General features: G+C 65.7%; 104 protein-coding genes, 1 tRNA gene and 2 pseudogenes (2 of these 107 only partly in view). 65 read left to right on the top strand and 42 right to left on the bottom strand.

Translation table 11 applies throughout. The features are described from left to right. Together AC6IY7_RS03280 and AC6IY7_RS03275 are read left to right on the top strand one after the other, a co-directional pair. On the top strand, positions 1–743 hold the 3' portion of the coding sequence (locus AC6IY7_RS03280) for a histidine phosphatase family protein (RefSeq protein ID WP_497781593.1). Its footprint begins 352 nt before the window's first position; only the last 743 of its 1,095 coding nucleotides appear in the window; its start codon lies beyond the left edge, outside the window; its stop codon occupies positions 741–743. 55 nt (positions 744–798) lie between these two features. Next, on the top strand, positions 799–1,338 hold the full coding sequence (locus AC6IY7_RS03275; protein WP_497781591.1) for a DUF6886 family protein: 540 nt from the start codon (positions 799–801) through the stop codon (positions 1,336–1,338). Positions 1,339–1,369: 31 nt separating this feature from the next. Here AC6IY7_RS03275 and AC6IY7_RS03270 read toward each other — a convergent pair whose 3' ends face one another. The 5 genes from AC6IY7_RS03270 to AC6IY7_RS03250 form a co-directional block, all read right to left on the bottom strand. Further along, entirely contained in the window at positions 1,370–1,984 is a 615-nt protein-coding gene (locus tag AC6IY7_RS03270) for a glutathione S-transferase family protein (RefSeq protein ID WP_497781590.1), read from the bottom strand. Between the two features lie 137 nt (positions 1,985–2,121). After that, positions 2,122–2,571: a hypothetical protein gene (locus tag AC6IY7_RS03265; protein WP_497781589.1), complete on the bottom strand. Its 450-nt coding sequence runs from the start codon at positions 2,569–2,571 to the stop codon at positions 2,122–2,124. A gap of 116 nt (positions 2,572–2,687) precedes the next feature. Beyond that, entirely contained in the window at positions 2,688–3,155 is a 468-nt protein-coding gene (locus AC6IY7_RS03260) for a GNAT family N-acetyltransferase (protein WP_497781588.1), read from the bottom strand. A gap of 21 nt (positions 3,156–3,176) precedes the next feature. Then, positions 3,177–4,226: an NADP(H)-dependent aldo-keto reductase gene (locus AC6IY7_RS03255; RefSeq protein ID WP_497781587.1), complete on the bottom strand. Its 1,050-nt coding sequence runs from the start codon at positions 4,224–4,226 to the stop codon at positions 3,177–3,179. Between the two features lie 19 nt (positions 4,227–4,245). Next, entirely contained in the window at positions 4,246–7,710 is a 3,465-nt protein-coding gene (locus tag AC6IY7_RS03250; RefSeq protein ID WP_497781586.1) for an acyl-[ACP]--phospholipid O-acyltransferase, read from the bottom strand. Positions 7,711–7,937: 227 nt separating this feature from the next. Here AC6IY7_RS03250 and AC6IY7_RS03245 point away from each other — a divergent pair, with 227 nt between their 5' ends. The 10 genes from AC6IY7_RS03245 (at position 7,938) to AC6IY7_RS03200 (ending at position 16,202) form a co-directional block, all read left to right on the top strand. Next, entirely contained in the window at positions 7,938–8,591 is a 654-nt protein-coding gene (locus AC6IY7_RS03245; protein WP_497781585.1) for a TetR/AcrR family transcriptional regulator, read from the top strand. 162 nt (positions 8,592–8,753) lie between these two features. Continuing rightward, on the top strand, positions 8,754–9,494 hold the full coding sequence (locus tag AC6IY7_RS03240) for a sulfite exporter TauE/SafE family protein (protein WP_497781584.1): 741 nt from the start codon (positions 8,754–8,756) through the stop codon (positions 9,492–9,494). 100 nt (positions 9,495–9,594) lie between these two features. After that, on the top strand, positions 9,595–10,266 hold the full coding sequence (locus AC6IY7_RS03235) for a hypothetical protein (protein ID WP_497781583.1): 672 nt from the start codon (positions 9,595–9,597) through the stop codon (positions 10,264–10,266). Between the two features lie 76 nt (positions 10,267–10,342). Then, entirely contained in the window at positions 10,343–10,717 is a 375-nt protein-coding gene (locus AC6IY7_RS03230) for a hypothetical protein (RefSeq protein ID WP_497781582.1), read from the top strand. Positions 10,718–10,830: 113 nt separating this feature from the next. Continuing rightward, positions 10,831–12,528: an OmpA family protein gene (locus AC6IY7_RS03225; protein WP_497781581.1), complete on the top strand. Its 1,698-nt coding sequence runs from the start codon at positions 10,831–10,833 to the stop codon at positions 12,526–12,528. Between the two features lie 25 nt (positions 12,529–12,553). Further along, the gene (locus tag AC6IY7_RS03220; protein WP_497781580.1) at positions 12,554–13,366 is read left to right on the top strand and encodes a helix-hairpin-helix domain-containing protein; all 813 of its coding nucleotides are present in this window, start codon (positions 12,554–12,556) and stop codon (positions 13,364–13,366) included. Next, positions 13,363–14,145, top strand: coding sequence for a pentapeptide repeat-containing protein (locus AC6IY7_RS03215; protein WP_497781579.1), 783 nt, complete (start codon positions 13,363–13,365; stop codon positions 14,143–14,145). Before AC6IY7_RS03220 ends, AC6IY7_RS03215 begins: the two co-directional genes overlap by 4 nt. Positions 14,146–14,257: 112 nt before the next feature. Further along, positions 14,258–15,184 carry an ROK family protein gene (locus AC6IY7_RS03210; protein WP_497781578.1) on the top strand — a complete coding sequence of 309 codons (927 nt, stop codon included), beginning with the start codon at positions 14,258–14,260 and terminating at the stop codon, positions 15,182–15,184. A gap of 50 nt (positions 15,185–15,234) precedes the next feature. Then, positions 15,235–15,624 carry a VOC family protein gene (locus tag AC6IY7_RS03205; protein WP_497781577.1) on the top strand — a complete coding sequence of 130 codons (390 nt, stop codon included), beginning with the start codon at positions 15,235–15,237 and terminating at the stop codon, positions 15,622–15,624. A gap of 2 nt (positions 15,625–15,626) precedes the next feature. After that, the gene (locus AC6IY7_RS03200) at positions 15,627–16,202 is read left to right on the top strand and encodes a hypothetical protein (protein WP_497781576.1); all 576 of its coding nucleotides are present in this window, start codon (positions 15,627–15,629) and stop codon (positions 16,200–16,202) included. Positions 16,203–16,327: 125 nt separating this feature from the next. Here the strand turns inward: AC6IY7_RS03200 and AC6IY7_RS03195 are convergent, their stop codons facing one another. Further along, positions 16,328–18,181: a M3 family oligoendopeptidase gene (locus tag AC6IY7_RS03195; RefSeq protein ID WP_497781575.1), complete on the bottom strand. Its 1,854-nt coding sequence runs from the start codon at positions 18,179–18,181 to the stop codon at positions 16,328–16,330. A 288-nt stretch (positions 18,182–18,469) separates the two neighbouring features. Here AC6IY7_RS03195 and AC6IY7_RS03190 point away from each other — a divergent pair, with 288 nt between their 5' ends. The 6 genes from AC6IY7_RS03190 (at position 18,470) to AC6IY7_RS03165 (ending at position 24,820) form a co-directional block, all read left to right on the top strand. Next, the gene (locus tag AC6IY7_RS03190; RefSeq protein ID WP_497781573.1) at positions 18,470–19,954 is read left to right on the top strand and encodes a sigma-54-dependent transcriptional regulator; all 1,485 of its coding nucleotides are present in this window, start codon (positions 18,470–18,472) and stop codon (positions 19,952–19,954) included. 127 nt (positions 19,955–20,081) lie between these two features. After that, positions 20,082–20,564 carry a glutathione peroxidase gene (locus tag AC6IY7_RS03185; protein ID WP_497781572.1) on the top strand — a complete coding sequence of 161 codons (483 nt, stop codon included), beginning with the start codon at positions 20,082–20,084 and terminating at the stop codon, positions 20,562–20,564. A 211-nt stretch (positions 20,565–20,775) separates the two neighbouring features. Further along, entirely contained in the window at positions 20,776–21,267 is a 492-nt protein-coding gene (locus AC6IY7_RS03180; protein ID WP_497781571.1) for a glutathione peroxidase, read from the top strand. Then, positions 21,264–21,557 carry a hypothetical protein gene (locus tag AC6IY7_RS03175; protein WP_497781570.1) on the top strand — a complete coding sequence of 98 codons (294 nt, stop codon included), beginning with the start codon at positions 21,264–21,266 and terminating at the stop codon, positions 21,555–21,557. Before AC6IY7_RS03180 ends, AC6IY7_RS03175 begins: the two co-directional genes overlap by 4 nt. A gap of 235 nt (positions 21,558–21,792) precedes the next feature. Then, positions 21,793–23,721 carry an ATP-dependent zinc metalloprotease FtsH gene (gene ftsH / locus AC6IY7_RS03170; RefSeq protein WP_497781569.1) on the top strand — a complete coding sequence of 643 codons (1,929 nt, stop codon included), beginning with the start codon at positions 21,793–21,795 and terminating at the stop codon, positions 23,719–23,721. Between the two features lie 316 nt (positions 23,722–24,037). Continuing rightward, complete coding sequence (locus AC6IY7_RS03165; protein WP_497781568.1) at positions 24,038–24,820, top strand: L,D-transpeptidase; 783 nt, start codon at positions 24,038–24,040, stop codon at positions 24,818–24,820. Positions 24,821–24,839: 19 nt separating this feature from the next. Here the strand turns inward: AC6IY7_RS03165 and AC6IY7_RS03160 are convergent, their stop codons facing one another. Continuing rightward, positions 24,840–25,100 carry an acyl carrier protein gene (locus AC6IY7_RS03160; protein ID WP_497781567.1) on the bottom strand — a complete coding sequence of 87 codons (261 nt, stop codon included), beginning with the start codon at positions 25,098–25,100 and terminating at the stop codon, positions 24,840–24,842. A gap of 234 nt (positions 25,101–25,334) precedes the next feature. On the opposite strand from AC6IY7_RS03160, the gene egtB reads away from it, so the two are divergent. Both egtB and egtD read left to right on the top strand, forming a co-directional pair. Continuing rightward, the gene (egtB, locus tag AC6IY7_RS03155; RefSeq protein ID WP_497781566.1) at positions 25,335–26,651 is read left to right on the top strand and encodes an ergothioneine biosynthesis protein EgtB; all 1,317 of its coding nucleotides are present in this window, start codon (positions 25,335–25,337) and stop codon (positions 26,649–26,651) included. Further along, positions 26,648–27,610, top strand: a complete 963-nt coding sequence (gene egtD / locus AC6IY7_RS03150) for an L-histidine N(alpha)-methyltransferase (RefSeq protein WP_497781565.1) — start codon at positions 26,648–26,650, stop codon at positions 27,608–27,610. The genes egtB and egtD overlap by 4 nt, the downstream gene beginning before the upstream one ends. A 22-nt stretch (positions 27,611–27,632) precedes the next feature. On the opposite strand, the gene AC6IY7_RS03145 is transcribed toward egtD, so the two are convergent. Next, positions 27,633–28,145, bottom strand: coding sequence for a DUF4142 domain-containing protein (locus tag AC6IY7_RS03145; protein ID WP_497781564.1), 513 nt, complete (start codon positions 28,143–28,145; stop codon positions 27,633–27,635). Between the two features lie 27 nt (positions 28,146–28,172). On the opposite strand from AC6IY7_RS03145, the gene AC6IY7_RS03140 reads away from it, so the two are divergent. The 7 genes from AC6IY7_RS03140 (at position 28,173) to AC6IY7_RS03110 (ending at position 36,632) form a co-directional block, all read left to right on the top strand. Then, positions 28,173–29,969 (top strand): PHA/PHB synthase family protein, encoded by a 1,797-nt coding sequence (locus AC6IY7_RS03140; protein ID WP_497781563.1) that lies wholly within the window; start codon positions 28,173–28,175, stop codon positions 29,967–29,969. 69 nt (positions 29,970–30,038) lie between these two features. Further along, entirely contained in the window at positions 30,039–30,731 is a 693-nt protein-coding gene (locus tag AC6IY7_RS03135) for a Crp/Fnr family transcriptional regulator (protein ID WP_497781562.1), read from the top strand. Positions 30,732–30,847: 116 nt separating this feature from the next. Beyond that, a complete protein-coding gene (locus tag AC6IY7_RS03130) occupies positions 30,848–31,339 on the top strand; it encodes a hypothetical protein (protein WP_497781561.1) in 492 nt (163 codons plus the stop codon). A gap of 84 nt (positions 31,340–31,423) precedes the next feature. Next, the gene (locus AC6IY7_RS03125; protein ID WP_497782767.1) at positions 31,424–32,752 is read left to right on the top strand and encodes a tetratricopeptide repeat protein; all 1,329 of its coding nucleotides are present in this window, start codon (positions 31,424–31,426) and stop codon (positions 32,750–32,752) included. Between the two features lie 13 nt (positions 32,753–32,765). Further along, positions 32,766–33,641: a FecR family protein gene (locus tag AC6IY7_RS03120; protein ID WP_497781560.1), complete on the top strand. Its 876-nt coding sequence runs from the start codon at positions 32,766–32,768 to the stop codon at positions 33,639–33,641. A 70-nt stretch (positions 33,642–33,711) separates the two neighbouring features. Continuing rightward, positions 33,712–35,943 (top strand): CHASE2 domain-containing protein, encoded by a 2,232-nt coding sequence (locus AC6IY7_RS03115; RefSeq protein ID WP_497781559.1) that lies wholly within the window; start codon positions 33,712–33,714, stop codon positions 35,941–35,943. Next, positions 35,940–36,632, top strand: coding sequence for an HD domain-containing protein (locus AC6IY7_RS03110; protein ID WP_497781558.1), 693 nt, complete (start codon positions 35,940–35,942; stop codon positions 36,630–36,632). The genes AC6IY7_RS03115 and AC6IY7_RS03110 overlap by 4 nt, the downstream gene beginning before the upstream one ends. 84 nt (positions 36,633–36,716) lie before the next feature. Here the strand turns inward: AC6IY7_RS03110 and AC6IY7_RS03105 are convergent, their stop codons facing one another. Together AC6IY7_RS03105 and maiA are read right to left on the bottom strand one after the other, a co-directional pair. Beyond that, positions 36,717–37,376: a peroxiredoxin gene (locus AC6IY7_RS03105; protein WP_497781557.1), complete on the bottom strand. Its 660-nt coding sequence runs from the start codon at positions 37,374–37,376 to the stop codon at positions 36,717–36,719. Positions 37,377–37,690: 314 nt separating this feature from the next. After that, positions 37,691–38,323: a maleylacetoacetate isomerase gene (gene maiA / locus AC6IY7_RS03100; protein WP_497781556.1), complete on the bottom strand. Its 633-nt coding sequence runs from the start codon at positions 38,321–38,323 to the stop codon at positions 37,691–37,693. 90 nt (positions 38,324–38,413) lie between these two features. On the opposite strand from maiA, the gene hppD reads away from it, so the two are divergent. The 3 genes from hppD (at position 38,414) to AC6IY7_RS03085 (ending at position 42,239) form a co-directional block, all read left to right on the top strand. After that, complete coding sequence (gene hppD, locus AC6IY7_RS03095) at positions 38,414–39,523, top strand: 4-hydroxyphenylpyruvate dioxygenase (protein WP_497781555.1); 1,110 nt, start codon at positions 38,414–38,416, stop codon at positions 39,521–39,523. 399 nt (positions 39,524–39,922) lie between these two features. Next, a complete protein-coding gene (gene hmgA / locus AC6IY7_RS03090) occupies positions 39,923–41,221 on the top strand; it encodes a homogentisate 1,2-dioxygenase (protein ID WP_497781553.1) in 1,299 nt (432 codons plus the stop codon). A gap of 10 nt (positions 41,222–41,231) precedes the next feature. Beyond that, on the top strand, positions 41,232–42,239 hold the full coding sequence (locus AC6IY7_RS03085; protein WP_497781552.1) for a fumarylacetoacetate hydrolase family protein: 1,008 nt from the start codon (positions 41,232–41,234) through the stop codon (positions 42,237–42,239). 526 nt (positions 42,240–42,765) lie between these two features. Here AC6IY7_RS03085 and AC6IY7_RS03080 read toward each other — a convergent pair. Beyond that, positions 42,766–43,152 carry a hypothetical protein gene (locus AC6IY7_RS03080; RefSeq protein WP_497781551.1) on the bottom strand — a complete coding sequence of 129 codons (387 nt, stop codon included), beginning with the start codon at positions 43,150–43,152 and terminating at the stop codon, positions 42,766–42,768. A 49-nt stretch (positions 43,153–43,201) separates the two neighbouring features. After that, complete coding sequence (locus tag AC6IY7_RS03075; RefSeq protein WP_497781550.1) at positions 43,202–44,095, bottom strand: MipA/OmpV family protein; 894 nt, start codon at positions 44,093–44,095, stop codon at positions 43,202–43,204. A gap of 153 nt (positions 44,096–44,248) precedes the next feature. On the opposite strand from AC6IY7_RS03075, the gene AC6IY7_RS03070 reads away from it, so the two are divergent. Continuing rightward, positions 44,249–44,842, top strand: coding sequence for a TMEM175 family protein (locus AC6IY7_RS03070; protein WP_497781549.1), 594 nt, complete (start codon positions 44,249–44,251; stop codon positions 44,840–44,842). Here the strand turns inward: AC6IY7_RS03070 and AC6IY7_RS03065 are convergent. From AC6IY7_RS03065 to AC6IY7_RS03045, 5 genes and pseudogenes are all read right to left on the bottom strand, one after another. Further along, positions 44,833–45,996, bottom strand: a complete 1,164-nt coding sequence (locus AC6IY7_RS03065) for an FAD-dependent monooxygenase (protein WP_497781548.1) — start codon at positions 45,994–45,996, stop codon at positions 44,833–44,835. The genes AC6IY7_RS03070 and AC6IY7_RS03065 overlap by 10 nt on opposite strands. 10 nt (positions 45,997–46,006) lie before the next feature. Continuing rightward, positions 46,007–46,267: a zinc-finger domain-containing protein gene (locus tag AC6IY7_RS03060; protein WP_497781547.1), complete on the bottom strand. Its 261-nt coding sequence runs from the start codon at positions 46,265–46,267 to the stop codon at positions 46,007–46,009. 385 nt (positions 46,268–46,652) lie between these two features. After that, a pseudogene (locus AC6IY7_RS03055) lies at positions 46,653–47,831 on the bottom strand (IS3 family transposase). Positions 47,832–47,881: 50 nt separating this feature from the next. Further along, positions 47,882–48,760, bottom strand: a complete 879-nt coding sequence (locus AC6IY7_RS03050; RefSeq protein ID WP_497781546.1) for a hypothetical protein — start codon at positions 48,758–48,760, stop codon at positions 47,882–47,884. A 478-nt stretch (positions 48,761–49,238) separates the two neighbouring features. Continuing rightward, positions 49,239–51,482: a PHA/PHB synthase family protein gene (locus tag AC6IY7_RS03045; RefSeq protein WP_497781545.1), complete on the bottom strand. Its 2,244-nt coding sequence runs from the start codon at positions 51,480–51,482 to the stop codon at positions 49,239–49,241. Between the two features lie 240 nt (positions 51,483–51,722). Between AC6IY7_RS03045 and AC6IY7_RS03040 the strand changes: the two genes are divergently transcribed. The 3 genes from AC6IY7_RS03040 (at position 51,723) to AC6IY7_RS03030 (ending at position 53,753) form a co-directional block, all read left to right on the top strand. Further along, on the top strand, positions 51,723–52,097 hold the full coding sequence (locus tag AC6IY7_RS03040; RefSeq protein ID WP_497781544.1) for a hypothetical protein: 375 nt from the start codon (positions 51,723–51,725) through the stop codon (positions 52,095–52,097). Positions 52,098–52,178: 81 nt separating this feature from the next. Next, positions 52,179–53,396, top strand: a complete 1,218-nt coding sequence (locus tag AC6IY7_RS03035; RefSeq protein WP_497781543.1) for an LL-diaminopimelate aminotransferase — start codon at positions 52,179–52,181, stop codon at positions 53,394–53,396. Positions 53,397–53,429: 33 nt separating this feature from the next. Then, on the top strand, positions 53,430–53,753 hold the full coding sequence (locus AC6IY7_RS03030; protein WP_497781542.1) for a c-type cytochrome: 324 nt from the start codon (positions 53,430–53,432) through the stop codon (positions 53,751–53,753). A gap of 138 nt (positions 53,754–53,891) precedes the next feature. Here AC6IY7_RS03030 and AC6IY7_RS03025 read toward each other — a convergent pair whose 3' ends face one another. Further along, positions 53,892–54,296, bottom strand: coding sequence for a VOC family protein (locus AC6IY7_RS03025; protein WP_497781541.1), 405 nt, complete (start codon positions 54,294–54,296; stop codon positions 53,892–53,894). 290 nt (positions 54,297–54,586) lie between these two features. On the opposite strand from AC6IY7_RS03025, the gene AC6IY7_RS03020 reads away from it, so the two are divergent. After that, entirely contained in the window at positions 54,587–56,488 is a 1,902-nt protein-coding gene (locus tag AC6IY7_RS03020; protein ID WP_497781539.1) for a methyl-accepting chemotaxis protein, read from the top strand. Between the two features lie 80 nt (positions 56,489–56,568). Here AC6IY7_RS03020 and AC6IY7_RS03015 read toward each other — a convergent pair whose 3' ends face one another. Further along, positions 56,569–57,144 carry an EF-hand domain-containing protein gene (locus AC6IY7_RS03015; RefSeq protein WP_497781538.1) on the bottom strand — a complete coding sequence of 192 codons (576 nt, stop codon included), beginning with the start codon at positions 57,142–57,144 and terminating at the stop codon, positions 56,569–56,571. 169 nt (positions 57,145–57,313) lie between these two features. On the opposite strand from AC6IY7_RS03015, the gene AC6IY7_RS03010 reads away from it, so the two are divergent. Both AC6IY7_RS03010 and scpA read left to right on the top strand, forming a co-directional pair. After that, positions 57,314–58,249 carry a retroviral-like aspartic protease family protein gene (locus AC6IY7_RS03010; protein ID WP_497781537.1) on the top strand — a complete coding sequence of 312 codons (936 nt, stop codon included), beginning with the start codon at positions 57,314–57,316 and terminating at the stop codon, positions 58,247–58,249. Between the two features lie 62 nt (positions 58,250–58,311). Next, on the top strand, positions 58,312–60,477 hold the full coding sequence (scpA, locus tag AC6IY7_RS03005; protein ID WP_497781535.1) for a methylmalonyl-CoA mutase: 2,166 nt from the start codon (positions 58,312–58,314) through the stop codon (positions 60,475–60,477). Between the two features lie 341 nt (positions 60,478–60,818). Here the strand turns inward: scpA and AC6IY7_RS03000 are convergent, their stop codons facing one another. Beyond that, the gene (locus AC6IY7_RS03000) at positions 60,819–62,324 is read right to left on the bottom strand and encodes an ATP-binding protein (RefSeq protein WP_497781534.1); all 1,506 of its coding nucleotides are present in this window, start codon (positions 62,322–62,324) and stop codon (positions 60,819–60,821) included. A gap of 192 nt (positions 62,325–62,516) precedes the next feature. On the opposite strand from AC6IY7_RS03000, the gene AC6IY7_RS02995 reads away from it, so the two are divergent. The 9 genes from AC6IY7_RS02995 to AC6IY7_RS02955 all read left to right on the top strand — a co-directional run bounded on the left by AC6IY7_RS02995 (position 62,517) and on the right by AC6IY7_RS02955 (position 69,641). Continuing rightward, positions 62,517–62,966, top strand: a complete 450-nt coding sequence (locus AC6IY7_RS02995; RefSeq protein ID WP_497781533.1) for a hypothetical protein — start codon at positions 62,517–62,519, stop codon at positions 62,964–62,966. Between the two features lie 330 nt (positions 62,967–63,296). Beyond that, complete coding sequence (locus tag AC6IY7_RS02990; RefSeq protein WP_497781532.1) at positions 63,297–63,500, top strand: hypothetical protein; 204 nt, start codon at positions 63,297–63,299, stop codon at positions 63,498–63,500. After that, positions 63,476–64,246 carry a sensor histidine kinase gene (locus tag AC6IY7_RS02985; protein WP_497781530.1) on the top strand — a complete coding sequence of 257 codons (771 nt, stop codon included), beginning with the start codon at positions 63,476–63,478 and terminating at the stop codon, positions 64,244–64,246. Before AC6IY7_RS02990 ends, AC6IY7_RS02985 begins: the two co-directional genes overlap by 25 nt. Before the next feature lie 255 nt (positions 64,247–64,501). Next, complete coding sequence (locus AC6IY7_RS02980; protein WP_497781529.1) at positions 64,502–65,683, top strand: PA0069 family radical SAM protein; 1,182 nt, start codon at positions 64,502–64,504, stop codon at positions 65,681–65,683. A gap of 78 nt (positions 65,684–65,761) precedes the next feature. Continuing rightward, positions 65,762–66,370, top strand: a complete 609-nt coding sequence (gene rnhB / locus AC6IY7_RS02975) for a ribonuclease HII (RefSeq protein ID WP_497781527.1) — start codon at positions 65,762–65,764, stop codon at positions 66,368–66,370. 160 nt (positions 66,371–66,530) lie between these two features. After that, positions 66,531–67,715, top strand: coding sequence for a site-specific DNA-methyltransferase (locus AC6IY7_RS02970; RefSeq protein WP_497781526.1), 1,185 nt, complete (start codon positions 66,531–66,533; stop codon positions 67,713–67,715). A 46-nt stretch (positions 67,716–67,761) separates the two neighbouring features. After that, on the top strand, positions 67,762–68,097 hold the full coding sequence (locus AC6IY7_RS02965; protein ID WP_497781525.1) for a cupin domain-containing protein: 336 nt from the start codon (positions 67,762–67,764) through the stop codon (positions 68,095–68,097). Positions 68,098–68,323: 226 nt separating this feature from the next. Continuing rightward, on the top strand, positions 68,324–69,136 hold the full coding sequence (locus tag AC6IY7_RS02960; RefSeq protein ID WP_497781524.1) for a xanthine dehydrogenase: 813 nt from the start codon (positions 68,324–68,326) through the stop codon (positions 69,134–69,136). Positions 69,137–69,224: 88 nt separating this feature from the next. Then, entirely contained in the window at positions 69,225–69,641 is a 417-nt protein-coding gene (locus AC6IY7_RS02955; RefSeq protein WP_497781523.1) for a winged helix-turn-helix domain-containing protein, read from the top strand. On the opposite strand, the gene AC6IY7_RS02950 is transcribed toward AC6IY7_RS02955, so the two are convergent. Together AC6IY7_RS02950 and AC6IY7_RS02945 are read right to left on the bottom strand one after the other, a co-directional pair. After that, positions 69,556–70,044 (bottom strand): TOBE domain-containing protein, encoded by a 489-nt coding sequence (locus AC6IY7_RS02950; RefSeq protein ID WP_497781522.1) that lies wholly within the window; start codon positions 70,042–70,044, stop codon positions 69,556–69,558. The genes AC6IY7_RS02955 and AC6IY7_RS02950 overlap by 86 nt on opposite strands. Before the next feature lie 162 nt (positions 70,045–70,206). Beyond that, on the bottom strand, positions 70,207–70,548 hold the full coding sequence (locus AC6IY7_RS02945; RefSeq protein WP_497781521.1) for a hypothetical protein: 342 nt from the start codon (positions 70,546–70,548) through the stop codon (positions 70,207–70,209). 265 nt (positions 70,549–70,813) lie between these two features. On the opposite strand from AC6IY7_RS02945, the gene AC6IY7_RS02940 reads away from it, so the two are divergent. Further along, positions 70,814–71,656: a hypothetical protein gene (locus AC6IY7_RS02940; RefSeq protein WP_497781520.1), complete on the top strand. Its 843-nt coding sequence runs from the start codon at positions 70,814–70,816 to the stop codon at positions 71,654–71,656. Positions 71,657–71,793: 137 nt separating this feature from the next. Here the strand turns inward: AC6IY7_RS02940 and AC6IY7_RS02935 are convergent, their stop codons facing one another. From AC6IY7_RS02935 to AC6IY7_RS02920, 4 genes are all read right to left on the bottom strand, one after another. Beyond that, entirely contained in the window at positions 71,794–72,198 is a 405-nt protein-coding gene (locus AC6IY7_RS02935) for a type II toxin-antitoxin system death-on-curing family toxin (protein WP_497781519.1), read from the bottom strand. Then, on the bottom strand, positions 72,195–72,422 hold the full coding sequence (locus AC6IY7_RS02930; RefSeq protein ID WP_497781518.1) for an AbrB/MazE/SpoVT family DNA-binding domain-containing protein: 228 nt from the start codon (positions 72,420–72,422) through the stop codon (positions 72,195–72,197). The genes AC6IY7_RS02935 and AC6IY7_RS02930 overlap by 4 nt, the downstream gene beginning before the upstream one ends. Before the next feature lie 190 nt (positions 72,423–72,612). Further along, positions 72,613–73,071: a group III truncated hemoglobin gene (locus AC6IY7_RS02925; protein WP_497781517.1), complete on the bottom strand. Its 459-nt coding sequence runs from the start codon at positions 73,069–73,071 to the stop codon at positions 72,613–72,615. An 81-nt stretch (positions 73,072–73,152) separates the two neighbouring features. Then, on the bottom strand, positions 73,153–74,031 hold the full coding sequence (locus AC6IY7_RS02920; protein ID WP_497781516.1) for a substrate-binding domain-containing protein: 879 nt from the start codon (positions 74,029–74,031) through the stop codon (positions 73,153–73,155). A gap of 238 nt (positions 74,032–74,269) precedes the next feature. On the opposite strand from AC6IY7_RS02920, the gene modA reads away from it, so the two are divergent. Then, positions 74,270–75,076, top strand: coding sequence for a molybdate ABC transporter substrate-binding protein (gene modA / locus AC6IY7_RS02915; protein ID WP_497781515.1), 807 nt, complete (start codon positions 74,270–74,272; stop codon positions 75,074–75,076). 80 nt (positions 75,077–75,156) lie between these two features. Continuing rightward, entirely contained in the window at positions 75,157–76,680 is a 1,524-nt protein-coding gene (locus AC6IY7_RS02910; protein ID WP_497781514.1) for a TldD/PmbA family protein, read from the top strand. Positions 76,681–76,910: 230 nt separating this feature from the next. On the opposite strand, the gene AC6IY7_RS02905 is transcribed toward AC6IY7_RS02910, so the two are convergent. The 4 genes from AC6IY7_RS02905 to AC6IY7_RS02890 all read right to left on the bottom strand — a co-directional run bounded on the left by AC6IY7_RS02905 (position 76,911) and on the right by AC6IY7_RS02890 (position 81,779). Beyond that, positions 76,911–79,619, bottom strand: a complete 2,709-nt coding sequence (locus AC6IY7_RS02905; protein ID WP_497781513.1) for a TonB-dependent receptor domain-containing protein — start codon at positions 79,617–79,619, stop codon at positions 76,911–76,913. Between the two features lie 127 nt (positions 79,620–79,746). Beyond that, positions 79,747–80,691 carry a FecR family protein gene (locus tag AC6IY7_RS02900; protein ID WP_497781512.1) on the bottom strand — a complete coding sequence of 315 codons (945 nt, stop codon included), beginning with the start codon at positions 80,689–80,691 and terminating at the stop codon, positions 79,747–79,749. Positions 80,692–80,776: 85 nt separating this feature from the next. Next, positions 80,777–81,322: an RNA polymerase sigma factor gene (locus AC6IY7_RS02895; RefSeq protein ID WP_497781511.1), complete on the bottom strand. Its 546-nt coding sequence runs from the start codon at positions 81,320–81,322 to the stop codon at positions 80,777–80,779. Between the two features lie 88 nt (positions 81,323–81,410). Then, positions 81,411–81,779: a DUF2946 family protein gene (locus tag AC6IY7_RS02890; protein ID WP_497781510.1), complete on the bottom strand. Its 369-nt coding sequence runs from the start codon at positions 81,777–81,779 to the stop codon at positions 81,411–81,413. A 208-nt stretch (positions 81,780–81,987) separates the two neighbouring features. Between AC6IY7_RS02890 and AC6IY7_RS02885 the strand changes: the two genes are divergently transcribed. After that, entirely contained in the window at positions 81,988–83,319 is a 1,332-nt protein-coding gene (locus tag AC6IY7_RS02885; RefSeq protein ID WP_497781509.1) for a TldD/PmbA family protein, read from the top strand. A gap of 45 nt (positions 83,320–83,364) precedes the next feature. Here AC6IY7_RS02885 and AC6IY7_RS02880 read toward each other — a convergent pair whose 3' ends face one another. Beyond that, positions 83,365–85,989, bottom strand: a complete 2,625-nt coding sequence (locus AC6IY7_RS02880; protein ID WP_497781508.1) for a DUF6165 family protein — start codon at positions 85,987–85,989, stop codon at positions 83,365–83,367. Between the two features lie 156 nt (positions 85,990–86,145). On the opposite strand from AC6IY7_RS02880, the gene AC6IY7_RS02875 reads away from it, so the two are divergent. The 5 genes from AC6IY7_RS02875 (at position 86,146) to AC6IY7_RS02855 (ending at position 93,016) form a co-directional block, all read left to right on the top strand. Continuing rightward, positions 86,146–87,753 (top strand): methyl-accepting chemotaxis protein, encoded by a 1,608-nt coding sequence (locus AC6IY7_RS02875; RefSeq protein WP_497781507.1) that lies wholly within the window; start codon positions 86,146–86,148, stop codon positions 87,751–87,753. Between the two features lie 333 nt (positions 87,754–88,086). Beyond that, the gene (locus AC6IY7_RS02870; RefSeq protein ID WP_497781506.1) at positions 88,087–90,870 is read left to right on the top strand and encodes a PAS domain S-box protein; all 2,784 of its coding nucleotides are present in this window, start codon (positions 88,087–88,089) and stop codon (positions 90,868–90,870) included. Then, entirely contained in the window at positions 90,867–91,565 is a 699-nt protein-coding gene (gene fixJ / locus AC6IY7_RS02865) for a response regulator FixJ (protein WP_497781505.1), read from the top strand. Before AC6IY7_RS02870 ends, fixJ begins: the two co-directional genes overlap by 4 nt. A 126-nt stretch (positions 91,566–91,691) precedes the next feature. Beyond that, entirely contained in the window at positions 91,692–92,288 is a 597-nt protein-coding gene (locus tag AC6IY7_RS02860; protein WP_497781504.1) for a hypothetical protein, read from the top strand. A 128-nt stretch (positions 92,289–92,416) separates the two neighbouring features. After that, the gene (locus AC6IY7_RS02855; protein ID WP_497781503.1) at positions 92,417–93,016 is read left to right on the top strand and encodes a Yip1 family protein; all 600 of its coding nucleotides are present in this window, start codon (positions 92,417–92,419) and stop codon (positions 93,014–93,016) included. A 199-nt stretch (positions 93,017–93,215) separates the two neighbouring features. Here the strand turns inward: AC6IY7_RS02855 and AC6IY7_RS02850 are convergent, their stop codons facing one another. Then, on the bottom strand, positions 93,216–93,911 hold the full coding sequence (locus tag AC6IY7_RS02850; RefSeq protein ID WP_497781502.1) for a hypothetical protein: 696 nt from the start codon (positions 93,909–93,911) through the stop codon (positions 93,216–93,218). Between the two features lie 569 nt (positions 93,912–94,480). Continuing rightward, positions 94,481–95,218 carry a hypothetical protein gene (locus AC6IY7_RS02845; RefSeq protein WP_497781501.1) on the bottom strand — a complete coding sequence of 246 codons (738 nt, stop codon included), beginning with the start codon at positions 95,216–95,218 and terminating at the stop codon, positions 94,481–94,483. Positions 95,219–95,482: 264 nt separating this feature from the next. On the opposite strand from AC6IY7_RS02845, the gene mutL reads away from it, so the two are divergent. Both mutL and AC6IY7_RS02835 read left to right on the top strand, forming a co-directional pair. Then, the gene (gene mutL, locus AC6IY7_RS02840) at positions 95,483–97,312 is read left to right on the top strand and encodes a DNA mismatch repair endonuclease MutL (protein ID WP_497781500.1); all 1,830 of its coding nucleotides are present in this window, start codon (positions 95,483–95,485) and stop codon (positions 97,310–97,312) included. Positions 97,313–97,468: 156 nt separating this feature from the next. Continuing rightward, a complete protein-coding gene (locus AC6IY7_RS02835; protein ID WP_497781499.1) occupies positions 97,469–98,542 on the top strand; it encodes a hypothetical protein in 1,074 nt (357 codons plus the stop codon). Positions 98,543–98,589: 47 nt separating this feature from the next. Here the strand turns inward: AC6IY7_RS02835 and AC6IY7_RS02830 are convergent, their stop codons facing one another. Next, complete coding sequence (locus AC6IY7_RS02830) at positions 98,590–98,931, bottom strand: YidB family protein (protein WP_497781498.1); 342 nt, start codon at positions 98,929–98,931, stop codon at positions 98,590–98,592. Positions 98,932–99,180: 249 nt separating this feature from the next. Here AC6IY7_RS02830 and AC6IY7_RS02825 point away from each other — a divergent pair, with 249 nt between their 5' ends. Together AC6IY7_RS02825 and AC6IY7_RS02820 are read left to right on the top strand one after the other, a co-directional pair. After that, positions 99,181–99,675: a DUF4265 domain-containing protein gene (locus AC6IY7_RS02825; protein ID WP_497781497.1), complete on the top strand. Its 495-nt coding sequence runs from the start codon at positions 99,181–99,183 to the stop codon at positions 99,673–99,675. Positions 99,676–99,927: 252 nt separating this feature from the next. Next, positions 99,928–100,674 (top strand): YebC/PmpR family DNA-binding transcriptional regulator, encoded by a 747-nt coding sequence (locus AC6IY7_RS02820; RefSeq protein ID WP_497781496.1) that lies wholly within the window; start codon positions 99,928–99,930, stop codon positions 100,672–100,674. 46 nt (positions 100,675–100,720) lie between these two features. Here the strand turns inward: AC6IY7_RS02820 and AC6IY7_RS02815 are convergent, their stop codons facing one another. After that, a complete protein-coding gene (locus AC6IY7_RS02815; protein WP_497781495.1) occupies positions 100,721–101,059 on the bottom strand; it encodes an integration host factor subunit alpha in 339 nt (112 codons plus the stop codon). A 230-nt stretch (positions 101,060–101,289) separates the two neighbouring features. Beyond that, positions 101,290–102,114 (bottom strand): carbon-nitrogen hydrolase family protein, encoded by an 825-nt coding sequence (locus AC6IY7_RS02810; protein ID WP_497781494.1) that lies wholly within the window; start codon positions 102,112–102,114, stop codon positions 101,290–101,292. Positions 102,115–102,314: 200 nt separating this feature from the next. Here AC6IY7_RS02810 and AC6IY7_RS02805 point away from each other — a divergent pair. Together AC6IY7_RS02805 and AC6IY7_RS02800 are read left to right on the top strand one after the other, a co-directional pair. After that, positions 102,315–102,391: transfer RNA gene (locus AC6IY7_RS02805), tRNA-His, on the top strand. Positions 102,392–102,702: 311 nt separating this feature from the next. Then, a complete protein-coding gene (locus AC6IY7_RS02800; RefSeq protein ID WP_497782766.1) occupies positions 102,703–102,816 on the top strand; it encodes a hypothetical protein in 114 nt (37 codons plus the stop codon). A gap of 39 nt (positions 102,817–102,855) precedes the next feature. On the opposite strand, the gene AC6IY7_RS02795 is transcribed toward AC6IY7_RS02800, so the two are convergent. After that, positions 102,856–104,031 carry a DUF5666 domain-containing protein gene (locus tag AC6IY7_RS02795; RefSeq protein ID WP_497781493.1) on the bottom strand — a complete coding sequence of 392 codons (1,176 nt, stop codon included), beginning with the start codon at positions 104,029–104,031 and terminating at the stop codon, positions 102,856–102,858. Further along, the gene (locus AC6IY7_RS02790; protein ID WP_497781492.1) at positions 104,028–104,891 is read right to left on the bottom strand and encodes a DUF6502 family protein; all 864 of its coding nucleotides are present in this window, start codon (positions 104,889–104,891) and stop codon (positions 104,028–104,030) included. The genes AC6IY7_RS02795 and AC6IY7_RS02790 overlap by 4 nt, the downstream gene beginning before the upstream one ends. Before the next feature lie 226 nt (positions 104,892–105,117). Here AC6IY7_RS02790 and AC6IY7_RS02785 point away from each other — a divergent pair, with 226 nt between their 5' ends. From AC6IY7_RS02785 to AC6IY7_RS02775, 3 genes are all read left to right on the top strand, one after another. Continuing rightward, complete coding sequence (locus AC6IY7_RS02785) at positions 105,118–106,596, top strand: glycosyltransferase family 4 protein (protein ID WP_497781491.1); 1,479 nt, start codon at positions 105,118–105,120, stop codon at positions 106,594–106,596. Positions 106,597–106,635: 39 nt separating this feature from the next. Beyond that, positions 106,636–106,779: a hypothetical protein gene (locus AC6IY7_RS02780; protein WP_497781490.1), complete on the top strand. Its 144-nt coding sequence runs from the start codon at positions 106,636–106,638 to the stop codon at positions 106,777–106,779. A 123-nt stretch (positions 106,780–106,902) separates the two neighbouring features. Next, positions 106,903–107,391 carry a LabA-like NYN domain-containing protein gene (locus AC6IY7_RS02775; protein ID WP_497781489.1) on the top strand — a complete coding sequence of 163 codons (489 nt, stop codon included), beginning with the start codon at positions 106,903–106,905 and terminating at the stop codon, positions 107,389–107,391. A gap of 61 nt (positions 107,392–107,452) precedes the next feature. On the opposite strand, the pseudogene AC6IY7_RS02770 reads toward AC6IY7_RS02775, so the two are convergent. Then, a pseudogene (locus AC6IY7_RS02770) lies at positions 107,453–108,655 on the bottom strand (MFS transporter). 484 nt (positions 108,656–109,139) lie between these two features. Here AC6IY7_RS02770 and AC6IY7_RS02765 point away from each other — a divergent pair. Further along, complete coding sequence (locus tag AC6IY7_RS02765) at positions 109,140–110,147, top strand: LLM class flavin-dependent oxidoreductase (RefSeq protein ID WP_497781488.1); 1,008 nt, start codon at positions 109,140–109,142, stop codon at positions 110,145–110,147. Here AC6IY7_RS02765 and AC6IY7_RS02760 read toward each other — a convergent pair. The 3 genes in view from AC6IY7_RS02760 to AC6IY7_RS02750 are tightly spaced (each overlapping or abutting the next) and all read right to left on the bottom strand, a layout consistent with a single transcriptional unit that may run on beyond the window. Continuing rightward, a complete protein-coding gene (locus tag AC6IY7_RS02760; RefSeq protein WP_497781487.1) occupies positions 110,072–110,860 on the bottom strand; it encodes an ABC transporter ATP-binding protein in 789 nt (262 codons plus the stop codon). The two genes, AC6IY7_RS02765 and AC6IY7_RS02760, sit on opposite strands and share 76 nt — an antisense overlap. Further along, entirely contained in the window at positions 110,857–111,891 is a 1,035-nt protein-coding gene (locus AC6IY7_RS02755; RefSeq protein WP_497781486.1) for a FecCD family ABC transporter permease, read from the bottom strand. The genes AC6IY7_RS02760 and AC6IY7_RS02755 overlap by 4 nt, the downstream gene beginning before the upstream one ends. Next, a protein-coding gene (locus tag AC6IY7_RS02750) for an ABC transporter substrate-binding protein (protein WP_497781485.1) crosses the window boundary here: on the bottom strand, positions 111,860–112,590 show its 3' portion. The gene runs 280 nt beyond the window's last position; the window shows 731 of its 1,011 coding nt (coding positions 281–1,011); its start codon lies off the right edge, out of view; the stop codon is at positions 111,860–111,862. Before AC6IY7_RS02750 ends, AC6IY7_RS02755 begins: the two co-directional genes overlap by 32 nt.

Here is a 112,590-nt window from a genome sequence, read left to right as displayed (position 1 = left end):
TTCCCGGCGGCGAGACGCTGGCGGCCTTCGCCGATCGCGTCGGCGCGGAGCTGACCGCCATAGCCGAGCGGCATGCGGGCGAGACGGTTCTCGTCGTCGCTCATGCGGGCGTGCTCGACATAGGCTATCGGCTCGCGACCGGCCTCGGCCTCTCCGAGAAGCGCGACCCGCCGGTGCTGCACGCCGCGCCCAATTGGTTCTTCTATGAGGACGGGCGCTGGACGCTCGAACGCTGGGCGGAGGAGGGCGCGCGCGAGAGCGTCGTGATGCCCTATGACGGGCGCCCGCTCCTGCGCCGTCCGGCGGCGCGCCTGTTGCCGCTCGACGCGGAGCATCGCGTTCTGCTGTTCCGCTATTCGACGCGTCTGTCGCCGATTTTCGAAGCGCAGGGACATTCCTATTTCTGGGGCTCGATCGGCGGCGCCGTCGAGCCCGGCGAGACCTTCGACGCGGCCGCGCGTCGCGAGCTCGCCGAGGAGACGGGGCTCACCGGCGTCGATCTCGGCGAGATCGTCTTTTCCCGCGAATTTCCGATGCAGCTCGGCGCGGACTGGTTTCAGGCCGACGAGCGCTTCTACGCCATTCGTGTCGACGAATTCACGCCGGACACGCGCGGCTTCACCGATGTCGAGCGCAGCGACGTGCTCGGCTGGAAATGGTGGAGCGCCGCGGAGATCGCCGCGACGCAGGAGCTGCTCTTTCCCGAGGCGCTCGACTGGCTGCTCGACAGGCTTCGCGGCTGATTTTTGCTTTCAGGCGACCAGAATTCTCTCAATACCTTTTTCTTGGTGGTTTCGGATGAGATTGTTCCATTTCAGCGACGATCCGAAGATCCTCCGTTTCGAGCCGCGCCAGGTCCGCACGCCGGCGCAGCGGCCGCCCGGCCGCGAATGGCTGAACGGCCCGCTCGTCTGGGCGATCGATGAGGCGCATAGCGCCCTCTATCTCTTCCCGCGCGACTGTCCGCGCATTCTCATCTGGCCGACCGCGACGACGACGCGAGAGGATCGCGAATTCTGGTTCGTCGGTAGCGCCGCGCGCATGATCGCTTTTCTGGAGCGATCGCGGTTCGATGAATGGATTGAAGCGTCGATCTTTCGCTACGAGCTTCCTCGCGCCGGTTTCGTCGATCTCGAGGACGCCGGCATGTGGGTCTCGCGAGAAGGCGTCACGCCGCTGCGCGTCGACGCGGTGATCGATCTGCCCGGTGAGCTTCGCGCCGCCGATGTGGAGTTGCGCCTCGTCGATTCTTTCGCGGATATGGGCTGTGTTCTCGACTCCTCCCTCCACGCGAGTGGAATCAGGCTGCGCAATGCGCGCGCGGCGGAGCGATTCTGAGCCGTCCGCGCTCGCTGTGCGAGGGGAGGCGTCAATCGAAATCCGCCGCCGCGAACTCCGGCAGGCGCTCCGCCCGCGCCGAAAATTCCGCGAGCGCGGGAAAGTCGGCCGCGTCGAGCCGATCCGGCGCGACGCTGCGCGTGAAGCGCCAGGCGACGGCGGCGGTGATGTCCGCCTGCAGCGGGCGGGCGCCGAACAGGAAGCCGTCTCCGGCCGCAGCGATTTCCGCCTCGAGCAGGCGATAGGCGGCGACGAGCTGGCTGCTCACGCGCTCGACCCAGGGCTCGTATCGTCGCTCGTCGGGCCGCTTCGATTCGTAGACGAGCTGGACGGATTTTTCATTCGCCGCCAGCGCCAGCCCGATGATTCGCTGCGACCGCGCGAAATCGGCGAGCCCTTGCGGAGCCAGCCGGCGCTCGGCCGGGGCGAGGCGCTCCAGATAATCGAGGATCAGGGCCGAATCGAGCAGCGTCATCCCCTCGTCGGTGACGAGCGTCGGCGCTTTCACCACCGGGTTGATCGCGGAGAAAGCCGTAAAGTCGCGAAAGACAGAAAGAGGCTCGTGGACAAAGGGCAGGCCCATCGCGTTGAGGGACACTGCGACGCGTCGCACATAGGGGGAATCCAGCATTCCGATGAGACGCATTGTCAAAATCCTTCTCGCTCGCCCCGGCCCACGCATGGATCATTGCGATAAATGCGATAATTCGACGACCGTTGCGGCTTTCGCGCATAGGTCGAAAATGCGCGTTTGCTGCAATGCGCGACGTGTTGCGCGCAGCCCTATGGAGCTTTGCGCGCGTTGTCGCGCCGCCGCGGATCGGGCGTCGCCGAGATCCATCGATCGGCGAGAAGCCAGCAGATCGTGGCCGCCGCCAGCGAGGGGATCGCGAAGCCGACGGCCATTTCCGCCGCCCCCACGACGCTCATCCGCCCAGCGCCCAGGGTCGCGCAACAGATCGCTACGAGGCCGAGGTCCGCGACCAATGTGCTGAGCCAAGCGTCGGCCAAGTCGCGGTAGCCGTGAGAAAGCGCAAGGACGGCGAAGATCACTCCGGTGAGAAGCGCGAAGGGGAAGCCGAAGGCGAACCCGAAGACGAGGAAGAACAGGGGAGCCCGGCGCGTGATCTCGTTGTTCGTCAGGAAGAAAAGCAGCCAGAACGGCGCCGTTCCGGCGAGCGGGCCGACCAGCGCGAAAGTGGCGACGATCTTCGAAAAATTCTTCCAATACATGGCGCTAAATCGATGGCTTCGACTAAGCGCGCAGCATCGCAAATCGCGCTCCCGAAAGCTAGTCGACTGCGTCACCCGAACCGAAAGGGCGTTGTCGCTCCCGCTCGGAAGTCGTTCTAACGCGACATGCGAAAACGCAATATGCGGCTCTCGCCTATATCGAAGAACTGAATGCGCTTGCCGCCGGCGCGCTCGGCGGTCGCCGGCCAGAAGGCGCGCGCCGCGGCATTGTCGCGATGGAAGGAGAGCTCCCACCAGCCGACCCGCGTATGAAAGGCCCGGCTCGCCGCCTCGCTCCCGCAGCCGGCGCGGCGCAGCTCGGGCAGCACGTAGAATTCCGCGATGGAGGCGTCGACCGGATAGCCGGAGATGGAGATCGCATTGACGAGGGTGAAGCCTGCGCGGCGGCCGTCCGCTTCGATCAGATAGGGCGAGCGACGCGGCTCGCGCCAATAGGAATCGAGAAACGGATAATTGTCGGGCTCGTCATAGCCCCATGGGCCGAGCTCGATGAGATAGCGCCGCAGCAGAGCGGCGATGTCTCGCTTTTCCTCGAGCGGCGCGAGCCGCAGTCGCACGTCCATGACGAGCTTTCCTCTTGCGCCTCACGGCGCAGGATTGCTGTGCAGCTGGTGAATCTCGTCGATGCGCGCTTCGATCTCCGGCGTGATGGTCACATCGAGCGAATCCAGATCCTCCTGCAATTGCGCCATCGTCGTCGCGCCGATGATGTTGGACGTCACGAAAGGCCGCGAGGTCACGAAGGCCAGGGCGAGCTTCGCCGGCGAGACGCCGACGTCTCTTGCCAGCGCGAGATAGGCGTCGATCGCCTGCGCCACGCCGGGCTTCTCATAGCGCTGGCCGCGCTCGAACAGCGTGGTGCGCGCGCCGGCGGGACGCGCGCCATTTCGATATTTGCCGGTGAGATAGCCCTGCGCCAGCGGCGAATAGGCGAGCAGCCCGACATCTTCGCGCATCGCGGTCTCGGCGAGGCCGATCTCGAATGTGCGATTGATGAGATTATAAGCGTTCTGGATCGAGACGACGCGCGGCCCATGTCCCTTCTCCGCAGCGCTCAGAAAGCGCGCGACGCCCCAGTTCGTCTCATTGGAGAGCGCGACGTGGCGCACCTTGCCGGCCCTCACCAGATCGGCGAGCGCTTCCAGCGTCTCCTCGACGGGGATTTCATCGACCTTCGGCGGCGCGCGAAAGATCGTGCCGCCGGCGCCGAACAGCGGCAGCGGCCGATCCGGCCAATGCAGCTGATAGAGATCGACGTAATCCGTCTGCAGGCGCTTCAGGGATTGGTCGATCGCATATTCGATATTCTTGCGGTCGAGTCGCGTTCCCTTGCCGTCGGGGCGCAGATAGGGGCTCTCGCTGCGGCCCGAGACTTTCGTCGCCAATATCACTTTGTCGCGATTTTTGCGCGCCGCGAGCCAGGAGCCGATGATGCGCTCGGTCGAGCCCTGCGTCTCGGCGCGCGGCGGGATCGAATACATCTCCGCCGTGTCGATGAAATCGACGCCGCGATCGAGCGCGCAGTCGAGCTGCGCGTGCCCTTCCGCCTCGGTGTTCTGCTGGCCCCAGGTCATGGTGCCGAGCATGATCGCCGACACGCGAAGATCTGTGCGTCCCAGTCTGCGGTAGTCCATTGTCTTACGACCTTTCGTCTCAGGCGGGCTGCGTCGCCGCGTCGCCGTCGATGCGGCCGAGGCCGTTCGGAACGCGCGGGGTCGGCAGGATGAAGCGGCCGCGGTCGCGCACCATTGCGGCGACGCCGGCGAAGTCGAGCTTGCCGGAGCCGAGCAGCGGCAGTCTGTCGACGATCATGAATTCGGCCGGAACCATCAGCTCCGACGCGCCCCTCGCCTTGGCGAAGGCGAGGAATTCGGCGCGCGTGGCCTCCTTGTTCTGCGTCACCAGCACGATGCGCTCGCCCTTGCGCGGATCGAGCTCGCGCGCCGCCGCCGACAGCACATGCGGCCATAATTCCGCGGCGAGAGTCTCCACCGCGGCGAGCGAGATCATCTCGCCGCCGATCTTGGCGAAACGCTTGGCGCGGCCCTGGATCTTGATGAAGCCCTGCGCGTCGACGGTCACTATGTCGCCGGTGTCGTGCCAGCCCTCGGCCGGCGGCTGCAGCACGCCGGGCGCGTCCGCCATCAGATAGCCGAGCATCACATTGGGCCCGCGCACATGGAGACGTCCGCCCTCGGCGACGCCGGCGACGGTCTCGAGGCGCAGCTCCATGCCGGGCAGCAGCCGGCCCACCGTGCCGAAGCGGTTGAACATGGGCGTGTTGAGCGCCAGCGCCGGCGCCGTCTCGGTGACGCCATAGCCCTCGAGAATGCGAATGCCGAATTTCTCGAGATAGACGTCGCGCGTTCCCTGCTTCACCGGCTCGGCGCCGGCGATGACATAGCGCAGCGAGCGGAAGTCGTAGGAATGCGCGACGCGCGCATAGCCGTTGAGGAAGGTGTCGGTGCCGAGCAGCACTGTGGCGTTGGCGTTGTAGACCAGCTCCGGCACGATTTTATAGTGCAGCGGCGAAGGGTAGAAATAGATCGGCACGCCGGAGACGAGCGGCAGGATGAAGCCGACATTGAGCCCGAAGCAATGGAACACCGGCAGCACGCTGAATATTTTGTCGGTGCGGCCGAAGTCGATGCGCGCCGCCGCCTGGGCCGCATTGGCGAGGAGGTTTTTGTGCGACAGCACGACGCCCTTGGGCGCGCCTTCCGAGCCGGAGGTGAAGAGAATGGCCGCCGGATCGTCGGGGCTCCGCTTCTCCAGCGGGCGCTTGTGGCGCAGCAGGGCGGAGAGCTTGTCGGCGCGCGTGATCTCGCCGCGCACATCCTCGAGATAGACGATGCGGAACTCCTTCTCGAGCGAAGCGATCAGCGCGTCGAGCTTGCCCTTCTCGACGAAGGCGCGCGAGGTGAGCAGCGTCGTCGCCTGCGCGGATTTGAGGCCTAACGCGATATTGGCGGCGCCGGCGGTGAAATTCACCATGGCGGCGACGCGTCCCGCGCCGACGACGGCGAAGATCGTCACGGCGGCGCCGTTGGAATTGGGCAGCATCACGCCGAGCGCCTCGCCCGTCTCCGAAATGCGTCGCAGCTTGCGGCCGAGCGCATGGGCGCCGATCATGATGCGCTTATAGGTGAGCGCGCCGGTGATCGGGTCCTGGATCGCCACGCGGCCGGCGCCATGTTCGCGCGCGGCGTCGACGAGCGCCTGATGCAGCGTGCGATCGATGGGGCTCGTGCGGAAGACGAGATCGGACATGATCTCATAGAGCGCCGCGCCGGAGGCGATGCGACGCGCCTTGCCGCGCAGCGCGGAATCGACCACGAGACGCGTCGGCTCCAGCACGGTCAGCGTGAATTTGGGGAAGAAGCGACGCCGCGCTTGCGCGGGCGTCAGCCGCGAGAACATCGTCGCCTCCGGCCCTTCGATGCGCACCGGCACCACCCAGGCGCCGGATTTCTCGGCGATGAGTCCGGCGCCGTCATAGACCTTCATCAAGCTGCCGGTGACGGTGAGGCGTCCCTCGGGGAAGATGATCAGCGGATCGCCGTTCTTCACCGCATTGACCAGCGTGCGCGTGCCGAGCGGGCGCGTCGGATCGAGCGGAATGGCGCGCACATAGCGCAGGAAGGGCCGCACCCACCATTTTGTCGCGATCGTCGAATCGATGGCGAAGACCGGATCGACCGGCAGCACGCAGAGGATCGCCGCCGCGTCGAGGAAGCTCACATGATTGAGCGCGACGATGGGATTCTTGCCGGCCCTGTCGAAATTGCCGAAGCCTTTCACTTCGAGTCGATAGAAGGCGCGGAAGATGATCGACAGGGCGTCACGAAAAGGGGAGACGACAACGGCTTTGTAGATCCATATGGCGGCGAGCGCCATCAGCACGCCCATGCCGAGGAAGAGATCCGGCACGGAGACGCCCTTGCTCTGCAGCAGCGCGACGGCGAAGGCGCCGCCCGCCATGAAAGCGGCGTTGAGCACATTCACCGCGGCGATGATGCGTGAGCGCTCATGAGGCGGCGCATAGGCCTGCAGCGCGGCGAAGGAGGGCACGATCATCAGCCCGCCGGCGATGGCGAGCAGAGCGAGATCGATGGTCACGCGCCAGGCGACGGCGAACTCGAAGAATTCGGCGATCCCGAGCGGTGTCGTCGTCTCCTGCGGCGCCAGCGTGGCGAGCGTCCAGCCGAGGTCGAGCGAGGCGCCGGCGATGATCGCCGCGCCGATCGCCGCCGGCAGCAGCACGATGCGTCCCGCGAGCAGGAAGGAGGCGAGGCCGGAGCCCACCGCGATGGCGATAGCGAAGACGGCGAGGAACAGAGTGACGACCAGCTCCGAGCCATGCATCACATGCGTCACCAGCGGCGCCAGCAGCGACATTGCGATGACGCCGACGAGCCAGAACAGGCTCGTCACCGCGCCGACGCGCCACAGCCGCCGCTCCTTCCACAATTCGCGCAGCAGCGCGGCGGTGGAGCGCAGCACATTGGGGTCGATGCGAATCTCTGGCGCGGCGCGCGCGGTGGAGGGGATGAGGCGCGCCGCGCCCCAGGCCGCGATCGCCGCCGCGGTGACGCCGATGGTGGTGACGAGCGGCTGGCCGCCGCCATGCATGGCGAGGCCGCCGGCGATGGTGCCGGCGAGAATGGCGAGAAAGGTCGCGCCTTCGACCAGCGCATTGCCGGCCGGCAATTCCTTCTGGCGCAGATGATCGGGCAAAATGCCGTATTTCACCGGGCCGAACAGCGCGCCGAGCACGCCGAAGGAAAACAGCGCGGCGAACAGCACGGGCACGGAGGCGAGCGCGAAGCCCGCGACGGCGATCATCGCCGCGCCCATCTCCACGAATTTGAGACGCCGCGCGACGAGCGCCTTGTCATATTTGTCGGCGATCTGCCCGCCGAGCGCGGAGAGCACGAAATAGGGCGCGATGAAAACCGCGCCGGCGAGGGTGACGAGGGATTCGCCCTCGTGTCCGCCGATCTTGAACAAAATGAGCAGGACCAGCGCATTCTTGAGGAAATTATCGTTGAAGGCGGCGAAGAACTGGCACCAGAACAAAGGCGCGAAACGTTTGGTGAGAAGCAGATGTTCGGACATGATCGAAATTCCGTCAGCGCGCGGCGAGAAGGCGTGGTTTCGCCGATTCTGTTTAAGGATGGGTTGGTCCGCAGGCGTTGCGCGCCCGCACATACTAAGCCGTTCGTCGCTCCGGCGGCGACGAAATTCTCGAGCGGCGCAAAGGCGACTTGATCATTTCCAGACTCCTGTTATGAACGCTGTTCATGAGCGACCATAGCACGATCTGAACTGTGTTCAAGACAAAAATGAACGACGTTCACAAAATCGAGGGCGATCCCGCCGAACGACCTGCCGGCAAAACCTCCGCGCGCCGCGCCGATCTGCGCGAGCGGCTCGTGGCCGCCGGCCGCGCGGCGATCGCCGAGGGCGGGCTGCAGAATTTGAAGGCGCGCGATCTCGCCGCCGCGGCGGGCTGCGCCGTCGGGGCGATCTACAATGTATTCGACGATCTCGACGGGCTGATTCTCAGCATCGGCGCGGACACTCTGGCGCGGCTGGAGCGGGAGCTCGCCGCGCCGCCGGGGCCCGTCCCCGAGCCTGCGGAGGAGCTTTTGCGCCTCTCGCTGGGCTATCTCTCCTTCGCCCGCGCCAATAAGGCGCTGTGGCGGGCGCTGTTCGAGCACAGGCTCGCCGGCGGCCGCGCCGCGCCGGCCTGGTATCTCGACGATCAGAGCCGCCTCTTCGCTCTCGTCGAGGCGCCGCTCGCCCGTCTCTTGCCGGATGAGCCCGCGCCCTCCCGCGCCTTGCTCGCGCGCACTTTGTTTTCCGCGGTGCATGGCGTCGTCTCGCTCGGCCTCGAGGAAAAGCTCGCGCCAATGCCGGAGCCGGTGCTCGACGCCGAGCTCGAGCGGCTGGTGCGCGCTTTTGCTGGCGGATTGACCCAGCGCTCGCTCGGGTGAAGCTTGCCTCCTCCTCGAGGAGCGGCCGCTTCGCCGCCTCATCGGGAAGGGCGAGGGTTGCCGACTTCGCCCGGACGCCTTTTTGAATTCGAGCTATGGCTTGCCTTCCAGAGCCCGACCTGAAATATCGGGTTTAGGAAGTTCCAGAGGCGCCGCCGCCCCATGCTGCTGATTCTGCTCTTTTTCGTCGCAATGTGGGCGGGCGCGCAAAATGCGCTGGCCGGCGGCGGCTCTTTTCTCACCCTGCCGACGCTCATGCTCACCGGCATGGACGCCCGCGCCGCCAATGTCACCTCCTGCGTCGCGTTGTTTCCCGCCCAGGTCGCCACCGGCTGGACGGGGCGCGATCTCTCGCGCGGCGCCGCGGGGCTCGGCCTGCGAGCCTTGTTCATCATCAGCATCGTCGGCGGGGCGGTGGGGGCGGTCATATTGCTGCTGACGCCGCCGGCTTTCTTCGCGCAGTTGGTGCCCTGGCTGGTGCTGTTCGCCACAGTCGTGTTCGCCTATGGCAGCTTTCTGCGCAAGCCGGGCGAGGCGAATGCGCATCTCTCGGCGCGAGGGGCCGGTGTCGCGCAATTTTTCATTTCCGTCTATGGCGGCTATTTCGGCGGCGGAATCGGCTTTCTGATGGTCGCGGCGCTGACCATGGCGGGGCAGAATGTCCGCATCGCCGCCGCGACGAAAAACGTGCTCGCCGCCGTGATGAACGCCTCGGCCGTGGCGATCTTCCTGTTCTCGCCGGATCTGCATCTCGAGCAGGCGCTGGTCACCTCGCTCGGCGCGACGATCGGCGGCGTCGCCGGCGCGCGCATGCTGCATCATATTCCCGACAAATGGCTGCGCATCGTCGTCGTGGTCATCGGCGCGCTCTTGACCTTCGGCCTGTTCCAGCGCGCGCCCTGAGGCTTTTGGCCGCCGCGCTTTCGCGCTGGACGGCGGGCGCGTCCTCCTTATGTAACCGCATCGGCGTGCGCCGGCTCGAGAGCCGCGGCGCGAAAAGTCGATGGAGGCCGAACTGTCCGACAATCGCATCCGCAACGTGGCCACGGCGGCGCCCAAGCCCACCGCCAGCGACGAATATGAGAAGCTCGGTCGCGACGCGCTCGTCTCGCTCCTGCGCAGCGTCATCGAGCAGCGCGACGACGTTCTCTCCAAATATGAGGCGATGGCGCTTCAGGTCGATGAATCGACGCGGGAGATCGACGACGCCCAGCTCGAAGCGCGGCGCAACGCCCAGAAGGCCGAAGGCGGCGTGCGTCACGCTCAGGAGGAGGAGGCGCATGTGGCCGAGCTGCGGCGCCGGCTCGACGAGGAGAGCCGCGCAAAGGCGGCGCTCGCCCAGGAATTCGCGCGCTATCGTGACAAGGTGGCCAGCATAAGGGTGGACGATCCCTGGGACCAGCTGTGGCGCGCCGTCTCGCAGATCGCCAGCGACGCTGTCGCCTGGCTGCGGGCGAAGATTCCGCCGGACAGCCAATTCCTGCCCTGGTTCGACAAGGCGGTGGATTTCGCCAAGGCGACGGGCCGTCTCGCCCGCGAATGGAGCCTCGCATTCTACGATTGGGCGCGGCCGCATGCGATCGGCTTCTACGAATGGGGGAAGCCGCGCGCGATAGAGCTGTGGAAAAAGGCGAAAAACGAGATCGAGCGGCGAATGGGCCCGGCCAAGCCGTAGGATTCGACGAAAATCGCCCTTTCTCCGAGCGCGAACACGGCTGGAAATGTCCGCGCCAATGCGTTAGATTCGCGACATGTACGCCCGCTGCGCCATTGTCGCGATCACCCTTTTCGCCGCGCTCGGCCTCGCTCGCGAGGCGAAGGCGGCGGCCGCGCGCGGCGCCGTCCTCGCCTGCCGCGACCAGGCAGACATCAAACGCGCTTTTCGCCCGGTCTCGGACAAGGCGGCCAAGGACGACCCTGCCTATTTCCGCGGCAAGCTCTCGGCGGGCCAATGCGTGCAGCTCATGCGCGATCAAAAGGTTGACGTCGATCAGCGGGACGGGTCCTTGTGGTGCGTGCGTCCCGCGGGCGCGCTGGATTGCTTCTGGACGCACGAAAAAGCCATCGATCTCTACCCCGCGCCGCCGCCCCAGCCGGGCGAGCAGCCGTCCAAGAAAAAGGGCTGAATCGGCCTCCTGCGATGCGGCAGCGCGCTTCCCTCGAGTTGGTCTGTGGCCGCTCGACTGGTAGAACTGTGCCCGTTACGTAATGATTCTCGCCCCAGGGAGCGACGGAAGCCATGATCCAGCCGACGAAATGGTGGATCGGCCTGCCCGTGCTGGCCGTCTTGTTCACGATCGTCGCGACGACGAATGTCGAGAAGATCGAAAAGGATTTGAGTGATCGCGCCCGCGCGGCGCTCGACCGATCGCCCGGCGCGATCGAAGGAGCGAGCGTCGCCGTGGACGGGCGCGACGTCCGGCTGTCCGGCGTCGCCCTCTCGCATGAGGCGGCCGCTTCTGTGGTCAAAGGGGTCGAGGAGCTCGAGGGCGTGCGCGCCGTGAGCGACGCCACGACGCCGCCGCCCTTGGCCGCGCCTTTCGTCTTCTCGCTCGAGCGCAAGGGCAAGTCGCTCGCTCTCTCCGGCAATGCGCCGATCCCCGGCGAACGTGAGCCGATCCGCGCCGCGGCCGTCGGCAAGGGCCTCGAGCTTTCCGATGCTTCGGTCTCGGCGCTGGGCGCGCCGAAGAATTTCGCCGCGCTCGCCGCCTATGGCGTCACGCTGCTCGATGCGCTCGGCGAGGGCAAAGTGTCGGTCTCCGACGCCGCGCTCTCGGTCACCGGCGGCGCCGCCACTTTCGACGGTTACGACCGCGCCGAAGCGGCGTTGAAAACGCCGCCGGCCGGCGTTTCGGTGACGGCGGCCGAGATCGCGCCGCCGCGCGTGTCTCCTTTCGTCTGGAGCGCGGCCAAGGCCGGCGGGGTCGTGTCGCTGTTCGGCTATGCGCCGAGCGAGACGACGCGCGAGACGCTGGTCGCCGAGGCCGCCAGTCTCGGCAAGGCGAGCGATCAGACCCGCGTCGCCGGCGGCGCGCCGGGCGATTTCGCCGCGGCGGCGACGGCGGCTTTGCGCGAGCTCTCCAAGCTCTCGAGCGGCAAAGCCTCGATTGCGGATGGCGTCGTCTCGATCGAAGGCTCCGGCAAGACCAATGTCGGCGCCTCGGCCGTCGAGGCGAGCCTGCGCGTCGCTCTGCCCAAGAGCTTCCGGCTCGATCGCGTGGCGGTGGCGGCGGGCGCGGTCTCGCCTTTCGTCTTTACCGCGCGCAAGCAGGATGGCGTGCTCTCGCTCGCCGGCTTCGCGCCCGACGCCGCCGCCCGCGCGCGCATCGTCGAGCAGGCGAGGCGCGATTTCGGCGACGGCGTGGAAGTCGAGATTTCCGTCGCCGACGGCGCGCCCAAGGGCTTCGCCGAGGCGGCGAGCGCCGCTCTGCGGGCGCTGGCGCGGCTCGACGCCGGCGTCGCGGCGCTGTCGGACCGCAAGCTCGCGCTCGAAGGCGCGGCCTATAACGCCAAGGCGCAATATGACGTCCGCGCGCGGCTCTTCCGCGATCTGCCGGAAGGCTATGAGAACGCCGCTCGGCTCGGCCTCGCGACGACGAAAGACGAGATTCCGCCGACGCGGCTCTATGCCGCGCTGACGGAGACCGCGTCCAAGGGGCTCTCCTTCGGCGCGGATAATATGATCGTGGAAACGTCCTTGCCGGTCGTCGATTCTCTCGCCTTCGTGCTGCTGCGCAGCCCGGGCGTGGCGGTCGACATCGTCGGGCGTTTCGCGGGCGCGGGCTCGGATGCGGAGAACGAGGCCATCGGCCTGCGTCGCGCCGAGGCCGTGCGCAACTATCTTGTCGAGGCGGGCGTCGAAGCGGCGCGACTCTCCGCCTCGGGCGCCGCTGCGGCCGACAAGAGCGGCCGTCGCATCGAATTCTCGATCCGGTGATCCGGGGCTTTCGAGGGAGTACGCCATGCTCTATCTGCTCGCCGCCTCCGCCGAGTGGCTCGCCGCCGCGCTCGCTCTGGGGCTCGTCGTCGGTTTCTGGACCACGACAAAGACGTCAGGCGCGAAATTCGACGGCCTTGGCGTCATCGTGGCGTCGGCCTTCGCGCTGGCCGGCGGCTTTCTCGTCGCCAATCTGCAGACCATTCCGGGCCGCAATGGGCTTTTCCTCGAATTGGGGCTGCTCTTTGCCACGGCCTATCTGATCGGCCTGCCCTTCGGCGGCGGCGTGCGGCTGCTGTTCGGGACCGCGGCTCCCGCCGCGCCGGCCAAGAAGAAGCCGCCCCATGTGGTGCTTCGCGGCGCGGCCGCGCTCACCGAGGACCCGCCGGCGGCCGCTCCCATCGCTTCTGTTCCGGCCCCCGTCGCCGAGGCGCCCATCGTCCTCGCCAGCGAGGCCGGGCCGGCCGCCGCTCCCAGAGCCGCGGCTCCCGCCGCCGAGCCGCGCCGTCGCGCCGCCGCCTCGGGGGCGCCGCGTCCGGCCGAGAGCGAGAAGAAAACGCCCGGCCAGCGGCCCGAAGGACTCGATGCGCCACGCGGCGGCCACGCCGACGATCTGACCAAGATCAAGGGCCTCGGACCCAAGAGCGTCGAGAAGCTGCATGGGCTCGGCGTCTATCATTTCGACCAGATCGCCGGCTGGTCCTCCGAGAATGTCGCCTGGATCGGCGCGACGCTGGCGGTTCCGGGCCGTCCGGAGCGCGGCCGCTGGGTGGCGCAGGCCAGGGAGCTCGCCGGCGCGAAGAGCGAGGCCGCCGCCGAGCGGGCGCAGGCGGAATGAGGGGCGCATATTTTCTCGCGGCGTCGCTCCTTCTCTTCGCGGTCTCCGCGGCGCCGGCGCAGGACATGCTGCGCAATGTCGATCTCGCCCAGCCGGCCTATTCGCAGTCCGAATTCACCCGCGCCGACATAGAGGCGCGGCTCGCGGCGACGAAGGCGGGCGAAACGCTCGATCTCTCGGGACGCAGCCTCAACGGCCTCGATCTCTCCGGGCTCGATCTTACCGGCGTCAATCTGCGCGCTGCCCGCCTCGTCAAGGCGCGGCTCGCCGGGGCCAGACTCGACGGCGCCATTCTCGATCAGGCCTGGCTGCTGGAGGCCGATCTCTCCGGCGCCACGCTGCGCAGCGCGCATATTTTCGCGACCCAGCTCCAGCGCGCGCGGGCCGAGGGCGCGGATTTTTCCAAGAGCCGGCTCGCCGCCGATCTCACCGGGGCCGATCTGCGCGGCGCCTCCTTCCGCGGCGCGGACATGTCCGCCGATATGAAGAACCAATCCATGGGGCTGATGCGCGCCGTGCTGCGTTCGGCGCGGCTCGACGGCGCGCATTTCGACGGCGCCGATCTTTCCCGCGCCGACATGCGCTATGCGCGCGCGCCAGGCGCGATCTTCGACAAGGCCTCGCTGAAGGATGTGGACGCCGCCGGCGCGGATTTCACCGGCGCCCGCTTCGAGGGAACCTCGGCCGAGGGCCTGTCGCTCGACTCGGTGCGGATCGACAGGAGCACGGCCGCTGCGCTGAAAGGCGCGGTGGATTTGGATCGCGCCTATCTGCAATAGAGCGTTTCCAGCCGAAGTGGGCGCCGGTTCGGCGTTGGAAACGTGTCGAAACAAAAGCCTCTAGGGGGCGGGGCTGCCCGATCGCGCCGCCGCCATAGATGAACGAAGGGCGATGACAAAAGAACCCTTCCGCATCGGCGTCGATCTCGGCGGCACGAAGACCGAGGCGATCGCCATGGGTCCCATGGGCGAGACGCTGGCGCGCCGGCGCGCGCCGACGCCCGCTCATGATTACGCCGCCGTTCTGGCGACGATCGGCGGTCTCGTGCTCGATCTCGAGCGCGAGATCGGCGGGCGCGGCAGCGTCGGCGTCGGCACGCCGGGCGTGATTTCGCCGCGCACCGGCCTCGTGAAGAACTCCAACACCACAGGGCTCAACGGCAAGCCGCTCGACAAGGACCTCGAGGCTCTGCTCGAGCGCCCGGTGCGGCTCGAGAATGACGCCAATTGCTTCGCGTTGTCGGAGGCCGTCGACGGCGCCGGAGCGGGCGCGCGCAGCGTTTTCGGCGTGATATTGGGAACCGGCGTCGGCGGCGGCATCGTCGTCGACGGCAATGTCCTGCAGGGCGTCAACAAAGTGGCGGGCGAATGGGGCCATACGCCTCTGCCCTGGATGACGCCGGCCGAATTTCCCGGGCGGCTCTGCTATTGCGGACATTACGGCTGCGTGGAGACCTTTCTCTCTGGGCCGGCGCTCGCCTTCGACTATGGCCAGCGCAGCGGCGCCGAGGCGAGCGGCGAGGAGATCGCCGCGCGCGCCGCGGGGGGCGAGGCGGCGGCGCGCCATGCGCTGGAGGTCTATCGCGACCGCTTGTCGCGCGCGCTGGCGGCAATCGTCAATCTGCTCGATCCGGATGTCATCGTGCTCGGCGGCGGCGTGTCCAATATCGATTTTATTTACGAGGGCTTGCGCGATCTGGTCGAGAAGCAGGCTTTCTCGGATGCGATCGACACGCGCATATTGCGCAATGTGCACGGCGACTCGGGCGGCGTGCGCGGCGCGGCATGGCTGTGGGGCGGGCCGGATCGCGGGATCTGATGCGCTTTTCGTGATATGATGAGCAGCGTTCCGTTTCTCGGGGGCTGTTCATGTCGAATTTGCGAACAATCGAATTGAAGGCCTTCGTGCCGGCGAAGGATTATGAACTCTCCAAGCGCTTCTATCAGGATTTTGGCTTCACGCTCGCCTCCGACGGCGACGGCGTCGCCTATTTCCATCACGAGACCGTGAGCTTCCTGCTGCAGAATTTCTATGTGAAGGAATTCGCCGAGAATTTGATGCTGCATCTGCTCGTCGAGGATGTCGACGCCTGGAAGGCGAAGGTCGACGAGAGCGGGATTGCGGCGCGCTACGGCGTCGCGGTCTCGGATGTGCGGTTGCAGCCCTGGCGGATGCGTGATTTCACGCTGTGCGATCCATCGGGAGTGCTGTGGCGGATCGGGCAGAATGTGGAGGGATATGAGAGCGAGAAGAATTGACGATGAAAAACCTCTTCAGGACAGCTGTTCCGCTGGCTTACCTTTTCGGCACCCTTCCGATGATGGCGCAGACGCAAGAAGACTGTAACGAACATACAATCCGCGCTTCTGACGTGCCTGCCGACGCGCCCAGATTCGAGGATTATCCCGCGCGTCTTTATAATGGGCCGAATGCTCGGCCGCTGATCGAGAGAGATGGCGAGGCGCGACTGTTTCGTACCCGAATCCGAGATTGGGCGAGACAAAAGCCGAATTTCGCGGGCCATTACATTTTGGCGACCTGGGGATGCGGATCGCTCTGCACTCAGATCACGTTCATCGACGCGGTTTCGGGAAAAATCATCATGCAGGACGGCCTAAATAGTAACGTCGCCTATAATGTTCACAGCGACCTTTTGGTGACGACGGGCAATCTGGATTGGCATGCGGAAGGCGCCATCAAGTTCAAAGCGGATAGTCGTCTTCTCGTCGTGATCGGCGAACCGGAGGAGCGATCGGAGCTGCGCGGAATCTCTTACTTCGTAATGCGCGACGATCATCTCGATCGCGTGCGTTTCGTGTCCAAGCCCGGGTTCTGACGGTTCAATGACGCGCTTGCACCGCCCCGAGGCGGTGCTCCGAGAAAAAGAGCATTCCAGAGCTCGCCATGAGCTCTGGATCAGGTCATCAGTTCGTGCTTCTCGAGAAGGCTCGCGGAGAGCGACTACGCCGCCTCCATCGCCTCCAGCTCCGCGATGAGCCCCTCGATCATCTCGAGCCCTATGCCCCAGAAGGCCGGATCGCGCGCATCCAGGCCGAAGGGCGCGAGCAGCTCGTTATAGGGCTTGGCGCCGCCCGCCTCGAGCAGGCCGAAATAGCGCTCGGCGAAACCTGTCTCCGCCTTTTGATAGACGCCATAGAGCGAGTTCACGAGACAATCGCCGAAGGCATAGGCGTAGACATAGAAGGGCGAATGCACGAAATGCGGAATATAGGCCCAGAAGGATTCATATCCTTCGCCGAGCCGAATGGCCGGGCCGAGACTGTCGCTCTGCACGCTCATCCACAGCTCGCAGAGCTTGTCGGCGGTGAGCTCGCCCTTCTTGCGCTCGGTGTGGACCTTGCGCTCGAAGGAATAGAAAGCGATCTGCCGCACAACCGTGTTGAGCATGTCCTCGACCTTGGCGGCGAGCAGCGCGCGCTTCTTGTCGGTCTCGGTCGTCTGCGCCAATAGCGAGCGGAAGGTCAGCATCTCGCCGAAGACGGAGGCCGTCTCGGCGAGCGTCAGCGGCGTCGGCGCCATCAGCGCGCCTTGTCGCGAGGCCAGCACCTGATGCACGCCATGGCCGAGCTCATGGGCGAGCGTCATCACATCGCGCGTCTTGCCCTGGAAATTGACCAGAACATAAGGATGCACGGAGGGCACGGTCGGATGCGCGAAGGCGCCCGGCGCCTTGCCCGGCCGCACCGGCGCGTCGATCCAGTTGCGCTCGAAGAAGCGCGAGGCGATCTCCGCCATTTGCGGCGCGAAGCCGCTATACGCCTTCAGAACGATGTCGCGCGCCTCGTCCCAGCTATAGGCATGCGACGGCGCGGACGGCAGCGGTGCATTGCGATCCCAATAATCCAGCGCCTCCCTGCCGAACCATTTGGCCTTGAGCTTGTAATAGCGATGCGAGAGCCGCGGATGCGCGGCTGTGACGCTGGTGACCAGCGCCTCCACCACCTCCGGCTCGACTCTGTTGGAGAGATGGCGCGAGTCGGCGACATCCTTGAAGCCGCGCCAACGGTCGCCGATCTCCTTGTCCTTGGCGAGCGTGTTGGTGACCAGCGCGAAAGTGCGCAGATTGGCTTTCAGCGTCGCGCCGACGGCCAGCGCGGCCTCGCGCCGCACCTCCTCATGCGAATCCTGCATCAGATTGAGCGCGGGCTCGATGGTCAGCTCCTTGCCGCCGATCGAGAAGCGCAGCGCGGCGATGGTCTCGTCGAAGAGACGGTTCCAGGCGGCGCGGCCGGTGGCGGATTTCTCGTGGAAAAGCCGCTCCAATTCGTCGGAGAGCTCATAGGGCTTCTCCATGCGAATATCTTCGAGCCAGGGCTTCCAATGCGCGAGCGGCGCCGTCGCCGCCGCTGCGCCGAGAACGGCGTCCTCGATACGGTTTAGCTCGAGCTGGAAGAACAGCAATTGCGTGGAAATTTCGGTGATCTTGTCTTGAATGTCGCCGTAGAATTTGGCGCGCGCGGGGTCGCTGGTGTCGCCGGCGTAGACGAGTCCGGCATAGGACATGATTCGGCCCAACAGGTCCTGTAGCGCCTCATAGCGCCGCACGGCCTCTGCGAGCCTCTCGCTCGCCGCCGCGCCGGCCGCCAATTCGCCGAGACGGCCACGAAGCTCGGCCGCGAAGGCGGACGCCTCCTTTTCCGCCGCCGCTATGTCGGCGGCCAGCGCCGGCGAATCCGGCGCGGAATAGAGATCGGCGAGATTCCATTCGGGGAGCGCAGGGCCGGGCTCGCCGGCCTGAGCCTCGGAGACGGCGTCGCGAAGGGGGCCTTGGTCGCGGGCGTGAATTTGCGGCATGGTTCGAACCGGGAGTTGATGATGAAGGGCGCTTCGCCGAATATCGGGCACGGAAGGGAAAAAATGCAAGTCGCAGGCCGTTCGGGAGATTTCTCGCACTTCGGCCCTTTCACGCTCCCCGGCCACTGGATTCGCCCGGACGGCGAGGCTCTCGTTAACGACCCCTTTACCCTGATCCCCGAGCATGGGCTGGAGATGGTGTCGTCCACGTCCTCTACCGCACGCGTCGGATCGTCGCGATCCGGTCGAGCCCACACCGCGCAGCCTTGAGAGATTTCAAGAGGATCAATGACTTCAACGATACTTATCGCCGACGACGATCCGGTCCAGCGCCGTCTGCTCGAGGCTTCGGCGCGGCGTTTCGGCTTCGATGTCGAGACCGTCGAGGGCGGCGAGCAGGTTTTGACGCGGCTGACGAAGAGCGGCGCGACGCCGATCGATCTGCTCATTCTCGACCTCGTCATGCCCGATCTCGACGGCATGGGCGTGCTCACCCGCATGCGCGACCTCAAGATCGACGTGCCCGTCATCGTGCAGACAGCCAATGGCTCCATCGAGACGGTGATCTCGGCGATGCGCGCCGGCGCGCATGACTTCGTCGTCAAGCCGGTCGGCGCGGAGCGTCTGCAGGTCTCCATCAAGAATGCGCTGTCGGCCGATGCGCTCGCGGGTGGGTTGCGCCGCGTCAATCGCCGCACTCAGGGCGCGCTGACCTTCCGCGACCTCGTCTCGCGCAGCGACGAGATGGCGCGCGTCATCCGCCTCGGCGAACGCGCCGCCCATTCCAATATTCCGGTGCTCATCGAGGGCGAGTCGGGCGTCGGCAAGGAGATCGTCGCGCGCGCCATTCAGGGCGGCTCGGACCGCCGCGGCAAGCCCTTCGTGACGGTGAATTGCGGCGCCCTGCCGGCCAATCTCGTCGAATCCATCCTCTTCGGCCATGAGAAGGGCGCCTTCACCGGCGCGACCGAGAAGCACTCGGGCAAATTCCTCGAGGCCAATGGCGGCACGCTGTTCCTCGACGAGATCGGCGAATTGCCGCTCGAGACGCAGGTGAAGCTGTTGCGCGCGCTGCAGGAGGGCGAGATCGACCCCGTCGGCTCCAAGCGCCCGGTGCGCGTCGACATCCGCCTCATCTCGGCGACGAACCAAAATCTGATCGAGCAGGTGAAGCGCAGCCAGTTCCGCGAGGATTTGTTCTATCGCCTCAATGTCTTCCCGATCACCATTCCGCCGCTGCGGGCGCGCCGCGACGACATTGGCGATCTGGCGCGCCGCTTCGCCATCCGCTTTGCGGCGGAGGAGAACAAGCGGCTGCGCGGCATCGCCAATGAGGCGGCCAATCTGCTGGCCAGCTACGATTGGCCGGGCAATGTCCGCCAGCTCGAGAACGCCGTGTTCCGCGCCGTGGTGCTGGCCGACGGCGACGAACTGACGGTCAATGAGTTCCCGCAGATCGCCGCCCATGTGGACGGGTTTTCGGCCCGCGTGCCGCCGGTCCCGGCGCCTGCCGCGCCCGGCTCCGCGCCGGAGCGCGAGATCGTGCGCGTCGAGATTCGCGATCCCAATGTGATGGCGCTGCTCGGGCCGCATGGCGACATGCGCCGTCTCGAGGAGCTGGAGGCCGAGGTCATCAAATTCGCCCTCGTCCATTATCGCGGGCAGATGTCGGAGATTGCGCGTCGTCTGGGCATAGGCCGCTCGACGCTCTACCGCAAAATGAAGGAGTACGGCCTCGGCGAGGAGATGGACGAGAATGTCGACGCCGCCTGATGAGGCGAAGGCGCCGCGAATTTAGGCGTTTCCCGGCTTGCCCAAGGAAGCGCTCGCGGCCATTCTGCGGCTTAGAATGCGCCGCGCGCTCTCGGGCGCCGCGCAATGAACGGAGACCTTCTCAGTCATGTCCGAGCTCTATGATATCGAAGCGCGCACGATCGATGGCGAAACCGTCAAGATCGGCGACTATGCCGGCAAGGTGATCCTGATCGTCAATGTGGCGAGCCGATGCGGCTTCACCCCGCAATACACGGGGCTCGAGGCGATCTGGAACGAGAACCGCGACAAGGGTTTCGTCATTCTGGGCTTCCCTTGCAACCAGTTCAGCAATCAGGAGCCGGGAACCGACGAGGAGATCAAGACCTTCTGCTCGACCCGCTTCGTCGTGACCTTCCCGCTGTTCAGCAAGATCGAGGTGAATGGCGACAATCAGCACCCGCTCTACAAGCTGCTGAAGGAGAAGGACCCGGGCTCGGCGGACGACGTCAAATGGAACTTCACCAAATTCCTCATCGACCGGAAGGGAAATGTGGTGAAGCGCTTCCAGGCGACCAACACGCCGCGCCAGCTGGAGCCCGATATTCTGGCCCTGCTCGCCGAGGCGTGAGGCGCGCGCCGCCGCCGGCCCGAGGCGATGGTAGAGTCGGCGGGCGCCGTGACGAAACCCCACGGCTGCGCCATATTGGTCGAGAGGCTCCGCCGATCCGCCGCGCGAGCGGCCGGCTCGGGGAGCCCCTCGCGCGCCCCGATCGAGGCGGCGATTTCGAGAGGTCGCCTCGACCATGAGCTGCGTTCCGACCATGGGCTGTGTTCCGATCATGAGCTGTGTTCACGATTTCGAAGCGCGCCGCCTGGACGGCGCGAGCGCGAGCCTGTCCGATTACGCCGGCAAGGTCCTGCTCATCGTCAATGTGGCGAGCAAATGCGGCTTCACCCCGCAATATGAAGGGCTCGAGGCGCTCTGGCGCGCCTATCGCGAGCGCGGCTTTGTCGTGCTCGGCTTTCCCTGCGATCAATTCGGCCATCAGGAGCCCGGCGACGAGGCTGCGATCGGCGCCTTCTGCCGGACGACGTACGACGTCACGTTTCCGCTCTTCGCCAAGATCGAGGTGAATGGCGAGAACGCCCATCCGCTCTATCGCTTTCTGAAATCGCAGGCGCCGGGCCTTTTCGGCACGCAGGCGATCAAATGGAATTTCACCAAATTCCTCGTCGATCGAAAGGGCCGCGTCGTGGCGCGTTATGCGCCGACCGACAGGCCGAAGGCGATCGCCGCCGATATAGAGAAATATCTGACGGAGGCTCCGTGACCATCGCGATCGACATTGCGCGCCGCGACGACGGCGCGCCGAAAACCCTCTCCTTCGACGTCGTGGTGCGCGACGCGGCCAGCAAGTCGCGCCATCGCGTGACCATGTCGCAAACGCTCGCCGAGCGTCTCGGCGGCGGGGTCTCCAGCGCCGAGCAATGTCTCACCGCCGCCTTTCGCTTCCTGCTCGACCGCGAGTCCAAGGAGCAGATTCTCGGGCAATTCGATGTGAGCGTGATCTCGCTGTATTTTCCCGAATTCGAGCGCGAGCTGCCGAAATATTTGGTGTGAGCGGCGAATAGCCGAGTCGCCGCCGAGACGGAACGGCCCTGCGACCTTTTGTCTCGAGCGCGGCCGCGAGCGCCTTCCGCGCCGGCGAAGGTCAGGCTCATGACCGCCTTTAATGGCTCATGACTGCATTTAATTTGGCGACTTGGAGATGCTGTCGTAAGGTCACAAAAGCGACACGCGCCGTCGACGCGGGGAGGCGTCCCGCAGCCGGCTGGACCGTCCGTCGGAGGTCGTGATGAAACTGAATTACAAGCCCTTCATGATATTCGCGATTGTGGCGCTGCTCGCCGTCGCTCTGGCCATGCTGTTCGAGCAGCGCAGCCAGCGCACGGTCGGACGCGACATCACCTTCAGTGAATTGCTGGCGCAGATCGATCAGGGCCGCGTCCATGACGTGACCATCGCCGGCAATGAGATCAGCGGGCATTTCGCGGATAATCGCTCCTTCGTCACTTATGCGCCGAATGACCCGACGCTGGTGCAGCGGCTGGCCGCCAAGAATGTCTCCATCAGCGCGCGTCCGTCGAGCGACGGCGGCAATTGGTGGATGACGCTGTTCCTGAATGCGTTGCCGCTCATCGCCTTTCTCGGCGTGTGGGTGTTTCTCGCGCGGCAGATGCAGAACGGCGCCGGCGGCCGGGCCATGGGCTTCGGCAAGTCCAAAGCCAAGCTGCTCACCGAGACGCAGGGCCGCGTCACCTTCGAGGATGTCGCGGGCGTCGACGAGGCGAAAGAGGATTTGGAGGAGATCGTCGAATTCCTGCGCGATCCGCAGAAATTCCAGCGCCTCGGCGGACGCATTCCGCGCGGCGTGCTGCTCGTCGGACCGCCCGGCACGGGTAAGACGCTGCTCGCCCGCGCCATCGCCGGCGAGGCCAACGTCCCCTTCTTCACCATTTCGGGCTCCGACTTCGTCGAAATGTTCGTCGGCGTCGGCGCCTCCCGCGTGCGCGACATGTTCGAGCAGGCGAAGAAGAACGCGCCCTGCATCATCTTCGTCGACGAGATCGACGCCGTGGGTCGTCACCGCGGCGCCGGACTCGGCGGCGGCAATGACGAGCGCGAGCAGACGCTGAACCAGCTGCTCGTCGAGATGGATGGCTTCGAGGCCAATGAGGGCATCATCCTCATCGCCGCGACCAACCGCCCCGACGTGCTCGATCCCGCGCTGATGCGTCCCGGCCGCTTCGATCGTCAGATCAATGTGCCGAATCCGGACTTCATCGGCCGCGAGAAGATCCTCAAGGTCCATGCCCGCAAAGTGCCGCTGGCGCCGGATGTGGATCTCAAGGTCGTCGCGCGCGGCACGCCGGGCTTTTCCGGCGCCGATCTGATGAACCTCGTCAATGAGGCGGCTCTCCTTGCGGCGCGGCGCAGCAAGCGCATCGTCACGCGGGCCGAGTTCGAGGATGCGCGCGACAAGATCATGATGGGCGCCGAGCGCCGCACTCTGGTGATGACGGAGGAGGAGAAGCGCCTCACCGCCTTCCACGAGGGCGGCCATGCGCTGGTGCAGATGAACATGCCCGGGTCTATTCCGATCCACAAGGCGACGATCATCCCGCGCGGCCGCGCGCTGGGCATGGTGCAGGGCCTGCCGGAGCGCGATCAGATCTCGCAGAGCTATGAGCAGCTCATCGCCATGCTGGCCTTGGCGATGGGCGGGCGCGTGGCGGAGGAGCTGGTGTTCGGCCACGACAAGGTGACGTCGGGCGCGGCGAGCGACATTCAGCAATGCACGCGCATCGCGCGGGCGATGGTGACGCAGCTCGGCTTCTCCGACAAGCTCGGCACAGTGGCCTATGCCGAGCCGCAGCAGGAGCAGTTCCTCGGCTATTCCATGGGCCGCACGCAGACGCTCTCCGAGGCGACGCAGCAGACGATCGACGCGGAGGTGCGGCGTCTGGTGCAGGAAGGCTATGACGACGCCAAGCGCATCCTGACCGAGAAGCGCGGCGATCTCGACCTGCTGGCCAATGGCCTGCTGGAGTTCGAGACGCTGACCGGCGACGAGCTGATCGGCCTGCTGCAGGGCAAGCGCCCTGTGCGCGAGGACGTTCCGCCCGCGGCTCCGCCGGCGCGTCCCTCGCCGGCGCCCGCGGCCGGCGCAGCGCTTCCCGCGCCCGAGCCGGACACGGGCGGCCTGGAGCCGCATCCGGTCTGAACGAAGCCGGTCTGAACGAAGCAAAGCCCGGCGAACAGCCGGGCTTTTTCGTTGCTGCGCCATGCTCGGCTTTTGTCTCGACGCATTTCCAACGCCGAACCGGCGTCCACTTCGGCTGCAAGCGCTCTATGGCGCAAGCGCGGCGCTGCGCCTTGCGCGCTGCGAAAATCGGCCCGAGAAGCGCGCGCCGCCTGTCACGCCCGCGCCGCCGCTCCATATGCCTTATTCGCGAGAATGCGTCGGCAAAGCCGCCTCGTTCTGTTTTTCGCCTTGTTCGTCTTCGACAAAAGACGCGTTGGATCGATCGGAAATCGTCATGTCGCTTCGTCTGCGTCTCGTCCTCGTCTTCGCCGCTCTGCTCGCCAATGCGGGCGCGGCCGTCGCCCAATATTATTATTGGCCGGATTCGACCTATGGCGGGCAGAACGGCGCCGCCGGCGATCCCGACGGCGAACGGCAGCCGCCGCGCCGCCAGCGCGCCCGCGCCAATTGGCCCTTCGACGAGGAGCGTCGCGATTCGCCGCGCGCGCGAAGCCGGGAGACTCACGAGAAGAACGATCGCGAGAGGGAGCGTCTCGCCGCTCTGCCGCCCGACGCCGATCCCGATTATTCGACGCCGATCGACTATGACGATGATGTCGACATGCGCCAGACGCGGCGCCGTTTCGTCGCCGATCCGACCGCCGAGGAGCCCGGCGCGCTGACGATCGACACGCGCGCGCGGCGTCTCTATCTCTCGCTCGAGGACGGACGCGCGGTCGAATATGCGATCGGCGTCGGCCGCACGGGCTTCGCCTGGAAGGGCGAGGCGAAGATCGGGCGCAAAGCCTTCTGGCCGGGCTGGACGCCGCCGCCGGAAATGCTGGAGCGCCGCCCCGATCTGCCCGAGCATATGGACGGCGGGCTGAAAAATCCGCTCGGCGCGCGGGCGCTCTATCTGTTCCAGGGGCAGAAGGACACTTTGTTCCGCATTCACGGAACCAATGAGCCGGAGAGCATCGGCCGCGCGGTCTCGTCCGGCTGCATCCGCATGCTCAATGCGGATGTGATCGATCTCTATAAGCGCGTCGCCAAAGGGGCGCGCGTCGTCGTCAAATAATCAGGCCGCGCAGGTATAATCAGGCTGCGCACGTGCGCGCCTGCGCCTGCTCCAGCTCGCCGAGACAGGCGGCGATCGTCGCCATTGTCGCCATGCTGCGGCGATTGAGCATGGACTTCGGAAATTCGACCTCGAGCTCGCGCTCCAGCCACAGCATCACCTGAATGGCGCAGAAAGGCGAGAGCCCGGCGGCATAGAGATCGGCGTCGGCGGAAAGGCGCGCGGCAGTGGCCGGCAGATTGCCCTTGGCGTCCATGGCGCGGCGGATGAATTCGATCATGGCCCTCTCCCTCTCGTTTCGCTCTCGTTTCATCGAGCGTGAGAGGAGCTTACGTGTGGCCGCCTCCTGCATCTGTGCGCAGTCGCACGAGCCGTTGTCTCGAGGAGCAGAGCCCGCGGCTCGCGATGGCCGCGCCGATTGTCGGCGCGTCGGCGCGGCCTATATGGCCATAGTGTCGATGGCGCCGACGATGGCGCCGACAAGGGGCGTGAACCCTCGCGAGGACAAGAGCCGATGGCGACACGGCCGATGGCGCGACCGGTTTTCGCAACGCATCCGCATGGCGAGCCGCCGATCGAGACATTGCGCGCCCGCTTGGCGGCGGCGCGCGAGCGCACTCTCGCGCTCACCGAGCCGCTCGGCGCCGAAGATATGGCGGCGCAGGCGATCGAGGAGGCGAGCCCGACCAAATGGCATCTCGCCCATACGAGCTGGTTCTTCGAGAGCTTCGTGCTGGCGCGCTTTCTGCCCGCTTATGAGCTCTTCGATCCCGCCTTCGGCTATTGCTTCAACTCCTATTACGAATGCGCCGGCGCGCGGCAGCCGCGGCGGCGGCGTGGCCTGCTGAGCCGGCCGTCTCTGGAGCGCGTGCTCGCCTATCGCCGCCATGTGGAGACGGGGCTCGAGCGGCTCTTCGATCGCGGCCTCGCGCCGCAGAGCGAGGCCGCGGCGCTGATCGAGCTCGGCGTGCAGCACGAGCAGCAGCATCAGGAGCTGATGCTCGCCGATATTCTCGCGCTTTTCGCCGCCAATCCGCTGCGGCCGGCCTATCGCGCCGCGCCGTTGCGCGGTCTCGGCGAAGCGCCGGAGCCTCTGCGCTGGATCGGCTACGCCGGCGGAATCGTCCGCATCGGCTGCGATGGCGGCGAGGGCTTTTGCTTCGACAATGAGACGCCGCGCCATGATGAGCTGATTCATCCCTTCGAGATCGCCGATCGGCCGATCGCCAACGCCGAATGGCTCGAATTCATCGATGACGGCGGCTATGGCGATTCCTCGCTCTGGCTCTTCGACGGCTGGGCGACTGTCCAGCGCGAGGGCTGGGAGGCGCCGGCCTATTGGGAGCGGCGCGGTGACGCCTTTCTCGTCATGACGCTGGAAGGATTGCGGCCGCTGGAGCCCGCTGCGCCGGTCGTTCACGTGAGCTTCTACGAGGCCGACGCCTTCGCCCGCTGGGCCGGCGTGCGCCTGCCGACCGAATTCGAATGGGAGGCCGTGGCGAATGAGGAGCCGGTCGCCGGCAATCTGCTCGACAGCGGCGCGCTGCGCTCGCTGCCGCCGGCGGAGAAATTTCAGGGCCATGCGCGCCAGCTCTTCGGCGATGTGTGGGAATGGACGGCGAGCGCCCATCTTCCCTATCCCTCCTATCGCCGTCCTGCGGGCGGGCTCGGCGAATACAACGCCAAATTCATGTGCGACCAGCATGTGCTGCGCGGCGGCTGCTGCGTGACGCCGCAGAGCCATATTCGCGCCAGCTATCGCAACTTTCTCTATGCGCGCCAGCGCTGGCTGTTCGCCGGCCTGCGCCTCGCCAGGGATGTGAGCCGATGACGAACGAGATCGATTTCACCCAGCTCTTCGAGCCGCGGGGCCATGGCTTCGCGGCGGATGTGCTCGACGGTCTGTCGCGGGCCGAAAAGCGCCTCTCCTGCCTCTATTTCTACGATGCGGTCGGCAGCGAATTGTTCGACGAGATCACGCGCCTGCCGGATTATTATCCGACGCGCGTCGAGACGGATATTCTGAGCGCTCACGGCGAGGAGATGCTCGACGGCGCGGACGAGGACGCCGCGCTCGTCGAATTCGGCTCGGGCTCGAGCCGCAAGACGGAGATCCTGCTCGAGCGCGCGCCGCGGCTCGCCCTCTATGCGCCGATCGACGTCTGCGCCAGCGCGCTGGAGAAGGCGCGCGCGCGTCTTTCGGCGCGCTTCCCGCATTTGCGCGTCAGCCCGATCGTCGCCGATTTCTCGCGGCCGGTCGCGCTGCCCGAGGATCTCGCCGGCCGCCGCCGCATCGGCTTTTTCCCCGGCTCGACGATCGGCAATTTCGCGCCGGAGGAGGCGCGCGGTCTGCTGCTCGCCATGCGCATCCTGCTCGGGCCGGGCGGCCGGCTCATCGTCGGCGTCGATCTGAAGAAGGAGCCCTCCCGTTTCATCGCCGCCTATAATGACGCGCATGGCGTGACGGCGGCGTTCAACCTCAATCTCCTGGCCCGCATAAATCGCGAGCTGGGCGGCGGCTTCGATCTTTCGGGCTTTGGCCATCAGGCGATCTATGACGAGCGCGCGGGCCGCGTCGAGATGCGTCTCGTCAGCCGGCGCCGCCAGACCGCGACGATTCGCGGGCGCGACTTCGCCTTCTCGCGCGGCGAGGCGATCCACACCGAGGATTGCTACAAATACGCCGTCGACGAGTTTCGCGCGGCGGCGAGCGGCGCGGGCTGGACTCCCGGCCGCGTCTGGACCGATGCGGACGCGCTGTTCAGCGTCCACGAGCTGAGAGCGCCGTAAACGTCGGGGCACCGCGCGCCCTTCACCGCCGCATCGTCAGTTCCCGCGCCATGCGCAGCCGCTCTTCGAGCCGCGGCAGCAGGCGCGCCGCGAAGGCCTGGAGCTCCGGCGCCTGCCCACGCGCGGCATAGTCGCTGAACAGCGAGATGGCGTCCTCATGGACCTCGACCTGCTGCAGGACGTATGAATCGTCGAAATCCTCCGTGTGGCCGAAGGCCGGCAGAGGAAAATATCTCGCGCTATAGGCGATGTCCATCGCGTCTATGGGGGGCTCGATCGAGGCTTTTTCCAGCGTCGAAGCGAATTCTTCTTCGGTTTCGCGGCTCTCGGCGATCATTTGCTGCGCGAAGCGCTTGACCGCGGCGGATCGGGCATAGCGCGTCGCCAGCTCGCTCGTGTAGACTTCGAAACGACCTGCGACCATGACCCTGTCGACGAAGTCCTTCGCCGAAACATAAGCTGCGCGCTGCATCGTCGTCTCCTCGAGCCACGATTCCTGCGCCGTCACTTGCGTTTCATGAAGCTGGGTCGACATGGGCCTGCGCGCAAGAGGAGCGACCGCATGAATCTCGTCTCGACCGTGACGCCGCCACCCCCGACCGTCGAGGACGGGCCGCGCGAGCTCGACCTCGCCGGGGAAATCCCCTCCTTCGACACGCTGGATCGCGCCGCCCGCGCCTTCACAGCGCGCATCACGCATGGCGTGTCGCCGCTCGCGCAAATGTCGGCCTGGCTCGATTGGGCGACGCATCTCTCCCGTGCGCCGGGGCGGCAGATCGAGCTGTCGCTCGCCGCCACGCAGGACGCCGCCAGATACGCGCAATTCGCCATGCACGCCGCGAAGGGCGAGGTCGCGGCGGCGCCCTTCGCGCCTGCGCCTTTCGACAAGCGCTTCGACGATCCCGCCTGGGACGCGCCGCCTTTCGCCTTTTGGAAACAGGGGTTTCTCGCGAGCGAGCATTGGTGGCGGCAGGCGACGCGCGAGGCGCGCGGCATGACGCCCAATGACGCCGCCCGCGTCGCCTTCATGGCGCAGCAATGGCTCGCTCTGTTCTCTCCCTCCAACGCCTTCTGGCTCAATCCCACTGTCATCGACCGCACGACCAAGGAAGGCGGCGCCAATCTCCTGCGCGGCGCCGAGAATTTCCTCGAGGATTTTGCGCGCGCTCTGCTCAACACGCCCAATGGCGGGAACGGCTTTCGCGTCGGCGTCGATGTGGCGGCGACGCCGGGCGAGGTGATCTTCCGCAACGAGCTGATCGAGCTCATCCAATATGGGCCGACGACGGACAGCGTCTTCGCCGAGCCGATCCTGATCGTGCCGGCCTGGATCATGAAATATTATGTGCTCGATCTGCGCCCGCAGAATTCGCTGGTGCGCTATCTGGTCTCGCAGGGCTTCACCGTCTTCATGATCTCCTGGCGCAATCCGACGCCGGAAGATCGCGACCTCTCCTTCGACGATTATCGCGTCTCCGGCGTGCTCGCCGCGCTGAATGCGATCGAGGCCGTGCTGCCGGGCCGCAAGGTGCACGCCTGCGGCTATTGCCTCGGCGGCACGCTGCTCTCCATCGCCGCCGCCGCCATGGCGCGCGACCATCACGAGCCCTTCGCCAGCCTCACTCTGCTGGCGGCGCAGACCGATTTCAGCGAGCCCGGAGAGCTGATGCTGTTCGTCGACGCGGCCCAGGTCGCCTTTCTCGAGGACATGATGTGGGACCAGGGCGTGCTCGACACGCGCCAAATGGCCGGCGCCTTCGCGGCGCTGCGCTCCAATGAGCTGGTCTGGTCCAAGGCGGTGCGCGAATATCTGCTCGGCGATCGTCAGAAGCCCAATGATCTCATGGCCTGGAGCGCCGATCAGACGCGCATGCCCTATCGCATGCATTCGCAATATTTGCGCGGGCTGTTCCTCGAGAATCGGCTGACGGCCGGCCGCTACGCCGTGGACGGGGAGGTGGTGGCGCTGAAGGATATTTCCGCGCCCATGTTCGTCGTCGGCACCGAGACCGACCATATCGCGCCCTGGCGCTCTGTGTACAAAGTCCACCTCTTCACCGACAATGAGCTGACCTTCGCGCTGACGACCGGCGGCCATAACGCCGGGGTGGTCTCGGAGCCGGGGCATGGCGGCCGCTCCTATCATGTCGGCCTGCGCCGCGCCGGCGATCATTATGTCTCGGCCGACAAATGGCTCGCGGCGGCGCGGCGGGAGCGGGGCTCTTGGTGGCCGCTCTGGACCGAATGGCTCGCCGCCCATGGCTCCGCGGAGCGCGTCGCGCCGCCGGCCATGGGGGCGGCCATGCGCGGTTTTCCGCCGCTCTGCGCCGCGCCCGGAAACTATGTCCATGAACGGTGAGCGCTTTCCCCTCGACGCGCGGCAAATTAATTGTCAAACTGAAATTGTGGCTTTGGCCGGGGCGATAAAGTGTCGTATTCTTTGTTACGCATAGCTTATTTCGAAGGGCTCGACGCCGCCGAGGCGGAGCGGATCGCGCGCAAATGCATCTGGCGGCGCGTCGACGAGCGCGAGCTCGTCGTCGATTATGACGATCGCTCGACCGACGTCTATTTCATCGTCTCCGGCGATCTGCGCGTGCTCATCCGCACGCCGGCGGGCAAGGAGGTCATTCTCTGCGACCTCCATCCCGGCCAGATTTTCGGGGAAATGGCGGCGATCGACGGCGCCGAGCGTTCGGCCAATGTCACCGCTCTGACGAAATCGGAGCTCTGCATCATGCCGGCGAGCGTGTTCAAGACCGTGCTCTTCTCGCAGCCGGCGGCCTGTGAGAAAGTGCTGCGGCTGTTGACGAAGCGCATCCGCGACCTCAACGCCCGGCTGTTCGAGCGCTCCGTGCTCGATCTTCGCCATCGGCTCTACGCCGAGCTCTTGCGCCTCGCTCTGCCGCGCAAGGGTCATGACGGCCAGGCGATCATCTCGCCGCCGCCGCTGCAGCATGATCTGGCCGCGCGCATCGGTTGCCGGCGCGAGCAGGTCAATCGAGAGGTGCAGGCCATGATCCACGAGGGTCTCGCCGAGAAGATCAGGGGCGGTCTGGTTCTGCTGCGGCCCTCCCAGCTGGAGCAGCGGCTGACGACCTGCCTCGAGCAGGCCGGCTGAGCCTGTCGCTCTGTGCGGTCTCGCACAGAGGGGCGGCGAGGCGCCGCCTAGAGTGGCGACGCTCGCTCGTTGCGGGCGTCCAACCCCGCCAGACGAGTCCGCCAGACGAGCCCGCTATGTCTTTTGCTCTAATTCCATTGTCCCGATGCGCCGAGCTCTGCGGGCTCGGGCCGGACGAGATGATCCCCGGCGCGATTCCCTCGCCCTTTCATCAGTCCCTCTATGAGAGCTATCTGATGCTCTGCGATGATCGCGGCGCGGATTTCGTGCGCGACCTCATCGTCTCCGACCTGCGGCGGGCGCTGGATCTAGGGGCGACGCGCCTCGCCGCCGAGCTGCTGCTGGTGCTGCGCCGCTTCCTGTCCGTGCCGCGGGGGGCGCCGCGCTTCCGGGCCGCGCCGCCGGACGCGATCGCGATCGCGGCCGCCCTCGGCGTCGTCGAGCGTCTCGCGGCGCGGCGCGCGTCGGGCGCCTTCTCGAGCCTTTCGCGATTCGCCGCTCAGCCGCGGGGCCGATCGAGCGATGTGACGGATCGGCAACAGTCGGCGGGCTTTCTGCCGCCGCGCTGCGGCTCGGCTTGCCGGGGGCTGCGATTCGAGTCAGCTTGAGCGCGCCTTCGGCGAAATTTCTCTTTTCTTCCCGCGCCATTGCCGGCGCCTCGATGTTTCGCCGAGAGGTATGTCGTGCTGGATATGTTCCGAAAGACGGCCGCTGCGGCGTCGCTGCTCGTCGCTGCGGCGCTGTTCGCCGGGCCGGCGGCCGCCGAGCCCGAGGAGCGCGCGGAGCAGACGCGGCTCTCCGACCATTTGCGGCGTCATCCGGCCGATTATGAAGCGACCTATCGCTATGTGCTGATCTCGCGGGAGCTCGGCGATCACGAGGCGGCCATCGGCGCGCTGGAGCGTCTCATCGCCTTCAATCCGGCGCTGGCGCGGGCGCGCAAGGAACTGGGCGTGCTCTACGCCCGCCTCGGCGCCTATCAGACCGCGGCTCTGCATCTGCGCGCCGCGCTCGAGGCGCCCGATCTCGACCCCGCCCAAAAGGCGCAGATCGAGGCCCTGCTGCCGGACGTCGAGCGCCAGACCGAAGCGAGCCGCTGGTCGGCGCGGCTGCAGACCGGCCTGCGCTCGCAGTCCAACGCCTCCTTTTTTCCGGCCAATGGGCTGTTTCTGGTCGGCGGCGTGGGCGTGCTGTCGCCGCTGCCGCGCCGCGCCGATTTCAACGCTTTCGAGCTCGTCGACATCGCCAATGACACCGATCTCGACGCCGAGCGGTCGGCGCAGCTGGAGACGCGCTTCAAGGGCTACGCCACCCAGCAATTCCATGTGGCGAGCTATAATGTCGGCGTCTTCGGCCTCTCCTCGGGGCCGCGCTTCACGCTCGACTCGGAGTTTCTCCCCGGCGCGAGCGTGAAACCCTATGTGACCGGCCTCACCTCTTATGTCGGCGGCGGCAATTTTCTGAATTCGGGCGGCGCCGGCGTCGTCGCGCGCCTGCCGCTGCTCGGCGAATCGCTGTCGATCGAGCCCGGCGTCGAATATCGCTATCTCGGCGTCTCCATCGGCGGTCCCTTCGCCTCGCTGAGCGCCATTTCGACCGGCGGCGCCGTCACCGCCTCGCTCGGGACGATCTGGCGCGCCTCCGATGCGCTGCGCCTCGAGACGCGCGCCGCCTTCACCCGCCACAACGCCATTCTGGGCTCGCAATCCTTCGACGAGATCGAGGAGCAGGCGCTGGCAAGGCTCGATTTCGATCCGCCTCTGGCCTCGCTCGGGCGAAAATGGTCGATCGCGCCCTATGCGCGGATTTTCCAGCTCGCTTTCGACGCCGTCGATCCGATGGTCGATCCCTGGCGGCCGCGGCGCGACGTCGGCTGGGCGGCCGGCGTGCTGGTCGAGGCGCCGGTCACGCGCGAGATCGGCCTCTCGGCCGCTTTCGAATACGCCCGCAACGAATCGAACCTGCCGAATTTCCGCACGGATAATCTGTCCGTATGGTTCGGGCCGGTCGCGCGATTCTGAAGGAGGAGCCCCCATGTCCAGAATGGCGCAGAGGATCGCGATCATGGCCTTGATCGCGGCGACCGCCTCCGGCGCGCGGGCCGAGGCCGTCGGCAATGTCGGCGCGGTGAATCAGAGCGCGCAGAGCGCGCCTCCGGGCCGTCCCGCGCGCCCGCTGGCGCTCGGCGCCGATGTCGTCGATCGCGAGCGCGTCGAGACCGGCGCCGACGGCAGCGCGCAAATCGTGTTTCTCGACACGTCGACCCTGTCGATCGGCCGCAACAGTCAGGTGACGATCGATCGTTTCGTCTATTCCGGCGGCGTCGGCGGCGAGCAGGCCGTCTCCATGGCCAAAGGCGTGCTGCGCTTCGTCGGCGGCGGCGTCAGCCATGGCGGCGGCGCCAATCTGCGCATCCCCTCGGCGACGATCGGCGTGCGCGGCGGCGCGGCGCTGGTCGTGCTCGACGAGCCCGGCTGCGGCGCGTTGATCGTCGACCAATATGGCAGACTGACCATCTCCGCGGGAGGCGTCGTCCGCAGCTTGTCGCGCCCCGGCGTCGGCCTGTGCGTCTCGGCCGATGGCGTTTTCGGCGATCCCATCAACGTCGGCGTCGAGACGATCCGCCGGCTGACCGCCCGGCTGACGAGCGCCCCCGGCCAGCGCGGCGGCGCGAAACGCGCGCCGACCGAGCAGGAGGCCGAGCTCGGATTGGGCGACGCGCGGCCGCCGCTCGGCCTCGCCGAGATCGATCAGCAGCCGGGGCTCGACACTCTGCGCCCGTTCTGGGCGGGCCAGGCGCTGGCGCGCAGCAAGGCGAGCGTCGACCATCAGCCCTCGCCGCCGATCGAAACGCCGGACGACTATTATTATTACCCGCCGCCCGTCGATACGGGCGGGCCTGTTCTATAGGCGATTTGACGAAGAAATTGGTTCCGCGGCGAGGCTCGCTCGCACGTGGCGGACGCGCAGGGAGGCGTGAGTGAAGCGCTCGCGGCGACGCAGGCCGGCCTATCTCCTGGCGACGGCCTCCGCGGCTCTGGCCGTGCTCGCGATCGGGCGGCTGCAGCCGCCGGCGCTCGACGATCTGCGCAATTTCGTCTTCGATTCGTTTCAGCGCCTCGCGCCGCGGCCTTATGATCCCGGCCTTCCGGTGCGGGTGGTGGCCATCGACGAGGAGAGCCTCTCCGCCTTCGGCCAATGGCCCTGGCCGCGCACGCGGCTCGCCGAGCTCGTCGACAAGCTCGCGGCGGCTGGCGCGGCGGCCATCGCTTTCGATATCGTCTTCGCCGAAGCGGATCAGACGAGCCTCGATCATTTCGTGCGGCAATTGCCCGACGGCCCCGCCAAGACGGAGATCGCCGCCGCCGTGGCCCGCGCCATTCCCAATGATCGGCTGTTCGCGCAATCCATCGCGGCGGCGCCGGTCGCGCTCGGCCTCACGCTCTCGGGCGCCGGAGCGAGGCGCGCGCCGCCGCAAAAGGCGGGCGTCGCCATCGCAGGCGACGATCCGGCGGCTTTCCTCGCCGATTTTCCCGCCGTCGTCGCGCCGCTCGACGAGCTGGCGGAGGCGGCGCGCGGCCTCGGCGCGACCAATTGGGCGCCCGATCGCGACGGCGTCGTGCGCCGCATTCCGCTGCTCGCCTCCGGCCCCGGCGGCGTCACGCCCTCTCTGGCGCTGGAGGCGCTGCGCGTCGCGCAGGGCGCCTCGACGATCATCATTCGCTCCTCCAACGCCAGCGGCGAGACGGCCTTCGGACGGCAGACCGGCGTCAATGCGGTCAAGGTGGGCGCATTCGAGATCGCCGTCGGCGCCGGGGCCGATATTCGTCCGCGCTATGGCGCCGAAGCGGCGGAGCGGGCGCTCTCGGCGGCGGCGGCGCTGCAGGGGCGCGCGCCGCGCGAGGAGATAGAGGGGCGCATCCTCTTCATCGGCACCACGGCGGTCGGTCTCGGCGATATTCGCGCGACGCCGCTGCAGCCGGCGATTCCCGGCGTCGAGATTCATGCGCAAATTCTCGAATCGCTGCTGTCCGGCGCGTTGCTGTCGCGGCCCGATTGGGCGAGCGGCCTCGAGCTCGTCGTCGCCGGCGCCGCTTTCGTCATCGTCGCCGCGCTGCTGGCGCTGGTCGCGCCCTTGTATTCGGCGCTCGCCGCGATCGGCTTGATCGTCGCTCTATTCGCCGCGTCGTTTCTCACTTTCGATCGCTCCGGTCTGCTGGTCGACGCCGCTTTCCCCAGCCTCTCGATCACGCTCGCCTACGGCGTCGGCGCGGTGGCGCTGTGGCGTCAAGATCAAGCGGCGCGACGCCATGTGCATATGGCCTTCGGCAAATTCATCGCGCCCGCCGTCGTCGAGGGCCTCGTCGAACATCCCGAGCGGCTGGTGCTCGGCGGCGAGACGCGCGAGCTCACCGTGCTGTTCTCCGATCTGCGCGATTTCTCCTCTATCTCCGAGGGGCTGAGCGCGCAGGAGCTCACACATTTCATGAACGCCTATCTGACGCCCATGACCGACGCCATTCTCGATCGCGAGGGCACGGTCGACAAATATATCGGCGACGCCATCGTCGCCTTTTGGAATGCGCCGCTCGATATCGCCGACCATCCGCGCAAGGCCGTCCGCGCCGCGCTCGCCATGCGCGCCGCGCTCGTGCGCTTCAACGCCGAGCGCGCGGCCGTCGCGGCGCGCGAGGACCGCGCCTACCGCCGCGCCGCGATGGGCATAGGCCTCAATCTCGGGCCTTGCAGCGTGGGAAATATGGGATCGACGCGGCGTTTCGACTATTCGATCCTCGGCGATGTGGTCAATCTCACATCGCGTCTCGAAGGACTGTGTAAATGGTTTTGCGTGGATATTCTCGTTTCCGGCGATCTGCGTGACGCCGCCGCGGAATTCGCCTGGCTCGATCTCGGCGCGGCGCTCGTTGTCGGGCGCTCGACGCCGACGCGCATTTTCGCGCTCGCCGGAGACGAGAGCTTCGCGGCGAGCGAGGCCTTCGCCGTCTGGCGTGACGAACATGTGACGATGATGCGTTATCATGCCGAAGGGGATTTCACCCGCGCCCGCGCCGCGGCGGCGACGCTGAAAGCGACGGTCGAGCCGCGTTGGAGTGGTTGTTATATGGCTATGGAACAGCGATTCGCGGCTTTCGAGGCGGCTCCACCCTCCATGGCGGGAGGCGCGCCCATTTGGAAGATGGACAGCAAATGACGGGCGCGACAATGGAAAGCGCGAATGAAGCGCGCAGGCTGCGCTATTGGCGGCGGATCGAGCCGGCGCATGAGCCGGGGGCCTATCAGGCGCTGGACGCGGCCTATCGCCAACCACATCGCGCCTATCACAGCTGGGCGCATATAGACGAGCTGCTGGCGGGCCTCGAGCTTTTCGATGGGCTGGCGACGCGGCCGGATCTGATCGCGGCGGCGATCTTCTGGCACGACGCCGTCCATCTCGCGCGCGATCCGGACGGAAAGACGCGTCTCGACCGGCAGAATGTGCGCGACAGCGTCGCCACTTTCCATCGCCACACGCTGCTCGACGGAAACGAGGCGAAGGCGGTCGAGGACCTCGTCATGGCGACGGCCGATCATGTCGGCGCGCGCGCGACCATCGAGCATTATCCCGGCTTTTCCGCCGATCTCGATCTTTTCGTCGATCTCGATTTGAGCCCGCTCGCCGCGCCTTGGGAAATCTTCGCGGCCAATACGCAGAAGATTCGCTCCGAGTCGGTCGGCGTCGAAGAGGCCGAATTCGCCGCCAATCAGGCCAAGATGCTGGAAGGGCTCGCGAGAGGCGATGCGCCGGTGTTTCGTCGCGCGGAGACGCGCGCGGCATGGGACGCCTCCGCGCGCGTCAATCTCGCGCGCGGCATAGCAGGGCTGCGCGCCGCTGGGCGGTGACGCCGCCAGTCTCTGCGGCGCAAACAAAAAAGCGACCCGGAACCCGGATCGCTTCTTTGCTTCGTGTCGGATGACGGCGGCGCGTCACTTCGGCTGCGGAACGATGCGCAGATAGGGCTTGGGCGCCTTCCAGCCCTCTGGATAGATCGTCTTCGCTTCATCGTCGGAGACCGAGCCGGCGATGATGACGTCGTCGCCCTGCTTCCAATTCACCGGCGTCGCGACGCGATGCTTCGCCGTGAGCTGGATCGAATCCAGCACGCGAATGACCTCGTCGAAATTGCGGCCCGTCGTCATCGGATAGGCGATGACGAGCTTGATCTTTTTGTCCGGGCCGATGATGAACACATTGCGCACTGTCAGATTATCGGCCGGCGTGCGAGTCGAGGAATCGCCGGAGGCGGCCGCCGGCAGCATTCCATAGAGCTTGGACACGTTGAGATCGGCGTCGCCGATGACGGGATAATTCGGCGCCGCGCCTTGGGTCTCTTCTATGTCCTTGGCCCAGGCGGCGTGATTGTCGACCTTGTCGACGCTGAGCCCGATGATCTTGGTTCCGCGCTTGTCGAATTCGGCCTTCACTTTGGCGAGATAGCCGAGCTCGGTGGTGCAGACGGGGGTGAAGTCCTTGGGATGGGAGAACAGCACGACATAAGAGTCGCCGATCCAATCATGGAATTTGATGCGTCCCTCTGTCGTGTCGGCTTCGAAATCCGGCGCTGCTTCGCCAATTTGGAGCGGCATATGCGTTACTCCTCGCTCGATGCTCGAACCCTATTGCGTCGTCGCTCACGAGAGTCGCGGCGGCTCGAACCGCGTCGTGCAGAAATCATACCGAAGGCGAATTGTCCTTCAACGTGATTTTTGTCGGCAATTGTACTAGGCCGGAACTTTCTCTTTTGTGCGACACTTTCGACAGATCCTGTTTTCAGGAAAATGAAGCATAGAATGATTTGATCGAACGGCGATGAAACAGAAGAATTTCTTTCTTCCAGCCTCGGATTCGGCTTTGTCGCGACTGCGACAAAGCCTCGTCGACGACGCGGCTTCGCATGTCGTCATTCGGCGTCGGCCTGTCGCGACGGCTCGGCCGCGGCGAAGGCGGGACGGGCGAGGCAATGCGCCTCAACGGCGCAGAGCTTCGGCAGCGCTTCGAGGGGCGTCGAGAAGCGCCGCGCCGCGAAGAGTTGCGGGACGAGACAGACATCGGCGAGCGTCGGCTGCGCGCCGAAGCAGAAGGGGCCGGGCTCGATGAGCCGCTCCACCGCCTCGAGCCCGCCCTTCAGCACCCAATGATGGACCCAGCCGTCGACCCCGGAATCGTCCTGTCCGAGCCGCTCGCGCAGATAGTCGAGCACGCGGCGATTGTTGAGCGGATGAATGTCGCAGGCGATGGCGAGCGCGACGCCGCGAACCTTCGCCGCGAGCAGAGGATCGGCGGGCGTCAGCCGCGGCTGCGGCGCAAGCGCGTCGAGATAATCGATGATCGCCAATGATTGCGTGATTATGGTTCCATCGTCGAGCTCGAGCGCCGGCGCGAGGCCTTGCGGATTTTTCGCGAGATAATCGGGCCGGCGCTGCTCGCCGCGCGCGAGATGGACGGGGATGCGCTCTATGGCCAGCCCCTTCAGCTCGATCGCGATCCGCACGCGATAGGCGGCGGATGAGCGAAAATAATCATAGAGCTTCACGCGAGGCGCCTCCCGGCCGCCCGCCGGCCCTACAATCGGCGGCCGGACGCAATATGTTGAAGGCGAGCTCAAATCGCAAGGAGGCTCGCAATGTCGCCTTCTCCGCAGATCGCACAAAATCCGCAGGTCGCCGAAAATCCGCGGGTCTCCGAAAATCCGATGGGAACGGATGGTTTCGAATTCGTCGAGTTCGCGCATCCAGAGCCCGCGCAGCTCGCGGCTCTGCTCGAGCAGATGGGCTTCGTCGCTGTCGCGCGGCATCGCTCCAAGAATGTGACGCTCTTTCGGCAGGGCGATGTGAATTACGTGCTCAACGCCGAGCCCGACAGCGTCGCCGCCGCTTTCGCGCGCGCGCATGGACCTTGCGCCTGCGCAATGGGCTTTCGCGTCACGGATGCGCGCTTTGCTTTCGAGCGCGCGCTCGCCTTGGGCGCGAGCGCGGCGGAAACCCGGATCGGGCCGATGGAATTGAAGATTCCGGCGCTCGTCGGCGTCGGCGGCGCGCTCGTCTATCTCGTCGATCGCTATGGCGATCGCGGCTCCATCTGGGATGTCGATTTCCGCTGGACCGGCGCGCGCGATCCGCGCCCCGAGGGCGTCGGCCTCACCGTGATCGATCATCTCACGCATAATGTGTTTCGCGGCCATATGGACGAATGGGCGGGCTGGTACGAGCGCTTCTTCTCCTTCCGGCAGATTCGCTATTTCGACATAGAGGGAAAGCTCACCGGCCTGCATTCGCGCGCGATGACGAGCCCCTGCGGGAAGATACGAATTCCGATCAACGAGAGCGTCGACGACAAGAGTCAGATCGAGGAATATCTCGTCGCGTACAGGGGGGAGGGCATTCAGCACGTCGCCTGCGCTTGCGACGATATTTATCGCACGGTCTCGGCTCTGCGGGCGCGCGGGCTGCAATTCATGCCGGCGCCGCCGGAGTCTTATTACGCGCGCGTCGAGGAGCGGCTGCCCGGGCATGGCGAAAAGCTCGAGCGCTTGCGCGAGCTCGGAATATTGATCGATGGCGAGGGCCGCAAGCTGCTGTTGCAGATTTTTTCCAAGACGGTGATCGGGCCGATCTTCTTCGAATTCATCGAGCGCAAAGGCGACGAGGGATTCGGCGAGGGAAATTTTCGCGCGCTGTTTCAGTCGATCGAGGACGATCAGGTGAAGCGCGGCGTGCTGCGCGCGGGAGCGTGAGGGGTGAAAGCGTGTCGCTCGAGCGACGCTCGACACCCCCTCCCTCACCCTTCCCGCGCAGTGGGCTATCGGATTCATATATCGCGAGACGCTGCGGCCGTCATGGCCGGGCTTGTCCCGGCCACCCACGCCAAACAACTGAGAAACCAAAGGAAAGCGCCCGGTATCGATGGATTTCATCCCATGTCGGGCTTCGCCGGAGCTTCGGCGTCACGCCAAACTTCTTAAGACGCCTCCGCGTGTTGGCGTGGATGGCCGGGACAAGCCCGGCCAGGACGTCGCTGGGGCGAGGAGGATGTGTGCATTCGATAGCGCGCAGCGGGGGAGGGCCGGGAAGGGGGCGGCCGCCTTTCTCTCCGCTTCCTGGTCGCTCGCGCCGTCATCATCGGAGTATGAGCCATGACTCTCCGCTACATGTCCGGCTTCGGCAATGAATTCGCCAGCGAGGCGCTGCCTGGCGCTCTGCCCGTCGGCCAGAACTCGCCGCAGTATTGCCCTTACAAGCTCTATGCGGAGCAATTGTCGGGCTCGCCCTTCACCGCGCCGCGCGGCGCCAATGGGCGCAGTTGGCTCTATCGCATTCGCCCGTCCGTGCGTCACGTCGGGCGTTTCGAGCGGCTCGAGCTCCCCTTCTGGAAAAGCGCGCCGGCGCGCGACGAGCATGATCTGTCGCTCGGCCGTTATCGCTGGGGCCCGCCGCCCATGCCCGATGGGCCGCTCACCTTTCTCGCCGGCCTGCGCGTGATGACGACCGCGGGCGACGTCGATGCGCAGAGCGGCATGGCGGCCGGGCTCTATTTCGTCACGCGCTCCATGACCGACGACTATTTCTATGACGCCGACGGCGAATTGCTGCTCGTCCCACAAGAGGGCGCGCTGCGCTTCGTCACGGAATTCGGCGCAATGGAGATCGCGCCCGGCGAGATCGGCGTCATTCCGCGTGGCGTGAAGTTCAAGGCGGAGCTCGTCCAGGGTCCGGCGCGCGGCTATCTCTGCGAGAATTACGGCGCGCCCTTCACGCTGCCGAACCGCGGGCCGATCGGCGCCAATTGTCTCGCCAACGCCCGCGATTTCGAGACGCCGGTCGCCGCTTTCGAGGATGCGGAGCGGCCGTGCCGGCTCACGGTGAAATGGGGCGGCAAATTCTTCATCTGCGGGCTCGATCATTCGCCGCTCGACGTCGTCGCCTGGCACGGCAATTACGCGCCCTACAAATATGATCTCACGCGCTTCGCGCCGGTCGGCGCGCTGCTCTTCGATCATCCCGATCCGTCGATCTTCTGCGTGCTGACGGCGCCGTCCGAGCGGGAAGGGACCGCCAATATCGATTTTCTGATTTTCCCCGAGCGCTGGCTCGTCGCCGAGCACACCTTCCGGCCGCCCTGGTTCCACATGAATGTGATGAGCGAATTCATGGGGCTCATTTATGGGCGCTATGACGCCAAGCCGGAGGGCTTTCTGCCCGGCGGCGTCTCGCTGCACAATAGCATGCTGCCGCATGGGCCCGATGCGGCGAGCTTCGCGCAGGCGACGGCCGAGGCGCTGACGCCGCAAAAGCTCGAGGGGACGCTCGCCTTCATGCTGGAGACGCGGCTGCCGCAGCATCTGACGCGTTACGCGGCGACGCTCGAGACATTGCAAAAGGACTATGCCGATTGCTGGGCGGGGCTCGGCCGCCGCTTCGACGGCGCGCCCTAAAGGAGTGGATATGAAGCTCGCGTCTTTGAAGCAGGGCCGCGACGGACGGCTCGTCGTCGTCTCGCGGGATTTGACGCGCGCGACCGAGGCGGCGGATATCGCGCCGACTCTGCAGGCGGCGCTGGATGATTGGCCGCGCGCGGCGCCGCGTCTCGCCGCGCTCGCTGGGCGGCTGGAGGCGGGGCTGCTCCCGTCGTTTCGCTTTCGCGAGCATGATTGCGCCGCGCCTCTGCCGCGGGCCTTTCAATGGGCCGACGGCTCGGCCTATGTGAATCATGTCGCTCTGGTGCGGAAAGCGCGCGGCGTGGAGATGCCGGCTTCCTTCTGGAGCGATCCGCTGATCTATCAGGGCGGCTCGGACGGGTTTTTGGGCCCGCGCGATCCTATCCCCTTCCTCGACGAGAAATACGGCCTCGATCTCGAGGCGGAGGTCGCCGTCGTCACCGATGACGTTCCCGCTGGCGTCGGAGCCGAGGCGGCGCGCGCGCGCATCGCGCTCGTCATGCTGGTCAATGACGTGACCTTGCGCGGCCTCACTGCGAGCGAGCTCGCCAAGGGCTTCGGCTTTTTTCAATCCAAGCCCGCCTCGGCTTTTTCGCCGGTCGCCGTGACGCCGGACGAGCTCGGCGCCGCCTGGGACGGCGCGAGGCTCGCTCTGCCGCTGCTCTCCTTCGTCAATGACGCGCCGCTCGGCCGGCCGAACGCCGGTCTCGACATGACCTTCGATTTCGGCCGGCTGATCGCCCATGCCGCGCGCACCCGCGCGCTGGCGGCGGGCTCGATCATCGGCTCCGGCACTGTGTCGAATCGCGCGGCGGATGGTGGGCCCGGGCGGCCGATCGCCGAGGGCGGGGTGGGCTATTCCTGCCTTGCCGAGCAGCGCGTCGTGGAGAGCCTCATCGGCGGCGCGGCGCGGACGCCATTCTTGAAGCCCGGAGACCGCATTCGCATCGAAATGCGCGATGCGCAGGGCCATTCGATCTTCGGCGCGATCGAGCAGGAGGTGGTCGTGGCGTGAGCGCCGGGGCAATTTGCGGGATATCACGGGAGCGGCCGGGCCAAGGGCGGCGCTCCCCCGGGGGAGAGGGAGCGCCGCGCAGTGGCGGCCGACAAGAGGAGCGAGGCGGCATGGACCATAGAGGTCCGCTCAAACGCTCGCTCTGTAAGGCGCAGCTCGTCGGAGGGAGGTCCGATCTCCGCCTTTCAAGTCGGTCGACAGATTCCGCGAGCCTCACCGGCCCTGAACCGCATTTCCGTCGCTATGTCCCGCCTCGTATCGGGGGGAGATTTCCACGCCTCGGGGAAAGGCGTGTCGAGGATGAGACATGGGGTGACGCAACTACGGGGTCCGCCATCTGAACCGGCGAGCGCTCGCGGAAGTCCGCTCGAATCGTCGCTTCTCTCGGGAGTAGAGGGCGACGATTCGTGTTCCTTGTTCCTGTGGCCTATGCGACGCCCGCGCGAGAGAACGCAGGACGAAACGGGGAGGCTGTGCTTAGGAAACTAGCTGGGCGCATTGCGCCCTGGAGGGCCGCATCGACGTATCAGACGAAGGCGGGCGGCGCTCTCGAGCGGAGATTGTCCGGGCTCTCATCGAGGTCCCGACCGAGGCGAGAGGCGAAATCGAAACGGGTGGAAATCTCGAAACGATAAATAATATGCGTGATGACCGCCGGGAGGGCCGGCGGCGCGCTGGAGACACATGCGTCGCAGCAGACGACGAAGGGCGTCTTGGGCGCGCTATGGGCCTTTTGGAAATCCTGGCAGAAGGCGGCGCGATCCTCGAAGACGCTGACGCCCGCCCCACCATGGCCGCGATGCGACGCGAAGCCCAGCGCGCCGACGATGATTGTCAGCGTATAGAGCCCCAGCGCCAATCGCCGGAAGAAGATCGAGCGTAGTCTATTGGCCATAGTGAGCGAGACTTGCACTCATCCTAGCGAGAGTCAAGAAGCGCCGCGCGCGCCATGCGTGCGGGCTTCACCAGGCAAATCCGCGAATCTCGAAGGAGCGCGCGATCGAGAGGCCGGCGGTGAATTGATTGCGCGAGCCGATCTCATTGGGAATCGGGCTCGCGCCGACGCTGCCCGTCAGCCGCTGCAAGCCACCGTAAAAAGTGGCGTTGGTGTCTTTGCTGAAGTCGTAGCGGAAGGTGGCGAGGCCGCCGGCCGCGGTGAATCCGCCATTGGCCTCATAAGGCTCGATGCGCCCATTGACCAGAGCCTCGAAAGGCGAGACCGAGAAATAGGCGTTGGCGTATCGATTGTCGCCGAGGCTGAGGCGCGGTCCGAAGGACAAAGTCGCGCGGCCGTCGCCGCCATAGAGATCCGCGCCGAGCGAGGCGACGAAGCCTTTGTGCCCGTCTATGCCCTGCCGCAGCTCCGCGCGCGTGCGGAAATGCTCGCTCTGATATTCGGCGAAGCCGCCGATCTCATGGGTGAGCTCGACGGTGTGCAGGCCATAGAGCCCGTCGCGCTGGCCGCGCTTGAACACGAAATTGGCCACCGGGCCGGCGCGAAAGCCGTTGGAGTCGATGATCGCGAAGCCGAATCCGTCGTCCGGCGCCGAGAACAGCTCGGCCTCGCCGATGCGCCGGAAGCTGATCGACGGGAAGGGGTAGGGACGCAGCGTGCCCGAGCCCGGAAAGCTCGGGGAGAGCGCGCCGATGGCGCGAACCGTCACGATCCATCCCTCTTCCGCCGCGGCGAATGTCGGGACGGGCGGCGGCGCGTCTTGCGCGCGCGCCGGCGTATTCTCCGCGCGCACTGGCGCGCCTTCCGCGCGCGCGAAAGAGTTCACGCACACAAAAGACTCTGCGGCGGCAAGGCCGGCGCAGGCGAGAAGGCCGATCATCGCGGCGCGGGCGAGAGGCATAGGCGGACCCTCGTTGCAGCGTAACCAATTCGTCATCATTATCAGCCCGCGGACATGGCTGCCAAGTCCGTGGAGACGCGGCCATTTTTTCGCCGCTATGCGTCCACTCCCGGAAATGGGCGTCCCGGAAATGGGCGCGATCGGAGCGAAGCGATGGAGAAGGATAGGCTCGCGGCTTTCAGCGACGGGGTCGTTGCGATCATCGTCACCATAATGGTGCTCGAGCTGAAAGCGCCGCACAGCGCCGACTGGTCGGCGCTCGCGCCCCTCGCGCCGACTTTCGCCAGCTATGTGCTGAGCTTCGCCTATGTCGCCATCTATTGGAACAATCACCATCATCTGCTCTACGCCGTCTCGCGGGTGGACGGGCTGGTGCTCTGGGCGAACATGCATCTCTTGTTCTGGCTGTCGCTCATTCCCTTCGCCACCGCCTGGATGGCCGACAATGATTTCGCCAGCGCGCCGACCATTCTCTATGGCGTCGCGCTGCTCATGCCGGCGATCGCCTATTATCTGCTGACGGCGGCGATTTTGCGGGCGGACGGCCCGGCTTCGACGCTCGCCGGCGCGGTCGGCCGCGATGCGAAGGGCAGGGCCTCGATCGTCATGTATCTCTGCGCCATAGCGGCCGGCTATTTCGTCTCGCCGCTGCTGGCGCTCGGACTCTATGTGGCGGTCGCGATCATGTGGCTCGCGCCGGATCCGCGCATAGAGCGCGTCGTCGCGGGCTCGGACGATCAGCGATAGATCCAGGCGTTGCGGGCGAGCACGCCCTCGCCGCCCATGAATCGGACGGCGATGTCGCGCAGCGTCGCCATCGGCCCGGCGTAATGGCAATTGGCGCCCTGGCGCCGCGAGGCGCGCTGAATGCGAATCGCGCGCTCGGTCCGTCCCGCCTGATAGGCCTCGAGCGTCGCTTCGACCTCTGCGCGCCCATCCGCGAAGGCGCGGCCGAGCGCGGCAGCGTCCTCGATGGCCTGGGCCGCGCCCTGGGCGAGAAAGGGGACCATGGGATGCGCCGCGTCGCCGAGCAGCGCCACGCGGCCGCGGCCCCAGCGCGCGAGCTCCGGCCGGGCATAGAGCGGCCAGCGCCGCCATTCGCCGCCGGCCTCGAGGAGAGCGCGCAAATCGCGGCTCCAGCGTTTGAAACCCATGGCGCGGACGAGTTCCGCCCCCGTGCGCGTCTCGGCGAGCGGGCCGCGATCGGCGCTGTCCTCGACAATGGCGACGGCGCTGACGATGGTCGCGTCGCGCAGCGGATAATGGACGATATGGCCGCCCGGTCCGAGCCAGATGTGGGTCTCCCGCTCGCGCAGGGCGGCGGGCGCGGCGTCGATCGGGATCAGCATCCGCCAGGCGGTGAGCCCCACGGGGCCGGGCGCATCCGCCGCCACCAGGCCGAGCGCATCGCGAATCGTCGAGCGCAGCCCGTCGGCGCCGATCAGCGCCTCGGCGTCCAGAGTCTCCTCGCCCACAGTCAGCCGCACGCCGCCCGCGTCCTGCGCGAAGCCGTCGCAGCGCGCGGCGGTGCGCGCCTCGACGCCGAGGCGCAGCGCCTCGTCGAGCAGGGCCTTCTGCAGATCGGCGCGGTGGAAGACGCGGAAAGGCGCGCCCCAGCGGTCGCGCGCCGCAGCGAGCGGCAGGCGCGCCAGAATGGCGCCGTCGGCGGCGCGCCTGATGTTCAGGGCGCGGGGCTCGAGAGCGACAGCGTCCAGCGCCGGGCGCATGCCGAAATCCTGCAGGATGCGGCCGGCGTTGGGCGAAATCTGCAGGCCGGCGCCCACTTCCTCGATTTGCTCGGCCCGCTCCAGGACGAGCGTCCGCCGGCCGGCGCGGGCCAGAGCGATGGCCGCGGCGAGCCCGCCTATGCCGGCGCCGACGACGACGAAGGGGTCGCCCATTCGCGCGGCGTCAGGCGGTCGGGTCGAGGACGGTCTCGGAATGATAGACGCATTCGGCCGGATCGGCCGCGCCATGCCCGAGGGCGGCGTCGAAGACATAAAGCGTCGAGCAATAGGGGCAGACGGCCTCGTCGGCCGCGCCCATGTCGATGAAGACATGCGGATGGTCGAAGGGCGGCAGCGCGCCGATGCACATGAATTCCTTGGAGCCGACCTTGATCTTGGCGACGCCCGGCTGATTGTGGAAATGCGGAGTGGAGTCGTGCGACATGGCGGGAGGTCCCTCGGCGGTCATTCGGCTGGGCGAAGCTATATTGGAGCCGCGCGGTTTTGGGTAGGGGGAGGAAGGTCGCGGGGAGGGCGGCGCGGCAAAAACGGGGGAGTGGGTCGGTTTTGGTCGGTTTTGCGTTTTCTGCGATTCGCCAGAAGCGGCCATTCGCCGTCCGCGCATCGACTTGAGCCAAATATTATTGTGGAACTTTCTTTGCCTCCTCTGCCGCCAAATCAAATCTTGACGTAAGCCATCTGGGCGCAGAGCCTATGTCTCGCTTAACAAGGTTTATGGCCTTCCTAAAGTCTGCCACTGCCTCTTTGGGATAGCCGTTCATAAGCTTTGACATGCCCATTATGGTAACGCATGACCTGCCCCCGAAGTTTCATCCAGCGGCGAGTTGAGTCCCGGCGGTTGATACGCCCGCGGGCGTGGGGTGAGCAACAGGCGATCGGCGGAGCTGGTCCGGGTTGCGCAGCCGATCGCCTGTTGCGGTGAGCGCGGCCGCATAGTCCGCGGGTGTCGCATAGCCGAGGGAAGAGTGCGGGCGCCGGTGGTTATAATCGTGAATCCAAGAGCGGATCTTCTCTCTCGCGTGGTCGAGGCCGAAGAACAGCGTCTCGTTGAGCAGCTCGTCCCGCATGCGGCCGTTGAAGCTCTCACAGAAGCCGTTCTGCATCGGCTGCCCGGCATGATGAAATGCCACTCCACCTTGTTCTCCTCCGACCAGGACAGGACGGCGTTCGAGGTGAACTCCGTCCCATTGTCGGAAACGATCATGCCGGGCTTGCCGCGCCTTTCGATCAGCGCGGACAGCTCGCGCGCCACCCGCTTGCCGGAGATCGACGTGTCCGGGATCGCCGCCAGGCATTCACGCGTTACGTCGTCGACGATGTTCAGGATGCGGAATCGTCGGCCGCTGGCGAGCTGGTCGTGCACGAAGTCGAGAGACCATCGGGCATTCGGCTTCGCCTCGACGAGAATCGGCGCCCGTGTTCCCATGGCGCGGCGGCGCGCGCGGCGCTTCCTTACCGTCAGCCCTTCCTCGCGGTAGAGCCGATAGATGCGGTTCTTGCCCGAGCGCTGCTGCCGGAGCAAGATGAACAGCCGCCGATAGCCGAAGCGCCGCCGCGCATTGGCGAGATCGCGCAGCTCGGCTCGAAGCTCGGCGTCGGCCGGGCGTGTCGACGTGTAGCGCGCCGTCTTGCGATCGATCGCGACGATCCGGCAGGCCCGACGTTCCGACAGGCCCATGACGGCCTGAAGGTGCGCGACGGCTTCGCGCTCGAGGCGGGCCCTACCATTTTTTTGCCAGGAGCTCGCGAAGCGCCGCCGCATCGAGCATCTGATCGGCCAAGAGTTTCTTCAGACGGGCATTTTCCTCCTCCAGCGCCTTCAGCCGCTTGGCCTCGGAAACGTCCATCCCGCCGAATTTGGCCTTCCAATTGTAGAGCGTCGTCTCCGAAACCGCGTATTTGCGCGCGAGGTCCGCCGCCTTCGCGCCGGCTTCCTGCTCCCGCAAAATCCCGATGATCTGCTCTTCCGTGAACCGTTTCTTCTTCATCGTGTCCGTCCTGCAATCGGTCGGACTCTAATCGATGCTGGTGGGATTTTTCAGGGGCACGTCACGCACTTCCAACAATTGCCGATATTGGTTCCATCACCGTTCAAAATGCTCATCATCAGCGTCGCCGGCTTTAGCGCCATGACATCGGGGTCGGCAAGAGCCAGCCACATAATGATGTCGACAGCCGCATACTTAGGCGTCTTCGGGTCCGACGCAACACGCTCGCAAGCTTTACGGTAGGCGGCGGAAAAGCCCTGCTGTTCGTCGCCCGTTGCGATATGAACGAGCGACGTGCCTGCGTTCATTCTGCATAAAATATAGTTGGCGTTTTCGGCCGTGACTTCGGGTGGCTTACGGTTGTCGCGTCTCCACAGGCTCATCTGAAAACATGCAACGCCGTTGCTCTCGGTATCTTCGGCGCTCCATCTCATGAATCCCCAGCACTCCGATTCTTCGGCCCCGATCCACATCATGGTCGTTGGTTTCGTATAGTTGCCGAACCCCCCGATGACTCCCCAAGGCACGCCATGTGCGGTAGCGTTAGTGGCCATGGCCTCGTTGCATTCGGGGAATTGAGCGCCCTCCCGAAAGGCGCAAGAGTGGATGCCGAGGCGACCGCCCCAGTAGACGATTCTTTGTTTGCCCGAAACGAACAGCGCCATCGCGCATGCGGAGGCGCAAGACTGGCCTGGCTTGACGACCGTGCGGATGCCGCCACGAACATCCATGTTTGTAGCTATTCTTAAAGCCTCGACGACTAGCCCGCCGGGACTGTCTAACTCCAACGTGTTGAATGTTCGCAGCGCCTCGAATCGAGCCGCGTCGCCTTCTTCAATCGGTCCCGACGCATGCACAGTTGAGTCGTCACGCCAAGAGAACGTCATCGCGTGCGCCGAGACCGCTTCCCACAGCAGGAAGCTAGCCATTATCGCAATTCGTCTAAACATTTTCAGTTGTCTCTATGCGACGTGGTGGTTCATTTTACCGATGGGTGCGTCTCAGCTCAACGCCTCAGATCGCCCCTGGACGCCAGTCCGCCACATCCGATTGTCCAAGCCACTTCGAAATAAAATTTGATGCAAGCCCGTCAGTGTGCGCCAAAGCGCACTCCATCTCAACGTGGCCCCGCAGTTCACCTCAGATACCGTCGATATCGCCAGAAGACTTCCTGAATGTCTGCTTCAAGTCACGAACGGAAAGTCAAACCGACGCGCTACCCGAAAGCGACAATCCTCGCTCTCATGCCGAGGAACTGCCGAAGGCTGCGTCTCGAAGCGCGAAGGCGGAAGCTCTAAAAAGCGGCGCATGACGCTTTCTTCGTCCTTCGAGACGGGTCCTTTAGGGCCCATCAGGACCAGGAAAGCGTCACCCGATCGCGCTGACGTCGCGGGGGCGCGACTCGCCTCACCCCCGCACGCGCACATAATCTCCCGGCGCGTCGCAGAGCGGCTTCAGCGCGCCGTCGCCGGGGATGCGCGCCGGCACGCGCCGCGGAGCTTGCGCGGTGAGCCAGGCGAGCCAGTCGCCCCACCAGGAGCCCTTGGTCTCATGGGCGGTCTTGGCCCAGTCTTCATAAAGGCCGATAGGCGGGCCCCCGGTCCAAAATTGATATTTGTTCTTCGCCGGCGGATTGACGACGCCTGCTATGTGGCCCGCGCCGGCGAGCACATAGCGCACCTCGCCGCCGAAATATTTCGCCCCTGTGAAGACGGAACGCGCCGGCGCGATGTGGTCTTCCTTGGCGGCGAGCTCATAGATCGGGATCTTTACCTTGCGCAGATTGAGCGTGACGCCGTCTATGACCATGCGGCCCTGCGACAGCGCATTCTCTATGTAGCAATAGCGCAGATAGAACAGATGATTGGCGCGCGGGATGCGCGTGCAGTCGGAGTTCCAGGTGAGCAGATCGAAGGCCGCGGGCTCGACGCCCTTCATGTAGTTGTTGACGAAATAGGTCCAGAACAATTCGTTCGGACGCAGCATATTGAAGGTCGTCGCCATTTTGACGCCTTCGAGATAGCCGGTGCGGGACATGGCTTCGTCGAGCGCGGCGAGGCGCGCCTCGTCGATGAACACCTGCATGTCGCCGGCGTCGGTGAAATCCACCTGCGTCGCCAGAAAGGTCACGCTGTCGATGCGGTCGTCGCCCTTCTCGGCCATATAGGCGAGCGTCGCGGCGAGCATGGTGCCGCCGACGCAATAGCCGGCCGCCGCCACATGCGGCGCGCCCGTCGCTTTCTGCACCGCATCGAGCGCGGCGAGCACGCCCTCTTTCATATAGGCGTCGAAGCCCTTCTCCGCCTGGCTCTCGTCCGGATTGACCCAGGAGATGACGAAGACGGTGAGGCCCTGCGCCGTCGCCCAGCGCACGAAGCTCTTCTCGCGATTGAGATCGAGCACATAGAATTTATTGATCCACGGCGGCACGATCAGCAGCGGGCGCTCATAGACCGTCGGCGTCGAGGGCGCATATTGGATGAGCTCCATCACCTGCGTGCGATAGACGACCTTGCCGGGCGTTGTCGCCATGTCGACGCCGAGCTCGAACTTGCTCTCGTCGCTCTGGCGCAGCTTCAACATGCCATGGCCGGCGGAGAGATCCTCGGTCAGCATCTTCATGCCGCGCACGAGATTTTCGCCGCGCGCGTCCAGCGTGGCGCGGAGCAGCTCGGGATTGGTGGCGACGAAATTGGAGGGCGACAGCGCGCTGGCGATCAGCCGCGTGTAGAAGCCGGCCTTGGCCTTCACCTGCGGGTCGAGCCCTTCGGTGCTCTCCACCGTCTCGCCGGCCCAGCGCGTCGTCAGCGCATAGGATTGGCGCAGCCAGTCGAAGAAGGGATTGTCGTTCCACTCCGGCGCGGCGAAGCGCTTGTCATTGGGGTCCGGCGGGACGATCGGCGGCGTGTCCTCGCCGGAGAAGCGGCGCAGCGTCTGGCTCCATATGTCGGTGAGGCCGGAGACGAGCGTCGCCTGGGCGGCGTAGGCCTGCTCGGGATTAACCATCCAGCGCTCGGCGACGACGCCGAGCGTCTTGGCCGCATCGGCGACATTGCTGGCCAGCTCGCTGCGCGTGTCGCCCGGCTCCATGCCGCCGATCGCGGCGGCCAGCGCCTTGCGGCCCTGATCCACCAGCCGCGCCAGATTTTCGGCGAACACCTCGAAGTCATGGCCGCTGGGCGCGGCCGGCGATCGGACCGGCGACCGCGTCCGCGGGGCGGGCTCCGGCGGCTCGGGAACGGCCTCCGCATGGAGCAGCAGCCGCTCGACCAGCAGCCGGCGCTGCTCCTCGGTCAATTCCCCCGCGGCGCTGGTCAGCAGCGCGGCCGCGGCGTCGAGCGCGTCGCGACGGCGCGTCTCGCCGGGGCGTGGAGCCGGCGCCGCTTTCTCCTGAACGGGCTTTTGCGGTTTCTTTTTCTTCGCGGCTTTCGCAGCGCGCGATTCGACGACGGGGCTCTCGGCCTTTTTCCCCGCGGCATTGCTTGCGGCATTGCTTGCGCCATGTCCCTTGGGCGCGAGCTTCAGGCTCCGCTCGACGTCGGCAGCCGCGCGCCCCTTCGTCGCCTCGGGCGGCGCAGTCTGGGGCTCGGCCGCCGCGCGAAGCGGGGGCCGCCGTTTGGCTCCGGCAGGCGAACGGCGTTGTGCGGTCATGAGCTGTCCTGTCCTCGGCGGCTCCCCGGCCGCCGGCCTCGTCTCTTCCTTAGAGCATATCCCGCGAAGGTTCGGAAACCGTCTCCCCCGGAGAAAAGCGCTTCCTCCAATACTTAAGCGCGGCGATGCGTCGCGGAAGGGCAGGAGCCTCCTTGTCTTGGCGCCCTTATCAAAGTCCGGGCCCCCTTATCAAAGCCTCATTGTCGCTCTATGACGAAAAGCAGCTATCCGGAGAAGCCGATGATCTCGCGTTTCGTGATCTGCCTGACCTTTCTCGCCGCCGCCGCCACTGGCGGCGCGCGCGCGCAGGAGAGCGGGTCGGAGACGGTCGGAGCGTCGATCGGCAAATTCTTCGAGGGGCTGGACATGCGCCGTCCGCCGTCGCCGCCGGCCGATTTCGTCGCCCATTCGCGGACGGGCGCCACGAGCTACACGCCCTTCGCCGCGCCGACGCCGGCGGCCGACGTCAAGAAGGACGCCAAGAAGAGCGCCGCCCGCGCCGCTGCGCTCGAGAAAGAGCTGGCCGCCGCCGCGGCCGCCAATCGCGCCCGCGGCGGCCGCGTCAAAATTCCCGACGCGCCGAAAGAACGGCGCGCCGAAACGAAACGGCCCTAGCTCTTTCGAAAGGGTTTCGCGTCACAATCGTCCGCCGCGCCTGAAAAAAGGGGCCGGCGGAGCTTTCAACGGATATCGGCGATGTCGGACTTCTATCGCATCAAGCGTCTTCCCCCTTATGTGTTCGAGCAGGTCAATCGGCTCAAGGCCAAGGCGCGCGCCGGCGGCGCCGACATCATCGATCTCGGCATGGGCAATCCCGATCTGCCCGCGCCGCGCCATGTGATCGAGAAGCTCGTCGAGACGGCCGGCCGTCCGCGCACCGATCGCTATTCGGCCTCCAAGGGCATCGCCGGGCTGCGCCGCGCCCAGGCCGGCTATTACGAGCGCCGCTTCGGCGTGAAGCTCGATCCCGAGACGCAGGTGGTGGCGACGCTCGGCTCCAAGGAGGGCTTCGCCAATATGGCGCAGGCGATCACCGCGCCCGGCGATGTGATCCTCGCGCCCAATCCCTCCTACCCCATTCACGCTTTCGGCTTTCTGATGGCTGGCGGCGTCATCCGCTCCGTGCCCGCCGATCCGACGCCGCAGCTCTTCCATGCGCTGGAAAAGGCCGTCGCGCATTCGATTCCGAAGCCCATCGCCATCGTCGTCTGCTATCCGGCCAATCCGACGGCGACGGTCGCCTCGCTCGATTTCTACAAGGATCTCGTCGCCTTCGCGAAACGGCACGACATCTTCGTGCTCTCCGACATCGCCTATGCCGAGGTCTATTTCGACGATAATCCGCCGCCCTCCATCCTGCAGGTCAATGGCGCGATCGATATCGCGGTCGAGTTCTCCTCGCTGTCGAAGACCTTCTCCATGGCCGGCTGGCGCATCGGCTTCGCCGTCGGCAATGAGCGGCTCTGCGCGGCGCTGGCGCGGGTGAAGAGCTATCTCGACTATGGCGCCTTCACGCCGATCCAGGTGGCGGCGACTGCGGCGCTGAACGGCCCGGACGATTGCATCAAGGAGATGCGCGCCATCTATAAGAAGCGCCGCGACGTGATGGTGGAGAGCTTCGCTCAGGCGGGCTGGACGATTCCAGCGCCTTCCGCCTCCATGTTCGTCTGGGCGCCGATTCCGGAGCGCTTTTCCGGCATGACCAGCCTCGAATTTTCCAAGCTCCTCATCGAGAAGGCGGATGTGGCGGTCGCGCCGGGCGTCGGCTTCGGCGAGCATGGCGAGGGGCATTTGCGTCTCGCGCTCGTCGAGAATGAGCAGCGCATCCGCCAGGCGGCGCGCAATCTGCGCCGCTTCTTCGAGGGCGCGGAGACGACGCTGCACAATGTCGTGCCGCTGCAGGCGCGCGGCTGACGCGCACGATCGTCGTAGCGAGGGGAGGGCGCCATGCGTTTCATTCTGGTCGTGATCGCCGCTGTCCTCGCTGCGAGCGCGGGGTTCGCGCAGGACATGCAGATCGAGCGCGGCCGCGCCATCGCCAAAGCCAATTGCAGCCGCTGTCATGCGACCGGCGCGCATGGAAAGAGTCCCAATCCGGCTTCGCCGCCATTCCGCGCGCTGGCGAAAAAATATCCGCTCGAGAATCTCGAGGAGGCGCTGGCCGAAGGCATCGTCGTCGGCCATGGCGGGCTCGACATGCCGCGCTTCGAGTTCTCGCCCGGCCAGATCGAGGCTCTGCTCGATTATATTGCGTCGATCCAGCACAAGTGACGCTGGATCGCGCCTGGAGTCTTTCCGTGTTTCATTGAAACACGGAAAGACTCCAGGCTTTCGTCTCGACGCGCTTCCACGCCGAACCGGTGTCCACTTCGGCTGGAAACGCTCTCGGCTCGATTATTCGGCGTCGAATTATTCGGGAATGTCTTGCCCGAACAGGACACGATGGCCTTCGACCGTCGTGACGACCATCTCGCGCATACCATAGGGACGATCGGCAGGCGCTGTGCAGATCGCGCCGCGCGCGCAGATCTCGGAATAGAAAGCGTCGATGTCGCTCACGCTCATGTAGCCGAACAAATTATGGGAGCCGAGCGCCGAGGGCGGCATGTCGTCTGGACAATGTCCCAACATCACGCGAACGCCGTCGCGCTGGACCAATCTCCAATCGGCGGAATCCGACCAGAGCATTTGGAAGCCGAGCACATCGCGGAAATAGACCGCGCTCGCGTCGAGGTCGCGCACGGCCAGCACGAACGCCCATGAAGAGATTTTTGGAGCCATGAATTCACCAAAAGGATTTGTGGTTTTCTCCATCGATTGCTTCCGCCTCTGCGCGGATCAAGGCGATGCAGGCGGGGCCAGATTACGCCGACCGACGCCGTCTTGCATGATTTCTTAATCCGTGATGCGTAATTTCGTCGCATGATGGATCGAGCGCATGGGGCGGGCATGCGGTCGAAGGCATGACGCCGTTCCTTCATTCCGGCGCGATCCGGCCTGTTCCTGGCCGCGGAGAATTCCGCGGGCCGACACCCTCTCTCATCCGACATTTCCGCCGCCAGGACGCAACGTCTCCGAGCGGCTCTCATTCGGAGGCACTGCAAATGCGCCTTTCCATCGCACGCGCCGCGAGTCTGCTCGCCGCCGTCGCATTCATCGCTTTCCTGGCGACTGCCGGGGCCGGACGCTATATTCTCGACGAGCTGCGCATCGGCGGACACGTCTATCAGAAGATCGCCGCCGGCAAGGATTTCGTCGCGGACGCGCTGCCGCCTCCGCTCTCCCTCTTGGAAGCCTATCTCGACGTCGAGCTCGCCGCTTCCTACAGGATCGACGCGCGCGAGGCGAAAACGCGCCTCGCTTCATTGCGCAAGCAATATGAGGAGCGTCGCGCCTTCTGGTCCAAGTCGACGCTGCTGCCCGCCGAGCTGACGACGCTCGTCAAAGGGCCGGCGGCAGAGGCGGCCGACGCTTTTTGGCGTGAGATCGATGCGTTTCTTCCGGCGCTCGAGCGCGGCGACGGCGCCGGCGTGACCGCCTCCATGGGTCGTCTCGATGCGAGCTTCGTCGCGCATCGCGCAGTCGAGACGCGCCAAATCGATTTGGCGAATGCTTTTGCGTTATCGGCGGAGAAGGACGCCACTCTGCTCGGCGATCGCTCCGACGTCGCGAGCCTCGCGGCCACGATCGCTATTTTGTGCCTTCTCGCCGGCGCAGGCCTGATCGCGCATCGTCATGTCGTGAGGCCGATCGTCACGCTCGCCAATTACACGTCTAAGCTCGCGCGCGGCCAGACATTGGACAAGCCGCCGATCCTGAACTGCAGCGACGAGATCGGCGAGATGCGGGAGGCGGTCGCCATATTCCGCGACAAGCTCGAGGAGGTCCGCCTCGCCGAGACGCGCGCCGCCGAGCAGAACGCCGCCGCCGCCGCCAAGCTGGAGGAGAAAGCCGCCGGCGCCAAATGGTATATAGAGAATCGTGACTTCTTCTTCTCGCAATATACCGCCGCCATGGAGCGTCTGGCCGAAGGCGACCTCGAGGTCCGTCTCGAGAAGGAGTTCATCAAGGATTACGAGAAGCTGCGCGCGCGCTTCAACGCCGCCGTCGAACGCATGCAGCAGACGCTGCGCGGCATCGTCGCGACCAGCGGCGCGATCGGCTCCAGCACGCGCGAGATCGCCCGCGCGTCCGAGGATCTCTCGCAGCGCAATGAGCAGCAGGCGGCGACTTTGGCCGAGACCGCCGCGGCTGTCGACCAGATCACCGGCACGGTGCGCAAGGCGGCCGAGAGCGCCGTCGAAGCGCGCGAGATCGTCGGCGACGCCAAGACCGACGCCGTCAAGGGCGAGAAGATCGTCGGCGAGGCGATCGAGGCGATGAGCGGCATAGAGAAATCCTCCGAGCAGATCGGCCAGATCATCGGCGTCATCGACGAGATCGCGTTCCAGACCAATCTTCTGGCGCTCAACGCCGGGGTCGAGGCGGCGCGCGCCGGCGAGGCCGGCCGCGGCTTCGCCGTGGTGGCGACCGAGGTGCGCTCGCTCGCCCAGCGCTCGGCCGAGGCGGCCAAGGAGATCAAGGATCTGATCGCCGTCTCCAACGCACGCGTGCAGGACGGCGTCGGGCTGGTCGCCGAGACCGGCGCCTCGCTCCACCGCATCGTCGAGCAGGTCAATCGTATCGACACCGTCGTCACCGGCATAGCGGCGAGCGCCGCGGCGCAATCGACGAGCCTGCGCGAGGTCAACACCGCCGTGCAGGAGATCGATCAGGTCACGCAGAAGAATGCGGCCATGTCGGAGGAGACGAATGCGGCGAGCCGCTCGCTCGCCGAGGACAGCGCCGAGCTGGTTCAGCTCGTCTCGCGCTTCAAGATCGGCGAGATCGAGACGCGCGCGCCCCCCGCGGCGCGGCCGATGCTGAAGCGGACCGCGCCGTCGCGCTCCGGCTCCGCTGTGCGCAAGGCCGAGCCCGCGCAGGACGAGGATTGGGCGGAGTTCTGAGGGGGTCTCATGCCCCCTTCCGCAACCTCCTCCGCTACGCGGGGGAGGTTGCGGGAGGGGGGGCTTCCCGATTTGCCGGCTCAGCGTCCGAAGCCGCCGCCGACCCCGCCGAAGCCTCCGCCGCCATAGCCTCCGCCGAAACCGCCGCTGCGGTCCCGTCCGGTGAAGCCTGCCCCGGGAGAGGGCTCCGGCCCGCCGACGCTCGGCGTCTGCGCCTTGGCCAGCTCCTCCTGGAAGACGCGGCAGCTCTTCTTCTTGTCGTAGCGGGCGAAGAAGGGGCTCGGAAAGGCCAGGAATTCGGCGCGGGTGACGCGGCCTTTTCCGGCCATGTCGAAATAATCGAAGCTCGCGGCCTGAAACACCGGGCTCACGCCCGGGATGATCGCGAAATCCTGCGCGTCGATGAAGCCGCGCTTGCGCTTGTCGGCGAGGCGGAACATGCGCTCGAGATATTGCTTCCATTGCTCGCAGGTGTAGACGCCGCCGGCGCCGCCCCATTCGCTCGATGTGGCGAGCACGGCGTCCGGGCCGCCGCCGCCGGCCGGTCCGCGGGGGGCGTCCCCCGGAACGCCGCGCGGGCGATGCTGCTGCGCGAGCGCCGCGCTCGAAATCAACGCCAATAGACCCGCCGCCAGACGGACCGCCGCACGTCCCATGGGGGATGACCTCCTGAACGCCTCTCGGCCGTCGTTCGACTGGCGCGAGAGAGCCGACAGCTCTACAGTATCATGAAATCGCCTCGCCCCGTCTGCTCGATTTCCGCGGCAGACGAAAGGCGCGCGCCGCGCTATAGACGCTTCCCCGCCGGGACGGAGCCGCCGCGCCATGACGAAAATGATTTCGAAAACGATCTCGACGAAAATGATTTCGCGCTTTCCGCTTTGTCTTCTCTCGGTTCTCATCGGCGCCCTTCCGGCGCGCGCGCAAGAGCGCTCCATGGAGCGCTCCATCGTCCCGCTGACCGTGATCCATGGCGCGGATGGCGGCGGCCGCGCCTATGTCACCATGCGCTTCGGCAATGTGATGGGGCCGATGCGGCTCGACACCGCCGCCTCGACCAGCCGCATCAAGCTCGCGCCCTGGAACGAGGTCTTTCCGGCTTTGGGCGCGAGCGTTTCGACGGGCGCCTCGGGCGCCGCCACGCGCTGCGAGGATGTGGAGGCGACGAATGTCGAGCTGAAAGCCGCGCAGGGGAACAGCATCGGCCGGACGAAATATCGCGTCACCCGCTGCGCGACCTCGGACGGCGATGATCTGCTGGGCCTCGATTTCTTCAAAGGCGCGCGTTTCTCGCTCGATCTCGCGGGCGGCGAGATGGTCTTTTTCTCCGCGAGCGACGGGAACGGCTTTCGCCCCTTCCGCCGGCTGTGGGCGGATCAGAAGCTCGTCGGCCTCGATGTGCGCCTCGGCAAGACGGAGGTCGTGGGCCTTTTCGACACGGGGGCCGAAATTTCCGCCGTCGACCGCCGCTTTCTGGAGCGGCACAAGACTCTTTTCACGCCTGTCAAGAAAAAGGCGAAGGTGAGCGAGGCGTCGGGCAGGAAATTCGCATCGAAAATCTATAAAGCCAAAGAGATCGATCTCGGCGACGGGCGCGTGCTGAAGGATGTCGTCGTCGTTTCTTATGACTTCGGCCCGCTGCGGGAGGCGCTCGGCGGCGAGACGCCGCTGATCCTCGGCTTCGATATATTGAGCCGCTACCGCTGGGAGCTGGATTTTGCCGCGCCGGATGGGCCGCGCTGGAAGGCTGTGGCCAAATAGTCGGCCTTTGCGCCGCCCGCCGCTTTTCGCTAAAAGTCTGGAGAGCCCTGCCGAGGAAAGAAATGTCCCAAATTCCCGACTTCAGAAAAATCGCCTTCGCTTCCGTCGCCGCGACCCCGGTCGAGGCCGCCGAGCCGCGCCGCTGGCGAACGCCCGAGGGCATAGAAGTCAAGAATTCCTACGGCCCCGAGGATATTGAAGGGCTCTCCTTCATCGATGGCTTCCCCGGCGTCGCGCCCTATGTGCGCGGGCCGTATCCGACCATGTATGTCGCCCAGCCCTGGACGATCCGCCAATATGCCGGCTTCTCCACGGCCGAGGACAGCAACGCCTTCTACCGCCGCAATCTCGCCGCCGGGCAGAAGGGCCTCTCCATCGCCTTCGATCTCGCCACCCATCGCGGCTATGATTCCGATCATCCGCGCGTTTCCGGCGATGTCGGCATGGCGGGCGTCGCCATCGATTCCATCTATGACATGCGCACTTTGTTCGACGGCATTCCGCTCGATCAGATGAGCGTGTCGATGACGATGAATGGCGCCGTTCTGCCGGTTCTCGCGCTGTTCATCGTGGCGGGCGAGGAGCAGGGCGTGCCGCCGGCGCAGCTCACCGGCACGATTCAGAACGACATCCTCAAAGAATTCATGGTGCGCAACACCTATATCTACCCGCCGTTTCCGTCGATGCGCATCGTCTCGGACATATTCGCCTACACCAGCAAGAATATGCCGAAGTTCAACTCCATCTCCATCTCCGGCTATCACATGCAGGAGGCCGGCGCCTCGGCCGATCTCGAATTGGGCTACACGCTTGCCGATGGCGTCGAATATGTGCGCGCCGGCGTCGCCGCGGGGCTCGATATCGACGCTTTCGCGCCGCGGCTCTCCTTCTTCTTCGCCATCGGCATGAATTTCTTCATGGAGGTGGCGAAGCTCCGCGCCGCGCGCCTGCTGTGGGCGCGGCTGATGAAAGACCTCGGCGCTAAGACCGAGAAGAGCATGACGCTGCGCACCCATTGCCAGACGTCGGGCTGGTCGCTCACCGCGCAGGATGTCTATGTCAACGCCATCCGCACCAGCGTCGAGGCGATGGCGGCGACGCAAGGCCATACGCAATCGCTGCACACCAATGCGTTGGACGAGGCGCTGGCGCTGCCGACCGACTTCTCCGCCCGCATCGCCCGCAACACGCAGATCGTGTTGCAGGAGGAGAGCGGCACGACGCGCATCATCGATCCTTGGGGTGGCTCCTTCTATGTGGAGAAGCTGACCGCCGAGCTCGCCGAGGCGGCGTGGAAGCACATAGAGGAGATCGAGAGCCTCGGCGGCATGGCCAAGGCGATCGCCGCCGGCCTGCCCAAGCAGCGCATCGAGGAAGTGGCGGCGAAGACGCAGGCGCGCATCGACACCGGACAGCAGGTCGTCGTCGGCGTGAACAAGTTCCGCCCGGACAGCGACGTCGCGCCGGATGTGCTGAAGGTCGATAATTCCGCCGTGCGCGCCGCGCAGATCGCCAAGCTCGAGCGCCTGCGCGCCGAGCGTGACGAGGCCAGGACACAGGCCGCGCTCGATGCGCTGACCGAGGGCGCGAAGGGCGACGGCAATCTTCTGGCGCTGGCGATCGAGGCCGCGCGCGCCAAGGCGAGCGTCGGCGAAATCTCCTTCGCGATGGAAAAAGTCTTCGACCGCCACAAGCCCAAGGCCAATGTGATTTCCGGCGTCTATGCGCGCGAGGCTGGCGTCGATTGCGACAAGGTCGCGCGCGTGCGCGCCATGACGGCGGCCTTCGCCGAGAACGACAAGCGCAAGCCGAAGATCCTCGTCGCCAAGCTCGGCCAGGACGGCCATGACCGCGGCCAGAAGGTCATCGCCTCCGCCTTCACGGATTTGGGCTTCGAGGTCGTCATCGGCGATCTCTTCGCGACGCCGGAAGAAGTGGCCAAGCGCGCCGCGGAAGAACAAGTGCATATCGTCGGCGTGAACACGATGACCGCCGGCCATCTCGCTCTGACGCCGGAATTGCGCGACGCGCTGAAGGCGGCCGGGCGCGAAGAAGTGATGATGGTCGTCGGCGGCGTCATTCCCGAGCAGGATTTCCAGGCGCTCTATGACGCCGGCGCAGCGGCGATCTTCCCGCCCGGCACCAATATCCCCGAGGCGGCGGAGAAAGTGCTGCAAGAGCTGAACATCCGGCTCGGCTATGCGCAGCGGGAGACTGTGCGGCAGTAAGGGAGTCCCGCCGCGGCTTTCGCTCAGATATCTCATATGGCTCCAAGGCCGTCCTGGCCGGGCTCGTCCCGGCCATCCACGCCGAGCGGCGGAGATATCTTTGGAAGCGCCCGCGATCTTGCAATATCGGCTTCTCGGGTCGGGCGCCTTCGCCGCAGGGCCGCGTCCGAATGCGGCCGGAGCGTCGATGCTGCGCAAAATTAGCCAGTAGACTCGATGCCTTGGCGTGGATGGCCGGGACGAGCCCGGCCAGGACGCCGTGGGTGAATTGGAGGAATGTGAATCTGCAAGCCCCGCATATGGGGAGAAGGAAGCCGCCAACGCCGCGCGAAACCCGATAATCAGGCCGAGCTCGCCTCGGTCGTCGTCGCTGCGGCGCCCGGATCGCCGGGCTCGGTCTCCCAGGCGACGCCGGGAATGGCGACGATGCGCCAGCCGCGCTGGTCGAGCCGGCAGACGATCGCCTGCCGCTCCTCCATATAGGCGAGCAGCCGCCGCGCCCGTCCGGGTGAGCGCGTGCCATAGGCGCTGGCGACATCGGCGTCGGAAGGGCAGGGGCGGCGGTCGAAGGCCGCGCGCGCCAGCGATAGAAAAACACCCTGCATATCCTCCGGCAGCGCGCCGGCCATTGCGAGCACCTCGGCCCAGGGCGAATCCTCGGACTCGGCTTCGGCGAGCTCTATGCCGGCATGGGCCACGGCGAGGCGGCGGCGGAAGGCGGGCAGGCTCAAGGGCTCGCCGCCGATGCGGCGAATCCGGCAGCGCACCAGAAAATCCTGATAGAGCACGGCGATGGTGCGGAAATTGGCGTCGCTGTCGGCCAAAATCTCGCGCAGCGCCGAATCGATCGCGGCCTGACGCTGCTCGGGCGAAATGCTCGGCGGCGGCTCGGCAGCCGGCGGCGCGCTGCGCGCGAGACGCGCCAGCACATCGGCGGTCGGAGCGGGCGGCGGCGGCCGGCGCGGGGCCTCGAAGCGCGCCTCATCGGCGCCGGGCGTGAAAATGAGATGCGCGTCGTCGGCGCCGGCTTCCGGCAGCGGCAGCAGCCTGGGGCTGACATTGCGCGCGGAAGTCTCCACCGGGCCGATGCGCACGGGCAGCGGGCGGCGCGCCATGGCCGGCCCGAGCGCGACGAAATTGCCGCTCTGCAAATCGCGGAACATTTCCGCCTGCCGCCGCTCCATGCCGAGCAGATCGGCGGCGCGCGCCATGTCTATGTCGAGAAAGGTGCGGCCCATGAGAAAATTGGACGCCTCCGCCGCGACATTCTTGGCGAGCTTGGCGAGGCGCTGCGTGGCGATGACGCCCGCGAGACCGCGCTTGCGGCCGCGACACATCAGATTGGTCATGGCGCCGAGCGAGGCTTTGCGCGCCTCGTCCGACACTTCGCCGGCGATGGCGGGCGCGAAGAGCTGCGCCTCGTCCACCACGACGAGCAGCGGATACCATTGGTCGCGCTCGGCGTCGAACAGCCCGCCGAGAAAGGCGGCGGCGGCGTGCATCTGCTGCTCGGCGTCGAGCCCTTCGAGATCGAGCACGACGGAGACGCGGTGCTGGCGGGCGCGCGCGGCGATGCGCGTGAGATCGGCGATGCCGCAGCGCGCGTCCACCACCACATGGCCGTAGCGCTCGGCCAGCGTGACGAAATCGCCTTCCGGATCGATGATCGCCTGCTGCACCCAGGGCGCGCTCTGCTCCAGCAGGCGGCGCAGCAGATGCGATTTGCCGGAGCCGGAATTGCCCTGCACCAGAAGGCGTGTCGCCAGCAGCTCCTCGAGATCGAGCGTCGCGACGCCGCCGTCGGCGCGGGTTCCGAGATCGATGGAAACCTTGGCGGGCGCCGTCATCGCGGCGCCCCTCCGGCCGTGAGGGAGGGAAAGATCATGGCGCGGAGTCATATCGATTCGCGCCGCGCGTTCAACTGCGTCGCGCCGCCTGTGGACAAGAGTGGCGGCGACGGCGCCTGGATTTTGGCCTGTCGCTCGGCAGGGCGTCGACATATACTGTGAGTATATAGGTTGGTTCGACAAGGAGTCGTGATGCGCTGGCGTGCAGCGGGGGTTGTGGCCTTTTGCCTGTCCCTTTCGACGATTGCCGCGCGCGGCGAGGAGTCCGATCAGCGCGTCGCCGTCGCCATGACGGCGCCCGAGAAGGCTTTCGTTCTCGGCCAGATGCGCCTTTTCGTAAAGAGCGTCGAGCAGATCGTCTCGGCGCTCGCTGTGGGCGACAGAGCGGCGGCCGCGGAGGCGGCTGCTGCGCGCGGCGCGCAGCGCTTTCAGGCGGAAAACGCCATGCCGCCAACGCTCGGGCCAAAATTTCCGGAGACATGGCGCAGCTTCGGCCACCCCATGCGCAAGGGCTTCGACGAATTGGCGAAGGGCCTCACGGAAGGCAAGAACGAGACGCGCTCGCTTGCGCGTCTCGGCGAGTTGATGCGCAATTGCGTCGCCTGCCACGAATCCTATCGCATCGTCGACGCGCGCGACTGAGCGCGACGCGCGTCGGCGCTCGCGCATTTTGGCGAAGGCGGCTCTTCCGGCTTCACTCATCTCCTGCGTCAGGCCGACGAACATTCCCTCGATTATCGTCGTGACCGCGCGCGGCGCCGTCTCCGGCTCGCCGGCGGAAAAGGGCGGCTCCGGCGCATATTGCGCCAATAGCTGCACGCCTTCCGCGTAACGCTGAAATTCAAGATTCCCGGCGATCCCGATCCACGCGCGCGCGGTTTCCTGCGGCGCGCTCCGGCCGCCTCCGGCGCATGCGCCGTCGCGGCGTATAGCTATCGCTTCGCCTGGGACGATCTCTTCGCCGTCGCGGCCTTGTTTCTCACGCCGCACAGCGCCGCGGTCGTCGCGCCCGCCGTGCTCTGCGCTCTCGCCATCGCCTGGATCATCGTGAGGCGCAGCCTCGCGCCGCGGCGCTCCGCCGCGGCCGACGTCGCCGCGATCGATGTGAACACGCTGCACAAGCGCATCGACGTCGAGGAGATCGCGCCTTCGTGGAAGCCGTCAATGACGCGCTGACGCGCCTCAATGCGGGAATGGCGGCGCAGCGGCGCTTCACCCCCAATGCGGCGCATGAGCTGCGCACGCCGATCGCGATCATGCGCGCGCATGCGGACAATCCCGATGACGCCGTCTTTCGTCGCGATATGAAGCGCGACATTCGTCGCGTGCAGACGATCGTCGAGCAATTATTGGCGACCGCGCGATTTTTCATGCGCGACGATGTGGACCTTTGCGCCGATGTGGACCTCGATCTCGGCGAAATCGTTCTCGCCATGGTCGCCGATTATACGCCGCTGGTGATCGAGAGCGGGCGGCGCATCGAATTCGAGCCGCCTCGCGAGCCGACCATCGTCAAGGGCGACAGATGGGCGCTCGAATGCGTCGTCGCCAATCTGCTCGACAATGCGCTGCGCGCCGCGCCGCGCGGCGGCGTCATCGAGATTCGCGCGCTGTCGACAGCGACTGTCGAGGTCGTCGACCACGGCTCCGGCGTTCCGCCCGCCGATCGCGACCATATCTTCGAGCCGTTCTGGCGACGGGACAGCAAGAGCAATGGGACCGGTCTCGGCCTAGCGATCTCGAAGACGCTGGTCGAGCAAATGGGGGGATCGATTGGCGTGGACGAGACGAGCGGCGGCGGCGCGACCTTTCGGATCGCGCTGCGCAAGAGCGTCGCGCAGCCGAGCGGATCGCGGGGCCGTGTGGATGTTCCGCGAATGGAAGGCTCTGTCGGCGCGCGGCGCTCCGAGGACGCGGCGTAGCGCCGAAGAATTCGATCCGCGCCGATGAGCGTCGAACCGCTTGACGACCCGGGTTGTGTTCCGTATATGTTCCATTGTTCGTTAAATGTTCCGTGCGTAAGTAAACAAGTCCCCTCGAGTTGTACGAGTCGCATCGAGGCTCGCGGCAGCGAGGCGCCCCAGTGTCGCGCATGGGCGTCTCGCCGTCCGCGAGCCGAAGCGAGGCCGGCGCGCCGGCGAGAAGTCGGCCCAGAACTCGGCAAGGAGATTGTCGCCATGGCGAGCTCGGCGAAACGTCTGATCCAGAAGTCGGAGCAAAGCGATCGGCGCCAGGCGGCGCAGCGCAGCCGCGAGGCGATCGGCGCGGTCGTGAATTTTTCGTCCGAGGAGAGCTCGATCGTCGATCCGACGCGGCGGCGCGGGCGCGGCGCGCTGTCCAATGAGAGCGGCCGGTTCGAGCGCGAGCGGCGCGTCGAGGCGGACGACGGCTGGAATAGCCTCGAGGAGCTCGGCGAATTCCGCACCAATGTCCATGTCGAGAAGGCGAAGACGATCATCACGCGCAACGACTCGCCCGACATTTCCTTCGACCGCTCGATCAATCCCTATCGCGGCTGCGAGCATGGCTGCGTCTATTGCTACGCCCGGCCGAGCCACGCCTATATGGGCCTCTCGCCGGGGCTCGACTTCGAGACGGAGATTTTCGTCAAGGAGGGCGCGGCGCAATTGCTCGAGCGAGAATTGTCGGTGCGCAATTATGCGCCGAAGACGATCGCCATCGGCGCCAATACGGACCCGTATCAGCCGCTGGAGAAGCGCTACCGCGTCACCCGCGGCTTGCTGGAGGTGGCGAGCCGCGCCGATCATCCGATCGGCATAGTGACGAAATCCTCGCTGGTGGTGCGGGACCTCGACATTCTCGCGCCCATGGCGCGCAAAGGCCTCGTCAAGGTCGCGATCTCGCTGACGACGCTCGATCCGGCGCTGGCGCGGGCGATGGAGCCGCGCGCCGCCTCGCCCGAGCGGCGTCTCGCCACGATCGAGCGGCTGGCCGAGGCGGGCATTCCCGTCGCGGTTCTGGTCGCGCCGATCATTCCGGCGGTCAATGACGCCGAGATCGAGACCATATTGACGCGGGCCCACGCCGCCGGCGCGCGCGAGGCCGGCTATGTGATGCTGCGCCTGCCGCGCGAGCTGCGCGAATTGTTCAGCGAATGGCTCGTCACCCATGTCCCGGCCAAGGCCCGGCATGTGCTCTCGCTGGTGCGCTCGGCGCGCGACGGCAAGCTCTATGATTCGTCCTTCGACAAACGCATGACGGGCGAGGGGCCCTACGCCTGGACGATCGGCCGCCGTTTCGAACTCGCGGCGACGCGGCTCGGCTTTTCCCGCACGCGCCTGCGCGCCGATCTGTTCCGGCCGCCCCGCAGCGACGCCGAGCAGCTCAGCCTGTTCTGAGGCGGTCGCGGATCGATTGCCTCGATCCGGCCGCTGTGTTTTTTTCAGCAGCCCTTTTTTCGAGCGAGCCGAGCGAGCATGCCTCCCCATTTTCTCACCGAGACCCGCGTTCTTCGGGACGGCGTCGGGCGCGTCGCCGGCGTCGACGAGGTCGGGCGGGGGCCGCTCGCCGGGCCGGTCGCGGCGGCGGCGGTGATTCTCGATCCCGAGCGCTTGCCAGAGGGAGTCGACGATTCGAAAGCGCTTTCGGCCAAGGCGCGGGAGGAGGCGTTCGAGCGCATCGTCGTGAGCGCGCTGGCGATCGGCGTCGCCTTCGCCAGCGTCGAGGAGATCGACGGGCTGAACATAAGGCGGGCCAGTCTGCTCGCCATGGCGCGGGCCGTCGCCGCGCTTCATCTCGCGCCGGGCTTCGTTCTCGTCGACGGGCGCGACCTGCCGAAGCTCGTCTGCCCGGGCGAGGCGATCGTGAAGGGAGACGCGCTCTCTCTTTCGATCGCCGCGGCGTCGATCGTCGCCAAAGTGGTGCGCGACCGCCAGATGCGCCGGCTCGCCACGCTCTATCCCCATTACGGATTCGAGACCAACGCCGGCTATGGCACGCGCGCGCATCTCGCGGCCCTGCGAGCCCATGGGCCGACGCCCTTCCACCGCATGAGCTTCGCGCCGCTGCGGGAGCCGCGCCGCTGACCCGCGGGCGCGGCATGACGTTTCGTAAACATCTGGTGAACTTGCGATTTCTTAACGAAGGCGTGCGGAAAAGAGACAGCCGCGCACCGGCTCTCTAAACGCGGCTTTTACCGCGATCGGGCATTGTTCGCAGCGTTGGTTGCGTAGCCGGTGATTGTTCATGAGTAGCGCGCGCGTCGGGGCGGCCCGCCCCAAGTCCCAGATAAAGGTCTCGCGTACTGGGACGTCGAATTTCGGGTCGCCTCGCGCGCCGAAGCGCGCGATTCTTCGCAACGAGGTCGTCATCGGCGACACCGTCGAGGTCATGCTGAGTCTGCCGGAGGCGAGCGTCGAGCTCGTCTTCGCCGACCCGCCCTATAATCTCCAGCTCGCCAACCGGCTTACCCGGCCGGATCAGAGCGTCGTCGACGCCGTCGACGACGATTGGGACAAATTCGCCGATTTCGCGACCTATGACGCCTTCACCCGCGACTGGCTGGCGGCGGCGCGGCGGGCGATGAAGCCCAACGCCACTATTTTCGTCATCGGCTCCTATCACAATATATTCCGCGTCGGCGCGATCATGCAGGACCTCGGGTTCTGGATCCTGAACGACATCGTCTGGCGGAAGAACAATCCCATGCCGAATTTTCGCGGCCGTCGCTTCACCAATGCGCATGAGACGATGATCTGGGCTGCGCGCGACGCTTCGGCGCGCAATTACACCTTTCATTACGAGGCGTTGAAGGCCGGCAATGAGGATTGCCAGATGCGTTCGGACTGGCTGCTGCCGATCTGCTCCGGCGGCGAGCGGCTCAAAGATGCGAGCGGCCGCAAGACCCATCCGACGCAAAAGCCCGAGGCTCTGCTCGCCCGCATCCTGCTCGCCGCCTCCAACCCCGGCGATCTCGTGCTCGATCCATTCTTCGGCTCCGGCACGACCGGAGCCGCGGCGCGACTGCTGCGCCGCGACTATCTCGGCATAGAGCGCGATTCGGCCTATGCCGCCGCGGCGCGCGCGCGCATCGCCGCGATCTCGCCTCTGCCGGCCGAGGCGGTGGCCTCCGCGCCCTCCAAACGCACTGAGCCGCGCATCGCTTTCGCCAGCGTCGTGGAGGCGGGACTCGTCGCCCCCGGCGCGACGCTCACCGATGCGCGGCGCCGCCACACCGCCGTCGTCCGCGCCGATGGCGCGCTGGCGATCGGCGCCATCGTCGGCTCCATCCACAAGACCGGGGCGCTGGTCCAGGGCCTGCCGGCCTGTAATGGCTGGACCTTCTGGCATTTCGAATCCGGCGCCGGACTGGCGCCGATCGACGATTTGCGCGCGGTGGCGCGCGCGCGTCTGCGCGACGCCGCGGAATAGTCGCGACGCGACATACCGCGGCGAGGCGCCTGCTGCGGGGTGATCCATGCATCCGGAAAATATCTTCGTCGATCTGCCCGAGAAGGCCGAGCAGGAGCAATTCCTTCCGCTGCTCGCCGCGCCGGGCGTGCGCGTCGAGCGAATCGTCTCTTTCGGCCAGGCCAGCCCTCCCGGCTTCTGGTACGACCAGGACGAATCGGAATGGGTGATTCTGCTCGCGGGCTCCGCGCGCCTGCGCTTTTCGGATCGGGAGGAGGTCGTGACCCTCGCGCCCGGCGATTATCTCGAGATCGCGGCGCATCGCCGCCATCGCGTGGAATGGACCGACGCTGCGCTGCCGACCGTCTGGCTCGCCGTCCATTTTCGCGCCGAGGGCGCCTGATGGCGCGACAAACTGTCGGAAACCGCCACTGTTATATACGTGACAATATAGGTGCGTTATGTGGCGCGACGCGGGGCGCTTTTATAAGCTATTGAAAATAAGCAAAAAATATGTTGCGTGAGCGCTGGCGCGCGGCTTGCTTCCCTGTTGCTCAGATCAGGAGTGAGCGATGCGCCCTCGACACGACTTCGCGACGCCGCGGCGGAAGCGCCCTTTAGCCGTCATTTTGGGAACGAATGAGATCGCTTCGGCGGTCGCCGTGCATATGAACCGCATCGGCTGGGCCTGCGTGCTCAGCCACGATCCCTTTCCGCCCGTCATTCGTCGGCAGATGTCGTTTCACGACTGCCTCTATGGCGAGCCCATCACGCTGGAGGAGGTCGCGGGCGAGCGCGCCGATTCGACGATCGAGCTCGTCGAGATCCTCGACTATACGACCAAGGTCGCGGTGACGCCGCTGCAGTTCCACGATCTCGTGGCCATTCGCACGGCCCATGCGCTCGTCGACGCGCGCATGCAGAAATATCGGGCGACGCCCGATCTGCGGCATCTCGCCAAGGTCGCGGTCGGGCTCGGGCCCAATTTCGCCGTCGGCCGCAATTGCGACGTCGCGATCGAAACCAAGCCGTCGCAGGCGGGCCTCATCATTCAAGAAGGCGCGACCGAGCCCGCCGACCATGTTCCGAACCGCCTCGGCGAGTTCGGCGAGGAGCGCTTCACCTATTCCCGCAAGCAGGGCCTGTGGCATTCGGCGGTCGACATCGGCGTCCGCGTGTTCAAGGATTTCGTCGTCGGCCATTTGGACGGCGAGCCGGTGACCGCGCCGCTCGACGGCGTGCTGCGCGGCGTCGTCCGCGACGGCCTGCATATTCCCGCCGGGGTCAAGCTCCTCGAGATCGATCCGCGCGGGCGCTCCGCCAAATGGACCGGCATAGACGAGCGATCGGCGCTGGTCGCGAGCGGCGTCGGCCGGGCGATCCGCATCGAGTTCGCCAAGCGCGAGGCGACGCCGATCGAGGGGCCTTTCGTCGCACACTGACACTCCTGTATTCAATGTGACAGGGCCGTCGTATTTCAGCTATATTTTGTTCGATACAGATCGCGGCGTCTTAAGGAGGCCCGGGACGATGCGAACAGACGTTGACGCGCCGCAGATCGGCGTGATTTTGAAGCTGCCCAATGGCGGAGTCCTCGCTCCGGCGGACCTCGAGCTGATCGACGCCTTGCGCAAGGAGCGTTCGATCATCGGCGCGAGCCGTGCGCTCGGCCTGTCCTATCGCAAATGCTGGCTGTCGGTGGATGCGCTCAACCGGACCTTCGAGAGCCCGGTCGTGGCGACCTTTCCCGGTCGGCGCGAGGGCGGGGCGGAGATCACGCCTTTCGGCGAGCGGCTGGTGGGCGTCTATCGCTCGATCGAGCGTCACGCGGCCAATTCGGCCAAGCGAACGCTGGACGAGATCATTGGCGCGCTCGACTGGTCCTACCAGAAGTCGGCCACTGACGCGGAAACGGAGCCTCGTCGGGATCGAGCGTCCGGCCGCTGACCGCGACCGTCTTGATCATCGCCCAGGCCGAGAGTCCCTCGACCAAAGCGAGCCGCTCCACCGATTCATGGGTGATCAGCGCGTCGACGCGGGCGCCGCCGAGCGAGAGGCTCGCGCGCGTGAAGGGCGGCGGCAGAAAATCCAGCTCGATGATCGTGCCGGGAAGGCGATTGAGGATGGAGACATCCATCGGCCGCGAGAGGGCGATGGAGACGTCGCGCGCGTCGATCTCCACCTCGATCGCGGTTCCGACGGCGGCGTCGACGAGCGGCACGCGCAATTCCCCGCCGGCGAAAAACAGCGTGGAGAGGCCCATATCCCACTCGTGCCGCAGCACGCGCGCCGGGAAGAGCGACACGTAATGATGGGTTCGAGCAAAGAGCGGCGTCGTCTTGTCCAGCATGATCGCCGAACTAGCGAGAAATACGCCAATCTCACATTTTCATAAGGGAAAATCGCGCTTTTGCGCGCTTTTTGGCCGTTGGCCGGGGTCGAGCAGGACTCGCTCAGGACACAGGACTCGCTCAGGACACGGACGCCGCTCGGCGGCGCCCGTCTCGATTCGTCAGTTCGGATTGCGGGCGGCGATCGCCTCATATTGCTCGCGGGTCAGCCGGAAATAGCCGCGGCCGCCGGCGCGCGTCTCGAACTTGTCTCCGGCGCGCTTGCACAGCAGCGTGAACCAGGCCTGCTTGTCGAGATGGGCGGGAAGGCCGTTGATTTCCCAGACGGTCGTATCGGGGCGGAAACGCACCATGATGATGACGCTGTCGCCGACCGCGGTCGCGACGCTGGCGTCTTTTTCCACCGGCTCGACAGCCGCGGGAACATTCGCGACAACATGGCCGGCTTCGGTCGAGACCTCTGAAGAAACATTCGGTTGCACATCGTCCTCCATCTTCGCCACGGCTCGCGGCGCTCTCCGAATTGTCGGGCGTTCGACGGATCGGCCGAGCCGGCCTTCGCGCCCGATGCACTTCATTCTACGTCAGCCGTATATTAGAGTATATTGCAAAAGTTCCAGACAAGGACGATTTCGGCTGCGGCATAAGGTCACTCTGGGAGCGCGTGCGGGCGCCTGGCGGGGACGCCCGACGGCGCCGCTTTCGCCGAGAAGGCCAGATTCTTGCTTGGTCCCATGACCCGTATCACCTCAGCCGAAGTGAGCCGTCATGTCCGATAGACATTCCTGCGTTCTCGTTCTCGGCATCGGCGAAACGGCCTCCGCCATAGCGCGGGAGCTGTTCCTCGCCGATCATATCGTCGCCCTTCACGAGGCCGCGCCGCCGCCCGATCTTCGACGGAAGATGACCTTCTCGGACGCATGGTTCGACGGCTCGAGCGTGCTCGAGGGGGTGGAGGCGCGCCGCGCCGATCTCGTCGCCGAATTCATGCTGGGCCTGCGCAGCCGCATGTTCGTGCCGGTGCTGACGCATCCACTCAATGAAATCCTCGAGCGCTGGCCCTGGGAGGTCGTCGTCGACGCCGAAATGACGCCGCGCAAGGACGCTTTCTCGGCCAAAAATCTCGCGGGGCTCACGCTCGGCGTCGCGCCCGGCTCGATTCCGGGCGAGAATTGCGATCTCGCCATAGACGCCTATGGCAAGGATCCGGGCGCGATAAGGCGTCCCGGCGACGGCCCCGGCCCCAGCGCCGAGGCGGACCCGCCGGAGGCCGAGCCGGTGCGCGCGCCAGTGGCCGGGCTCTTCAAAATGTATAAGGACATCGGCAATGTCGTCGAGACGGGCGAAGCCTTCGGCGCGATCGACGGCGCGCCGATCCTCGCCCCCTATGGCGGCCGCATAAGGGGGATCATCAAGCAAGGCAGGGCGGTCGCCATCGGCACGCCGCTCGCCGACATCGCCGCCTCGAGCGGGGCTCAGGTCGCCGGCATGGCCGCGCGCAATCGGCTCATCGCCCGCGGCGTGTCTTTCGCGATAGAAATGCAGGCGGAAGGCTGGACCCCCTTCTCCTGGGACGCGTTTCTGGAAGGCGGCGGCGGGCTCTCGATCTGAGACGGCCCGCAGCCTCTCCCTTCAGCGCGGGCGGGCAGATCGCGCAAAGTCGTCCTGAAAGACTGGAACGGCTGCCGCTGATCGCCAACAGAGCCCTTCATATCGGCACGGTCGAGGTGTTCCGAGAATTCGAGCGATCAGGGTTTTGCGTCAGGCGAAACATTTTCCCGCAAGAACGTCGTGTAGCTCACTTCATCCAACGAGCCCGCCGCGAGCGCGAGAACCGCCTCGGCGGCGGCGCTTTCGGATGCGCCGAAACGCCAGCCGTTCAATTCGAGAAAAAGAATGCCGACGACAAAGCCGGTGCGCTTGTTGCCGTCGAGAAACGGATGGTTCTTGACGATCTCGCTCGTATAGGCGCTCGCCATATCGAGGAGGTCGGCGCGGTCGTCGTAAGCGAACATTTGCCGCCCTCGCGCCAGAGCCGATTTCAAAAGGCCTTCGTCGCGCAAACCCGGCGCGCCGCCATGGAAAGCCAGCAAGCGATCATGCAAGGCGAGCGCGTCGAATTCCTCGATCCAAATCGGCTCTGCGCCGCTCATTGCGCCAAAACATGCAGGGTGTTGCGGTAGCGGCGCATGATGTCGTCGGCGGCCTGCATTTTGCGCTCGAACATCGGATCATAGGGCGTCAAACGATAGCTGCCGTCCGGCCCCTCGATGGCGTAGAGCGTGTCGCCTTTGGCGACGTTCATGCGGGTGAGCATTTCCTTGGGGATGACGACGCCCGTGGACGTGCCGACCGTGGTGAGCTTGAGCGTGGTCATGAGCGATGTCCTCCATACATATGTAAATTATAATATGCGGCCGCGGGCGATCAAGCATATTATAATGCGTATATGTATGCCTATCGCGTAACTATCTGATAAAGGGCCCCTGGACAAAATCGCCGATCTGGTTGCCCCCACCGCTGCGTTTCCGACGCCGAACCGGGTGTCCACTTCGGTTGGAAACGCTCTAGCCGCGCTGATTGTTCTGTTCGATCGACGGGACCGCTGCTGCGGGCAGCCGCGACGGCTTGCCGTCCGCGCCGGTGAAGGGAAACAGCCCGCCCTGGAAACATTCCGACATATGTGTCGCCTTGGCGATAGCCTGCTCGGCCTCGGCGGCGGGGAGATTTTCGCGAACCGATTGCGTGAACAGCTCCAGCCAGCGGGCGAAATGCTCGGGCTCGACCGGCAGATTGACGTGAACCGCGAAAGGATGGCCCTCATAGCGCTCGGTTCCGAGCAGCGCCTTCGACCAGAAATTGGCGATGATGTCGAGATGCTGATCGAGATGCGGGATCGCGCCGAAAATCGGACCGAGCAGCGGATCGGAAAGGCCCTTGTCATAGAAAGAGCGAACGCAGGTCGTGATCGCGGCTTCGATCGTCGCGGGCTCGGCGGCGACGCTCACTTCGGTGGAAGCTGACATTGTCTCTCCTCCTATTCCTCTTACGATACAGCAAAGCGGGCGCCAGAGCGGGCGCCGCGGCTTCGCGCTCGCTCGAATTCCTCAATCGGCGTTGAAGCGCACGGCGCCGAATTGCGAGACGTCATAGCCGCCGAGCCGCGCGGCGCGCTGCATGAAGGTTTCGCTCGCGCAAAAGCGCATGAGCGTCTGCCAGGGCGGATCGAAATAGGCCTTGCGCCAGACGACGAGATCGAAGCGCTCGACGATCTGCGGCGCGAAGTCGAGGCCGAACTGGCGCGCGCTGGCCTCGAGGCCGAGGCCTATGTCGGCGCGGCCGGCGGCGATGGCCGAGGCGAGATCGGTCTCCGAGCGCTCCACCGCGGGAACGAGGCGCAAATGCTCGCGCTTCATCCCCTCGCGTTCGAGCAGCTTCGACAGGACGAGCTCGCTGCCGGCCTCCGGCTGGCGCGATTGGAAGTCGAGGTCGCGTACATCGGCGAGGCTCGTTATGCGCCGCGGCAGCCCCTTGCGAAACATCAGCCCGCGGCGGCGTTTCGCCCATTCTATGACGACGACCGGCTCGCCCGCGAGCCTGCGGGCCACAGCCTCGACATTCCAGCCGTCGCCGGGCTCCGGAATATGCAGCCCGGCCGCGATGCAGCCGCCCGTCGCCGCGCGCTCCAGCCCGTCCAGCGCCCCGTCGAGCAGAGCGGCGACGCCGCAGCGCGATTCGCGCAACGCCCATTCGAGCAGCGGATCATGGCCGCCGGCGACGACGAGCGGCCGCGCCGCCGCCTCGCCGCGGGGCGTCCGGCCGCTCGCGCCCGCGGCCAGCCACTCCTCGATCTCCGCTCGTGGAAACAGCAGCTTGCCAGTGACGCGGCGCACCGGCAGAGAGCCTTCGGCGGCAAGATCGTAAACCTTGCGCTCCTTGACGCGCAAAAGCGCGGCGAGCTCGCGCGTGGTGAGAAATTCAGACATTGCGCATTTTGTAAAACCAGGTGCATTTTTTCCGAGCTGCGGAAAATTAGCATATCGACTGACGGCCGACAATTGCGCCAATCCGGAAAACGGCCGAAAAATCGTCGCTTCACGCCGCGCCGCGCCGAGACGGCGCGGTCTTTTCATGTGATTTCATGTAAAGACTCACAAATAGGCAAAATATATGCATAAGTAAGACAAGGCCCGCGCATCGGGGCCGATCATCGGAGTCGTTCTCATGGTCAAAATGGCAAGTCTGGCGCTCGTCGCCGCTTTTCTGTCGCTGAATTTCACTCCCGCCTTCGCCGAGGCGCCCGCGGTGGGCGCCGACAAGGCGGCCGGCTCCAAGACGGTGACGGTATTCGCGGCGGCGAGCCTCAAAAATGCGCTCGACGAGGCCGCTGCGGCCTTCAAGAAGAAGACGGGTGTCGAAGTGTCGATCAGCTATGCGGCCTCGCTGCCGCTGGCCAAGCAGATCGAATCGGGCGCGCCGGCGGATATTTTCATCTCGGCGGATGTCGCCTCCGCCGATTATCTCTCCTCGCGCAGCCTCCTGAAGGAGGGCACGCGCGTCGATCTGCTCGGCAACAGCCTCGTTCTCGTCGCGCCGAAGATCGCGGGCGGCAAGAAGGTCGCGCTGGAAAAGGCCGCGCTGCTGGCCGCGCTCGGCGATAGCGGACGTATCGCCACCGGCGATCCGGCTTCCGTGCCGGTCGGCAAATATGCCAAGGCGGCGTTGACCAAGCTCAATCTGTGGGACGATCTCGAATCGCGTTTCGCTTTTGCCGAGAATGTCCGCGCTGCGCTGCTGTTCGTCGCGCGCGACGAGGCGCCGCTCGGCATCGTCTATCTGACCGATGCGCATTCGGAGCCGAAGGTCTCGGTCGTCGCGACCTTCCCGGCCTCCTCGCATCCGCCGATCGTCTATCCCTTCGCGCAGACAGCCTCCTCGACGAGCGAGACGGCGGCGAAATTCTTCGCCTTTCTGAAGGGCCCGGAGGCCGCCGGCTTCTATAAGAAGCAGGGCTTCACTGTTCTGCGCTGAAGAGGGCGGACGCGCAGCGTCCGAGCTTTCGGCATTCCCTCGCCGCCGCTCTGCGTCTATCCTCGGGCGGCGAGGGACCCATGACCATTGCGCAAAATCCGAAACAGGCTTCGCGGACGGCCGCGCCGTTTCGCCTCGATCGCGCCCGTCTCGCCGAGCTGGCGGAGACGGCGCTCGCCGCCGCGCGCCGCGCCGGAGCGAGCTACGCCGATATTCGCATCGGCGAGACGCGCCGCCAATTCATCCAGGCGAAGGAAGAGCGGCTCGACGAATTTTTCGAGAGCGTCAGCCCCGGCTTCGGCCTGCGCGTGCTCGTCGACGGCTGCTGGGGCTTTTATGGCGCGCGCTCGCTGGAGCAAGGCGCCATAGCCGCGGCGGTGGATCGCGCCATTCACAACGCCCGCGCCGTCGCGCCCATCCGCGTCGCGCCCGTGCGGATCGAAGAGACCGAGCCGCATGAGGCCGAATGGATCATGCCGCTCGGCGTCGATCCTTTCGCGGTCGATGCGCCGGCCAAGGTCGAGCGCCTCGTCGCCGTCAACGCCGCGGCGCTGTCGGCGGGCGCGGATTATTGCGTCTCCTCCTTCGCCTTCGCCACGGAGGAGCGGCTCTTCGCCGACAGCCGCGGCAGCCGCATCTTCCAATCGCGCACGCGCACGCAGCCCTCCTTCGAGGTCACGCTGATCGACAAGGCTTCCGGCCGCTATGCGACGCGCGAGAGCCTCGCTCCGGCGCGCGCCGCCGGCTGGGATTATGCGCTCTCCTGCGATCTTCTCGGCGAGGCGCGGCAGGCCGTCGAGGATGCGCGTCGCAAGCTCGACGCCAAGCCCGTCGAGGCGGGCGTGACCGATGTCGTCATCGACCCCACCAATCTCTGGCTTACCATTCACGAGACGGTCGGCCATTCCACCGAGCTCGATCGCGCGCTCGGCTGGGAGGCGAATTTCGCCGGCACCTCTTTCGTCAAGCCGCATATGCTCGACAATCTGCGCTTCGGCAGCGAGCTGATGACCATCAAGGCCGATCGCTCGCAGGAGGGCGGCCTCGCCAGCGTCGCCTTCGACGACGATGGCGCGCCGCGGGAACGCGCGGAATTCGAGATCGTCTCCAAAGGCGTGTTCCGTAATTTTCAAATGGCGCTGGGTCAGGCGCATCTCATCGGCGCCGAGCGCTCCAACGGCTGCGCCTATGCGGATGATCCGACCGCCTTTCCCATTCAGCGCATGCCCAATATCTCGCTGGCGCCCAATCCCGAAGCCTGCAAGCTCGAGGAGCTGATCGGCGGCGTCGAGAAGGGGCTCTATATCGTCGGCGCGGGCAGCTGGAGCATCGATCAGCAGCGCGACAATTTCCAATTCGGCGGGCAGATGTTCTACGAGATAAGGGACGGAAAGCTCGGCGAGCCGGTGCGCGACGCCGCCTATCAGGGCCGCACCATACCGTTCTGGAATTCGCTCGACGGACTCGGCGATTCCTCCACCTACCGGCTCTGCGGCACTTTCACCTGCGGCAAGGCGGAGCCGATGCAGCTCGCGCCGGTCTCGCATGGCGCGCCGGCGGCGCGCTTCCGCGGCGTGACTGTGCTGAACACCGCGCGCGACTGAAGTTCCTCGCGCCGAAAGCCCCCTCCCTCGCTGCGCGGGAGAGGGAAGGCGGCGACGTGACGCGAAACGCCGATGAAGCGCGAAATCTGCTCCCTCTCCCGCGCAGCGGGGGAGGGTTGGGGAGGGGGCTCGAGCGCATTCGCTTTCATTGACGCGGACCGGTAGCGAATAGTCATTTCGCTATTCGCTATTCGCTATTCGCTACTCGCTACTCGCCTTTCACCGCCGGCTCAGAATTTGAACTTCACCCCTCCGATGAAAGCCCGCGGCGAGCCGGCGATGATCGATGCGCCGGTCGAATTGGCGAGCAATATCGCCGGCGTCTGCACGGCGGTCCCTGTCACCAGCGTGTTGGTCAGCACATTGGCGCCGGCCACATAGGTGCGGTCGAAGAGGTTCTTCACATCGAAATAGACTTCTATGTTCTTCACATAGCTGTCCGCGATGGCGCGGCTGTAATGCACATTGAGATTGACGAGCCCATAGCCCGGGACCGATGTCAGATTGGCGTTGTCGATCGTATAGGAGCTCTTGAACACATATTCGACGAAGGCGCCGAGCCCCTCGAGATCGCCATCCGCAATGTCATAGCCGGCGCGGCTCGTCAGCGTATGCGTCGGCACATTGGGGATGCGATTTCCGGCGCGATTATAAGAGACGGTCGATGAGAGATTGTCCCAGAAATTGGTGAAATACTGGTCGTTATAGGCATAGGCCGCGATGAATCGCCAACCGTCGAAGGGGCGCCAATCGACGCTCGCCTCGACGCCGCGATGGATCGAGGAGGGCGCGTTGAGCTGATAGCTGACGAGACCATTCGATTGAGTGAGTATCTCGTTGCGGAACCATTCGTGATAGAGCGTGACGCTCGCCGTCAGACTTTTCGCCGGAGTCCAATCGACGCCGAGATCGACGCCCATATTGGTCTGCGCCTTCAGCGAGGCGTTGTTGCCCGCGCCCGTCGGCGTATTGGTGAGATACATGAAATTCGGCGTTCCATAGCCCGTCGCATAGCGCGCGCGGAATTGCCATTCCGGGCTGTAGCGATAGGTGAGCGAAGCCTCCGGCGCCGTGTTCCAATATTCATTGTCGACGCCGACCTGCGTCGGCCGCGTCATGGTTCCATTGCTCGCGTAATTATAGACGCTATAGACGCCGGAGATTCTGTTCCAATTGGAGCTGAAGCCGATCGCCGCGGTGAGCTGCGGAGTCAGCGCGATCTCCTCGCGCGCGCGAAGGCCGATATTGGAATGATTGGATTCGATATTGCCGACCGCGCCGCCGATCGCGCCATAATTCCACACATTGGGAATCTGCGAATACAGCGGATTGACGCTTTTGAGACTGTCGTAGAAGAAGCCGAGATAATGCGTCGCCGGCAGGCCGAAGATCGCGCCATGATTGGTGATGTCGGTCGAGGCGCTGAGGCCATAGGACGGGCCGCGGATCGCGACCGGGCCGCCGAGGCCGCCGAGCGCCGCCGGGCCGACCTTCGGCGGCGGCCAGGTGCTGTTGATGTAATCGAGATAATCATAGGTGAATTGCGTACGCCATGTGGCGCCATTGTCGAAATCATGCTCATAGCGCAAGCCGACGATATCGCGCATCACATGCCAATGCGTGCCGAGCTGCCAGACGCTCTGATTGGAGAGTCCCGAGGCGGCGCTGGTGAAGGCGCCGTTCGCCGGCACGTAGAGATTGTTGCAGAAGGGAAGATTGGTGGGCGTCGCTATGCGGCAATCGACATTCTTGCCATAGGGATTTTTGTAGAATTGCGTCAGCGAGCTGCGGTTCATGAATTCGGCGAAGGAATTGCTGGCGAGAAATTTGAACGTCAGCCGGTCGGTCGGAACCGGCGTCCAAGTGGCCAGAACCTTGCCTTGGTCGAACTCATGGGCGCCGCGCGCGAGATAGCCGTCGCCGCGCGTGTCGGAGCCGAAGATCGCAATGTCGAAATCGCCGAGATCGCGATCCGTGATCTTTTTTCCGGCGCGCAGATAATTGTTGAAATAGCCGAAGCTGCCGAATTCCGAGCCGGTCTCGACGCCGTCGATCTCCTTGCCCGTCAGGCTGCGGAAATTGATCGCGCCGCCATAGGCGTAATTGCCGAACATCGCCGAGGAGGGGCCGCGATAGACATCGACGCCGGAGAAGGAATGCGGGTCCAGCATGTCGGTGCGGCCATTGCCGTCCGCGGTGACGATGGGGAAGCCGTCCTCATAGAGCATGATGTTGCGGACGGTGAAGGGATAGGTCATGCCGAGCCGATTGCCGGAGCCGCGGATCGACGGCAGCAGCTCGCGCGGCATCGTGCCTTGCGAGATGGAGACGCCAGGACTGTATTGCAGCATGTCCTGCACAGTCTGCATCGGCGTCGTTTCGAGGAATTTGTGATCGACGGTCGTCACCGTCTGCCCGGGCGGATCGCGGTAGATCGGCCCTCTGGCGCGCTCGGCGTCGAAGCCGGGCGCCGTCGAGGCGCCTGACCCGCGCTTCTGCTCCGCGCCGATGTCGATCGGCGGCAGCTCGGCGCCGCCGGCGTCGGTCATGGTTCCGCGCGCAGCCTGCGCGAGAATGATGGAGACGGAGCGGCCATTCTCCGACAGCCGATAGGAGAGGCCCGTTCCCGAGAGCAGCCGGTCGAGCCCTTCGCGCACTGAATAGGCGCCGATCACGCCGCGCGTTCTCATCGCCTCTGTGAGGCGCACGTCGAAGACGACATGCAGCCCGCTATGGTCGGCGAAAGCGTTGAGCGCCGTCTCCATGGCGCCGGCGGGAATGCGATAGTCGCGCAGCGCCCCGTCGCGCTCCTGCGGCGAGATGGAGGCCTGCGCGCTCGTCACCGGAGCCTCGGCCCCGAGCGTCATCGCGCTCAGCGCCAAGGCGATCGCCGTCGAACTCATATTCACGCCCTCGCCTACCGACTTCTTCCTCGCCATGGCCATTTGGTCCCGCCGTCGCAACGCCCGCCATAGAGTTCGGGCTCTCGGGAACAGGACGCGGCAGGCGGAAAAAGCGGAACCTCCCTCGCTCGAAAAATTTCGAACGCCGATGAAGCGTTCGAATTCAATACAGCAGGATCAGATAGCTGGTGACATGGATGGCGCGCAGGCCGAGCGAGGCCTCTATCTCCGCCAAGGATTGCAGGGCGTCTTCCTGCGCGCCGAAGACGCCGGAGATGCGCCGGGCGCAGATCGCGCGATCGACGCAATAGATATAGCCACGATGATAGCGGCCGAGCGCGGCGAGCACATCGCCGAGCGGCTGCCGATTGACGATGAGCTTGCCGCGTCGCCAGGCGATCGCCGTGTCGATATCGATCGTCTCCGGCGCGCGCGCCGGCGCGTCGCGCTCGAATGCGGTCTGCTGGCCTTCCTCGACGATCATGGTCTTGCCGCCGCTGGCGACGCCCACGCGATGTTCGGTCACGGTGACGCGCGCGCCGGATTTTTCCAGCGCCACATCGAAGGCTGTGCCGAGCGCGGTGACGCGGCCTTCGCCAGCCTCGACGACAAAGGGGCGCGAGGCGTCCGGCGCCACGTCGAACCAGGCCTCGCCCGAAAGCAGCGTCAGCCGCCGCTCGCTCACCGCATAGCGCACCGAAATGGCCGAGCGCGAGTCGAGCTGCACATGCGAGCCGTCGTCCAGCGTCACCAGCCGCCTCTCGCCGACGTCGGCGAAATGATCGGCGCGCAGCCGCATCGCGATCTCGTCATATGACGCAAAGACGGCGACGGCCGTCGCCGCGGCGAAGGCGAGAGCGGCGACTCTCGTCCGCTGCGCGGCGCGCGGGGCCGGCCGCGCCCGGCGGGCGGGGCTCATGCCGGCGAGATGGCCGTACATATGCAGCACGTCGTCGAAAGCGGCCGCATGCGGCGGCTCGGCGCGCCAGGCCTCGAAGGCGGCCGTCTCCTCGGCCGAGAGGCTCCCCTCGCGCATGCGCACGAACCATTCGATCGCGGCGTCCCCGGCTTCGTCCGGCGCGGGTTCTCTCGCCTTATCCCCGGTCATCTCTCCATCCGTCCTCGAGGCGCCGCGCGCGACAGTATAGATGACGCGGCCCCGGCGCGAGGCGGAACCTCGAAACGGGAAAAAATCACTCGGCGGCGCTCCGCAGCGCGGCGCGGCAGGCGCGCAGCGCGAGACTCACATGCTTGCGCGCCATGCGGTCGGATATTGCCATCCGCCGCGCCACCTCGGCGAGCGGGATGTCATGATAGATATGCAGCTCGAAGGCCTCGCGGCAGCGCGGCGGCAATGTCTCAATGGCCGCTTTCAGCAGCGCCGAGCGCCGCTCATAGTCGAGCCGCTCCTCGATCGGCGTTTCCGGCGCCGGCGGGTCGATCACATAGTCGCCGAATTGGAGATGGCTCTCCTCGGTCTTGCGGCGGCGGGCGAAATCGCGGGCGAGATTGATGGCGATCTGCTTCAGAAAGGCCGGCGGGTCCTCGATGGTCTCGGGCCGGTCGTGGCGGATCATGCGCAGGAAGGTCTCCTGCAGTAGATCCGGCGCGTCGACGGCGCCGACCTTGCGCACGAGAAAGCCGAAGAGATCGCGCTTATGGGCGAGGAACAGCTCGCGAAACCGCCAGGGTTTGGCGTCCGCAGGCCGATCGCCGCGTGACGAGATCGGTCGAGACAAAGGAAACGCCCTGGCTGGCGCGCGAGCGCGATTGATCCGAAAAGTCGAGACTTGCCGCTCGCCCGAGGCGGGCGGCGGCATTCGATTTTCAGACCGATGGCGGCGCGCGCGAGGACCAGGAGCTCGCCCAGCCGAGCGGCGGCGCGCGCGGCGACAGCGCCCGCGCGCCTATGCTGGCGACGCCGTCGGGCCGCAGCAGAACGGGCGCGGCGGCGGGCGCGAGGGCGGGCGGCTCGGCGTCGCGATCCGAGCAAAGGACGCAATGATGCTCGCCGATATGATGCGTGACCGGCGCGTCGCCCCCGTCGCGGGAAGCGGCGGCGCAGAGCGCGCTCGCCGAGAGCCCAAGGGCCGCGGTCCCATGCGCAAGCGTCATCGAGCCGAGCAGAGCGACGGCTTGCAACAGGGCGAGAAACACCGTAGCGCAGGCGAGGAGCCGGCGCGCCGGGCGGCGCATGGAGGAGAAAGTCCTCATCGGCCGCAAAAATAGGTCCGCGGGAATTCCCCGGTCAATGAGCGGGCGCCGGCGCGGCCTACTATCCGGGCCGCTGTTGCGCGGCGGACACAGTCCCGGCCGCGCCTGACGGCTTTCGACCGGCGGATATCCATCTTATCATGCGACCGCCGGCCGCCGCCGGGACCAGTCGAACGGAGAGAGGCCGGCCATGTTCCTGACGCGAGACGACGCCCTCGGCCTCGCCCGACGCCTGCTCGCGTCGTCGACGGCGGATTCCTGCGTGATCCATATCGATGGCGAGGAGGCGCAGAGCCTGCGTTTTGCCGGCGGCGGCGTGACCACCAATGTCGCGACGGCGCGGGTGACGACGCGCGTAGAGGCGCATGTCGGCGGGCGCGTCGGCGCGGTCTCGGTCGGCGGCCTCGAGTGGGACGAGCTCGCCCGCGCCGCAGCGCGCGCGGAGGAGATCGCGCGCCTGCTGCCGGAGGACCCCGAATTTCTGCCGCCGCTCGGCGCCTCGGCCTATCCGGAGTCGGTGCGCTATGACGAGGCGACCGCGGCGCTCGATCTTCGCTTTCTCGCCGAGGCGACGGCGCGCGTCGTCGCGGAGGGAGGCGCGCGCGGCGTGAACATGTTCGGCTGCGCCGCCGCCGGCCGCCGCTTCTCGGCGCTGGCCTCGAGCGCCGGCCTTTTCGGCTATGATCGCGAGAGCTTCGTCGATCTCTCGACGACGGCGCGCCATCGCAATGACGGCTGGTCCGGCTGGGCCGGCGCGCGCGATTTTGCGGTCGCGCGCCTCGATCCCGCCGCCATCGGCCGCCGCGCCGCGCTGAAGGCCGCGCGCGACGAGGAGCCGCTCGATCTCGAGCCCGGACGCTATACGGTGATCCTCGAGCCGACGGCGGTCGGCGAGCTCGCCCAATGGCTGATGTGGATGCTGCGCGCGCGTCCGGCCGACGAGGGCCGCAGCTTCTTCTCCCGCCCCGGCGGCGGAACGCGGCTCGGCGAGAATTTGTTCAGCCCGCAATTCTCCATCCGCTCCGATCCGGGGGACGAGCGCGCGTCCGAGGCGCCCTTCGGCGACGAAGGCCTCGCGCAGGAGCCGCGCTTCTGGGTGGAGAAGGGTGTGCTGCGCAGCCTCGCGCGCCCGCGCTTCTGGGCGCAGAAGACCGGCGCGGAGGCTATTCCTCCGGCGGCGAATTTCACTGTGGCGGGCGGGACGACGAGCCTCGAGGAGATGATCCGCGGCGTGCGGCGCGGCATATTGGTGACGCGCTTCTGGTACACCAATCTCGTCGAGCCACGCAGCCTGCTGCTCACCGGGCTGACGCGCGACGGCAATTTCCTCGTCGAGAATGGCGAGATCGTCGCGCCCGTGCGCAATATGCGCTTCAATGAAAATCTCGACGGCGCCTTCTCGCGCATCGCCGCGATCGGCGCGAGCGAGCGCGTGAAGACGGAGATGGGGGGCGCGGCGATCTGCGCGCCGCCCATGCTGATCGAGGGGTTCAAGTTCTCGTCGAAATCGAGCGGGATCTAAAAGTCGACACCCCCCGCGGCCTCGCATGCGGCGTGATGCGAGCATTCAGGCTCGCCGTTGCAACTCCCGCGGCGCCTCGTCATAGGATTTCTCTTCCACGATCGCCGAGCCGCAGGCGAGATTGATTTGGCGCTTCAGCGCCGCGCGATGATCGTTGCGCTGATAGACGCTGCGCGCGAGCGCGATGAACTCCTCGCCGAAATCGCTCCGCTTCTCGCAATTGCGGATGCTGTCCTCTATGTCCCACAAAGCGAGATTGGTGTCTTTGAGCTCCTGCGCCAGCGCGTCGAGCGCGCCGCCGGCGAAGCCGCGATCGTCGCGCAGTCCCTGCAGCAATGCGAGCTCGCGCGCCACATTGGCGCGCTTGGCGGCGTCGGCGATCTTCTCCGCCTTTATTTCGAGAATTGTGATGCGGTCGATGAGATCGCCGACCGAGCCTGGAATGAGAATGGCGTCGGCCTCGGCCGGACGCGCATGCGGCGCCGCGAGCGCTGCGAGCTCTTGCGCCATGCGCGCGAAGACGTCGCTCCAATCGCCGCGCTTGCCCTGACGGAACAGCCGCGCGCTATGATACCAGGGGCTGTCCTCGCGCTCCAATTGCCAGCGCCATTCCGGCGCATGCTTGATCGCGATCCACACCGGCTTGCCGAGCGCGCCGGCGAGATGGGCGATGGAGGTGTCGATCGTCACGACGACATCGAGATTCTCGATGACCGCCGCGGTGTCGACGAAAGCGTCCGCGCCGGCGTCGAAATCTTCGCCGAAGGACATGACGCGCATGGGCGCCTCGCGCAATTGATCGGCGCCGAAATTCTTCTGCAGACTATAGAGCCGCACGCCGGCGACGGCGCCGAGCGGCGCGAAGGCTGAGAGCGGCGCCGCGCGCGCATGATCGGAGCGCGAATGCGAGCTGCCGTGCCAGGCTATGCCGACTTTCAATCCCTCGCCGGAGAGTCGCTCGCGCCACAGCGCCACCCGTTCCGGCTCGGCGCGAAGATAAGCCGCGCCCGGTATCGTGTCGGCCCGCGTTCCGAAGGCGCGCGGCAGGCTGCACAGGGTCACGCAATAATCATAGGCGGCGTCTTCGGCCGGCGCGGCGATGATCTCGACCGTTTCGCCGAGACCGCGCATCAGGCGTTGCAGCGCGGGGCGGCAATGAAAGGCGACCTTCGCGCCCGCCTGCGCCAGCATCGGCGCATAGCGGATGAACTGCAGCGCGTCGCCGAGGCCGGCCTCGTCCAGAATGAGGATCGATTTTCCTGCGATGGGCTCGCCGCGCCATTCCGGCCAGCGATAGGCGACCTCGGTTTTGGGCCGATCGTCGAGCACCCACCTGTTCTCGAACAGCTCGAGGCCGTCTTCGAATTCCCCGAGCAGCAGCAGCAACGAGCCCTTATTGGCTTTCGTCTCCGCATGGCGTGGATCGATGGCGAGCGCGCGGTCGAACTCCGCCCGCGCCTCGTCGAAGCGGCCGAGCTCCTTCAAGACGATGCCGCGGCCGCAATGCGTGTCCGCCTCGCCGTCGCAAAGACGCAGCGCCTCGTCGAAAGAGAAAAGCGCCGCATCGAGCTCGGAGCGGCGCATCTCCACCATGCCGCGGCAGCGCCACGCCAGCGCGAAGCTGCGGTCGGCCGCAATCGCCGCGAGCGCGGAGGCGTGCGCCTCCTCGAGCCGGCCGAGCTCGAACAGGCTCATGCCGCGATTGGTGAGAAGCTTGGGATCGTCCGGCGCATGCGCGAGCGCTTCGTCGAAGACGGCGAGCGCGGCGACATGTCGCTTCGCTTCGTGCAGCGCATTGGCTTTTGTCAACAGAGCGGGGACATGGCCGGGCGCCAGACTCAGCACAGTGTCGCAGAAAGAGACGGCTTCCTCGAAGAGGCGCAGCGCGACGAGCGCGGAAAGCGCGCCATCCGCCGCGTCGAGACAAGAGGGATCGAGCGCGAAGGCGCGCGCGAAGCAATCGAGCGCCTCCTCATGGCGCGCGAGACGCGCGAGCGAAACCGCTTTGTTGCGCAGCAGCACGGGATCGGCGGGGAGAAGCGCGATGGCGCGGTCGTAATCCTCTATCGCGCGCGCGTCGTCGCCCATGGCGTGCAGCGAGAGGCCGCGATTGGCGAGGGCCTGCGCATGGTTCGGAGCCCGCGCCAGCAATTGCCCATAGGCTTCGATGGCCTCCGCGCCGCGTCCGGCCATTTGCAGCGCGGCGCCGTAGTTCAGCCATCCTTCGACATTGCTCGGATCGAGTCGCAGCGATCGCTCGTGATCGGCGATCGCCGCATCCGGGCGTCCGGATTTCTGCAACGCCACAGCGCGGCCATAGAGCGCCTGCGCATGGTTCGGATCGACCGCGATCGCTCTGCCGAAATGATCGATCGCCGCATCGTCTTGCCCGAGCGAGACGCGAATGAGGCCGGCGAGATAGCTGGCGAAAGCGTGCTTGTCGACGAGCGCGCGGGATGCGTCGATTTTACGCAGCGCGGTCGTAAGGTCGTCCGCCTGCAGGCTCGCCATGAGCTCGGCGAGAAATTCGCTCATGTCCGCAGGCCGCGGCGCGGCGGCCACACGTCGCTTCTGCTGTCTCGATTTCAACGCGAAAGCCTCGTCGAAGAGGGACGAAAGCTTTCGACTAGCGAGGCGACCTTGCCTCGGACTGACGTTACAAAATTTCATTCGATGTATCAGTGCGGCGCAGCGACGAAATATGATTCATTAGTAATGCCGAAACTTCCCAAATCGCTTAATCGATTTCCATCGGGGATGCGCGAATCGATTCGCCTACATATGGAAGCGGCGCCCTCGATGGTTAACGAATGGCGGGAGCAGAGGATGACCGGGTCTTTGAAGAATGGCTCGTCTCTCGACGACAGTTTGGCGTTCATGGAAATGAACGAGTCCGCCCGCGCCGCCCTTCGTCAGGTCAAGCCTGTCATCTCGAAGGCGCTCGGTCCGGCGCTCGATCATTTCTATGAGAGGGTTCGCGGCGACTCGAAGCTGCGCGGCTTCTTCTCGGACGAGCGCCATATGGCGGCGGCGAAATCCGCGCAGATGCGCCATTGGGCGCAGATCACCGAGGCCGAGTTCGGCGCGGAATATGTGCGCATGGTGACAGCCGTCGGTCAGGCGCATGCGCGTATCGGCTTGGAGCCGAGCTTCTATATTTCCGCTTATGCGCTCATCACCGAGCGGTTGATCCAGGCCATTGTCGAGGACAATCTCTCCGGCTCCATGCTCGCCGGCAAGACGCGCGTCGATCGCACCTCCCGCGGCGTCGCGGCGCTCGTCAAGGCGGTATTCCTCGACATGAATCTCTCCGTGTCGGTCTATCTCGACGTGATGCGCGAGGAGCGTCGCACCGCCGAGGCGCAGCGCGCGGAGGCCGAGGCGCATCAGCGCCATGCGCTCGACATCATGGCGCATGCGCTCGAGGAGCTCGCCCGCGGCGATCTGCAGCGGCGCGTCGTCGACAAGCTCGATGGCGGCTTCGACAAGATCAAGGAAGATTTCAACAATGCGGCCGCCAAGCTCGCCACGGCCTTCGCCGATGTGGGCGATTCTGCGAGCGCGATCCGTTCGTCGAGCGTCGAGATCGCGAAAGCCTCCGACAATCTCGCGCGCCGCACCGAGGCGCAGGCCGCCAATCTCGAAGAGACGGCAGCCGCGCTCGAGGAGATCACCGCGACGGTGAACAAGACCGCCGACAGCACGCGCCATGCGAGCGAGGTCTTCGAGGTGACGCGATCCGACGCCGAAAAGGGCGGCGCCATCGTGCGCGACGCCGTGGAGGCGATGCGGCGCATAGAGAATTCGACGCGCGACATCGGCAAGATCATCGGCGTCATCGACGAGATCGCCTTCCAGACCAATCTTCTGGCGCTCAACGCCGGCGTCGAGGCGGCGCGCGCGGGCGAGGCGGGACGCGGCTTCGCCGTCGTCGCCTCGGAAGTGCGCGCGCTGGCGCAGCGCTCGGCGGAGGCGGCCAAGGAGATCAAGGCGCTGATCGCCGCTTCCACCTCGCAGGTCGAGAATGGCGTGGTGCTGGTGACGGAGACCGGCGCGGCGCTGGAGCGCATCGTTTCGCAGGTCGGCGAGGTGAGCCGCGTGGTGATCGACATCGCCGCCGGCTCGCGCGAGCAGGCGACGGGCCTCACCGAGGTGAACCGCGCCGTCGGCCAGCTCGACAGCATGACGCAGCAGAACGCCACAATGGTCGAGGAGACGACGGCGGCCAGTCACAGCCTCAGCCATGAGGCGGAGGAGCTGGCGAGCCTCATCGCCGTGTTTCGTCTCGAACGCGGCGAAGGCGCGCGTCCCGCTTCCGCTCCGCGCGCCAGCGAGCGTCGCGCCGAGGCGGCGCCGGCGCGTCGGCGCGTCGCCTCCGCTGGCGGGCGCGGCGCTTCGGCTCCCGCCGCCGAAGAGAGCTGGGAGGAGTTCTGATCGCGCGCATTTTCAAAAATATCGCACGCTCTTCACGCTGAAACGATGCGCCAGATCTTTGATTTGGCGCATTTTCTCATTGCTCGACCGACCCTTTCGAGCAGACGGCGCGCTAAGTAGTTTCCACAGGCAGTCTGCCGTGCGCGCCTGTCTTACAAGCCCACCGATCCCTTTGCGAGGCGTTAGCACTCGCCTCCAGATCGAGCCGGAGCGGGCTTCGCCGACGGCTCGAACGCGACGTTCGCGCGAGCGCATCCGGCGGTCGCGCCGTGGCGGGAACGACCTTCCCGGCTCGGGCGTCCACGACGCTCGCGTTTCGCGGAAAGGGAGAGGATGTCGGTGGACGAACAGGGCGATCAGCTTCAGGACTTGGAGGATCTGCGACGGCTTCTCTTCGAGGCCGGGCAGAGTCGCGACCTCCTGAACGCCGAGGCGGCGCCCGTGACGGGCCGATCGCGGCGCGATGGCTCCGGGCATTTCTGCCGCAGGCTGCTCGAGCAGATGCGCGAGGGCTCGATCGAGCTCGCGTCCGATGGCGCGATCCTGCATTGTAATCGCCAGTTCCGCGAGATGATCGGACGCCCTGCGGCGCAGCTCATCGGCGACAGCGTTCTCGACCATGTCGCGCCCGATCAGAGGGAGCGCTTCGCCACATTCTTCGCGGCGCCGGAAGCGGCGAGCCGCGAATTCGAGTTTCGCCGCGCCGATGGCTCGATGCTGGCGGTGAGCGTCGCGCTCGGCGCGCCGGCCGAGGATGCGCGGCCGCGCCTCGCCATCGTCACCGATCTCACCCAGACGAAATGGATGGAGCGCTCCTTCGCGGCGACCGAGGCGCTGCGCGAGCGCGAAAAATGGTCGCGCCTCGCGGTGGCGGCTGGCGGCGTCGGCACATTCGACGTCGATCTCGTCACCGGCGCGAGCCGTTTCTCCGTCACCATGCATGAAATTCTGGGGTTGGCGCCGGATCAGACGCTCGGCTTCGCCGAGGCCGACGCCATGCTGCTCGAGGCCGACAAGCAGGATTTCGAGCGCAAGTTTCTGGAGGCCTGCGCGGGCGCGAAGAATGGCGAATGGAGCCATGAGATGCGCATCAGGCGCATGGACGGCGCCGTGCGCTGGATCGCGCTCGCCGGACAATTCGAGTTTCGCCGCAGCTCGCGCGGCGTCGTCGCGACGCGCGCGATCGGCGCGGCGATCGATGTGACCGACCGCCGCGAGATCGAGGATTCGCTTCGCCGTAGCAATGAGCGCCTGCGCCTCGCGCTCGCCGCCGGCGCGATCGGCAGCTGGGAATACGACGTCGCCGCGGATGTCACCGAGGCCGATCAGAAATATCGCGAAATCTACGGACTTCCCGCTGATATGCCGCTCACGCTGGAGGTCGTCTTCGCCATCGTGCATCAGGACGATGTCGCGGCGGTGCGCGCGTCCGTGCGATCGGCGCTCGATCCGCACGGGGAAGGGCGCTATCAGGCGGAGTTTCGCATCCGCAGAATGAGCAATGGAGCCTTGCGCTGGATCGCATGTCGGGCGCAGGCTCTGTTGGAGAACGGCCGCGTCGTGCGGCTGATCGGCGTCGTCAGCGACATCACCGAGAAGAAGACGACCGAGGGCGAATTGCGCGAGAAGGCGCGGCTCGCCGACCAGCTCGCCGGCATCGCCGCCTCCGTGCCCGGGCTCATCGCCTCTTATCGGCTGGCGCCCGACGGTACGGCCTCCATGCCCTACGCCTCGCCCAATGTCGAGGATATCTATGGCATGGACGCCGAGTCGCTGCGGCAGGGCGTCGACGGCAAATTCGCGCGCCTGCATCCGGAGGATCTGCCGCGCGTGCGCGACAGCATCGCGGAATCGGCGCGCGCCCTGACCGTGTGGCGCGAGAGCTATCGCTACAATCATCCGCGCAAGGGCTGGATCTGGGTGGAGGCGCAATCGCGACCGACGCGCGAGCCCGATGGCGCGACGCTCTGGCACGGCTATCTCCAGGACGTCACCGAGCGCAAGCGCATAGAGCAGGCGCTCGTCGACAAGGAGGCGCGTCTCTACGCCACGGTCGAAGGCGCGCATGACGCCATCCTCACCGTCGACGAGAAAGGCGCGATCCAGTCGCTGAATTCCGCCGCGGTGCGCATGTTCGGCTACGCCAAGGCGGAGGCGATCGGCGCGCATGTCGAGACGCTCGTGCCCGTGCGCTTGTTCGGCGGCCGCAAGGCCTGCATCGGCGCGCGCTTCGCCGACGGGCCGGAGGCGCTCGGCAATGTCGTCGAGACGCAGGGCCGCCGCAAGGACGGCGCGCTGTTTCCGGTCGATCTCGCCGTCAGCGAGGCCTCTTATCACGGCCGTCGTCTCTATATCGCCTTCGTTCGCGATTTGACCGAGCGGCGCAAGATCGAGGCGCGCATGCAGAAGCTGCACGCCGAGCGGCTCGACGCGGTGGGCGAGCTCGCTGCCGGCCTCGCGCATGAGCTCAATCAGCCGCTCTCGGCGACGGCCATCTATCTGAAGGCGGCGCGTCGTCTGCTGCAAATGCCTGTCGATCAACGTCCCGCCAATGTCGAGGATGCGCTCGACAACGCCGCGACGCAGATCGTGCGCGCCGGCCAGATCATCGCGCATCTGCGCGAGTTCATCTCGCGCGGCGAGCCGGACAAGACGCTGCAGAATCTGCACGACATCCTCGACGAGGCGCAAGAGCTCGTCATCGTCGAAGCCAAGCAGTCGAACATAAATGTCGTCTTCCGCCTCGACGCCGCCGATGACCGCATTCTCGCCGATCGCGTGCAGATCAAGCAGGTGCTCGTCAATCTCATGCGCAACGCCCGCGACGCTATGGGCGTCTCGCGCACGCGCAAAATGACGATCTCGACGTCGCTCTCGGGCCGGTCGATGATCCGGCTGGATGTGGCCGACACCGGCTCGGGCCTCAGCGAGGAAGCGCGCGCGAGCCTGTTCGAGCCCTTCGCGACGACGAAGCCCAACGGCCTCGGCGTCGGCCTGACGATCGCGCGGTCGATCGTCGAGGCCCATTACGGAAAAATATGGGCCGGTCCCAACAGCGACGGCGGCGCGACCTTCAGCTTCACGCTGCCGCTCGCCGCGATGGAGGAGGAAGAGTGAGCGAGCCGACCGTCCATGTCATCGACGACGACGCCGCCGTCCGCGACGCGCTGCGCTTGCTATTGACGACCGAAGGCCACGACGTCGTGACGCATGGATCGGCGGTCGACTTCCTCGCCGACGTCGATCGCGCGGCCACCGGCTGCATCGTCACCGATGTGCGCATGCCGGAGATGACCGGCATCGAGCTGCTGCTGAAGGTGAAGACGATGGGGCTGTCGCTGCCGGTCGTCGTGATTTCCGCTCACGCCGACGTGCCGCTCGCCGTCCAGGCGATGAAGGAGGGCGCGCTCGATCTCCTGGAGAAGCCCTTCACCGACGAATCCCTGCTGACCGCCGTGCGCCAGGCGCTCGCCTATGACAGCGGCAAGCGGGCGCGCGATCTCCAGGCGCAGGAGATCCAGCGCCGCCTCACCACGCTGACGAGCCGCGAGAACGAGGTGCTCGCCGCGCTGCTGCGGGGCCAGCCCAATAAGATCATCGCGCATGAGCTCGGCATCAGCGTGCGCACGGTCGAGGTGCATCGCGCCAATGTGATGGCCAAGATGCAGGCCGGCAGCCTGCCGGAGCTGGTGCGCATGTCGCTGGTCCAGGGGGCGCTCGTCCAAGGGGCGCTGGTCCAAGGGGCGCTCGTCCAGGGATCGCGGGCCGATCACGAGCCGGAGGGCCAGAGCGAGGCGCCGGGCGAGGGATGATGCGGCGACCCGTCCGTTCTGATACTATTCCCGCATAAGTAGAAAAATATGAGATTTCACGCAGGCCCTCGCACGTCCGGCGACGGAATCGGATGGTCGATGGCGCTTTTTGGAACGGAAACGCCCGTGTTTCGATCGCATATCGCCACCCCGCGACCCAGAGCCATATTGGTCTGCATCGCCGAGAGGCGCCTTCCGCGCGAGCCGCGGCCGGCGCGATCGCAGATCGCGCTCGAGACGCAGATCGCGCTCGAGAAATGGGGCGCGACTCTGCTGCGAAGATGGGAGGCGGCGGGCCTGCCGGTCGTCTTCGTCGAGCCCGATCTCGCTCTGCAGCGGGCGGATTCTTCCGCCGTGGTGGCGCCCCGCTTCGTCCGGGAGAATGTCGAGGGCGGGCTGCGGCCGGCGGCGGGCGACGCCGTGCTGCGGGCGGAGGGGCCGTCGCTGCTGCGCGACTCCGGCTTCGTGCGGCTCTTCGAGAGTCTCGGCGGCCCTTTGCTGATTCTGCTCGGCGACGAGCTCGGCGATCTCGCCATGGAGACGGCGATCGACGGCTTTCTCGCCGGCCATCCGATCATAGTGGTCAAGGACGCTTCGCCCTTTCCGCTCGCTTGCGAGGTGGAGATCATCGCGAAGCGCGCCGCGGCGCTGCCGCTCTTGTCCTGCTTCGCCCGGCTGATGGGCGCGGACGAGCTGGCGCGGGAGTGGACCGGCGTCGATTGATCTGCGCCCGGCGGCGTGACGCGAGCTCGTTTCCTGACCCGGTTTTCCTTGACGCGAGCTTGTTTCCTGGCGCTCCTTGGGCCAGTCTCCCGCCCGCGGCGCAACAGTTCGAGGCAGGGGAGCGAAGGATGGATATCAAGGAGCGGCTGAAGGATATCGCCGAACGCGCGAAGCGCATCATTTTATCGCCCAAGACGGAATGGGCGGCGATCGAGGCCGAGCCCACGACCGCTGTCGATCTCTATCGCAATTACATCCTCTATCTGGCGGCGGTGCCGGCGGCGGCCAATTTCCTCGGCGGTTGGCTGTTCGGCTTCACGCGCGGCGCCAATACGGTCCATTACTCGCTTTTCACCGGCCTCATTCGCGCCGCTCTGCAATATGGGCTCGCCCTGCTGGTGCTCTATGGCGTCGCTCTGGTGATCTCGCTCCTCGCGCCGAGCTTCGAGGGCAAGCGCGACGATCTGCGCGCGCTGAAGCTCATCGCCTACTCCTACACGCCCATCTGGCTCGCCGAAGTGTTCGGCCTCTTCCCGGGCCTGCGCTGGCTGGACGTGCTCGGCGTCTACGCGGTCTATCTCTTCTATATGGGCGTCGCGCGGATGATGCGCAGCAAGGAGGAATATTCGGACGTCTACACGGCGGCGGCCCTCGTGCTGGGCATAGCGGCGGCTTTCCTGCACGGCATGATCGTTCATATGCTGGTCCCCACGCCGACGGCGGGGTGACGGCGGCGGGTCGGTCCGCGCAGCCGTGGCGCATGAAGCGCGAAGCGAAGGCGCGCGATCGGGATGAGGCGGACCGCGAGCTTCTGGCTCGCGGTCGTCGCGCGAGGAGGGGGCTCGAGGCTGCTGCTCGGGGGATGTGGGGCGGTTTGAAATTGCCGTTCGTGGCTCAATGCGGTCATTCGAGACAAATAGCGCTTGGTTAGTTCGGCCGGCTTCTGAGTAATTGGTTGAACGGTATCAAGCTCGGGTCGGACAAAGAGCCAGTCGTCCAAACGCTTGCGTAAGCATCCATCAGTTTCTCAAGTCGGTCGTTCTTGAGTGATTTTGTGGTCAGCAAATTACGCACGGCGTCCGGGGAGGGAAGACCGTGGTCGGAGATTTTGGGCAAACACCCAATTTCGCTGACAATCTGGGTGTTAGGAAGCAACTGTGACGCCTCTCTCTCGATAGAGTTCAATAACATTGAACAATATACCTCAATCCATAACCCTTGCGCATCATTTATGTCTGCGTCAGATAAATGAATTCCGCGCAAATTGTCAATAATCTGATCATGCATTTCGAATTTATATTTAGTTTCAATTCCAGAAAACATTTGTCCAGACATTGCAATTTGGGCAAGATTTGCTTTAGCAAATGCCGCGGCCATTTTTTGTAATTGCTGGAGTGTGACTTCGACACGATCCAAAGTATTTTTCATCTTTGCTTCAATACCAAACGCTTTAAAGGTATCGAGTTGTGGAATATACAATATGAACGCACACACGACGAATAAGCTACCCAACACACCGGCAGATTCTAAGCGCTGATTCATCGCCTCGTACACGGCGCACAGAAGCGCAAGCATCGCCATTGCCGCTACGAAATGGGCGAAGATTTCTTTCAGTCGATCCATTACCACCGTCCCCCTCTAACCCAATTTCGAAATCGTAATCCGCGATACATTGAACCGCCGCGCCAAGTCTGCCTGCGTCGCCTCGACGTTGGCAAGCTTGCGCAAGGCATCCTCGTGCTGATGGCGGGTGAGCTTGGGCGGACCCCGCGTGCCTTCGCGCGCTTGCACCGGCCCGCCCAAAACAGTGAGCATAAGCCTCCCGTGCGGGGTCGAGGTGTCAGCCCACGCATCATGCAGGGAGCGGAACCCGGCACCGACCTTTCCTCGGCATCGAGGATGTTCAAGAGGTCGCGCGTCGAGCGCGCGAGGCGGCCGAGACGCGTCACAAGGAAAGGTGCCGCCTCTCGGCTTAGCGCCTTACGGGCGCGCGCCAGCTCTCGGCGGTCGCTCTTAAGGCGCTTGCCATCTCGCGAAAAACCATGCCGGCGCAAGTTTTGCCTTCGCTTACGCTGTCAGCATGACGCGCGGAAGCCTTCGCCCGACGTAGCCGGTCGAACCAATCTCGCGCCCCCTCGGTCTGCCGCATCCGCTTGAACTTGCGGCGCGCCCATCGAATGGCCTCAAGACAATTAACTCAAGTCGCGCACGATACATTCGACTGCGGCTAACGCAGTAAGAGCGGTCGCACGATCGCAAACTTCGCCAACACGCTGCGATCGACCTGGATGGATGAGATTGCGAAAGTCTTTGGCCAGTTTAGCCAGCTCCGACGTTTCGTTTTTTATCAGATTAAGAGCGACAGCCACAGCAATATAATCCGCAAAGCGCCATTCTTCGGGTGCCCCTTTAGGCCTCTGGGGCGGAAGCTGCGGTGCGGACTTGATTACCCACAACAACAATGCCTCGGCGGCAGCGCCAGCCAATACCGTTGCCGCCTTCCATTCTCCATTGTGCAAAGCGCTTGTCGCGGTACTTATGTCTAGTCGGATGCTGTCCCGCAACGCGACATCTATTATAAATGCCAGCTCCGATGTCGCTACTGATGGTGCCTGATCAGGGCATCTGGCTAAAAGCTCGCGCAGTATCTCTAAGACATTTTTACCGCGAATATTTGTGATTTGAATTTGCGCGACTCCTTTGTGTTGCCAGAAAGTGACTGAGTTTCTGATCGCCTCGACGGCACAAACCAGGTCGTTGTAATCGCTCCCGCTTACCGCCAACAGTTCGTTAGGAAGCTCGTCAATCATGCGAGCAATCGCAGTTAAACCCGCGACAGACTCGTGATTTACGCTGATAAACGGCGATTTTGCTAAGTTTAAATTATGTTCTATTAGAAAAACTATTTGTGAAGGGACTATCTGAGTCACTACATGAGCCTTTCGAACGTAGCGGTCGCTCAACTGTGCCTTGGCTAGTGACGTTGTGCGTCTCGCAACACCTCCAGGCCGTCACCACAAAAGAGGTTGTTCGTCATCGATTTTGGCCCGTAACGTTCGATCCCGAATAGCACAACTAAAGCCCCACACCAATGTCCGCAAATGGCGCGTAGCCGATGTTCGAACTCCCCCCATTTCACCGAATCGCTCCCCTCCTATAGATTGCCGCGCTCCATCCACCCCACCGGCCCCTTCATGCGCGTTCGCCGTCTCGATCCCATTCTCGTCGACCGCATCGCCGCCGGCGAGGTGATCGAGCGGCCGGCCTCCGCCGTGAAGGAGCTCGTCGAAAATGCGCTCGACGCCGGCGCCGCGCGCATCGATGTCGCCATAGAGGCGGGCGGGCGGCGGCTCATTCGCGTCATCGACGATGGAAGCGGGATGAGCGCCGAGGATCTGGCGCTCGCCGTCGAGCGCCACGCCACCTCGAAAATCCCCGACGGCGATCTCACCGCGATCGCGACGCTCGGCTTTCGCGGCGAGGCGCTGCCCTCCATCGCCGCCGTCGCCGATCTGACGATCGACGCGCGCGCCGCCGGCGCCGAGGTCGGCGCGCAGATCAGGGTCGAGGCCGGCGAGAAGCGCGGGATCAAGGCCAGCAATTGGCCCAAGGGCGCGCGGGTCGAGGCGCGGGATCTCTTCGCCGCGACGCCGGCGCGGCTCAAATTCCTGAAATCCGAGCGCGCCGAGACCGCCGCCGTGGCCGATGTGGTCAAAAGGCTCGCCATGGCCAATTCCGCCGTGCGCTTCTCCTTCGCGGCGGACGCCGGCGCGGGCTTCGACTATCCCGCCTGCGGCGCCGGGGAGGAGGGGCGGGCGCGGCGCGTCGCCCAGGCGCTGGGGGCGGATTTTTCCGCCAATGCGATCACGCTGCGGGCGGAGCGGGAGGGATTTCGCCTCGAGGGGCTGGCCGGCCTGCCGACCTTCCATCGCGCCAATGCGCTGATGCAATATGTCTATGTGAACGGCCGTCCGGTGCGCGACAGGCTGTTCTCGGGGGCAATTCGGGCCGCCTATCTCGATTTTCTCTCGCATGACCGCCATCCGGCGCTGGCGCTGTTTCTCGAATGCGACCCCCGCGTCGTCGATGTGAATGTGCATCCGGCCAAGGCGGAGGTGCGCTTTTCCGATCCCGGCCGCGCGCGCGGGCTGGTGGTGGGGGCGCTCAAAGAGGCGCTCGCCGCGGCGCTCCATCGCAGCGCCGACACGCCCACCCGCGCCGCGCTGGATGTGCTGGCGGAGCGCGCGCGGGCGGTGGCGGGGGGCGGGGGCGGCTTCGCCTCCTTCGGCGGGCCGCCGAGGCGGCCGCCGCTCGACTGGGACCCTCGGCGCTCGCCGGGCGCGCCGGCGGGATTCGCGGAGGCGCCGCAGGCGCGTTTCGACGTCGGGCCGCCCTCGGCCGACGCTCGGCCGGCTGCCACGCCGCCGGCGGCCGCCGCCGTCGAGACGCCGCTCGGCGCGGCGCGGGCGCAGCTCCACGAGACCTATATCGTCGCCCAGACGCGGGACGGGCTCGTCATCGTCGACCAGCACGCCGCCCATGAGCGCCTCGTCTATGAGAAGCTCAAGGCGCAGCGCGAGGCGGAGGGCGTCGCCCGGCAACTGCTGCTGGTTCCGCGCGTCGTGGAGCTCGACGCGACGCGGCTCGACGCGCTGCTCAGCGCGGATGCCGACCTCGCCGCGCTCGGCCTGTCTTTCGAGGCTTTCGGCCCGGGCGCCGTGCTCGTCCGCGAGACGCCCGCGGCGCTCGGCGACCTAGACGTCGGCCGGCTCATCGAGGATGTGGCCGATCTCCTCACCGAGGAGGGCGACGCGCGCGGCCTGACGCGCCGGCTCGACGCGCTTCTGGCGCGGGTCGCCTGCCATCATTCGGTGCGCGCCGGCCGTCGGCTGACGGCCGAGGAGATGAATGCGCTGCTGCGCGAAATGGAGCGCACGCCGGGCGCAGGCCAGTGCAATCACGGCCGCCCGACCTATGTGGAGTTGAAGCTGGCCGACATTGAAAAGCTGTTCGGCCGAAGCTGAGGCGGCCCGCGAAGCCTCCGCCTTCGGGAAAACGCTTAAGCCCCGGCGCGGCCGAGCGCTTTGATTTCAGTGCGACGACGTGGCATTGTCGCGGCGCGACATACGGCCCCCGAGGGAAATTCAGAGGCCCGAGCCAGAGCGAAGGAACGCCGCGCCTTGATCGAACAAGCGATGTTTTTCGCGCTCGGATTCCTCGCGGCCGGGCTCTTCACTCTGATGTTCCTGCCCGCCTTCTGGCGGCGCGCCATGCGTCTGTCGCTGCGCCGGCTCAATATGCTGACGCCGCTCTCGATCGAGAAAATGGCGGCGGAGCGCGATCTGCTGCGCGGCGAATTCGCCATGCGCTATCGCCGGCTCGAGCAGCAGATGGCCGCGGTCCGCTCGACCAAGGCGCAGGATCTGGTCGAGATCGGCCGCAACGCCGCCCGCGTCGCCCACCTCGACGGCGAGCTCACCGCGGCGCTCGCCCGCGGCGACGAGTTCGAGCGCAAATTCGTCGAGACCAGCGGTTTTCTCGACGAGCGGACAGCGCTGCTGCGGTCGACGGAAACGGCGCTGCACGACATGACCGACCGCGTGGAGACGCTGATCTATAATCTGCGCAATGTCGAGATGGACAAGGAGCAGCTCGCGCGCCTCAGCGACGAGAGCCGCGCGCAGGTCGCGAGCCATGAATCGAGCATCGCCAGCTTTCATGTGCAGAACGCCGAGCTGCGCCAGAGGCTCGACGCCTTGCAGACGGAATTCGCCTCCGCCTCCGCCGTGGCGGCGCGCCTCTCGGTCGTCGACGGCGTGCTGGCGCGCACGACGCGCGAGCTCGACGCATCCGTGCTGGAGAAGGCCGATCTGAAGAAAGACCTCGACGAGACGCGCGTGCGACTCGCGGCGCTGGAGCGCAGCTCGGCGGCCGAGATCGAGCATCTCGAATCCGCTCTGCGCGTCGCCCGCGCCGAGGAGCGCGACCATGCCGATCGTCTGGAGGCCGCGCGCTCCGACAATGCGCTGCTGCAAGGCGCGATGGACGCGCTGCGCAAGGAGCATGCGCATATGCGCGAGACGTCCTCTGTCGGCCCCGCCGCGACGGGCGGCGCGCCCGCCGAGACGGTGACCGGCGACCGCGAGGTCCTGGTTCTGCGGCAGGCGATCGTCGATCTCGGCGCGAGAATGGCGGAGATCGCCGCCGCGACGGCCGCCGATCCCGGCGAGGCCGCCCAGTCGAAGCGCGCCTGAGCCAAGAGAGCCCGAGCGGAGCTGTTCAGCTCCGCCCGGCGGCGTCCTCAGTGCGGCTGCTGCGGCGGCAGCTTGCCTTCGGGCGTCGCCTTGTCGACGACCTTGGGCAGATATTCCGCCAGCGCGGCCGCGACCTTGTCCATCGGAATCCCGAATTTGCCGCCGAGCTCCTTCACCCGGTCGGAGCCCAGCGTCTGCTGCACCTGCTCAGCGGAGATGGGCAGATTGGGGCCGGTGCCCACCCAGGATTTGACCTTCTCGGCATAGCCTTGCTTCTCGAAGTCCTGGAGCACGTTCTGCAAACCGCCCCGCTTCTCGATATAGCCGTTGATGAGCGAGGCGAGCTCGACGCCGATCGCGCCGCCGATGATTCCATCCAGCAGACCCATGTGATCCTCCTTCGCGTGGCCTCTATCTTGACCGACACGGCCCGACCGGCCGCGACGACGCCGGTCACATAGGGCGCGGCGCGGCCGAGTCGATGCGGCGCGCCCGCGGGGCAGAACCGGCGAGCAGAACCGCCGAGCAGAACCGGAGCTGTGCGCCGGCGTCGGCGCGAGGCCGTGAATTGACGTAGGCGCGCGCGCTCGGCTACCTATCCGTTGGTCCTTTGAGAATAGGGATTTTCAGGAACGGCCATGCTGGAGAACAAGCTGAAAATCTTGTTTCGCCTCGACCCGGAGGATTGGCACGGCCATGCGACAGAAACGCTCTGGGCCGAGCATGTCGAAGGAAGCAATTGGACGAGATTCACGATTTTGAACTCGCCGTTCTTCGTGACCGGCCTGTCGTTCTTGGATGTCGTCCACGCAGCCCCGAGGGTAGAGGATCACATTTTCGATTTTACGAGCGTCGCTGAAAGATACGGTCATTCGACCTATATGCTGCTCGTCGACGACGAAGGCGCATTGGCCTGCCCGGACTGGAAGCTCCTGGAGAAGATGGGCTGCTTCTACGAGAGCATGCAGATAGAACTGAGCATAGGACGAAAATTGCTCCTGAGCGTCGACATCCCGGATTTGGCCGATATCGCCGAGGCGCATGCGATCATCGCCGACGGCGAAGCGAAGGGCCGGTGGCTCTATCAGGTCGGCGACACCACATTCACAGCCGGAATGCTGCCGATCTCATAGATCCAGCGCCCTTCACTTTCGTCGACGCGAGCCATTGCGCCGGGACGCAGGCGCCTCGAACGAAAATCCGACATCTCCCTCTTCAGACCGCCGGGCGCGTATCAGCGGAAGCGCAGGGCGAATCGGGCTCGCTTCGGCCCGGACGACGCGCGCCCGGCTTCCTTTATTTCCGGAATGGGCCGGCGTATATGACGCGACGGAGACTGCGCGGGCGCGCGGTACGAGAGGCGGGATTTTCCAAGGGCTGGGACGATGGCAGGGCATAGTCAGTTCAAGAACATCATGCACAAGAAGGGCAAGCAGGACGCGATTCGCTCCAAGCTCTTCTCCAAGCTCGCCCGCGAGATCACCGTCGCCGCCAAAATGGGCCTGCCCGACCCCAATATGAACGCCCGCCTGCGCGCCGCCATGCTCGCGGCCCGCGCCGAGAACATGCCCAAGGACAATATCGAGCGCGCCATCAAAAAGGCCTCGGGCGCCGACGCCGAGAATTACGACGAGGTGCGCTATGAGGGCTATGCGCCGGGCGGCGTCGCCGTCATCATCGAGGCGCTGACCGACAATCGCAACCGCACCGCCGGCGAGATCCGCTCCTATTTCACCAAGGCGGGCGGGGCGCTGGCCGAGACCGGCGCCGTCTCCTTCATGTTCGACCGCGTCGGCCTCATCGAATTCCCCCGCAAGGCGGCCTCCGAGGACGCCATGATGGAGGCGGCGATCGAGGCGGGGGCGGAGGATGTCTCCTCCACCGAGGAGACTCACGAGGTCGTCACCTCCCTCGAGGGGCTGCGCGACGTCGCCAAGGCGCTCGAGGCCAAGTTCGGCGAGCCGAAGAAGGCGGCGCTGGTCTGGCGGCCGCAAAACTCCATCGTCGTCGACGACGAGGCCGGCGAGAAAATCCTCAAGCTGATCGGCGCGCTCGAGGACAATGACGACGTGCAGAACGTCTACGCCAATTTCGAAGTGTCCGACGCTCTGGTCGCCAAACTCTCGGGCTGAGCGGCGAGGGGGGCCGTCGCGTCGCGGGACGGCCCCGATCGAAACGTCAGTCCGCCTCTTCCAAAAAGTCGATCGGCAGGCCGTTCACCTGGGCGATGAGCACGGGCGAAGCCTTGAAAGTCAAGACTTTGCGCGAGCAGATCGGCGCTTCGACGCCGGTCTTGGGATTGCGGCCGACACGCTCGCGCTTGGCGCGGACGTTGAAGCTGCCGAAGGAGCGCAGCTTGACCGATTCGCCCCGCACGAGGGCTTCGCTGATCTCCTCGAATGTGGCGTCGAGGATTTGGCGGGCTTCTGCGCGCGACAGCGTCGGACAACAGCTGTACACGGCTTCGCGCAGGGCGGCCCGCGTCAAAGTGCGCCCTGGCTCGATCTTCTTCGTCATGCTACCGGTGCGGGCGCAAGCCTGCCCGCTTCGCGGCTCGTGGTTCGCGAGGCCATTATTTTTGCTCCCCCCTCTGCCGGCGCCTTTTTTGCGGCGCGCCGATCCTGTTTGCGGATTGTCGGCAGTCTAAACAATAATGTAGCCATACTTTGCTGAATCGCGCAAGAGCGCCTGGGATTTCTCCTGACAGCTCCGCTGGTTAGAACGAAACGAAGGCTGGGCGGGCCGATTCACGCGGGCAGCGCGACCCGGTGGCTCGCGACGGGAATCATGGCGCGGACCTTACGGATGCGGTCGCGATCGATTCGCGTCGAGACGAGGCCGACGCCCTCCGAGGCGCGGCCGACGACATGGCCCCAGGGGTCGGCGATCAGAGAATTGCCATAGCTCACGCGGGTCTCGTGTCCGGCCTTATGCGCGCCAGTCTGATTCGGGGCGCAGACATAGGCCTGGATCTCGATCGCCCGGGCGCGGGCGAGCACCTCCCAATGGTCCTTGCCGGTGACGAGGGTGAAGGCCGAGGGCAAAGCGACAATATCGGCGCCCTTGTCGGCGAGCGCCTGGAACAAATAGGGAAAACGCAGATCGTAGCAAATGGCGCAGCCGACGGTGAGGCCGTCGCAGTCATAGGTCACGACGGCGTCGCCCGGCTTGAACGCCGCGCTCTCGCGATATTGCGCGCCATCGGGCGCGGTAATGTCGAACATATGGATCTTGCGGTAGCGGGCGACCTCTTTGCCGCTGCGGTCGAAGGCGACGGTGGTGTTGTGGAGGCGCTCCTCGCCGGGGACTTTCTCGAGAATGGAGCCGGCGTGGATATAGACGCCATATTCGCGGGCGAGGGCGCTGCAGAGCGTATAGGCGGGCCCGCCGGGCAGCTCCTCGGCGGCGGCGGCCTTGTCGGCGCGATTGCCGCCGATGAAGTCGAAGACCTCGGGCAGGCAGATCCAGTCGGGGCGCTCCTCGCGGACGGCCTGATCGATCAGGGCGCGTGCGGCGGCGAGATTGGCGGCTTTGTCGCTGACCGAATTCATCTGGACCAGGGTGACTTTCATCTTCGGCGTCTCGCGGGCTTCGAGGAGCAGGCTTCGAGGAGCGGGCTTGGAGGAGGCCGAGCGGCGGGTCGAGCCGCCGTCGGAGGGGTGTCATTCTAGACCGGCGCGGCGGCGGCGAAACGGGTAAATTTTCGATCCGGTTCCTGCATTTCCGCATTGCATTGGCGCGGCGTTGCTTCTAGTTTCCGGCCCGCCGACGTGCCGCCATAGCTCAGTTGGTTAGAGCACCAGATTGTGGATCTGGGGGTCCCCCGTTCAAGTCGGGGTGGCGGTACCATTCAACTTCCTGAAAAATTGGAATGTTTTGAAACCTTGGCGGGGCCGATCATGGCCTCGAAAGGCCGGCAAGGCCTGACGGCGGGACTCTTTCCATACCACGCAGAAAATCTGTGGTTTTTCGCCTTCCAAGGCGCGCGCATAAAAAGCCCCCCGCCGCTACTTCGACCAAGCCCCCTTCTATTGCGAGAAGGCCGCAATCGATTTCGGGGGAGCCAATCCAGCCCGAACGAAGATTGTCCGAATCCTCTCGGAAGGAGAACAGCCGAAGAAGACGCCGCAGCGCGTCGCCAATGAGTTACGGGTCTCGGCCTGGCGATCGTCCGGGAGCTGGTCAGTGTTCACGGCGGCGTCATCGCAGTGTCGAAGGCGCGCGGCGGCGGCGCGAAATTCGAGGTGACCTTTCCCACGGCGAATCGCTGTTGAGCTCGGCGGCGTCGAGCGGCTGATCGGCGGCCGAGAGTTTCATCGCGCCGGTCGGCCGCCGCCGGGGATCGGTCCGCCGCCGCCGCTCGGTCCGCCGGGAATGCCGGGGCCGATGGGGCCGCTCGGGGCCGCGGGAGTCCCGTAGCCGCGCGGTCCGTCGGGAGCGCCGAAGCCGGACGGAAAATCGACGCCGATCCCGGGGGAGGTTTCCGATCCGGCAGGGCGGCTCCTGGGGCTCGGGAGCTCCGAGCCCTCGCGCCGCGGCGCCTTGGCGGCTCCCCGGTTGCCCAGCGTCTCGCTCGCCTGGAGCGAGCGGATGGACCACGCGCCGGCAGATGTCGCATCAATGCGGACGACCGCCCGGACCACGCCTTGAAAAGCCAGATCGCGGCCGCCGCTCAGCTCCAAGCCGCTCGCTGTCTTCACTGTCGCGCCGCGACGTTCGAGATAGGTCTCCACGAGGAAATGATCCGGCCCACGCGGCAGCCAGGCGTCCGTGGCGGTCGTGGTCACGTCCAGAGCGCTGGCCGTCGCAGCGCCGCGCACCATGATTCGTTGTCCGAGCATGGCTTCCGCGACGCCCGACAGAGGCTGGGCGCCGATCGCCAGTCGTCGATCCGACGATCGCGTGACGACGCCGACGAGCTGGGCCGCGCCGGGCTCGACGATTTCGACGAGGCTCGCGACGATCGTCTGATCCGGCAGGCGCAGGCCGCTCACTGCGACATGCTGGCCGATCGAATAGGCGCTGGTCTTCTCGGTCTTCGCGCCGCGTCCGAATTCGACCGTCTGCCCGAGAACGCGCAGGCCTCGCTCCGAGATTTTTTCGATCGGCCCGACCACTTCGCGCAGAATCTGAATTTTCTTCGTCGTGAGTTTCGTCCCGTCGCGTTCGGAGATCAGCAACACTACGTGGCCGATGCGCAGATCGCCGACGCTCGCTTCGCGCCCGTCGATGCGGACCTCGGCGTCTGCCGGATAGGAAATGCGAAGCCCGTTGACGATGATGCTGCCGAACGCGCGTATCGTTCCGACGACGCCGGTTCCGCCTATGCCATTGTCGCGATCTGGAATGGCGGAGAGGTAGCCTGTTCCGCCTATGCCATTGTCTCTCGGCTTGTCCCCGGCGGCGCGGACGCGCGTCGAAACCGATGACAGCAGCGACGCCAGAAGCGCAGCGAACTGGCGTCTGGTCGGATTTTGGAACGGGCTCACGAGTGGACGCCCTTTTGTCCGCTCGCCGCCTCCTGCGGCGGTCGCTCGTCCACGCGATATACATAAACGCCGAAAGTCCAGCGCCAGCCTCCTCCTTCCTCGCTTCGCTGGAGCGTCTGAGCCTCGCGATTGGCGGCGATCAGCCCCTCCATCGCGAGCTCGCGGGACAGCGTCTCGAGCCGCCGCGCGCTGTCTTCCGAAAGCCCTTCGTAATGAACCGCGCGCTCCATGAAAGGCGCCGGCTCGCTGACGATATTGGCGGCGGCGGTCGCGATATGATCGTGGAGATTGCGGCCGAAATAATAGAGCTGGCGTTCGTCGCCCTTGTTGGGAGCGATCGCCGCCTCGCCGAGCGCGACGCGGCCGTCCTCGTCGATCGACACGATCTTGCGGTCGAGCCATTCGTCGAGAACGGCGCGCGGACGCACGTCCCGCGTCACCTCTTCGACGAGGGATTCGAAGGTCGGGCCGCGCCCTTTCGATCCGGCTCGACGCAGAGGCGCCGGAGCGCCTTTCTTGTCGGCGAATCGCCGATCGCCGAGCCATAGCGCAACGATCTGCGACGTGCGCGACACGCTGGCGGGAACGGTCCGCACCGGGGCGCCGGCCTCCCGCAGGCGGCGGACCTCCTTGCGGTGAATGCCGGTGAGCAGGCTGATGCGGCTGTCGGTCTGCTCCTTGTCGGGCAGAGCGAAGTCATGAACTGCAACATTTACATAGAGCTCGCGCAACAGATCGCAGAGCGCCGGAAAGGTCGTCCCGTAGCGAATGAGCAGCCGCACCAGCGGACGCAGCAGCCGAGCGATCGGCTGCTGGAGACGCGCGGCGTCGGAAAGCCCATTGTCGTCGCTGTCGGCCATGCCCGAAGGTAACCCGCCTGTGTGTGGGACACAATCCCACGTCCTCTTGACAGGCCGGATTTTTGTTCGCAGAGTAGGTGGGACATTTTCCCACGGCATGCGTCGTGGTCGATGTCACCCATGGATCGCGCATTCGCGAAGGCTGCCCGGCGAGATCATCGGCAGAGATCGCATTTGAACCGCGCGACAGAGCGTCACCGCCGAAGCATTCGGGACTCTTCGAGCCATGAACATGCATGCAACGCCCGATTTTCTGACCGACGGCCGATCATCCGCTCGCTCGATCGGCCTCGAGCCGCCGCAGGATGACGCGACCCGGATCGCTCTCCATCTGGCCGCCCAAATCCAAAAGGAGCATCTCGAGCTCCATCGGCAGCGCGTCGCCGGCGTCATCGATCCGGTCACCGCTCATTGCTATTTGAAGATCAAGGAATTGTTTTGGACCGCCGCCCGCCTTTTGGGACTCGCGCATCTGCATGACGGCACGCGCAAGCGCATCCCGAACCCGCCACATCCGCCGCTTCCGCTGCGCGGCGATGATCCGACATCCGCAATTCTCGCCGCCGCCGCGCCGCGCCTGTTCATCGATGTGACGCCCACGCATCGATTTGGTGGAAGCCAGGGAATTCAACGCGTCGTTCGCGAGATCGCCAAGCGATCGCTTCGCGGCGAGGGCTCGCTTCCCGTGGTGATCGAGAACGGAAGGCTCACGCCCTATTTCGAGAGTCGTGGACCGCGATCGCCGATCGAGTTCCGAAAGGGCGATATATTCGTGATTTTGGACGCGAGCTGGCTGGTGACCGATGAATATGTTCCGATCATCCGAGAGTTGAAGGCCGCGGGCGGACAGCTCGTGACCTTGATCCATGATCTCATCCCTCTGACGCAACCGCTCTGCGTCGCGGCGCCGATGACCGAACAATTCAAAACATGGTTCGAAGCCATCGTTCTCGAGAGCGATCGACTTCTGTGCGTTTCGCGAAGCGTCGCCGATGATCTCGTTTCCTATGTCTTGCGCGAGGGCGCCCGGACCGAGCCGGATCTGCGAGTCGGCTGGTGGCGACTGGGCGCGGATTTCGACGAGCAGGGCGAAAAATCGGTCTCGGCCGAGGTGATGGACATAGCGGCGGGCGAGACGCCTTTCTATTTGAGCGTCGGCACGCTCGAGCCGCGAAAGGGCTATTCGATCGCGCTCGACGCCTTCGATCTTCTATGGCGCTCGGACGTTCTCGATGCGCGCTATGTCATCGTCGGTCGGGCGGGCTGGCAGAGCGAGGCTCTGCAGCGCGACCTCAAAAGTCATCCGGAATATGGACGCCGTCTCTTCTGGCTGAACGATGCGAGCGACGCGGATCTCAGACATTGCTACGAGCGCTCCCGCGCGCTGATCTTTCCATCGATGATCGAAGGTTTCGGCCTGCCGCTCGTCGAAGCGGGCCGTCGCGGCATTCCGGTCATCGCTTCCGACATTCCGGTGTTTCATGAAATCGGGGGCGCGGATGTCCGCTATTTCGATCTTCTCGATCCGATCGATCTGGCCGCCGAAATCCTGCATCTGTCACGCGAGGCGCCGACGAGAGGCCGGTCATCCTATGTCACATGGGACGACGCGGCAGAGGCGTTTCTGGAGCTCGTATCGACCGACGCCTATCAAACGCGAATAGCCAGTCCGGCCTCTGCGCCCGGCGTCGCCGCCCATGCCTGACATATGCTGCGCCTTCGAAGCGCCGTGAGAGGAGACTTGATGAATTTCTCAGTGATCATGACGATCCAGCCGCTTCTCGAAAAGGCCACGGATATTCTCTGGATCTTGGGCAATGGGCTCGTCATCGCCGATCTCGCCGGATTCATGGTGATTCTCGGCCTGTTGATCTTCGAGATTTTTTGACGCCGCGGCTCCGATGGGGCGGCGACGACCGACGCGTCGGCGCGCGAGGCGTCATCCGGATGCGAGAGAGAAATGCGAAATTTCGAACGAAACGCGATATTCATCGACGGCGCGAATCTCGATTTGGCGGTCAATTGTCTCGGCATCGACCTCGACTACGGCCGGCTTCTGCGCTTGCTTCGCGGAAAAGCATCTTCGACCCAGGCCTTCTACTATGCCGCTGTGACGGAAGCGCAGGCCAACGGGTCGATACATCGGCTGATCGACTGGCTCGGCTGCAATGGATTTGTCGTCGTCACGAAGCAATTGGCGGAATCGGTCGATGGCTTCGGTCGCCGCAGAGTCAAAGGCAGCATTGATGTCGATCTCGCGGTCGCCGCGCTGGCGATGGCCGAGCGTGTCGACGCGATGACCTTGGTTTCGGGCAATGGCGCGTTTCGATCGCTCATCGAAGCGGTCCAGCGCAAAGGCGTGCGCGTGTCCGTCGTTTCGACGATCAGAACGCAGCCGCCGATAATCGGTGAGGAATTGCGTCGTCAAGCAGATGACTTCATCGATATCGACAGTCTCGCGGATAGAATTCGTCGCATCCCGGTCGATAAGGTCGGGTGACGAAGCGCCGGGAGCATTCGTTTCATCCTCGCGGCGTTCGGCGTGGCGATCTCGCCCGTCTTCAGCGCGCCTTCGCGTCTCCCGCAGGAAGGAAGACGGCGAGCAATCCGATCAGCGGCAGGAAGGAGCAGGCGCGATAGACGAATTCGATGCTCGTCCAATCGGCGAGCGCGCCCAGCGCCGCCGCGCCGACGCCGCTCATGCCGAATGCGAAGCCGAAGAACAGGCCGGAGACCGCGCCGATGCGGTTGGGCGTCAGCTCCTGCGCATAGACGAGGATCGCCGGAAAGGCCGACGACAGCATGAAGCCGATCACCGCGCTGAGACCGACGGTCGCCGGAAGGCCGACATAGGGCAATGCCAGAGTGAAAGGCAGAACGCCGAGAATAGAGCCCCAGATCACGCGCTTGCGGCCGAGTCGGTCGCCCACTGCTCCGCCGATGACAGTGCCCCCGGCCGAGGTGGCGAGGAAAACGAACAAATAGACTTGCGCGTCCTGTGGCGTCGTGTCGAAGCGGCTCATCAGATAGAAGACATAGTAATTGCTGAGCCCCGCCAGATAGACAAATTTCGAGAACATCAGCGCGACCAGAACGGCCAGCGCGCGGCGACGCTGCCGCGTGGAAAGGCCTGAACTCCCGTGCGGCGCGAGGCCCGACGGCGGCCTCGCGTGGCCATTGCTGCGGAACCAATGTCCGAGCGCCGTCACCACGCCCATGCCGCCGAGCGCCGCCAGCGCGAACCAGGCGAGGCTGCTCTGCCCGCGCGGCAGGATGAAGAAGGCCGCCAGCAGCGGCCCGAGCGACGCGCCGAAATTGCCGCCGACCTGGAAGAGCGATTGCGCGAGCCCATGCGCGCCTCCCGAGGCGATGCGGGCGATGCGCGCGGATTCGGGATGGAAGATGGAGGAGCCGACGCCCATCAGCATCGCCGCGGCGAGCAGAGCCGGATAGCTCGGCGCGAAGGCCAGCGCCAGCAGTCCGCACAAGGTCGAGCTCATGCCGACGACCAGCGAATAGGGTTGCGGCCGACGGTCGGTATAGAGGCCGACCAGCGGCTGCAGCAGTGAGGCTGTGATCTAATAGGTCAGGGTGAGCAGGCCGATCTGCCCGAAATCGAGATCGAACCCGCCTTTCAGCAGCGGATAGACCGCCGGCAGGAGCGATTGCATCATATCGTTCAAGAAATGGCAGAAGCTGATCGCGCCCAGCACCGGAAATTCGGGAGCGCCGGCTTCCGGCCGGTCGGCGACGGATCGACTCAAGGATATCAACCTTTCTCGCTCGGCGCGAAAGTGTTCGGCGGTCCGACCGATGCGGAGGATCGACAAGGCGGCCCTCGTCGCCGAGGGGTTCATACGAAGCAAAGCGCGGGCCGTCTACGATCGAAATGGGCCGTCTCACGTCTTCGGCCGCCGCTCGGTGGTGACTCGAGAGGTGAATCTTTCGCATACGGCTCGTATCGCCATCCGACGGAGAAACCCGTTTGTGATCTCGGCGGCGCGTGATCGCCTCGGCGCCGGGACCAGAAAACCTCGCTTGAGCGTGGCGTCGAAGCAATATATAAATACATGACATAACGAGTTGGAGGGTCGGTTGATCCACGAGGAGAGCGGATCGGATGTCCCGGTCCCTGACGGCGCGCCGAGCTCTGCGACTTCGTCGAACGAAAAAGGTTCTTCGAAGACGCGTTTCCATATCGGTCTTTCAGGCTGCGGCGGCGGGCTGGAGTCCGTTTCGACATCGCAATTGCTCGATCTCGCCGAAAAGGTCGAGGCGCTCGGCTTCGATGCGATCTGGATCAACGAGGAGCATTTCCAGGGCAGCATCATCGAGGTGGAGGGGCGACGCTGCCATTCTCCCATCGCTCTGGCCGCTGCGGTTCTGGCGCGCACGCGGCGATTGCGCGTCGGCTTCTCTGTGCTGCTGCTGGCGCTGCATCACCCGATTCGCCTCGCCGAAGAGATCGCGACGCTCGACGTTCTGTCGAATGGCCGCGTCGACTTCGGCATCTCGCGCGGCGGCAACGGGCGCTATCTCGACGCCTATGGCGTTCCGGCGGATAAGGTCAATGATCTGTTTCGCGACAATCTGGCGCTGATTCTGAAAGCCTGGAGCGACGAGAAGATCGTGATCGGCGAGAATGCGCTTTCTGTCGAGCCGAAGCCGGTCCAGCGCCCGCATCCGCCGATCTTCATGGGAACCTATACGGATGAGACCGCGTCCTGGGCGGCGCGCGAGGGTCATGCGCTCATTTGCCATGGCATCACCAGCATGGCCAATCAGCGGCGTTTGATGAAGGCCTACACAGAAGCGGGCGGCGATCCGGCCGGCGCGCCCTTCGGCCGCTTCGTCTATGTGAGCGAGACCGATGAAAGCGCGCGCGAGGAACTGTGGCCGACGATCGAGAAGCTGACCGCGCGTCTGCGTGGCTTCGGCCTGTTCAATCGCAAGGGCGTCGTCGCGGAGGCGGATCTCGAGCCCGAGAATTTCTATCGCGACATGGTCATCGTCGGCTCGCCGCAGACCTGCGCGCGCGCGATGTTCGCATTGCACGACGAGCTCGGAATCACCTATCTCAACGCGTTGAGCGCCTTTTTCGGCTTTCTGCCGCTCCCGCTGCTGGAGAAATCGCTCACGTTGCTGGCCCGTGAAGCGCGACCACTCGTCGAGGCGGGGCTTCAGTCGAGGTCGGGAACAAAAGCGACGACGCCTTTCGCATCTTCGGCGGCGAGCCTCAGCATAGGCGCGCCATAGAGCCGGCTCATCGAGTCGCGGTCGCAGACCTCTGCCGCAGCGCCTTCGGCGGCGAGCCGTCCGCTGCGTAGCAGCGCGACGCGCGCGCCGAGATTGAAGGCTTGGTCGGGCAGATGTGTCGTCATGACGACGGTCTTTCCGGCCGCCGCGAGTTTTTTCATCAGAGTCAGCACGCGCCCTTGATTTCCGAGATCGAGGCTCGATGTCGGCTCGTCCATGACGATGATCGGCGTGTCCTGCGCGACGGCGCGCGCGATCAGCGCGAGCTGCTGTTCGCCGCCGGAAATCTGCGTGAAGGGTTTCGTCCGCAGATGATCGACGCCCATGTCGATCATGGCGCGCCGCGTGATTTCATGGTCCTGCGGCGACGGCGATCCGACGCCGTCGATATGAGCGGTGCGGCCCATCAGCACCATTTGCTGCACGGTGAAGGCGAAGGCGCTGTGTCCCGCCTGCGGCACATAGCCGATGCGCTTGGCGATCTCGCGCCGGCCGAGGCCGCGCAGATCGTCGCCCACAGCGCGAACATGTCCCTGTTCCGGCGTCGCGAGACCCAGCAGGCAATGAACGAGCGTGCTCTTGCCGGCGCCATTGGGGCCGAGCAGAACCAGCAATTCGCCGGCTCGCGCTGTGAGCGAGATCGAATCGAGGACGAGCTCGCGCCCGGCTGCGCGACGGAAGCAGAGATCGACGATCTCGATGGCGGCGGTCACGACCATTGCTCGTTGCGCGTCCTCATCACGAGGAAAAGGAAGAATGGCGCGCCGATCACCGCGGTCATGACGCCGAGTGGAATTTCGATCACCGAGGCCGAGCGTGCGACATCGTCGACGCCGAGCACGAAGAGCGCGCCCAATGTCGCCGTCGCGATCATGGCGCGGCCGGGCTCCATGCCGAACAGCATTCGCGCAATATGCGGAACCAGCAGCCCGACCCATCCGATGATCCCCGCGACGCAGACCGTCGCCGCGGTCATCGCCGTCGCGCAGAGGATGACGATGGTCCTGAGCCGCGCGACATCGGCTCCGAGCGCCGCCGCCTCATGCTCGCCGAGCGCGAGCAGGCTGATGCGCCATCGCAGCGCGAACAGTGTGGCGCTGCCGAGAAGGACGGGAGCCGCAACCGTCGCTGCATCGGCGGCATTGGCCTTGGCGAGGCTTCCCATCAGCCAGAAGGTGATGGTCGCGAGCGTGTCGACCGGATCGGCGACATATTTGACGAGAGAGATCATCGCCTGAAACAGGGCCGACATCACCATGCCGCAGAGAATGAGAGTGATGAGCGAATTGCCTCTGACGCTGCTCGCGGCGAGGAAGGAGGCGGCGACGGCGGCGAGTCCGCCGATGAAGGCCGCGCCTTCGACGGCGATTGTGGGAAGATGGAACAGCAGCGCGAGCGATGCGCCGAATCCGGCGCCGGCGGAGACGCCGAGCAGCGAGGGCGAGGCCATCGGATTGCGGAACACCGTCTGATAGGCAGCCCCCGCCAGTGATAGGCCGGCGCCGACCATTACCGCGGTCGCGACGCGCGGAAGGCGAACGAGGAGCAGAATAGTCTCGGCCGTCGCGTGGCTCTGCGAGCCATCGCCGCGACCCAGAAGCGTGTCGACGATCGTCGCCAGCGCCAGCGGATAGCGGCCGATCGCGAGCGACGCCACGATCAGCGCGACAAGCGCTGCGACGAGCGCGGGCAGCGCCCAGCGTCTTTCGAGGTCAGCGGCCGGAAGAGCCCGCCAATATTTCATCGAGCTGCTCTTTGGAGAGAGAAATATGGAAGAAGTGATCGTAGAAGGATCGCATCTCGCTTTCGAGCAGCTCGCGCGAAAATGTCTCGGGATGGAGAATAGAGGCCGCCCAGAGAATGGTGAGCGGCTGCTCGATCGTCCGATTGGCCCAAAGATGCGCGCCCGCCGGCGCGACATGCACGCGCTTGTCGCGCACGGCCGCGACGTCGCGCAGCCGCGGCTCGGCCATCACCAGATCGAGCTCGCCGCGATCCGCGACGATCAGCACTTGCGGATCCCAGGCGATCAATTGCTCGAGCGAGAAGGTGACGCTCTCCTCATTGCGGCCGTCGTCGGTCAGGCTGCGGCCGCCGGCGTGGGCGATCCACCATTCGGCGATTCGGTGCGGCTGCGTGAGGCGTCGATAATTCACATAGAGCACGCGCGGGCGCTTCGACTCCGCGACGGGGCCGAGCGTCGCCGCGATCCGCGCGAGCGTGGCGTCGAAATAGCGGATATAATCCGCGGCGATGTTTTTCTGGTCGAGAATGTCGCCGAGAAGCCCCATCAGCCTTTTGACGTCGTCCGGCTCCCGCCATTTCAGCAGCACGGTCGGCAGGCCGAGGCTCCCGAGCTTGTCGGTCGCGGCGCGGTCCATCGTCAGCACGAGATCGGGCCGCAGTGCGATTATGTCCTCCACTGCGAGGCCGCTCGCCGAGC

The sequence above is a fragment of the Methylosinus sp. is20ea genome, assembly GCF_059718135.1.
This window is presented reverse-complemented; position numbering and strand designations above follow the sequence as displayed.

Excerpts from the sequence above, each read along its gene's own strand:
- AC6IY7_RS03275 (WP_497781591.1), top strand. The coding sequence starts at position 799 with ATGAGATTGTTCCATTTCAGCGACGATCCGAAGATCCTCCGTTTCGAG.
- AC6IY7_RS03270 (WP_497781590.1), bottom strand. The coding sequence starts at position 1,984 with ATGCGTCTCATCGGAATGCTGGATTCCCCCTATGTGCGACGCGTCGCA.
- AC6IY7_RS03265 (WP_497781589.1), bottom strand. The coding sequence starts at position 2,571 with ATGTATTGGAAGAATTTTTCGAAGATCGTCGCCACTTTCGCGCTGGTC.
- AC6IY7_RS03260 (WP_497781588.1), bottom strand. The coding sequence starts at position 3,155 with ATGGACGTGCGACTGCGGCTCGCGCCGCTCGAGGAAAAGCGAGACATC.
- AC6IY7_RS03255 (WP_497781587.1), bottom strand. The coding sequence starts at position 4,226 with ATGGACTACCGCAGACTGGGACGCACAGATCTTCGCGTGTCGGCGATC.
- AC6IY7_RS03250 (WP_497781586.1), bottom strand. The coding sequence starts at position 7,710 with ATGTCCGAACATCTGCTTCTCACCAAACGTTTCGCGCCTTTGTTCTGG.
- AC6IY7_RS03245 (WP_497781585.1), top strand. The coding sequence starts at position 7,938 with ATGAACGACGTTCACAAAATCGAGGGCGATCCCGCCGAACGACCTGCC.
- AC6IY7_RS03240 (WP_497781584.1), top strand. The coding sequence starts at position 8,754 with ATGCTGCTGATTCTGCTCTTTTTCGTCGCAATGTGGGCGGGCGCGCAA.
- AC6IY7_RS03235 (WP_497781583.1), top strand. The coding sequence starts at position 9,595 with ATGGAGGCCGAACTGTCCGACAATCGCATCCGCAACGTGGCCACGGCG.
- AC6IY7_RS03230 (WP_497781582.1), top strand. The coding sequence starts at position 10,343 with ATGTACGCCCGCTGCGCCATTGTCGCGATCACCCTTTTCGCCGCGCTC.
- AC6IY7_RS03225 (WP_497781581.1), top strand. The coding sequence starts at position 10,831 with ATGATCCAGCCGACGAAATGGTGGATCGGCCTGCCCGTGCTGGCCGTC.
- AC6IY7_RS03220 (WP_497781580.1), top strand. The coding sequence starts at position 12,554 with ATGCTCTATCTGCTCGCCGCCTCCGCCGAGTGGCTCGCCGCCGCGCTC.
- AC6IY7_RS03215 (WP_497781579.1), top strand. The coding sequence starts at position 13,363 with ATGAGGGGCGCATATTTTCTCGCGGCGTCGCTCCTTCTCTTCGCGGTC.
- AC6IY7_RS03210 (WP_497781578.1), top strand. The coding sequence starts at position 14,258 with ATGACAAAAGAACCCTTCCGCATCGGCGTCGATCTCGGCGGCACGAAG.
- AC6IY7_RS03205 (WP_497781577.1), top strand. The coding sequence starts at position 15,235 with ATGTCGAATTTGCGAACAATCGAATTGAAGGCCTTCGTGCCGGCGAAG.
- AC6IY7_RS03200 (WP_497781576.1), top strand. The coding sequence starts at position 15,627 with ATGAAAAACCTCTTCAGGACAGCTGTTCCGCTGGCTTACCTTTTCGGC.
- AC6IY7_RS03195 (WP_497781575.1), bottom strand. The coding sequence starts at position 18,181 with ATGCCGCAAATTCACGCCCGCGACCAAGGCCCCCTTCGCGACGCCGTC.
- AC6IY7_RS03190 (WP_497781573.1), top strand. The coding sequence starts at position 18,470 with ATGACTTCAACGATACTTATCGCCGACGACGATCCGGTCCAGCGCCGT.
- AC6IY7_RS03185 (WP_497781572.1), top strand. The coding sequence starts at position 20,082 with ATGTCCGAGCTCTATGATATCGAAGCGCGCACGATCGATGGCGAAACC.
- AC6IY7_RS03180 (WP_497781571.1), top strand. The coding sequence starts at position 20,776 with ATGAGCTGTGTTCACGATTTCGAAGCGCGCCGCCTGGACGGCGCGAGC.
- ftsH (WP_497781569.1), top strand. The coding sequence starts at position 21,793 with ATGAAACTGAATTACAAGCCCTTCATGATATTCGCGATTGTGGCGCTG.
- AC6IY7_RS03165 (WP_497781568.1), top strand. The coding sequence starts at position 24,038 with ATGTCGCTTCGTCTGCGTCTCGTCCTCGTCTTCGCCGCTCTGCTCGCC.
- AC6IY7_RS03160 (WP_497781567.1), bottom strand. The coding sequence starts at position 25,100 with ATGATCGAATTCATCCGCCGCGCCATGGACGCCAAGGGCAATCTGCCG.
- egtB (WP_497781566.1), top strand. The coding sequence starts at position 25,335 with ATGGCGACACGGCCGATGGCGCGACCGGTTTTCGCAACGCATCCGCAT.
- egtD (WP_497781565.1), top strand. The coding sequence starts at position 26,648 with ATGACGAACGAGATCGATTTCACCCAGCTCTTCGAGCCGCGGGGCCAT.
- AC6IY7_RS03145 (WP_497781564.1), bottom strand. The coding sequence starts at position 28,145 with ATGTCGACCCAGCTTCATGAAACGCAAGTGACGGCGCAGGAATCGTGG.
- AC6IY7_RS03140 (WP_497781563.1), top strand. The coding sequence starts at position 28,173 with ATGAATCTCGTCTCGACCGTGACGCCGCCACCCCCGACCGTCGAGGAC.
- AC6IY7_RS03130 (WP_497781561.1), top strand. The coding sequence starts at position 30,848 with ATGTCTTTTGCTCTAATTCCATTGTCCCGATGCGCCGAGCTCTGCGGG.
- AC6IY7_RS03125 (WP_497782767.1), top strand. The coding sequence starts at position 31,424 with ATGTTCCGAAAGACGGCCGCTGCGGCGTCGCTGCTCGTCGCTGCGGCG.
- AC6IY7_RS03120 (WP_497781560.1), top strand. The coding sequence starts at position 32,766 with ATGTCCAGAATGGCGCAGAGGATCGCGATCATGGCCTTGATCGCGGCG.
- AC6IY7_RS03110 (WP_497781558.1), top strand. The coding sequence starts at position 35,940 with ATGACGGGCGCGACAATGGAAAGCGCGAATGAAGCGCGCAGGCTGCGC.
- AC6IY7_RS03105 (WP_497781557.1), bottom strand. The coding sequence starts at position 37,376 with ATGCCGCTCCAAATTGGCGAAGCAGCGCCGGATTTCGAAGCCGACACG.
- hppD (WP_497781555.1), top strand. The coding sequence starts at position 38,414 with ATGTCGCCTTCTCCGCAGATCGCACAAAATCCGCAGGTCGCCGAAAAT.
- hmgA (WP_497781553.1), top strand. The coding sequence starts at position 39,923 with ATGACTCTCCGCTACATGTCCGGCTTCGGCAATGAATTCGCCAGCGAG.
- AC6IY7_RS03085 (WP_497781552.1), top strand. The coding sequence starts at position 41,232 with ATGAAGCTCGCGTCTTTGAAGCAGGGCCGCGACGGACGGCTCGTCGTC.
- AC6IY7_RS03075 (WP_497781550.1), bottom strand. The coding sequence starts at position 44,095 with ATGCCTCTCGCCCGCGCCGCGATGATCGGCCTTCTCGCCTGCGCCGGC.
- AC6IY7_RS03070 (WP_497781549.1), top strand. The coding sequence starts at position 44,249 with ATGGAGAAGGATAGGCTCGCGGCTTTCAGCGACGGGGTCGTTGCGATC.
- AC6IY7_RS03065 (WP_497781548.1), bottom strand. The coding sequence starts at position 45,996 with ATGGGCGACCCCTTCGTCGTCGTCGGCGCCGGCATAGGCGGGCTCGCC.
- AC6IY7_RS03060 (WP_497781547.1), bottom strand. The coding sequence starts at position 46,267 with ATGTCGCACGACTCCACTCCGCATTTCCACAATCAGCCGGGCGTCGCC.
- AC6IY7_RS03050 (WP_497781546.1), bottom strand. The coding sequence starts at position 48,760 with ATGGCTAGCTTCCTGCTGTGGGAAGCGGTCTCGGCGCACGCGATGACG.
- AC6IY7_RS03045 (WP_497781545.1), bottom strand. The coding sequence starts at position 51,482 with ATGACCGCACAACGCCGTTCGCCTGCCGGAGCCAAACGGCGGCCCCCG.
- AC6IY7_RS03040 (WP_497781544.1), top strand. The coding sequence starts at position 51,723 with ATGATCTCGCGTTTCGTGATCTGCCTGACCTTTCTCGCCGCCGCCGCC.
- AC6IY7_RS03035 (WP_497781543.1), top strand. The coding sequence starts at position 52,179 with ATGTCGGACTTCTATCGCATCAAGCGTCTTCCCCCTTATGTGTTCGAG.
- AC6IY7_RS03030 (WP_497781542.1), top strand. The coding sequence starts at position 53,430 with ATGCGTTTCATTCTGGTCGTGATCGCCGCTGTCCTCGCTGCGAGCGCG.
- AC6IY7_RS03025 (WP_497781541.1), bottom strand. The coding sequence starts at position 54,296 with ATGGAGAAAACCACAAATCCTTTTGGTGAATTCATGGCTCCAAAAATC.
- AC6IY7_RS03020 (WP_497781539.1), top strand. The coding sequence starts at position 54,587 with ATGCGCCTTTCCATCGCACGCGCCGCGAGTCTGCTCGCCGCCGTCGCA.
- AC6IY7_RS03015 (WP_497781538.1), bottom strand. The coding sequence starts at position 57,144 with ATGGGACGTGCGGCGGTCCGTCTGGCGGCGGGTCTATTGGCGTTGATT.
- AC6IY7_RS03010 (WP_497781537.1), top strand. The coding sequence starts at position 57,314 with ATGACGAAAATGATTTCGAAAACGATCTCGACGAAAATGATTTCGCGC.
- scpA (WP_497781535.1), top strand. The coding sequence starts at position 58,312 with ATGTCCCAAATTCCCGACTTCAGAAAAATCGCCTTCGCTTCCGTCGCC.
- AC6IY7_RS03000 (WP_497781534.1), bottom strand. The coding sequence starts at position 62,324 with ATGACGGCGCCCGCCAAGGTTTCCATCGATCTCGGAACCCGCGCCGAC.
- AC6IY7_RS02995 (WP_497781533.1), top strand. The coding sequence starts at position 62,517 with ATGCGCTGGCGTGCAGCGGGGGTTGTGGCCTTTTGCCTGTCCCTTTCG.
- AC6IY7_RS02980 (WP_497781529.1), top strand. The coding sequence starts at position 64,502 with ATGGCGAGCTCGGCGAAACGTCTGATCCAGAAGTCGGAGCAAAGCGAT.
- rnhB (WP_497781527.1), top strand. The coding sequence starts at position 65,762 with ATGCCTCCCCATTTTCTCACCGAGACCCGCGTTCTTCGGGACGGCGTC.
- AC6IY7_RS02970 (WP_497781526.1), top strand. The coding sequence starts at position 66,531 with ATGAGTAGCGCGCGCGTCGGGGCGGCCCGCCCCAAGTCCCAGATAAAG.
- AC6IY7_RS02965 (WP_497781525.1), top strand. The coding sequence starts at position 67,762 with ATGCATCCGGAAAATATCTTCGTCGATCTGCCCGAGAAGGCCGAGCAG.
- AC6IY7_RS02955 (WP_497781523.1), top strand. The coding sequence starts at position 69,225 with ATGCGAACAGACGTTGACGCGCCGCAGATCGGCGTGATTTTGAAGCTG.
- AC6IY7_RS02950 (WP_497781522.1), bottom strand. The coding sequence starts at position 70,044 with ATGCTGGACAAGACGACGCCGCTCTTTGCTCGAACCCATCATTACGTG.
- AC6IY7_RS02940 (WP_497781520.1), top strand. The coding sequence starts at position 70,814 with ATGTCCGATAGACATTCCTGCGTTCTCGTTCTCGGCATCGGCGAAACG.
- AC6IY7_RS02935 (WP_497781519.1), bottom strand. The coding sequence starts at position 72,198 with ATGAGCGGCGCAGAGCCGATTTGGATCGAGGAATTCGACGCGCTCGCC.
- AC6IY7_RS02930 (WP_497781518.1), bottom strand. The coding sequence starts at position 72,422 with ATGACCACGCTCAAGCTCACCACGGTCGGCACGTCCACGGGCGTCGTC.
- AC6IY7_RS02925 (WP_497781517.1), bottom strand. The coding sequence starts at position 73,071 with ATGTCAGCTTCCACCGAAGTGAGCGTCGCCGCCGAGCCCGCGACGATC.
- AC6IY7_RS02920 (WP_497781516.1), bottom strand. The coding sequence starts at position 74,031 with ATGTCTGAATTTCTCACCACGCGCGAGCTCGCCGCGCTTTTGCGCGTC.
- modA (WP_497781515.1), top strand. The coding sequence starts at position 74,270 with ATGGTCAAAATGGCAAGTCTGGCGCTCGTCGCCGCTTTTCTGTCGCTG.
- AC6IY7_RS02910 (WP_497781514.1), top strand. The coding sequence starts at position 75,157 with ATGACCATTGCGCAAAATCCGAAACAGGCTTCGCGGACGGCCGCGCCG.
- AC6IY7_RS02905 (WP_497781513.1), bottom strand. The coding sequence starts at position 79,619 with ATGGCGAGGAAGAAGTCGGTAGGCGAGGGCGTGAATATGAGTTCGACG.
- AC6IY7_RS02900 (WP_497781512.1), bottom strand. The coding sequence starts at position 80,691 with ATGACCGGGGATAAGGCGAGAGAACCCGCGCCGGACGAAGCCGGGGAC.
- AC6IY7_RS02890 (WP_497781510.1), bottom strand. The coding sequence starts at position 81,779 with ATGCGCCGCCCGGCGCGCCGGCTCCTCGCCTGCGCTACGGTGTTTCTC.
- AC6IY7_RS02885 (WP_497781509.1), top strand. The coding sequence starts at position 81,988 with ATGTTCCTGACGCGAGACGACGCCCTCGGCCTCGCCCGACGCCTGCTC.
- AC6IY7_RS02880 (WP_497781508.1), bottom strand. The coding sequence starts at position 85,989 with ATGAAATTTTGTAACGTCAGTCCGAGGCAAGGTCGCCTCGCTAGTCGA.
- AC6IY7_RS02875 (WP_497781507.1), top strand. The coding sequence starts at position 86,146 with ATGACCGGGTCTTTGAAGAATGGCTCGTCTCTCGACGACAGTTTGGCG.
- AC6IY7_RS02870 (WP_497781506.1), top strand. The coding sequence starts at position 88,087 with ATGTCGGTGGACGAACAGGGCGATCAGCTTCAGGACTTGGAGGATCTG.
- AC6IY7_RS02855 (WP_497781503.1), top strand. The coding sequence starts at position 92,417 with ATGGATATCAAGGAGCGGCTGAAGGATATCGCCGAACGCGCGAAGCGC.
- AC6IY7_RS02850 (WP_497781502.1), bottom strand. The coding sequence starts at position 93,911 with ATGGATCGACTGAAAGAAATCTTCGCCCATTTCGTAGCGGCAATGGCG.
- mutL (WP_497781500.1), top strand. The coding sequence starts at position 95,483 with ATGCGCGTTCGCCGTCTCGATCCCATTCTCGTCGACCGCATCGCCGCC.
- AC6IY7_RS02830 (WP_497781498.1), bottom strand. The coding sequence starts at position 98,931 with ATGGGTCTGCTGGATGGAATCATCGGCGGCGCGATCGGCGTCGAGCTC.
- AC6IY7_RS02825 (WP_497781497.1), top strand. The coding sequence starts at position 99,181 with ATGCTGGAGAACAAGCTGAAAATCTTGTTTCGCCTCGACCCGGAGGAT.
- AC6IY7_RS02820 (WP_497781496.1), top strand. The coding sequence starts at position 99,928 with ATGGCAGGGCATAGTCAGTTCAAGAACATCATGCACAAGAAGGGCAAG.
- AC6IY7_RS02815 (WP_497781495.1), bottom strand. The coding sequence starts at position 101,059 with ATGACGAAGAAGATCGAGCCAGGGCGCACTTTGACGCGGGCCGCCCTG.
- AC6IY7_RS02810 (WP_497781494.1), bottom strand. The coding sequence starts at position 102,114 with ATGAAAGTCACCCTGGTCCAGATGAATTCGGTCAGCGACAAAGCCGCC.
- AC6IY7_RS02790 (WP_497781492.1), bottom strand. The coding sequence starts at position 104,891 with ATGGCCGACAGCGACGACAATGGGCTTTCCGACGCCGCGCGTCTCCAG.
- AC6IY7_RS02785 (WP_497781491.1), top strand. The coding sequence starts at position 105,118 with ATGAACATGCATGCAACGCCCGATTTTCTGACCGACGGCCGATCATCC.
- AC6IY7_RS02780 (WP_497781490.1), top strand. The coding sequence starts at position 106,636 with ATGAATTTCTCAGTGATCATGACGATCCAGCCGCTTCTCGAAAAGGCC.
- AC6IY7_RS02755 (WP_497781486.1), bottom strand. The coding sequence starts at position 111,891 with ATGAAATATTGGCGGGCTCTTCCGGCCGCTGACCTCGAAAGACGCTGG.